The organism is Polaromonas sp. P1_F9, assembly GCF_056405615.1.
In genome coordinates, this window is record NZ_JBFUBT010000001.1 from 850,617 (window position 1) to 962,355 (window position 111,739).

The following is a 111,739-nucleotide window of genomic DNA, read 5'->3' on the forward strand; positions in this document are numbered from 1 at the left end:
GTGGCGGCAGGACGCGGCCACAAATGGCTGCCGCATTTTTGCGAATCAACACCCGAGACAGTGTGGGGCCACTACGGCCTCACGCCCGAGCAGGCCGAGCGCGGCGGGCTCAACCCGAAGATGTTCAACAGCTTTCTCGACGGCTCCAAGCCGTCCATCGAATCGACCGCCGTGGCCAACGCCACGGGCCTCACGGTGCCGAGCAACGGCCTGCTCTATCCGCCGGCCAGCGTTGAAGACATTCCGTACGTCACGCGGCCCATCAGCGAAGGCGGCGTGCTTGAGCGCAAGGGCATGGTCGAAGTGATCTCGTCGCTGGAAGCCAACGGCCGCAAGATTCCCTACGACATCCGCATGGGCGTCTGGGTCACCGTGGAGGCCGAGACCGACTACATCAAGAACTGTTTTGAGGAATACAACGCCCACACCGACCCGAGCGGGCGCTACTTCACCCTGTACAAACGCTGGCACCTGATCGGGCTGGAAGTCGGCGTGTCGGTCGCCAGCGTGGCGCTGCGCGGTGAACCCACCGGTGTGGCAACCTGCTGGAACGCCGACGTGGTGGCCACCGCCAAACGCGACCTGAAACCCGGCGACATGCTGGACGGCGAAGGCGGCTACACCGTGTGGGGCAAGCTGCTGCCGGCCGATACTTCCATGAAGATGGGCGGGCTGCCTCTGGGCCTGGCGCATCACGTGAAGGTCCTGCGCGCGGTCAAAAAGGGGCAGAGCCTGAGCTGGGCCGATGTGGCGATGGACACATCGACCCACGCGTGGAAAGTGCGCCAGGAGATGGAAAGCATGTTTGCGCCGGCGATGAAAAAAGCCGCCTAGAAAGCTGCCTGACAGCCTTCTTCCTGCCGGTTCCTTCATGATGGCTCAAAGCCATTCTGAGGACACGAATTGACCATCACCAGCGACATGCCCCTGCCCCGCATCGCGCTTTTGGGTACGGGCATCATGGGCTTGCCCATGGCCAGGCGCCTGTGCGAGGCGGGCTACACACTGCAGGCATGGAACCGCACGCCGGGCAAGGCCGACTCGCTGGCGGCGCTAGGCGCTACGCAACACACGCAAGCCGGTGCCGCGGTGGCCGCTGCCGACATCGTCATCAGCATGCTCGAAAGCGGCCCGGTCGTTGAAGACGTGCTGTTCACGCAGGGCGTGGCCGCCGCGATGAACCCGGGCGCGCTCTTTTTAGACATGGCGTCCATCCAGCCGCGCGAAGCGCGCGACCATGCGGCGCGTCTGGGCGCATTGGGCATCGCCCACGTGGATGCGCCGGTTTCAGGCGGCCCGGGCGGCGCGCAAAGCGGCACGCTGGCCATCATGGCCGGTGGCAAGGCGGAAGATTTCGCGCGAGCCCTGCCTGTACTCAAGCACCTTGGCCACGCCGTGCATGTGGGCCCGCACGGCAGCGGCCAGCTCACCAAGCTGGCCAACCAGATGATTGTGGGCATCACCATAGGCGCGGTGGCCGAGGCGCTGCTGTTCACCGCGCGCGGCGGGGCCGACATGGCGAAAGTCAAGGAAGCGATTACCGGCGGCTTTGCCGACAGCCGCGTGCTGCAACTGCACGGCCAGCGCATGCTGGAGCGCGACTTCGCGCCGCGCGCCCGCATGGACATCCAGCTCAAGGACATGCGCAATGCGCTGGCCACCGCACAGGAGATCGGCTTTGAAGCACCGGTCACGGCACTCTTTGAACGGCTCTATGCCGAAGGTGTTGAAAACGGCCTGACCGATCTCGATCAGTCGGCGCTTTTTGTCGAGCTGGCCAGCCGCAATGGCATGAGCTGACTTGTGCTGCCCATGCAGGCATGCAGGCATGCAGGCAACCAGCCTTTCTTCATAAAATTGGCCTGCAAGCCAATTCCAACCAGCGCAAGCAGCTATTAAATTCATAGCAATCAGCACGATATGAGCCGGTCACACCCATGAAAAATGCCGCTGCAAATTGCTCTGCAGCGGCATTTTTCTGAAGGCGGCCACCAAGGACCGTCTTTTAACGTTCAGTCACGCGCTGGCTTGGAAAACTTGCCGGCCTTCTTGGCAGCGTCGCGGGGCACAAACACCTTGCCAGCTGGCTTAGCAAAGCCGCCTGGCTTGCGATTGGCAAAGTCAGGGCGCGGTGCAAAGCCTTCGTTGCGGGCGCCGAAATTGCGGTCTTCACGCGGCGCGAAACCGGTGTTGTTGCCGCCACCAAAACCACGGTCATCCTGGCGGCGCGGGCCGCGGTCATTGAAACCGGAACGATCGCCATAGCCACCTTGTGGTCCGGGCGCGCGGCCCTGGAAGGGAGCGCGGTCGTCACGGTCATTGTGACGGGGAGCACCGCCGCCGAAACCACCGCCAGCACCACCACCAAAGCCGCCTGCCGGCTTGCGGCCGGCATAGCCGCCGCGATCACCACCACCGAAGCTGCGGCCACCGCGGTCGCCGCGGTCACCACCGAAGTTGCCGCGTGGGCGGTCGGAGGTCGGGGCAAAACGCTGCTGTGGCTCGAGTCCGGCGATCACGCTGGGCTTGAGGTTCTGCTGCATGTAGTGCTCGATGTCCTGGATCTTGCGGCGATCGCGGAATTCGGCAATCGTGATCGCCTGGCCTTCGCGCCCGGCACGGCCGGTACGGCCAATGCGGTGCACATAGTCTTCAGCTTTCATCGGCAGGCCGTAGTTGATCACGTGGGTGATCGACGGAACGTCCAGGCCGCGGGCAGCCACGTCGGTCGCGACCAAAATCTGGACGCGGCCATCGCGGAAAGCCATCAGGCGGCGGTTGCGCAGGCCCTGGCCCAGCGCGCCATGCAGCGCCACGGCGCTGAAACCTTCCTGCACCAGGTCATTGGCCAGGCCGTCACATTCAACCTGGGTGCAGGCAAACACGATCGACTGGTTCATGGTGGTATCGCGCAGCGAATGGTCCAGCAGCTTGCGCTTGTGGGTCATGTTGTCGGCCCACAGCAGAGACTGGGTGATCGACGCATGTTTTTCGTGCGGCGAGTCGATCTCGACGCGCTGCGGCTGGCGCATGACGCGCGTGGCCAATTGCATGATGCGCGGCGCAAACGTGGCGCTGAACATCATGGTCTGCTTGCGTTCGATCGTGAGCTGGTTGACTTCGGTCAGGTCATCGGCAAAGCCGAGGTCCAGCATGCGGTCGGCTTCATCGACGACCAGGAACTGCACCTGATCCAGCTTGATCTGCATGCTGCGCTGCAGGTCGAGCAGACGGCCAGGGGTGGCCACCACGAGGTCGGCATTTTGCAGCTTGGCAATTTGCAGCTGGTAAGGAATGCCGCCCACCACGTTGGCAATGCGCAGGCCGCGGCAATGGCGAACCAGGTCGATCGCGTCGGCGCAAACCTGTTGGGCCAATTCACGCGTCGGGCACAAAATCAGCGCGCCGGGGGTGGCGGCCTTGAAGTTGCGTGGGCTGGTCGGGTCCTTGCGCTTGGGTTTTTTCAGGGGTGCTTCGCCGCGGGCGACGGCTTCGGCGCTCAGGCGTTCAAATTCGGAGCGCTCAAAACGCTCGGCTTCTTCCTGCTGTTTCAGCAGGGTGTGCAGCACGGGCAGCAAAAAGGCTGCGGTCTTGCCGCTACCGGTCTGGCTGGAAACCAGCAGGTCGGTGAACTTGGCTTTGGGGTCGCTCTTGGCGTCGTGGTCCAGGGCCTGCATGGCCTTGGGGATGGTGGCCATCTGCACGGACGTCGGCTGGGTAAAACCCATGTCAGCGACAGCTTGCAGGAGTTCCTTGGCCAGGCCCAGCTTCACGAAACCATTAGGTTCGGCTGCTACGGCTTCCAGGGAGGTGGGAGCCATCGAAGGCTCGTCCGAAGAAAAGTCCGGAATCACGTGGATCACGGCTTCAGCGGTGGTATCAATATTTGTGTCGGGCAAAACGTCGCCACGAGCCTCAAAAGAGTCAGTCATGTTTTTTCTCACTAATCACCTGTGCGCAACGCTTTTGGCGAAGGAACAGGAAACTTCACCCCCGCGATGCGGAGGATTCGTTCATGGTTAATAAAACATCAACCATCAAACGAATATGCGGTTCAGGCAGCAGAAATGTGCCCGAAGCGGTGACTCCGTTATTGGAGTCAAAAGTGTGAGGTAGATGTACAAATGCAGGGCACCCAGTGCACTGCAAGCCCACGATTATAGCGTGCTTTACGGGTTTCTACCAGTCCCCTGCTCAACCGTGGGCATTGCGGCTTCCTGCCGCAAGCCTGTAGCGTGCGCACTCGCTATCATTTCAATAGCTGCCGGCGCTCGTCCCGTCTGGTCAAGACCCCGAAATGGCTTACGCAGAATTCACTTCAGGAAGTGTTGCCGATAGTGCTCAAGTTCGTCAATCGACTCATGCACATCGGCCAGGGCGGTATGGCTCTGGCGCTTTTTGAAGGCGCTGTAGACCTCGGGACTCCAGCGTTTGGCCAGCTCCTTGAAGGTACTGACATCCACGTTGCGGTAATGCAGGAAGGCTTCCAGCTTAGGCATGTACTTGACCAGGAAGCGCCTGTCCTGGCTGATCGTGTTGCCGCACAGCGGCGAAACACCCTTGGGAACGTACCGGGCCAAAAAAGCCAGAATCTGCGCTTCGGCATCTGCCTCGTCCACGGTGCTGGCCTTGACCTTGTCGATCAGGCCGCTGCGCCCGTGGGTGCCCTTGTTCCAGTTGTCCATCTGGTCCAGCAACTCGTCGGTCTGGTGGATCGCCAGAACCGGGCCTTCAATGCGCGGCGTGAGTTGCGGGCCCGTGACGATGACGGCGATCTCGATCAGGCGTTCTTTTTCCGGGTCGAGGCCGGTCATTTCGCAGTCCAGCCAGACGAGGTTCTGGTCTGATTTTTTAAGTAGGGGTTCAGTTTCAGGCATCTTGCGATTCTCGCTGATCGCCTAAACTGCCAGCCATGACCGACTATTCGCTTGTTTTCACCGGGGTGTTTTCTGCCTTTCTGGTGCTGGGGCTGCTCACGAAGTTCTATCTGGCTTCGCGGCAGATCCGCCATGTGGCACGGAACCGGAACGCGGTGCCCGCCGCTTTCGCGGCCACCATTTCGCTGCAGGCGCACCAGAAGGCAGCCGACTACACCATCGCCAAGGCACGCTTCGGCATGCTGGAGATGGCTTTCGCCGCCGCCGTGCTGCTGGGCTGGACACTGCTGGGCGGCATCGACGCGCTGAACCAGGCGATAGCCGGTTCGGGCCTGGCCGCCTGGGGCGCGCTGGTGCCGCAGCTGGCCCTGCTGGCCGCTTTTGGCCTCATCAGCGGTTTGCTCGACCTGCCCTTCACCCTGTACAGCACCTTCCGCATTGAAGAGCGTTTCGGCTTTAACAAGATGACCTTGAAACTCTGGCTGGCCGACCTGGTGAAGTCGACGGTGGTCGGCATCGTCATCGGCCTGCCCATCGTGGCGCTCATCCTGTGGCTGATGGGCAGCGCGGGAAGCCTCTGGTGGCTGTGGGCCTGGGGTGCCTGGATGGGCTTTAACCTGCTGGTGCTGGTGCTCTACCCCACCGTCGTCGCACCGATGTTCAACAAGTTCAAACCGCTCGAGGACGAAACACTGAAGGCGCGCGTGACGGCCCTGATGCAGCGCTGCGGCTTTGCGGCGAAAGGTCTGTTCGTAATGGACGGCAGCAAACGCTCGGCCCACGCCAATGCCTATTTCACCGGCTTCGGCGCGGCCAAGCGCGTGGTGTTTTACGACACCCTGCTCAAGCAGCTCAACCCCGGTGAAGTGGACGCCGTGCTCGCGCATGAGCTGGGCCATTTCAAGCACAAGCACATCATCAAACGCATCGTCTCGATGTTTGCCATGAGCCTGGCCGGTTTTGCCTTGCTGGGCTGGTTGTCGTCGCAGGTGTGGTTCTACACGGGCCTGGGCGTGCGGCCCAACCTCACCGGCGCCAACGACGCGCTGGCGCTGCTGCTCTTTTTGCTGGTGGTGCCGCTCTTCAGTTTCTTCATTTCGCCGGTGTTTGCGCAGTTCTCGCGCAAACACGAGTTCGAGGCCGACGCCTACGCCGTGGCCCAGACCGACGGCAAGGACTTGCAAAGCGCGCTGCTCAAGCTCTACCAGGACAACGCCAGTACCTTGACGCCCGACCCGGTGTTTGTGAAGTTTTACTATTCGCATCCGCCTGCCTCCGAACGGCTGGGCCGCATGACTCCTTCCGTTGAAAGCACCGCGACATGAGCAACCCGATTCACCAAAACCGCCGCGCCCTGAGCGCCACGGAAATCGTCACCCAGCTGAGCAAGCTCAATGGCGAGCAGCCCCTGGGCTGGCGCCTGATCGACGGTTCGCTGGAAAAAACCTACAGCTTCAAAAACTACTACGAGACCATCGCCTTCGTCAACGCACTGGCCTTCATTGCGAATGCCGAAGACCACCACCCCGACCTGGCCGTGAGCTACGGCAAATGCACCGTGCGTTTCAACACGCACGACGTCGAGGGTGTCTCTGTCAGTGATTTTTTCTGCGCGTCGAAGGTTGACGCCTTGCTGGCTTGAGCAAACCGGCGCGCCCAGCCGCCGCTCCCGTCGCGGGCACGCGGCCCGGGCTGGTGGTGGCGGGCTTTGGCCGGCACGTGCTGGTGGAGACCGATACCGGTGAACGCGTGATCTGCCACCCGCGCGGCAAGAAAAGCCAGGCCGTGGTGGGAGACCGCATTCGCTGGCTGCCTTCCGAAGACGAAGGCACCATCGAGAAAATCGAAGAGCGCCGCAACCTGTTTTACCGGCAGGATGAGATGCGCACCAAATCCTTCGCGGCCAACCTCGACCAGGTGCTGATCCTCATCGCAGCCGAGCCCGAGTTCTCGGAAAGCCAGCTGACCCGCGCGCTGATTGCTGCTGAAGCCGAGGGCATCACCCCCATCATCGCCCTGAACAAAAGCGACCTTGCCGAGCCTTTCGGGCGCGCCTGGGCCAAGCTGGCGCCCTACCGGGCCATGGGCTACAGAATGCTTTCTCTGGCCATCAAGCCCAAAACAGCGACAAGCGAGCCGGCCGATGCCCCGCACCCGGAGCTGCAGGAACTGACGGATTTGCTGCGAGACAAGAAGACGCTGGTGCTGGGACCTTCAGGCGCCGGTAAAAGCAGCCTGACCAATCTTCTTGTGCCCGACGCGCGGGTGCTGACGGCGGAAATATCACAGGCCCTGAATTCAGGCAAACACACCACCACCAGTACCACGCTGTACTGGGTGAATACCGGGACGGACGGCCAGAGGACCACCGCGCTGATCGACTCGCCGGGCTTCCAGGAGTTCGGACTGCACCACATTGACCCAGTGCAGCTGGCCAACTACATGCCCGACCTCAAGGCGCACGCACAGGACTGCAAGTTCTACAACTGCACGCACCTGCATGAGCCGGGTTGTGGCGTGATTTCAGAGGTCAAATCGGGCCCCAGCCCAGACGGAATCAGCGCGAGCCGCTATCGTTTGTATAGCGAGTTGTTCGCCGAACTGTCGCAACCCCGCTATTGAGGGGAATTGACGGGCAGCGCCCCGGCCAGGCAATAGCGTCAGGCTTTGAGCAGCTCGCGACAGGCCTGCACCAGCGCCTCACATTGCGCCGGGGTGCCCACGCTGATGCGCAAATGCTGGTCGATACGCGGCTGCCTGAAATGGCGCACCAGGATGCTTTTTTCGCGCAAGCCGGCCGCGAAGGCCGCTGCGTCATGGCCAGGATGACGAGCCAGCAGGAAGTTGGCCTGCGAAGGCAGGACCTCAAAGCCCATGCCTTGCAGCTGCCGGCTTAGCAGATCGCGACTCTGGATAACGGCCGCGCAGGTCGCTTCAAAATAAGCCCGGTCCTCGTAAGCCGCCACGGCGCCGGCGATGGCCAGGCGGTCCAGCGGATAGGAATTGAAGCTGTCTTTCACGCGCTCAAGGGCTTCGATCAGGTGGCGCTGGCCGGCGGCAAAACCAACGCGCAACCCGGCCAGCGAGCGCGATTTGGACAGCGTGTGCACCACCAGCAGGTTGGGGTATCGCGCAATCAGTCCGATGGCGGTTTCGCCGCCGAAATCCACATAGGCCTCGTCTACCAGTACAACCCGCTCGGGCTGTTGCTGCAACAGTTGCTCGATCTGCGCCAGCGGCAGGCCGGTACCGGTGGGCGCATTCGGGTTGGCAATCACCACGCCCGCGCATGGCGCTGTGTAATCCGCCACATGGATGCGCAGGGACGCATCCAGCGGCACGAGCCCGGCCTCAATGCCATAGAGCCCGCAGTACACCTTGTAAAAGCTGTAGCTGACATCCGGCATCAACAGGGGCTGGCCGTGGCGGAAAAATGCGCAGAAAGCGTGCGCCAGCACTTCATCCGAACCATTGCCGGCAAACACCTGGCCCGCGTCTATGCCGTGGTAGCCGGCAATCGCCCGCCTGAGTGCATTGGCCTGCGGGTCGGGATAAAGCTGCAGGCCGTTTTGCGCCGCGGCCGTGATGGCGGCAACGACACGGGGCGATGGCGGGTAGGGGTTCTCGTTGGTGTTGAGCTTGACCAGGTCCGCAACGCCGGGCTGCTCCCCCGGCACATACGGCACGAGATCGCGCACCGCAGGGCTCCAGAAGGATTGCCCGAAGGGCAAGGCGGAAGGCGTGCTACCGCTCATCCGAGCAGGCGTGCCAGGGTCAGCAGCGCCAGCAAGACCATCCACAGCACCACGGAACGCCACACCAGCCCCACGATGCTTCGCAGGTGCGCCACTTCGGGCTCCCGGCCAGGCGTGGCTTCTGTGGCGATGCCGTCTTCCGCGTCCAGGCCACCCGCCTGGAAACTTTGCGAGGTGTCCGCTGAAAACGTGGTCTTGAGCGCTTCGCCGCCCAGGCGCACGTTCACGGCACCGGACGTGGCAGCCAGGATGATCCCGTCGTTGCGGTTTTCAGAGGCCGAAGGTGTGCCAACCGGAAACCGGTGCGTGTAGTTGCGCCAGGCATCAATGGCGTCTTCAAAACTGCCGACCACCGCGAAACCCAGCGAGGTGACACGGGCGGGCACAAAATCAATCACGCCCCAGGCTCGGCTTGCGGCGAGCTGCAGCGCCGTGCTGGCGCCCTCGCCTGCCGCGGCGGCGGTCCTTCTTTTATAGGCCCAGTAGCGTGAAACGAACTCGCTCATGCGGTAGAGCACAGCGCCCGCAGGCCCCAGCCCCAGCGCGGCGAGCACCGAAAACCAGCCCAGCACGCCGAACACATGGCGGTGCGCGGCCAGCACCGAATATTCAATCACGTGGCGGACGATTTCGCTGCGCGGAAGCTCGCTCGCATCGACCTGGCGCCACTGCGCCAGCAATTCGCGCGCCGTCGTTTCGTCGCCGTCATCCAGCGCGTCGCGTATGTCCGTGAAGTAGTGGCTGAATTGCCGGAAGCCCAGCGTGACATAGAGGATTGCCACGTTCCAGGCAAAAGCCAGCACGGGATTGATGGTCCACAGCAGCCAGTGAATCAGGAAGGTGACCAGCGCCGGCACCAGCACGGCGACCGTCCATGCGATCCAGCCATGGTGCGGTTTGCCGGCATCCAGGCTGCGGTTGGTCCAGCGGGCCCAGCCCCGAAATCCCGCATGAATCCAGTTGCCGCGGGCCAGCGGACGGGCCTGTTCGATGATGAGTGCAAACAAAACGGCAAAAAAGCTCATGAGGAATCATAACTTGGCCCCCACGGTCGCTCACTTCGTGTAGCTCCCTGCCCCCCGAGGGGGCCGCTGCGCCTGCGGTCTGGCGAAGCCAGTCCCGCGGCCCCTGCTGGGTTGAAGATTCAGGGCGTTTGCAGTGAAGGTATTTCACCAGAGGGGGCCGAGGGTCCGGCTTTGCCGGCCCCAGGCGCCGCCCCCTGGAAGGGGGGAACAGGCTACACGCAGTGAGCCTGGACGGGGGTGGGCCTATGCGCTCAGAAAACGATAGAGATTACGCAGCATGCCAGCCGTCGCGCCCCAGATATAGCGCTCCCTGGCCTCGTTGCCATCACCTTCCATGGAGGGGTCGGAGTACGGCATGGAAAGCCATTGGCGTAGGGCGCCGTCGAATTCCATCTCGTGGCGGCGATGATTGGCCGGGTTCATCAGGTAGCCCAGCGGCACCTCGAAGACATCTGCGACTTCACCGGGGTTGGGCTGCAGCACGAAGCCGGGCTTCACCAGCGCCACGACCGGCGTGATGATGAAAGCGGTGCCGGTGACGTAGGTAGGCAAGGTGCCCAGCACCTCCACATGGTCGCGCGGCAAGCCGACCTCCTCGTGCGCTTCCCGCAGCGCGGTGTCCACTGCATCGCGGTCGGTTTCGTCCGTGCGGCCGCCGGGCAAGGCGACCTGGCCTGAGTGCGTGGACAGGTTGGTGGTCCGCTCCGTTAGCAGCAGTGTCAGCTCGTCCCGCATGACCAGCGGAATCAGCACGGCAGCCAGTGCAGGCGTGCGGTCGGTGAACTTCTTTTCAACGCTGTGTTCGGGAGTCCAGACGGGCGGATGCCGAAAACGCTGGCGCAGCGCTTCCGGTAAAAGATGCGCCGAAGGGACACCCGCCAGATGGTCATCAATGCCCAGCACCGGGATGCTGCGCGGGTCAAACTTCGGCAGGGGCCGGGTGTTGTTCATGGGGTGAGAGGTTAGCAGGCAAAAAAAAGCCGCTCGACAGAGCGGCTTTTCAGGGCGGAGGTGCTTTTAGGCAGCCTTGGCGCCCAGCTTTTCCTTGATACGTGCGGATTTGCCGCTGCGGCTACGCAGGTAGTACAGCTTGGCACGACGCACATCACCACGGCGCTTGACTTCAATCTTCGCGATCAGCGGGCTGTAAACCTGGAACGTACGTTCCACGCCTTCGCCGTTGGAGATCTTGCGAACGATGAAGCTGGAATTGAGGCCGCGATTGCGCTTGGCAATCACCACACCTTCAAAAGCCTGCACACGTTTACGCGTACCTTCAACCACATTGACGCTGACGATCACGGTGTCGCCGGGAGCGTAAACGGGGATGGTCTTGTTCAAGCGGGCAATTTCTTCCTGCTCAAGGGTCTGGATCAGATTCATGGTTTATTCCATCTAACTTCTTCGCTCATACACGCGCTACGCTAAAGACCGCAAATCCATGGATTCACCCGAAGATGATTCAGATGGTTGCAGTGGCCGCCAGAGGATCGAAAAGCTTTTGATTATAGCAAGTCACTGCTTTTTCAAGCGTCTTTGTCCGGGTTTTCGACCAAATCGGCCAGAAAAGCCTCGTCACTTTCGCTCAAATTCCCACTCTGCCGTGCCATTTGCACCAATTCCGGGCGTTGGCGCTGCGTCAGCGCCAGGCGTTGTTCGCGCCGCCACCGCTCGATGTGGGCGTGGTTTCCCGACATCAGGGTGGTCGGAACAGGCTGGCCGCGCCAGCTTTCGGGCCGCGTGTAATGGGGGCAATCCAGCAAGCCGTCGAGTGCAGGATTAAAGCTGTCCAGCTGGTGGCTGCCCTCGTCATTGAGCACGCCGGGCTGGAGCCGGGCCACCGCATCCAGCAAGGCCATGGCGGCAATTTCCCCGCCCGACAACACAAAATCGCCCAGGCTGATCTGCAAGTCAACATGCGCCAGGATGAAGCGCTGGTCCAGCCCTTCGTAGCGGCCGCAGATCAACACCGCACCGGCGCTGGCCGACCAGCCTTCAACGCCGGCATGGTCCAAAGCCTTGCCCACGGGAGAAAAAAGCACCGTGGGAACCTTGGGCGCACCACTCGCAACACGGTCAGCCTGGATTTTTTCAAGGCACAGCGCCAGCGGCTCAGCCATCATCACCATGCCGGGGCCGCCGCCGAAAGGGCGGTCGTCCACGCGGCGGTAGTTGCCGTCGGCAAAGTCCCGCGGGTTCCAGAGCTTCACCTCAACAAGGCCTGATTCGTAGGCGCGGCGGGTCACCCCACTGACCAGGAAAGGCGCAAAAAGCTCGGGAAAAAGTGTGATGATGTCGAAGCGCATGGGGCTATTGTGTGCGAGCCCGGCGCTTCGGGGCAACAACCCCTTTGGGCTACAAAAATCAGTAGTCCGGCTGCCAGTCAACCGTGATGCATTTGCCGGCGATATCCACCGTGTCGACATACACGGAGACAAACGGAATCATGCGTTCGGCGGTCACGCTCGAGCCGTCTTCCTGCTGGGCGGTGTACTCCACACACAAAACCGAATGCGGGCCGGTGGCCATCAGGTCACGCACCAAGCCCAATGGCACCCCTTCACGATTGACCACGTTCAGGCCGATCAGATCGACCCAGTAGTACTCGTCCTTGGAGGCCGCAGGAAAGCTGCTGCGGGGCAGGAAGATACGCGCGCCACGCAAGGACTCGGCCGCATTGCGGTCATCAAGGCCCAAAAACTTGGCGACAACGGTATCGGAATGGACTTTGGCCTCGTCGACGCTGAGCGTGACGGTGCCGGAGAACACGGTAAACCCCGGGCGGAATTTGGCGTCAGGCGCCTGCAAAAACCAGGATTTGGCCGCGAAAAGTGCTTCTGGATCGGTGCTGTGCGGCAGGATTTTCACCCAGCCCTTGACGCCCCAGGCATCCAGGATGCGCCCGACTTCGATGGCGTCGTGCGGAAGGCTTGAGGGTGTCAAGCCTGCCGACGATTGAAGGCCGGACTGCATCAATCTCTAAAACAGACCGAGTTCTTCAGGCCGTTTTGACAGCAGCCGTAGCACCTTGCTTGACCAGGCGCAGAACGGTAGGAGACGGCTGGGCGCCCACACCGATCCAGTGGGTCAGGCGGTCTTGCGCAATGCGCAGGCCTTCTTCGCCACCTTTGGCAATCGGGTTGTAAAAACCGATGCGTTCGATGAAACGGCCGTCGCGGCGAACGCGTTTGTCAGCCACGACAATATTGAAAAAAGGACGGTGCTTGGAACCGCCGCGTGCAAGTCGAATGACGACCATGATTTATCCTTCGGGTGGTGGGGCTTACCGGTAAGGTAGATACCCCAATGTTCTGCAGCGCTTGAGACACACGACATGGCCACCCGGCCAGCGAATTGCTGCAAAGCCTGAGATTATAGCCTGCCGAACGGTTTTTGCCCAAATTCGCCCCTCCCCCGCTCCTGAAGCCTCCCCGCAGACCCTTTCTCCCGCCTCCGAAACACCACTGACATGCCCCTCATCCGCCCCAGCCGCGAAGAAGACATTTCCGCCATCACGGCCATTTACGGCCACCACGTCCTGCACAGCACAGGCACCTTCGAAACCGAGCCGCCCAGCGTGGCCGACATGACAGCCCGCCGGGCCGATGTGCTGTCCAAGGGCCTTCCGTATCTGGTCGCCGAGCAGGACGGCAAGATTACGGGCTTTGCCTACGGCAACTGGTTCAAGCCGCGCCCGGCCTACCGGTTCTCGGTGGAAGACTCGATCTACCTGGCGCCTGAACTGCACCGCAAGGGCCTGGGCCGTGCGTTGCTGGCCGAGTTGCTGGCACGGCTTGAAGCGGTGGGCGTACGCAAGGCCATGGCCGTGATCGGTGATTCGGCCAACGCTGGTTCGGTGGGCGTGCACCGCTCGCTCGGCTTCACCGAAGTCGGCACCATTGCATCATGCGGCTGGAAGTTCGGCGCCTGGCGCGACATCGTGATCATGGAAAAGACCCTGGGCGCTGGCGACACGCAGCCGCCGGTGAATGCACCCGCCGCATAATCGCCGCATGCAAGCAACTGCCTCCACAGCCCCTAAAGCGCCCAAAAACAAAACCCTCGCCGCCTGGCTCGCCTTTATTGGCGGCCAGCTCGGCGTGCACCGTCTTTACCTGTTCGGCCTGGGCGACGTCTGGGCCTGGCTGCACCCCATCGCAGCGGCGCTGGGCTGGTGGGGTGTCGAGCGCGTACGGCTTTATGGGCAGGATGACCACCTCGCCTGGGTGCTGATTCCGCTGCTGGGCTTTACGCTGGCCGGCACGGCATTGACCGCCATTTACTACGGCCTGATGCCGACGGAAAAATGGAATGCGCTGCACAACACGGGCACGCCGGCCACCCAGGCGGGCAACACCAACTGGCTGACCATAGGCGCGGTGGTGTTTGCGCTGCTGTTCGGCACTATCTCACTGATGTCCAGCATCGTCTTCAGCTTTCAGCGCTACTTCGAGTACCAGGTTGAAGAGGCCAAGAAGATATCTCAATAGGGCTCGGACATCAAACAGGCTCGGCGCTCTTGATCAAAAAACTTGCAGGCTGACCCAGTAGGCTATCGCGGCCACGAAGGCCGAGGCGGGAATGGTGAAAATCCAGGCCCAGACGATGTTGCCGGCCACGCCCCAGCGCACGGCTGAAGCGCGCTGCGTGGAGCCTACGCCCACGATGGCGCCGGTGATGGTGTGCGTGGTGGAAACGGGAATCCCCAGCCCGGTCGCCAGGAACAGCGTCAGCGCGCCGCCGGTCTCGGCGCAGAAGCCGCCCACGGGCTTGAGCTTGGTGATTTTCTGGCCCATGGTTTTCACGATGCGCCAGCCGCCGAACATGGTGCCAAAGCCGATGGCGATGTAGCAGACGATGACCACCCAGATCGGCAGGTGTTCCGTGGTCGCCATCATCCAGACCGGCAAACCCTGCACGTTGCTGGTGGTCGCGGCGATCAGCAACAGCCAGATGATGCCGGCGGTCTTTTGCGCGTCGTTGCCGCCGTGCCCCAGGCTGTAAGCGCCTGCGGACACCAGCTGAAGCCGGCGAAACCACCGGTCGGCCTTCGATGGAGTCGTCCTGCGACACACCCAGGCCACCGCCACCATCATCAGCGAGCCGAGCAAGAACCCGAGCAAGGGCGAGACAAAGATAAAAGCCACGACCTTGAACACACCCGACGCGATCAGCGCGCTGGCACCGGCCTTGGCAATCACAGCCCCCACGATACCGCCGATCAGCGCATGCGAAGAGCTACTGGGAATGCCGTAGAACCAGGTCACGATGTTCCAGGTAATGGCGCCCATCAGCGCGCCGAACACCACATGCGTGTCCACCACGCCCGGCATCACGATGCCCTTGCCGATGGTGGCCGCCACGCTCAGGTGGAAGATGAAATACGCCAGGAAGTTGAAGAAAGCGGCGAACAGCACCGCCTGCCCCGGCTTGAGCACGCCCGTCGACACCACCGTGGCGATCGAGTTGGCCGCGTCATGAAAGCCGTTCATGAAGTCGAACGCAATGGCCAGGAAGACCAGCAGGAACACCACCCACAGGGCGGCCTGTACGGTTTGCATATTTATACCAATGAGGTAGCTAGGGAAACGAACGCGCCGGGACGCAGGGCAGTGCCACCCCAAGCAAGGCCAGCCCCCTCGGGGGGTAGCGAACTACGCGAAGCGAGGAGCGTGGGGGCCGCCATCTTCAGGAGTTCTCGAGGACGATGCCCTCGATCAGGTTGGCCACGTCCTCACACTTGTCGGTGATGGTCTCCAGCAGTTCGTACACCGCCTTGAGCTTGATCACTTCCCGTACATCGGGCTCTTCGCGGAACAGCCGGCTCATGGCCGAGCGCATGACGCGGTCGGCGTCGGACTCGAGCTTGTCGATTTCCTCGCAGGTTTTCAGGGCCGCTTCAGCCGTCGCGGCATCGCTGACTTTTTCGATCAGCGCCACGGCGTCCTGCAGGCGTTCGCAGCATTTGACGCTCAGGTCGGTCAGCCGCACGATGTCGTCGGTCATGTGGCGCACGTCGTACAGCGCCATGGTTTCGGCCGAATCCTGGATCAGGTCGGCCACGTCGTCCATGGTGTTGATCAGCTTGTGGATCTGCTCGCGGTCGATAGGCGTGATGAAAGTCTTGTGCAGCGCCCGGTTGACTTCATGCGTGATGCGGTCGGCAGCGCGCTCGGCGTGGTCGACTTCGCGGTTGAAAGCTTCGCGCTTTTGCACGTCAGCGTAGTTCGCGACCAGGTTCGAAAACGCGTGGGCGGCCTCGACGATGCGTTCGGCATGCTGGTTGAACATCTCGAAAAAATTGCCTTCGCGCGGCAGCAATTTGCCAAACAGCATGTCAGTTCCTCAGGGAGTAAGTCAAAAATATGACGTTTTTGTAACAGCTAGAAGTTTAACCGTCTGGCCGTCCCTTCCCCAAACCAGCTCGAGCCGCGGAACCGGCCTTGCCGGGCCGCAGGCGGGCGGCCCCCTCGGGGGGCAGGGAGCTACACGAAGTGAGCGACCGTGGGGGCCTTATGAGCTTCGGAAGATGAAATACACCGCGCCAACCATGCACAGGGCTGCCCACAGGTAGTCGAGTTTGAGTGGCTCGTTCAGGTAGAACACCGCAAAGGGCACGAACACACTCAGCGTGATCACCTCCTGCATGATCTTGAGCTGCCCGACACTGAACTGGGTAAAGCCGATGCGGTTGCCTGGCACCTGCAGCAGGTATTCAAACAGTGCGATGCCCCAGCTGATCAGCGCTGCGATGTACCAGGGCGAGGTGGCCAGGTTTTTCAGGTGCCCGTACCAGGCAAAGGTCATGAACACGTTGGACAGCAGCAGCAGGCCGATGGTTTGCGCCGATACCGGCAGGGACTGTAGGAACTGCATCAAGGGCTCCGTGAAAGAGATTTAGACAAACCGCCCGACCAGCAGCAGCACAACGGTCAGCGTCACCAGGGCCAGCGCGGTAGACACCACGACACTGGCGGTGATCAGGTCTTCCGCGACCTTGTAGCGCTGGGAAAACAAAAATACATTGGCGCCAATGGGCAAGGCCGAAGCCACCACCATGACGGCCATCGGCACGCCGCCCACACCCAGCAGGCGGCACAGGCCAAACACCAGTAGCGGGTGCAACAGATTTTTCACCCCGGCCAAAGCCAGCGCCTGGCGCCAATGCTCACCCACGCGGGTGTTGGCCAGCGTCACGCCCACCAGCACCAGCGCCAGCGGGCCGAAAGCATTGGCCAGCAGTTCGAGTGGCTTGTCAACCACCGCGGGAATCGTGAGACCCGTCTGTGCAAACAGCAGGCCGGCAATGATGGGCAGCGGCACCGGATGCAACAGCGCGTTCTTCACGGCCATCAGCACGGTTGCCACGGGATGCCGCGGCGCGGCCGTGACTTCGTCGCGCATACCCAGCTTCTGTTCGTGCGCCACCGCCAGCTCCAGCACCACCGTGGCGCTGGTCAGCAACACCAGTGAATGCACTGAAACCAAAGTAAAGAGCGTCACCAGCCCTTCGGGCCCGTACATCAGCCCGATCAGCGCGATGCCGATCATGACGGTGTTGGAGAAGGTGTTGGCCAGTGCCAGCACGGCGGCACGGCGGTTAAAGCCCTGCAGCAGCAAGGTGCCGCCAAACAGGATGATCACGGCCAGAAAGTAGGCCAGCACTGGTTTGAAGTCCAGCTGCTCAACACGCACCTTGCTCATGGTGCGAAACAGCAGCGCCGGCGTGAGCAGCAGGAAGACCAGGTTTGAAAGGTCTTTTATCGCTCCGGGCCTTATCCACTGTGCGCGACCAGCTATGAAACCTGTAGCAATCAACAACACGACGGGAAGCAGGGACACGAAGACAAGCTGGTTCATTGCGCAATCTTAGCGTGCGGGTTGCCAGGCCGTCGCGATGCCGTCTCCGTATCTTGCGGGGGCGTCCCCGCTTGAAAAGCGTCAGCCACGGCAGTTTTGTGTGCGGCTCTTACCTGACGCTGGTGGCATCCGTGATGCGGTAGTAAAGGCCATAGGAGTCGTCATTGAGGACCAGGAAGCGCCCCTCCACCACCACCGGCTCCATGCTGTATTTCACCGGCGTTTTGGTTTTGACTTCGACCATGCTCTCGGGCCCGCCGGGCAGGCAGAAGGCGCAGGTCAGAGGCACCGACGACAGCAAAAAGTGCTTCTGCTTTTCGCCCGGGTCCAAGGGCATCATGAAGCCCTGGATGCGCTGGGTTTTCTGGTTCAGCGCCATCTGGTCGAGGGTGAAGACCGGCAGGATCCGGTTTTTCTCGTTTTTGGTTTTCACCGCCGTCAGCACCGACCAGGGCACAACGTCCGTGCGGGCCGCCAGCGGTGGGAACGGGCTGTTGGCGCCATGCACGCCCGCACCCTGCCCGACCGGTATGTCAAACGCCGGCCCTGCAGCGGCAGGCTTGCCGCCATTCGCCATCGGTGAAGACAGCGTTTGCGCCGAAAGGCCCGCCGCAGCCAGCAGCATGCTGCAGGCCAATGCCCACTTCAATCCGTTAAGGCCTGGTGTGCGAGGGTGAAAAGAAGCGGTCATGCAGTACTCCAGAAAATCCAGCAAAAAGGTGAGGCCAATTCAGGGGCGCCCCGGTGGCGTCAGTGGACGTCTCAATGAACGTGTTTCATCCCGCAGTATTTGCCGACGGCCAGGCCTTTGCAAGCGGCCTGCAGCTCTTTTTCACAAACTTCGTCTTTCTTGCCCGATTCCAGGCATTTGGCGGCGTTTTCATGGGCGGCGGCCATGGCGCGGTGACGCTGGATGTCTTCCCTGGTTTCCTTGTCGTTGTGCTGCGCGTGGGCCAGCGAAAACGTGGCGCTCAGGGCCACCGCCGCAAACGCCGCGGCAACAGGAGACAGGGTGAGGAATTTTTTGATGGTGTAGAGGTTTGTCATAAGAAGGTTACCTGGATTGGAGAAGTTCAAACACACTGACGCGGTAAGCTTCCCAGGCGGGCAGCAACGCAGACGCGAGCGCCACACCCAGAGCCAGTACCGGCACACTGACCAGCTCGACCGGCCATGACAGCGCACCGATCAGGACAGATTTTTCAAGTTGCAGCGCCCAGGCCAGCAGCGCCGTCAGGCCCTGCCCCGCCAGCACACCCAGCACGGTGGCTAGCAGCGCCAGCCACAGCGCTTCGCACAGCAGCAGGCCGGCCACGCGGGCCGGCGGCGCGCCCAACATGCGCAGCAGCGCCAGGTCGGCCCGGCGCTCGCGCACGGCACCCCACAGCGCAATGAAAACACTCAGGCCCGCCGTCAGCAGCAACACGCCGGCCAGCGCCCGCAGCACGTCGGTGCCCACACCCACCATGCTGAGCAGGCGCGTGATTTCCAGCGCCGGCGCAGCGGCCTGCATCTCGGTGCTGCTGTTGATGTAGCGGGGAAAAGTCACGGCCGCCAGCGGCGTCTTGTACTGGATCAGCGCCAGCGTGATTTCGCGTTCTTCTTCCAGCACCTTGCGGTCGTCGTCGTCCAGCGCCGTGTCGGTTTCATGCACCTGCCAGACGGACTCGGTGGCTGTCAGCACCAGGCGGTCCAGCACCGTGTGGCTGCCGGCCAGGACGCCCGACACCACATAAGGACTCAGCTTGTGCTCTTCACCGCCGCCGCCCAGGCCGTGCGTGCCGGTAAAGCTGGCGCCCACCTTGAGGCCGGTCTGCTGCGCCACCTGCGCGCCAATGACGGCCTGCATCGGCTTGGACCACAGCGCGCCCTGCGCCAGCTGCGCGTCGTAGTGGTGGATGTAGTCGGGCGTGGTGCCCACAATGCGAAAGCCGCGAAAGCTGTCACCCAGGCTGATGGGAATGACCTTGGCCACCTGCGGATGCTTTTCCAGTTCCTTCACCGCCGCCAGCGGGACATTGCCCGTCGGCACGTCAAGGTGGAACACGCCCGACAAGATCAACTGCATCGGGCTGCCCTTGGCGCCCACCACCACGTCGATGCCGGCCACGTCACGGTCAAACGCCTGGCTGATCTGGTGGCTGACGAGCAGCAGAAAAGTGATGGAAGCCAGCCCCAGAGTGAGCAGCAGCAAATTCAGCGCTGCAGCCAGGGGCCGCGACCATAAATAGCGCCATGAAAACACCACGGTTTTGAATGCTATCGTTTTCATAGCTGCTTGCGCACGACCAATAAGGACTGCAGGCCTTTTTTATCCTTAAAAAAGGCCTGGACACGCGCATCGTGCGTGGCAATCACCAGCGTGGCGCCCTGCTGCTGCGCCGCGCTTTGCAACAAGGCCAGCGACGCCCCGGCCGCGTCGTCGTCCAGGCTGGCGGTGGGTTCATCGGCCAGAATCACGCGCGGCTTGAGCAACACCGCGCGCGCCAGCGCCACACGTTGCGCCTGCCCGCCTGATAGTTGAGACGGCTTGCGCTGCGCGAGTGCCTGCACATCCAGCGCGACCAGCGCTTCGGCAATTCGGCCTTCATCATCCGGCTGGCCGGCGGCCCACTGCGCCATGGCTAGGTTGCCGTGCACCGTGAGCGCCGTGCTCAGGTGCAGTTTCTGCGGCAAAAAACCAATGGTTTTAGCCCGCCACGCGTCACCGGCACGCCCGCCCAGCGTCTTGATGGACTGGCCGGCCACCGTGATGTCGCCCTCACTGGGCGCCAGCAAACCTGCCGCCAGCGCCAGCCAGGTGGATTTGCCCGAGCCCGACGCACCGCGCAGCAGCAGCACACCGCCCTGCGCGACGTCCACGTCCGCGAAGCGCAGCTCGGGGCCATTGGTATAGCGATAGGCCAGTTGGCGGGTGCTGATCATGCAGAAGCCGTGCCGGTAGCGCAGTCGGCGCACACGCCCCGCACGGCAAAGTCCATGCTCATGCCCTGGTAGCCCAGCGCCTTCAATGCTTCCAGCGCGGTCTGCGCGGCGCGCTCCAGGTCTTTGGTGCTGGCCTTGAGCGCACCCGAACGTTTGCCCGACAACGCGCCCGACAAGGGGCTGTCGCGGTGACAGCTCTGGCATTCAAAGTGGGGAATCGCATGCACGCTGCTCGGCATGGCCTGGTAGCGCCGCACGCGGTTGGCGTCCACGCGGCACAGCAGCAAGCCCACCTGCGTGAGCCGGTCGATCAGCCGGTACAGCGTGACGCGGTCCAGTGTCACGCCTTCGCCGGCATCATCGTCGCTGCCCAGCGCGGCCTGCAGTTGCGCGTGCGTGTAGCTGGTGTCCGGGTGGGCCAGCAGCCAGCCCAGCACCAGGCGCGCAGCGCTGGTGCGGCGCAGGCCGTGGGCCGACAACAGCACATTAATCGGGTCCGCGTCGGCGGTGACGCCGGGCTCGGTTTTGGAACGCCTGACAGGTTTGACGGATGCCATGGGATGAAGCCGTTCGGAAAGATTTGGCAAAAGGGAGCGCGGTGTATTTTCACCATGCGCACGCATAACGCAACAATGTTGCATTAAACTATAAAGCAATTCAGTTGCATTATTACCGCAACCGAGTGGCTTTTGATGACTTCCCGGCCCGCCTGTTTGTAAAGACGACTTCCCTTGCCAGCTTCGCCCCCTCCCTTCCCCCCACAGCCTCCGCGCCGCCGCAGCATCCTCGCCTGGCCGGCCTGGCGCCGGGTGCTCGCGGTATTGCCAGCCGTGGCGCTGCTCTGGATAGCGGTCGCCTGGGCTTCGGCGGAAATAGCGCCATGGTGAGCGCCATGGTCACGCTGGACAACCTCACCGTCAGCTACCGGCAACACCCGGCACTGCACCACGTCAGCGGTCACTTCGCGGCGGGTTCGCTGACCGCGGTGGTTGGCCCCAACGGCGCCGGCAAAAGCACGCTGTGCAAAAGCATCATGGGTTTGCTGCCCCGTTCGGGCGGACAGGTCACCACGGCAACGCCGCGCGCGCGCACTGCCTACCTGCCGCAACAGGCTGAGCTGGACCGCGGCTTTCCGATGGACGTGTGCGACGCCGTGCTGCTCGGCTGCTGGCCTTCGCAGGGCGCGTGGGGCGGCGTCAGTGAGGCGCAGTGGGCGGCCGTCGGCGCGGCCTTGCGCACCGTTGGCCTGGAAGGTTTTGAAGCGCGGCCCATTGGCACGCTTTCCAGCGGGCAGTTCCAGCGCGTGCTGTTTGCCCGCTTGCTGGTACAAGACGCCCGCCTGATCCTGCTGGACGAACCCTTTAACGCGATAGACAGCAAGACCACCGCCGCGCTGCTGGCATTGATTCGCCAGTGGTATGCCCAGGGGCGCACCGTGATTGCCGTGCTGCATGACGACGCCCAGGTACGGGCGCATTTTCCGCAAACACTGCTGCTGGCGCGCGAAGCCGTCGCCTGGGGCCCCACCGCACAGGTCATGACCGAAGGCAACCTGGCACGCGCCCGCGCGATGGCCGAGGCTTGGGACGAAAGCGCCGAAGCCTGCCGCATCGACGACAAGGCAGTAGCCACACCAGTGGCATTGCACGAGCCCTTGCTGCACAAGGCTGCGGCGTGATGGAAGCCGCGCTGCATGCCCTTCACGGTGCCTGGGCCGTTCTGTTTGCGCCGTTCGCCGACTACGCCTTCATGCGCCGCGCGCTGGTGGCCACGCTGGCGCTCTCGCTCAGCGCCGCGCCGCTGGGCGTTTTCCTGACCTTGCGGCGCATGAGCCTGCTGGGTGACGCACTCAGCCACGCCATATTGCCCGGTGTCGCCATCGGGTTCATGCTGTGCGGCCTGTCTCTCACGGCCATGGCAGCAGGCGGCGTGCTGGCCGGCATGCTGGTGGCAGCGCTGGCCGGTTTCATCAGCCGCGCCACCGCGCTGAAAGAAGACGCCAGCCTGGCCGCGGTTTACCTGGTGGCGCTGGCGCTGGGCGTGACGCTCATTTCCGGCCACGGCACGCAGCTTGACCTGCTGCACATCCTGTTCGGCAGCGCGCTGGGCGTCGACACGCCGGGCCTGCTGCTGGTGGCCGGCGTAGCCAGCATCAGCCTGGTCGCGCTGGCTGCCGCTTACAGGGGCCTGGTGCTGGAGAGTTTTGACCCGGTATTCCTGAACGCAACGGGCCGCAGCGCCTCTTTCAAGTGGGCGTGGCAGCAGGGCTTTTTGATGCTGGTCGTCATCAACCTCGTGGCCGGCTTCCAGACCCTGGGCACGCTGATGGCCGTCGGCCTGATGATGCTGCCCGCGGTGTCGGCACGACTCTGGCATGACACCCTGCCCGCGCAGCTCGCCAACGCCGGCGCGCAGGCCATGGCGGCAGGTTATGCCGGGCTGCTGCTGTCTTACCACTTCGATACACCTTCGGGCCCGACCATCATCGGCTGTGCTGGCGCGCTGTACTTTGCCTCGCTGCTGCTGGCGCCCGGCGGCTGGCTGCCGCGCACATTCGCGCGCACGCACCGCGTCGCCTGAGCCTGCGCTTTTTTTCATTCCTCTTTCTCTACCAACCCGGAGCCCTTCCATGACTTCCATGAAACACCTGGTCCGCAAACTGCTGGCACCCCTGGCCGGGGCCGCGCTGCTGGCCGCCGCCACTGCCGGCATGGCCGCCGACAAAATCCCTGTGGTCGCCAGCTTCAGCATCCTCGGCGACCTCGTCCGTGTGGTCGGCGGTGACCGCGTCGCCGTCAACACGCTGGTCGGCCCCGATGAAGACGCGCATGTGTTTGAACCCAAACCCGCAGACGCCACAAACCTGTTGCAAAGCAAACTGCTGGTCAGCAACGGCCTGGGCTTTGAACCGTGGGCGCAAAAACTCGTCAAGTCCGCCGGCTACAAGGGCCAGGCGGTGGTCACTTCGCAAGGCGTGAAGGCGCGCACCATGCCGGGTGAAAAAGGAGGAAAAGAAACCGACCCGCACGCCTGGCAGGATCCAACCAACGTCGTGATCTATGTGCGCAATATCGCCGCAGCCCTCGCCCGGCTCGACCCTGCCGGTTCAGCCACTTACAAGAACAACAGCGAAGCCTACGTGAAAGAATTGCAGGCGCTGGACACCTGGGCCAAAGAACAGCTCAGCGCCGTGCCGCCCGCCAAACGCAAGGTCATCACCTCACACGACGCCTTCGGTTATTTCGGCGCGCACTACCAGGTCAGCTTCCTGGCACCGCAAGGAATCTCTACCGAAGCAGAACCTAGCGCAAAAGAAGTAGCCCAACTGATCCGGCAGATTCAGCGCGAAAAAATCAAGGCCGTATTTTTTGAAAACATGAGCAACCCGAAGCTGCTCGCCCAGCTGAGCAAGGACGCCGGTGTGACGCCCGGCCCCGCGCTGTATGTCGATGCCCTGTCAAAAGCCGGTGGCCCGGCCGACAGCTATCTCAAGCTGATGCGGCACAACGTGACACAGCTGGTGGCGGGGATCAGGCAGAACTGAGTTGGAATCAACCGGCATCGTGGAGCGGCCCGTTGGCCACGCTGGCCTCCGGGCAAAGCTGTGAAGCGCTCAGCTGCGATAGGGTTGATTACTTCGGGGCGCATCCGGCAACTGTTCATCCAGCGACTGGCGGTAACGGATACAGCCGCGAAAGAACTGCGGCCAGTCAGGTACGACGGGCACAGGGTCGGTCTTCTCCGGCAGTAGCGCCCACAGTGCCGGGTGGTGCCAGCAAAGCTCATGGCCGGTGCTGTCGCGGTGCTCGCGAATACCCTGTCGGAGCTTTTTGACTTCCACAATCAGTTGCTCACGTGACAAGCCGTCAAGATCAGTATCCATGTTGCCTCCGTATTGACATTGGGGATGCGCAAGGTCAGGGAAACGCCGCAATCATAAGCAGGAAGCCTCTTCGCAAAATATGCCCATTGGCAACAAATGGCAACGCATCCGGATGCCTCACCGCCCCGCCAAACCACTGTATAACCAAGCCATCGACGCCACAAAACGCCACCACACCAGCGGGCATTACCCATGACCTCTCCCCAACACCCCACCCACCTGCGCAGCCACACCTTCCACGGCCTGGCGCCCGGCCCGCGCCTGCTCGTCACCGGCGCCGTACACGGCAACGAAACCTGCGGCACACGCGCCATCACGCAGCTGCTGGAAGAAATCGACAGCGGCCAGCTCGGCATCGAACGCGGCACCGTGACTTTTGTGCCCGTGACCAACCCGCTGGCCTACCGGCTCAAGCAGCGCATGGGTGAGCGCAACCTCAACCGCAACATGGCACCGAGCGCCATTCCGCAGGACTTTGAGGACCGCATTGCGAACGTGCTGTGCCCGCTGCTGGATGCGCATGATGTGTTGCTGGACCTGCACTCCTTTCACACCGGCGGCGCACCGTTTGTGATGATTGGCCCGCAGAACAACACCGGCGCGCTGGAGCCTTTTGACCATGCCGCGGAAGAAATGCAGCTGGCGCTGCACACCGGGCCGCACCGGATTGTGGAAGGCTGGCTGGAGACCTATGCACGGGGCGTGCAGCGGCGCGCGGCAACAGCCGCGGCCAGCAGCGGAGCCGCCCGCGCCCAGACGCTGGTGACGGACCCGAACTACGGCGTAGGCACGACCGAATACATGCGTTCACGCGGCGGCTACGGCGTGACGCTGGAATGCGGCCAGCATGACGACCCGCAAGCGGTGCAGGTGGCGCGGCATGCAATTTTGCAGACGCTGGGCTTGCTGGGGCTGATTGCGCAGAAGCCCGCGCCGGTGCCGATGGCGCGCGAGATCCTGCGGCTCGTTGACGTGGTGGACCGCGAGCATGCGGGCGACACCTTCACCCGCGAGTGGCGCAGCTTCGACGCCGTGAAAGCCGGCGATGCCATTGGCACGCGAAATGGCGGCGCACCTATTGCCGCGCCGGCAGACGGCTTTGTGGTGTTTCCGAATCCGCGGGGCGAAGTGGGCCAGGAATGGTTTTATTTTGCGCAGCGGCGGGTTTGAGGGCTCAAGTCAAACCGGAACACCAACAAGCCAGGTTGCGGCTGACTGCGGTTGGCCGGAAGTGACAGCATCGCTATCTATTTGATAGCTGCTTGCGCCCACCCTTATTGGCTTGATGCTCAAGTTGACTACCAAATCAGGGACTGCGGAGCGTCAAAACGGGCCAGAATCGCCTGTAGGAACGGAAAAAACGGTCTCAAGCGGCCTCGATCGCCCAAAAAAACACCATTTTTGGCATAAAAAGCGCCTGCGGCCCAGTGTTTATCTGTGCTTGATGCTATCTATTTGATAGCGCCATGAGGATACGCGCGCCCTCAGTCCTTCACGCGTGACGCAAAGGTCTTGCGGAATTTGTCGACCTTGGGGCCAACCACGAAAGCGCAGTAACCCTGGTTGGGGTTGTTCTCAAAATAGTCCTGGTGGTAGGACTCGGCGGGCCAGTAGTTTTCCAGCGGCAGCACCTCGGTGACGATGGGTTTGCCGAAGGTCTTGTCCTGGCTGACCTGGCGGATGAAGTCGTCGATCTCCGCCTTCTGCTCGGGCGTTGAGTAATAGATGCCGCTGCGGTATTGCGTGCCGGCGTCGTTGCCCTGGCGGTTCAGGCTGGTCGGGTCGTGGATGACGAAGAAAATTTCGAGGATCTCGCGCAGCGTGATGTCGGCCGGGTCGTAGGTGAGCTTGACAACTTCGTTGCTGCCGGTGCGGCCCGTGCAGACTTCTTCGTAGCTGGGCCGTGCGGCCTGGCCGTTGCTGTAGCCCGATTCCACGTCGGTGACGCCGCGCACCTTGACGTACACCGCCTCGGTGCACCAGAAGCAGCCGCCGCCGAGCGTGATGGTTTGGGGGGAAGAAGGCATGGAAATCTCCGCTGAAATCCGTTGGTCGTACGGGGAGCGGCAATCTTACGCCGGGGCCTGCAGGCCCGCGCAGAGGCCCACACATTGCCCCTGACGCGATGGGGAAAGCCCGTCCCGCTCAGTCGCGCCGGCGCGGGCCTTTGGTGACGTGCTGGGGGCCGATTGCACGGCGCATCAGCCGCAGCAGGGCCAGCGCCACAAGGCCGCCGGCCACGGCCAGGCCGAGCGAGCCCATGCTGAAGACCGTGTCGTTGGTGGCGCCCTTGCTGAGCAGGGCAGCCACGAAGTCGCCGCCGATGAAGGCACCGAACATGCCGACGCCGATACTTTCGAGGATGACGATTTTTTCGCGGGTGCCCGCGACCAGGCAGGCGGCCCCGCCGAGAAGGGCACCCACCACACACCAGATATACGGGTTGATGCCGTTCTCCTGAAGACTATGAACTGCCCCATGGTGACAGCTTTACGCCCCCAGCGGTGGACATACTTTTAGCAAGGCCATTCGCCAGGGCACCTGGGCGGGATGGAATCTTCATGCTTTCGCCGCCGGGGCGATTGCGCGCACCGCCGTCACAAACGCCGCCAGCGCCTGGTGGTCGCGTGCGGTTTTCCAGAGGCAATGCGTTTCATAAGGTGTGGTGGCTGCGTCCAGCGGCACAAAGGCGGCGCCCGCCATGGCTGACTGCCTGAGCGCCGCCGGCACCAGCGCAACACCCATGCCTTGCGACACCAGAGACACCACACTGAGCCAATGCCGCAGTTCGTAGCGGATCTCCGGGTAAAAACCGGCTTCCGTGCAGATCGCCAGGATGCGCTCGTGGTAATCAGGCGAAACCGCGCGCGACACGACGGCAAACGGCTCACCCTGCAATTGCCTCAGTGACACCGAACGCTTGCGCGCCAGGGCATGGCCGGCCGGCAGGCAACACACAAAAGCCTGGCTGGACACCAGCACCTGCGAAAGCTCGGGCGGCACGTGCGTGGTGTGCACAAACCCCAGGTCGAGCCGGTCATGCGCGAGCTCGACCAGCTGCTCGCTGGAGCTGAGCTCTTTCAGGGTCAGCCGCAGCAGGGGGTGGCCGGCCTGGAAGCGCTCCAGGATGCGGGGCAAGCCGCCGTAAAGCATGGTTCCTGAAAACCCGATGGCCAGGCTGCCGGCCATGCCCTGCCCCACGTCGCGTGCGTGGCCGGCGGCCAGCGCCGCCTGGTCGAGCAGCGCACGGGCGGACGGCACAAACGCCCGGCCGGCGGCCGTCAGTGCGACCTGCTTGCTGCTGCGCGTGAACAGCTTCGCGCCGACGGAGGCCTCCAGCTGCTGGATATTGAGCGACAGCGGCGGCTGGGAAATGGACAGCCGCCGGGCGGCGCGGCCGAAGTGCAGTTCTTCAGCCAGCACGAGGAAATACCGAAGGTGGCGAAATTCCATGAATATGTTTTTTATATCGTTGAATAGATATTTGATATTAGACAACTATTCATGCCTGCCCAACAATGGTGTGTGCCCTGGGCCCTGCACGGGCCCGCCCGGCCCGCATTGGCGGAATTTCCCGCGCCCCTACACTTGCTGATTCAAGCCCCCAAGGAGACAGACCGTGAAAACCCAATTCAACTGGCAAGACCCGTTTTTCTTTATGGAGCAGCTGAGCGAAGACGAGCGCGCCATTGCCGACGCCGCCCACGCTTTCTGCCAGGAAAAACTGCAGCCCCGCGTGCTGATGGCCGCACGCCACGAAAAATTCGACCGCGAAATCATGAACGAAGCCGGCGCCATGGGCTTCCTCGGCTCCACGATTGAAGGCTACGGCTGCGCCGGCCTCAATTACGTGAGCTACGGCCTGGTCGCGCGTGAAGTGGAACGCGTCGACAGCGGCTATCGCAGCGCCATCAGTGTGCAATCGTCGCTGGTCATGCACCCCATCAATGCCTACGGCAGCGAAGCACAAAAACAAAAATACCTGCCCAAGCTGGCCACCGGCGAATGGGTGGGCTGCTTCGGCCTGACCGAGCCCAACCACGGCTCCGACCCCGCCAGCATGCTGACGCGCGCCAAGCCTGTGGACGGCGGCTTCATCGTCAAGGGCGCCAAGATGTGGATCACCAACAGCCCGATCGCCGACGTGTTTATCGTCTGGGCCAAGCTGGAAGACCCGGACGGCAAGGTCGGCGGCCAGGAAAGCATCCGCGGCTTTGTGCTCGAAAAAGGCATGAAGGGCCTCTCCGCCCCGAAGATCGAAGGCAAGATGAGCTTGCGTGCCTCGATCACCGGCGAGATCGTGATGGACGACGTATTTGTGCCAGAAGCCAACCTGCTGCCCAACGTGAGTGGCCTCAAGGGCCCCTTCGGCTGCCTGAACAAGGCGCGCTACGGCATCGCCTGGGGTGCTCTGGGCGCTGCTGAAGATTGCTGGTTCCGCGCTCGCCAGTACACCATGGACCGCGTTCAGTTTGGCCGCCCGCTGGCGCAAAACCAGCTGATTCAAAAGAAGCTGGCCGACATGCAGACCGAGATCACGCTGGGCTTGCAGGGCTGCCTGCGCGTGGGCCGGCTGATGGACGAAGACAAGTCCGTGCCGGAAATGATTTCGCTGATCAAACGCAACAGCTGCGGCAAGGCGCTGGACATCGCCCGCCTGGCGCGCGACATGCACGGCGGCAACGGCATCCATGACGAATACCATGTGATCCGCCACATGATCAACCTCGAAACGGTGAACACCTACGAAGGCACGCATGACGTGCATGCACTGATCCTGGGCCGTGCCCAGACCGGCCTGCAAGCCTTCTATTGAGAGGCTTTCAGGGCTCCATCCCAATCAGAACAAGCGTAGGCAGCTATATTTTTCATAGCAAATAAATACAACGCATGGAATTCGGCGCGCTTAAGCCTTTGTTAACCGGCCTGGCGCTCCCGCCAGCCTTGCTGCTGTTGCTGGCCTTGCTCGGCCTGATGCTGGCCTGGCGCAATAAAAAGGCCGGGCTGGCGCTGGCAACCTTTTCGGTACTGCTGCTGGCGCTGCTCAGCTGCCACGGCGCGGCCGTCTGGCTGGCGCGCACCGTGCTGCCGCAGTTTGCCGCCATGCCGGTGGCCAGCCTCAAGGCCCACAAGATACAAGCGATCGTCGTGCTGGGCGGCGGCGTGCTGCCCGAGGCGGCTGAATACGGCAGCAGCCAGCCGGGCGCACACACGGCGGCGCGGTTGCGCTACGGTGTGTGGCTGGCACGGCAGTCGGGCTTGCCGCTGGCCTTTACCGGCGGCATGGGCTGGGCGGCCAGCAGCGCACAGACCGATTCCGAAGCCGTGGTGGCCGCACGCATGGTGCAGCAGGACTACGGCATGACGTTGCGCTGGAACGAAGCCCAGTCGCGCGATACGTGGGGCAATGCCCGCCTGCTGGCGCCGTTGCTGCAGCAAAGCGGCGTGCAACGCATCGCGCTGGTCACCGACGCCTGGCACATGCCGCGCGCCGTAGCGGCCTTTGAGCGCGCGGGCCTGATAGTGACGCCCGCTCCCATGGGCCAGGTGCAGCCGGCACAGCACGACCTCATGGAATGGGTGCCTTCCGCGTCGGGCCTGGTGGTTTCGCAGCAGGTATTGCGCGAATGGCTGGCACTGGCTGTCGGCCGGTTCACGCCCGTTTAGGCAGACCGGCCCACCGACGGCGGCCAGCGAACACGAGCTTGTCACCTGGCGGCTTTACCGCGGGTTTACCTTTCCGGGAGCTACCGCCTCCCCCGCTACGGTGTAGCCTAGGGCCTGTTAACGCTATTGATGCAAGATGCGTTGCGAGTCAAAAAGGCCTTGAGCAAGGCGCAAAATGCAGGCGGGGTGAACCCCGTCAAGGCTTTGCAACGCCGCGCAAGGCCTTTTTGATCGCAACCCGGGGGGAATGGGGTGAGAAAGGCGCCACTCGGCGTTGCGCTCCTAGCCCAGACAGAAGTCTGGGCGTCGTCACGCGCCTTGATTGGCGCCTTTCTCACCCCATTCGCATTTGCATCAATAGCGTTAACAGGCCCTGGTTTGAGTTGACGGTCGGAAAGTAAGCAGATATATTACTAACCAGTCAGTCAGTAACTATGTCACTTTCCAAATTATTTTGCGACAAAACCTCCGCGGTCGCCGCCAAACGCGAGCGCCGCAAGGAAGCACGCCCCGGCGAACTGCTGGACGCTGCGCTAGACCTGTTCGTGGAAAAAGGCTTTGCCGCCACCCGCGCCGAAGAAGTGGCGGCGCGCGCCGGGGTATCGAAAGGCACGCTGTTCCTTTACTTCCAGAGCAAGGAAGAACTGTTCAAGGCCGTGGTGCGCGAAAACATTTCGGGCCGCTTCACGGAATGGCGCACCGAGCTGGACACCTTTGAAGGCACCACCCCTGAATTGCTGGCTTACTGCATGAACAGCTGGTGGGAGCGCGTGGGCCTGACGCCCGCCTCGGGCCTGACCAAGCTGATGATGAGCGAGGCCAAGAACTTTCCCGACATCGCGGCCTTCTACCAGCAGGAAGTCATCATGCCGGGCCACGGGCTGATCCGCAGCATCCTGCAACGCGGCATGGACCGCGGCGAGTTCCGCCCCATGGACCTGGACTATGCGGTCTACCTGGTGGTCGCTCCCATGATTTTCCTGATCCTGTCCAGGCACACCGCCGGCATCTGCATCAGCAGCGACGCGGACCTGGATGCCAAAAAATACATCGCCTTTCAGGTAGAAACCATCCTGAACGGCATCACCGCGCCGGCCGGCGCCGCCGCACAGGCCAACAGGAAATCCGCAACATGAAACGGTGGGTCAAGTGGGCGGTCGCCGGGCTCATCGTGCTGCTCATCGCCGGCGGCGTACTACGTGCGCTGTCCGCACGCAAGGCCCAGCAACAGGCGCTTGCCGCAAGCACCGCCGTCAAGGACATGGGACAGGTCGAACTGGCCGCCACCGATGTGGTCAAGGCGCAAACGCGCGACGTGGTTCAGGGGTTGCCGGTGTCGGGCTCGCTCAAGGCCGTCAACTCCGCTGTCATCAAGGCACGCGTGGCCGGCGAGCTGCAGGGCCTTACGCTTCGCGAAGGCGACGTGGTCAAGGCCGGCCAGGTGATTGCGCGCATCGATGCCACCGAATACCAGTCACGCGTGCGCCAGGCCCGCGAGCAAGCCGAGTCGGCCAAGGCACAGGTGGATGTGGTGCAGCGCCAGTACGACAACAACAAGGCGCTGGTTGACCAGGGCTTCATCTCGAAGACCGCACTCGATACCTCCCTGGCCAACCTCAATGCCGCGCAATCCACCTACAAGGCGGCCCTGGCCGCTACCGAGGTCGCGGCCAAATCGGTCGACGACACGATCCTCAAAGCCCCCATCTCCGGCCAGGTGTCGCAGCGCCTGGCGCAACCCGGTGAGCGCGTGGGCATCGACACCAAAATCGTCGAGGTGGTGGACCTGAGCCGGCTGGAACTGGAAGCCACCTTGAGCGCCACCGACTCCATGGACGTGCGCGTGGGCCAGACGGCACAGCTGCAGATCGAAGGCAGCCGGCAACCCGTCACGGCCAAAGTGGTGCGCATCAATCCCACAGCGCAGGCCGGCAGCCGCAGCGTGCTGGCTTACCTCAGCATCGACAATCCGGGCGCCGCAGGCGACGCCGGCGCGCCGCCCTTGCGCCAGGGGCTGTTTGCCCAGGGCACGCTGGGCACGGCCAGCGCTTCGCTGCTGTCGGTGCCGGTCAGCGCCGTGCGCACTGACAAACCCACACCTTATGTGCAGGCGATTGAAAACGGCCTGGTGGTGCACAAGAGCGTCGAACTCGGCGCACGTGGCACCGCGGGCAAAGACAGCGTGGTCGCCGTCAAGGGCCTGGCCGACGGCGCGGTGGTGATTCGCGGCGAGATCGGTGCATTGCGTGAGGGCACCAAAGTGCGTTTCACACAGCTTCCGGCTGCGGCGCAAGCAGCCAGTGCACCGGCCAAGCTGGCGCCCTGAGGACTCGCGCGCATGTGGTTCACGCAGGTCAGCCTCAAGAACCCGGTGTTCGCCACCATGGTCATGCTGGCCATCGTGGTGCTGGGACTGTTCTCCTACCAGCGCATGCAGGTCGACCAGTTCCCGAACATCGACTTTCCGGTGGTCGTCATTACCGCCGAATACCCGGGTGCTTCGCCCGAGATTGTTGAAAGCGAAGTCACCAAAAAAATTGAAGAAGGCGTCAACTCGATCGCCGGCATCAACGCGCTGACTTCGCGCAGCTACGAAGGCCAGTCGGTTGTCATCATGGAGTTCCAGCTCTATGTGGATGGGCGCCGCGCCGCCGAAGATGTGCGCGAAAAGATCGCTGCCATCCGGCCCACCCTCCGGGATGAAGTGAAAGAGCCACGCGTGCTGCGCTTCGACCCGGCAAGCCGGGCGATCTGGTCCGTTGCGGTATTGCCCAACGCCCAAAGCGGCAATGCCATGTCGGCCGTGGAGCTCACCAACTGGGCCGACCAGGTGCTGAAAAAGCGCCTGGAGAACGTGCGCGGCGCGGGCTCCGTCACACTGGTGGGCGGCACCAAGCGCGAGATTAATGTCTATCTGAACCCGCAGGCCATGGAGTCGCTGGGCATCACGGCTGACCAGGTGGTCAATGCCGTGCGCAACGAAAACCAGGACCTGCCGGTGGGCGCGATCCGTTCGCTGCAGCAGGAGCGCGTCGTCAAGATCGATGCACGCATGAAGCGGCCTGAAGATTTCGGAAAAATCATCGTGGCGCGCAAGGGTAACTCGCCAGTGACGGTAGATCAGGTGGCGCGCATTGCCGACGGGGCGCAGGAAATCGACAGCCTCGCGCTCTACAACGGCCAGCGCACTCTGCTGCTGTCGGTGCAGAAGGCGCAAGACGAAAACACCATTGCCGTGGTCGATGGTTTGAACCAGGCCATCAAGGACATCCAGCCGCAATTGCCGCCCGGTGCACGGCTGGAGCTCATCACCGACGGCTCGCGGCCGATTCGCGTGGCCGTTGAAAACGTGCGCCGCACGCTGATTGAAGGTGCGCTGCTGACGGTGCTCATCGTCTTCCTTTTCCTCAACTCCTGGCGCTCCACCGTCATCACCGGACTCACGCTGCCGATCTCCATCATCGGCACCTTCCTGTTCATGAACCTGTTCGGTTTCACCATCAACATGATCACGCTGATGGCGCTGTCGCTGTGCGTGGGCCTGTTGATCGACGACGCCATCGTGGTGCGTGAGAACATCGTGCGCCATGTGCAGATGGGCAAGGGCCCCTACCAGGCCTCGCTGGACGGCACGCAGGAGATCGGCCTGGCCGTGCTGGCCACCACCTTTTCCATCGTGGCGGTGTTTTTGCCCATCGGCTTCATGGGCGGCATCATCGGCAAGTTCTTCCACGAGTTCGGCGTGACCATCGTGGCGGCGGTGCTGATCTCGATGTTCGTTAGCTTCACGCTGGACCCGATGCTCTCCAGCATCTGGCACGACCCTTCCATCGAAGCGCATGGCACGCGCCATGCGCCCGTCACTTTCTACGACAAGACCATAGGCCGCGTCACCGGCTGGTTTGACCACGCCACCGACTCGTTGAGCAACAGCTACCAGGGCATCCTGCGCTGGTCGCTGGGCCACAAGCTGGCCACCCTGGCCCTGGCACTGGTGATTTTTATCACCAGCATTTTCATGGTGCCGCTGCTGGGCACCGAGTTTGTGCCCAAGGCCGACTTCTCGGAGACCTCACTCAACTTCTACACGCCGGTGGGTTCGTCGCTGGAAACCACCGAAGCCAAGGCGCGGCAGGTGGAAGCCATCATCCGCGAATTCCCCGAGGTGAAATACACGCTGGCCACGCTGAACACCGGCAATGCCCAGGGCAAGATGTACGCCAGCATTTATGTGCGCCTGGTGGACCGCAAGGCCCGCACGCGCAGCGTCGACGAAATGTCGGGCGTGCTGCGCGAGCGGCTCAAGCAGGTGCCGGGCATCACGGTGACGCACGTCGGGCTGCTCGACGCGGTGGGCGGCAACAAGCAGGTGGAGTTCTCGCTGCAGGGGTCGGATTTGAAAGAGCTGGAGCGCCTCACGCGCGCCATCAACGACAAGATCCGCGGCATTCCCGGCCTGGTAGACCTGGACTCCAGCGTCAAGGCCGACAAGCCGGTGATTGAAATTGATGTGCGGCGCGACGCAGCCTCCGACCTGGGCCTGTCGGTGTCGCAGATCGCCGCATCGCTGCGCACCCTCGTGGCCGGGCAGACGGTGGGCAACTGGCGCGCGCCCGACGACCAGACCTACGACGTGAACGTGCGCCTGGCACCCGATGCGCGCAACGCGCCGCAAGACCTTGAGCGCCTGCCCTTCATGAGCACGCCCGGCAGCAGCGCCGACGGCGCCGCGCACATGGTCCGGCTCAACCAGGTGGCCACCGTGAAGGAATCCACCGGCCCCAACCAGATCAACCGGCGCGACATGGCGCGTGAAGTCGCGATCAACGCCAACGTCTACAACCGCTCGGCCGGCGAGGTGTCGAACGATATCAAGGCCGCACTGGAAAACTTCAGCTTTCCGCCCGGCTACCGCTACCAGTTCAGCGGCTCCACCAAGAACATGGCCGAGTCTTTTGGCTACGCGGTGTCGGCGCTGGTGATGGCCATTTTGTTCATCTACATGATCCTGGCCAGCCAGTTCAAGAGCTTTTTGCAACCCATGGCGCTGATGACCTCGCTGCCGCTGACCTTGATCGGCGTGGTACTGGCCCTGTTGCTGTTCCGATCCACGCTCTCGATGTTTTCCATCATCGGCGTGGTGATGCTGATGGGTCTGGTCACAAAAAACGCCATCTTGCTGGTGGACTTTGCCATTCGAATGCGCGCCGACCAGATCGACGTGGACGGCCATCGCGTCGCGGGCATGAATCGCAGCGATGCGCTGCTGCATGCCGCCAAGGTACGGTTGCGCCCCATCCTGATGACCACGCTGGCGATGATTTTCGGCATGGTGCCGCTGGCTTTTGCCCTGACCGAGGGCTCGGAGCAGCGCGCGCCCATGGGCCAGGCCGTGATCGGCGGTGTCATTACCTCTTCGCTGCTGACCCTGGTGGTGGTGCCGGTGACGTATTGCTACCTGGACGACCTGGGCCAGTGGTTCAAGCGCAAGTTCGGCCCCAAAACACCGCCGCAAGCCTTGGCGGAAACGCCCGCGGCAAGGCCGGCGCCTGTCATGGGCGACCGCTAAAATCAAGGGTTTATCTCGTGTACAGCTCACCCTCCCCCATTTCGCCAACTTACAGGTCCGCCATGAACTACGAACAAGCCCGATTCAACATGATTGAGCAGCAAATCCGCCCCTGGGAAGTACTGGACAACCAGGTCCTTTCCCTGCTGGCCGTGGTCAAGCGCGAAGACTTTGTGCCGGCCGCCCAGAAGGCGCTGGCCTTTGTCGACATGGAAATCCCGCTGGGCACCGGGCCCGGCCAGTGCATGCTGGCGCCCAAGGTGGAAGCCCGCATCCTGCAGGAACTGGCCGTGCAAAAGCATGAAAAGGTACTTGAAATCGGCGCTGGCTCCGGCTACATGGCCGCACTGCTGGCCCACCGCGCGCAGCAGGTGATCACGCTGGAGATCGACCCCAAGCTGGCACAGACCGCACGCGACAACCTGCAAAGGGCGGGCCTCTATAACGCCGAAGTGCGCACTGGCGACGGCGCCGCAAAAATCGCCCAGGCCGTTTCCAGCAACGACCCGCTTCGTGGACCGTTTGACGTGATCGTGCTCAGCGGCTCGGTCGCCGAAGTGCCGGCTTCGCTGCTGTCCCTGCTCAAGGTGGGTGGCCGTCTAAGCGCCATCGTGGGCTTTGAGCCGATGATGCGCGCCACCCTGGTCACACGCGTGGCCGAAGACGCCTGGCGCACCACCCAGGCCTGGGACACCGTGGCGCCACGCCTGCTGAATTTCCCTGAACCTTCGAAATTCAGCTTCTGAGCCTGGGCGCCGTACACGACTTCACCAACGCCAAGCACGCATTCCAACGCAGGACAGCCGACCATGATTCCCCAACTGAGCCCCGCCAACTTCGCCGAGTGGCGCAACAACGCCGGGGAAGGCGCGCCCGCGTTGCCGGTGGTGCTGGACGTGCGCGAGCCCTGGGAACTGCAGGCGGCGTCAGTCAAGGAAGACGGCTTCAGGCTGGTACATATCCCGATGCGAGAGATTCCCAACCGCCTGGCCGAGCTGCAGCAAACTGAAGCGGGTACCGGCCAGCCGATTGCATGCCTGTGCCATCACGGCATGCGCAGCCTGCAGGTGGCCAACTTTTTGACGCAAAGCGGCTTCACCGAGGTCGTCAACCTGCAGGGCGGCATTGACGCCTGGTCGCAGCAAGTGGACCCGTCGGTCCCTGTGTACTGACCCTTGCCACCGCTGCACACCGTACTCATCCCCACATCGCCGATTCACTCATTCCTCAGGACCTTTATGACCACGCCCAAGAAACCGCCGGCGCTACGCCTGTCGATGTTGCCCCTGTCGATTGCCGTCACCACGGCGCTGATGATGGCAGCCCCGGCCGCACAGGCCCAGAGCCTGGTGGAGCTGTATGAGTCGGCCCGTGCCTTCGACGCCTCTTACCAGTCGGCCAAGCTGCAATACGACGCCAACCTCGCCCGGGCCGACCAGGCCAAGGCCGGCATCCTGCCGACGGCGGGCATTTCAGCAGGCGTGTCGCGCACCAATTTTGAAAACACCACACCGGTGATAGACCGCAGCTTCAATACGCAAAACGCCACGCTCAACCTCTCACAGCCGCTGTACCGCCCGGCCAACTGGGCCACCTACCAGCAGGCCTCCAGGCAGGTGGACCTGGCCAAGGCCCAGCTGGAGGCCGCCGACCAGGACCTGATCGTGCGTACCAGCCAGGCCTATTTCGACGTGCTGGCCGCGCAGGACACCCTGACCTTTGTACGGGCCCAGAAAGCCGCGGTAGCCGAGCAACTCGCGTCGGCCAAGCGCAACTTCGAGGTGGGCACCTCCACCATCACCGACACGCGCGAGGCGCAGGCGCGCTACGACCTGGTCATTGCCCAGGAGATCGCCGCCGAGAATGACCTGCGTGTCAAGAAACTCGCGCTGGACACGCTGGTCGGCAAAACCGAAACCCAGCCCAAGCCCCTGGCAAACCCGGTCGGCCTGCCCACAGTGACGCCGGCCGACGTCGGCATCTGGGTCTCGCAATCCGAGCTGGTGCATCCCAGCATCCGCCAGGCGCAAAGCAATGTGGAAATCGCGGAGCTGGAGGTTAACAAGGCCGAAGCCGGCCACAAGCCCACGCTTGACGCGACAGCCAGCTACAACGTCACGCGCAATCCCTCGGGCACGGCAACCACCATTCCGCCGTTTGCCTTCCGCACCAACACCACCACCGTCGGCGTGCTGCTCAATGTGCCGCTGTTTGCGGGTTTCGCCACGCAGAACCGCGTGCGCGAAACCCTGTCGCTGCGTGACAAGGCGCAAAGCGACCTGGAAGGCGCGCGGCGCACCGTGGCGCAGGCCACGCGTACCGCTTACTTCGGCGTGCAATCGGGCCAGGGGCAGGTCAAGGCGCTGGAGGCGGCCGAACTCTCCAGCCAGAGCGCACTGGATGCCAACAAGCTGGGTTACCAGGTCGGCGTCCGCATCAACATCGATGTCCTCAACTCGCAGAGCCAGCTGTTCCAGACCAAACGCGACCTGGCCAAGGCGCGCTACGACGTGCTGCTGGGCGACCTGAAACTGCGCCAGGCCAATGGCACGCTGACGCCGGAAGACCTGCAAAAAATCAACGCACTGCTGGCCAGGTAAATCGCGGTACGCTTCACAACACTCCAACAAAGGCCGGCCCGGGGCCAGAATTTCCATGTTGATGCCCGCACACAATCCCCTGCCCTTGCCGATAGAGGCTGAACGCGTGACTGATGCGCCGGTACACATCCCCAAAGGCCCCAGCTTCGAGTTGATCGAGGAAACCACCTGGGAAGAACTCAAGCGCGCGGGCCGCCGGCAACCGTTTGACAAACCCGTGCTGGTCAAGGGCGGCATCCATCACTGGCCGGCCTGGAAAAAATGGTCGTTTGAATTCCTCGCCGACGTCTGTGCCGGCAAGGGCGCCGAGGTGCCGGTCAAGTTCACCGATGGCCTGGTCGAACAGGGCGTGACCAAGGGCCGCCCCTTCCTTCCGGTTGCGCCCTACCTGCGGGAACTCGGCAAGGCGGCGCAACGCACGCCGGACCCCATGGCCGGCCTGCTGCCCAAGCCGGTGCGGGACGGCTACAAACCCGGCGAGCGCTTTCACCTGAACTGGGCGCACATGCAGTCGTTCAAGCCGACGACCTTGTACCTGGCGCAGTGGGACATCCTCGAAAAATACCCCGAGCTGCGGCGCGACCTGCTCATCAAGAGCCTGTGGCCCGGCCGCATGACCTGGGAATATGTGTTCATGGGCCCGGCCAATACCGTGACCGGCCTGCACAACGATTTCCCGCACAACTGGTTTGTGCAACTCCAGGGCGTCAAGGAGTTCATCCTTTTCTCACCCGACCAGCGCCAGCACATGTGCCCGGCCGCCAAATACGACTGGGGTGCCACGCTCAGCGACATCAACGTCTCGCGCCTGCCTGAGCAAGTCCGCGAACTCGCCTCCTTCGAAAAAGCCCATGGCTACCATGCCCGCGTTGAAGCCGGCGATGCCCTGTTCATCCCCAGGCGAACCTGGCACTCAGTGGTCTCAGTGGAGCCCTCCATCAGCCTGGGCATGTTTGGCCTGACGCCGTATGAAGTGGCGACCGGCGGCGCCTGGGCCACGCTGCGCGACTGGGCGCACCATTTGCACCTCTACGCGTGGAACAACTGCACCTGCCACAAAAAGAGTTAGCCCGGTGGAATAGGGCCCCCACGCTCCCCCACTTCGTGTGGGTCGCTGCCCCCCGAGGGGGCCGCCCGCCTGTGGCCCGGCAAAGCCGGTTCCACGGCTCACGCTGGGGTTAAGAGATCATCCCAGTCGTTAACTAAATACCCGTTCGCCCTGAGCCTGTCGAAGGGTGACTTCGTTAGATCAGCGTCAAGATGACATAGGCGCCGAAGCCGAAGAGGCAGGCGGCCATGAAAAGCAGCATCCAGAACCAGATCGGTACCCGTAGTTTGGTTTTGGATGGCTCGGTCATGGTGTGGCCTTACTTCGCTGGGGCCGCCAAAAAGCTCTCAAGCGCACTCGCCGTCTTTGCCGTGGCGCCGCGGTTGCGGTCGGCGAAGGCCAGGCCGGCGGCCACGGCGGCGGCGCGTGCTTCGGGTTTGTCCATCAGCTTTCGTGCGGCACGCACGCCCTGCTCCATGTCGACCACGCGCCGTGCTGCACCGGCCTCGATGGCCAGCTCGGCGGCTTCGGTGAAGTTGAAGGTATGGGGGCCCATCACGACCGGGCAGCCACAGGCAGCCGCCTCGATCAGGTTTTGCCCGCCCAGCGGTGCGAAGCTGCCGCCCAGCATCGCGACATCGCTCATCGCGTAATACAGCGCCATTTCGCCCAGCGAGTCGCCCAGCCATACATCCGCATGCAGCGCATCGTCGTTCACGGCCGGGCCGCCCGCCGTATCGGGCCAGTGTGAGCGGCGCGAAACACGCAGGCCGTGCTGCTGCACCAGCGCCTCCACCTCATTGACGCGTTGCGGGTGGCGCGGCACCAGCAACACCCTGAACTGGCTTCCCGGCCCCTCGACGTGCGCTTCTGCCTGCGATTCATTTGCTACAGAATTGATAGCTGGTTGCGCCCGTTCAGATTGGGCCGTGGCACTTAATTGCTTTAAAAATTCCTGCTCTTCGCCTTCGCGTGAGCTGGCAAACATAAGCACCGGAAGCCCAAGCGTCCGGCGCCAGACCTTGCCTTTTTCCAGCTGGGCGTCGTCAGGCGAGGCGTCAAATTTGAGGTTGCCGAACACGCCGCTCACCGCAGCACCCGCCTGGCGAAAGCGCCGGGCGTCGTCATCGGTCTGGGCGTACACCGCAGACAACCCCGCGTAAGCCGGAAACGACAGCGGCGACATTTTCAGTGCCTGCTGCAGGGATTTTTCGGACAACCTGCCGTTCACCAGCACCAGCGGTATGGCGCGCGCCTGGGCGCCGGCCACCATGTTGGGCCATATCTCGGTTTCCATCAGCAGGCCCAGCCGCGGCCTGAAGTGGTCAAAGAAGCGCGCTACTGCGCCTGGGCTGTCCCAGGGCTGCCACACCTGCACGTCACCGGCCAGCAGCAGGGCCACACCCTCGGCGCGCCCTGTGGCCGTGCCGTGCGTCAACAAAATACGCAAGCCCGGATGCTGCGCGCGCAGCGCCTTGAGCAAAATGGCCGCCGTGCGCGTTTCACCGAGCGAAACGGCATGCAGCCAGACCAGCTCAGAGGTGGTTTCCGCGGGCTGGGTGTAGTGGCCAAACCGTTCCTGCACCGCCTGAAGGTAGCCGGGCTCGTGCCTGCCGCGGCGCGCCAGTTTGCGGCGCAGCAGCGGCTGGCCCAGCCACATCAGCAGCGAATAAAGTTTCAGGGCCAGCGCGCTCATTTCGCCCCACCGGCACGGGCGGGGCTGCTCACCGCCCAGCAAGCCAGCCAGGCCTGCCAGACGGTTTCCACAGTGGGTGCCGGCCGCGCAAACACGCTGACCTGCCGCCCCCCGTGGCCGAGGGTGCCGGGGCCGGTGCGCCACGCCGTGTCGAAGTTGTATATCTGCACATGCGGCAAATCCAGCGCCACGGCAATGTGGCTGACACCGCTGTCGACACCAATGACACCGGCGCACTGCGCCAGCGCTTCAGTGAGCGCATCGAGCGGCAGCAGCGGCAGCACCAGGGCGATGTCCGCTGCGGTTTTGGTCAGCGCCTGTGCAATGGCCTGGCTGGTGGCCAACTCGTGTGCGTTGCCGTGCGCCAGTGCCACCGGGTAGCCGGCCCCATTGAGGCGCCGCCCCAGCGTGACCCAGTGGTCCAGCGGCCATTCCTTGTCGGCGCGCGAGGTGCCGTGGACCAGTACCACCCGGCCTTTCGACGCTGCAGGCGCTATCTTTTCAGGAGCTGCTTGCGCCCGTCCCTCATGGGCTGCAGGTATTTTTAGTCCAAAATCCGGCACCCCTTCCGGGGTGTAGCCAAGCGCGCGCGCCGCCAGCTCGCGCGAGCGCTGCACCGCGTGAATATGCGGTGGGAGGGTGATGGCCACGTCGGCCACCCAGCGGGTAGGCGCTTCATAGCCCGAGCCCTCGGTCTGGTTGGCCAGCGCGTAGCGCTTGCCGCCGGGTGCCAGCGAGGCAAGCCGCGCCACCAGCGCCGACTTGGTCAAGCCCTGCAGGTCGATGACGGCGTCATAGGCTTCACGTTGCAGGTCGCGCCGGAAGGCACGCCATTCGTTTCGCGTTGCCAGCGTCCAGAATGATTTGCGCCAGCGCCGGATCTCACAGGGAATCACGCGGTGCAAGCCCTTGTGGCGCGCCAGCAGCGGCGCAAATGACTTTTCCACCACCCAGTCAATGCGCGCTTCCGGGAGCGCGGCATGGATGTCCCGCACCACCGGCAGGGTGTGCACCACATCGCCGAGCGAGGACAGCTTGACCAGCAGAATTTTCATGAGGTATTTTAGGCCCCCACGGTCGTTCGCTTCGCGTAACTCCCTGCCCCCCGAGGGGGCCGCCCGCCTGTGGCCCGGCAAAGCCGGTTCCACGGCTCATGCTGGGCTAAAGAATTCTTTGGGCAATACCAGCGGGGGCCGCGGGACTGGCTTTGCCAGACCGCAGGCGCCGCCCCCTGGAAGGGGGGAACAGACTACACGCAGTGAGTCTGGACGGGGGTGGACTAATGGACCGCTGCAGCGAAGCTGGCGCCGGGCTTGACGCTGCGCAACAAGGCCAGCATGTCGGCCTCGATACGCTCCAGCGCCTGCTGGGTGTGTCCCTCAAAGCGCAGCACCAGCACCGGCGTGGTGTTGGACGCACGGATCAGGCCAAAGCCGTCGGGCCAGTCGACGCGCACGCCATCGATGGTCGAGATTTTGGCGGGTGCCGCGAATTTCGCTGATTTGATCAAGGCCTCCACTACCGTGTGCGGCTCACCTTCCTTGCAAGCCACGTTCAGCTCAGGCGTACTGAAGCTGGTGGGCAGGGCATTGAGCACGATGCCGGCGTCAGGCACGCGGCTCAGGATTTCCAGCAAGCGCGCGCCGGCGTAAGTGCCGTCGTCAAAGCCGTACCAGCGCTCCTTGAAGAAGATGTGGCCGCTCATTTCACCGCCCAGCGGCGAATCGACTTCTTTCATCTTCGCCTTGATCAGTGAGTGGCCGGTTTTGTACATCAGCGCCACGCCACCGGCGGCCTCGATCTCGGGCGCCAGGCGCTGCGAGCATTTCACGTCGAACAAAATGGTGCCGCCCGGCATGCGTGAGAGCACGTCGCGGGCAAACAGCATCATTTGGCGGTCCGGGTAAATGTTCTGGCCGTCTTTGGTCACGATGCCGAGGCGGTCGCCGTCGCCGTCAAAGGCCAGGCCCAATTCGGCGTCACTGCTTTGCAGCGTCCTGATAAGGTCTTGCAGGTTCTCAGGCTTGCTCGGGTCGGGGTGGTGGTTGGGAAAGTTGCCGTCCACTTCGCTGAACAGCTCTGTCACTTCGCAGCCCAGCGCGCGAAAGATGGCGGGCGCTGACGCGCCGGCAATACCGTTGCCGGAGTCGATGACGATCTTCATCGGGCGCTCCAGCTTGATGCCGGAGACGATGCGGTCCCGGTAGGCCGTGCCCACGTCAACCTGGCGGATGGCGCCGGCCTGTGAAGGCAGCACCCACTTGTCGCCCTCAATCACGCGGCGCAAACCCTGAATCTCTTCGCCGTAAATGGCGCGGCCGGCCAACACCATCTTGAAGCCGTTGTAGTCCTTGGGGTTGTGGCTGCCTGTGACCTGGATGCCCGAGCCGGCCAGCGTGCTGGCCGCGAAATAGAGCATGGGTGTGGTCACCATGCCCACATCAATCACATCAATGCCGGTGGCGGCCAGGCCGCGCATAAGCGCTGCGCTGAGCGCAGGTCCGCTGATCCGGCCGTCGCGGCCAACAGCTACCGCCTTTTCACCTTCTGCCAACGCGGCCATGCCAAACGCTTTTCCAAGGGCCTCGGCCATGTCTTCATGGATGGTGGACGGCACAACACCGCGGATGTCATATGCCTTGAAGATGGACGGGTTGATTTGCATCGGGTGCGGTTCCTGGAAAGACGGGAATAAAGCAGAAAGAAAGCAGAAAGAAGGTTGATTTTCATTGTAGGTGCCGGCCTATGCGCCAGCTGTAGGCCGTAGCCCTTTCCGGCAGGTCCGTTCAGACTATTGCGGCGCCTCAAAAACCAGCCACGCCGGCCCCAAAAACAGGGGTTTTCAGGCCCTCAGGGACATGTCCGAAAACGGCTAGTCAGAAGCCTGCTGCGGCGTATCATTTCCCTCATGAACCGCGAAACCACCCCTCTTGCCGACAACGACTGCTACCTCGCCCTGAAGGCGCGGGACGCGCGTTTTGACGGCAGCTTTTTCACCGGTGTGACCTCCACCGGCATCTACTGCCGCCCGGTCTGCAGCGTGAAAACGCCCAAGCGCGAGAACTGCCGTTTCTTCCACCATGCGGCGCAGGCCGAGAACGCCGGCTTCCGCCCCTGCCTGCGCTGCCGGCCCGAGCTGGCGCCGCATTCGGTGGTGTGGTCAATACAGGATGCGTCCTACATCCTGGCGCACCAGGCGGCGCGGCTGCTGGATGAGCCCGAGGTGTGGACCGAGGAAGCACCTTCTGTAGAAAAGCTGGCCGCCAGGCTGGGCGTGAGCGACCGCCATGTGCGGCGGATTTTCGAAGCGCAGTTCGGCGTCTCGCCCATGCAATACCTGCAGACACACCGGCTGCACACCGCCAAGCAGCTGCTGGCCGATACCAACCTGCCCATTACGCAGATTGCGCTGATCAGCGGTTTTGCAAGCGTGCGGCGCTTTAATGCGGCCTTTGTGGAGCACTACAAACTCAACCCCACGCAGCTTCGGCGCCAGGGCCCGGCCCGGGTCGGCGAGGTGGGCGAAGGCGTGATCGTGCGGCTGGGCTATCGCCCGCCCTACGACGTGCAGGCCATGCTGGCCTTCTTCAGCAAGCGTTGCATCAGTGCCATTGAATTCATTGCCGCAGACGCCGCGCTGCCCGCTCTGGGCAGGACCTTCAGTATCGAGTCGGGCGGCAAGCTGCATGCCGGCTGGCTGCTGGCAAGCTTTGACGAAAGCCGTTCTCAGTTGGTGCTGCGCGTCAGCGATTCGCTGCGCGAAGTGCTGCCGCTGGTGATACGCCGCGTGCGCACCACCTTTGACCTGGACGCTGATCCGGCCACCATCAACAGCGTGCTGCACGACAGTTTTCCCGAAGGCGACGGCCTGCGAGTGCCAGGCGCGCTGGATGGCTACGAGCTGGCGGTGCGCGCCGTGCTGGGCCAGCAGATCACCGTGGCCGCCGCACGCACGCTGGCGCAGCGCATGGTGGACCGCTTTGGCGAACCCGTGGAAACACCGTGGCCGCAGCTGACGCGCCTCTTTCCCGCGCCGGCCGTGCTGGCTGCGGCCAGCGGCGACGCGCTCGGGCAACTGGGCATCGTCAGGCAACGCCAGGCGGCCATCGTGGGCATTGCGCAGGCAGTGGCGGGCAAGCAGCTGCAACTGCACAGCGGCGCCGACGTCAACACGACAGTGGCCGCGCTGAAAGCGCTGCCCGGTATCGGCGACTGGACGGCGCAATACATCGCCATGCGGGCACTGCGCTGGCCCGACGCGTTTCCATCTGGTGACGTGGCGCTGCACAAGGCGCTGGGTGTGCAGGAAAAAAAGAACCCGGCACGGGAGGCTGAGCTGGCCTCGGACGCCTGGAAACCCTGGCGCAGCTACGCGGTGATACGCGCCTGGAGCGGCACGCTGGAGCGCCCCGGCTGACGGCGCAACAGCGACAACCTGCCGATTCATGCGTTCGGGGAATGAATGCGGCGCCTCGATTTCATTGGACGGTACAGCGTTCAGGCGCGAACATCGCCGGTGAATGATCGAGCCAGCCTTGCCCCGCGAAACGACAAGTTAGCCAAAGCGCCTTTCTAGGACTCAAACAGACCTGATAAGGCAGACACTCGAAACCATTCAAAGGTGACCAAGATGAAATTCGACAACTCCATCGTCCAGACGACCTTCCACAGCCCCCTGGGGGAAATGATCATTGCCGCGACTGACAAAGGCCTTGCCGGCACCTGGTTTGCGGGCCAGCGTCACCTGCCGCCGCAGCTCGTGAAACCCTATGTATGGCGCGAAGACCCGGACCATCCGGTGCTCAAGCAGACCATCAAGCAACTCACGGAATACTATGCCGGCACCCGCACCGGGTTTGACCTGCCGCTGGACCTGGGTCACGGCACGGCCTTCCAGCAGTCGGTATGGCAGGCGCTGCTGGCCATTCCGCAAGGCGGCACCCTCAGCTACGGCCAGGTGAGCCAGCGTATCGGCAAACCGGAGGCCGTGCGCGCTGTGGGTGCCGCAGTCGGCCGCAACCCGGTCAGCGTGATCGTGCCCTGCCACCGGGTGCTGGGCTCCGACGGTTCGCTCACGGGCTACGCAGGCGGCCTGCACCGCAAAACCGCCTTGCTTAAACTCGAAGGCGCACTTCAGGAGAACACGCTGTGAGTTCCAGTCCTTCCGCTATCGCTGCGCCAGCAGGCGCGGCAGCAGCCAGGCCCAAAAACTGGGCCCTCGATTTTGTGATGCTGGCCGCCATCTGGGGCTCATCCTTTCTGTTCATGCGTATTAGCACGGTGGAGTTCGGCCCACTGCCGACCGCCGCGGTACGCGTGGGCATTGCGGCGCTGTTCCTGTTGCCCATCGTGTGGCTGCGCGGCCTGTTGCCTGACCTGAAGAAAAACTGGAAGCGGATTTTTTTCATCGGCGTGCTCAATTCAGGCATTCCGTTTGCATGTTTTTCGTTTGCACTGCTGTCCATCACCACGGGCCTGTCGGCCATCCTCAACGCCACCGTCCCCATGTTCGGCGCACTGATCGCCTGGCTGTGGCTCAAGGACAAACCCAATGCCTCGCGCATCCTGGGCCTCTTCGTAGGTTTTGCCGGCGTCGCCATGCTGGCCTGGGACAAAGCCACCTTCAAGCCCGATGCCTCGGGCGTGGCGCCCGGCTGGGCCGTGCTGGCCTGCCTGTTTGCCTGCCTCTGCTACGGCATCTCRGCCAGCTATACCAAACGCTACCTCTCGGGCATGCCACCACTGGTGACGGCGGCCGGCAGCCAGATGGGCGCAACCCTCGGCCTGGCCTTGCCGGCCGCCTGGCTGTGGCCGGCGCAGATGCCGGGCGCGCATGCCTGGCTGGCGCTGCTGGCGGTTGGCGTGGTTTGCACCGGGCTGGCCTATATTTTGTTTTTTCGCCTGATCGAAAATGCCGGCCCGCCGCGCGCGCTGTCGGTCACCTTCCTGGTGCCGGTGTTTGCGGTGATCTATGGCGTGATCTTCCTCGGTGAGCATGTGACGGCCTGGATGGTGATCTGCGCCGTGGTGATTGTGTGCGGCACGGCGCTGTCGACCGGCCTGCTCAAGCTGGGCCGCAAAGGCCCGACGCAAGGATGACTTCGGCCCGCAAGACCAAACTCAAGCTGACCGCGCCCAAGCCTCGCAACCCGCTGGTGGCGCCGGCGGCGCAACGCAAGGCCGGCTCGCACCGCAAATCCGAAGCGAGCCTGCGCAAGAAGGAAAAGATGGCGCTCAAAAAGCAGCTGTTTCAGCTGTAAATATGCGCGTCTCCCGGGTTGGGTGAGAATCGTGACTCCAACCATCCGACGATTCAAACAACCAGATCGACTCGCATGCAGCAGTTCGACGTTCATGGCCAGTCGACCTGGCGCCGCACCACTTGATTGACTTCAACAACGTGAATCCAGCGAAACTGATGCCCAATCCTTGTTTCGGGCGAACGCCCAGCCGACAGCTTCGTTGTCCGTCGACGACACGCCCATGCTAAACGTCAGGCCGCACAATCTGCCACCCACCTCATGTCAAGTCCCCACCCTGAAGAGTCGCAGCAACCAAATCGTGCTACCTGGCGCGGCCTCCTGATAGGCGCGTTTTTGCTCGCGATCACCTGGCTCGGCGCTGCACTGCTGGAACCGTATCTTGTGGATGCCTCAGTCCAATCCGCAGATCCTTCCGTCATACGGGTCAACGCGCCCGCCTGGGCAAACTCAAATATCTGGCTCCTGAGCCAGGTTTTGGCCTTGGCCATCTGCATCGCCGCAGGATTCGCCTCGAAGTGGTGGAGCCAGCCGAAGTCGTGGACCGCACCTCTGGTATTACTGGTCATCGTCCTTGGCTACATATTCTTCGGGCAGTTTCCGGCAACCTCGGCCGCCTGGCGCATTGCCTTATGGTCGTTGGGGCTGCCGGCTTCTTTTCTTTTCGGGGCATGGCTAGGCGCGCGGTGGCAAAGTGCGGCCTAAACCTTACCCAATCCGCACCCCCCAATCCGTACCTGACTCGAACTCCAGGCTTATACAAAATATGAACTATCAATACCTGCTCATTGCGATATCCACGGCATCACTGATGGCATGTGCAATTCCACCGACAACAACGGCTCAACAGAAGGCAGTGATAGCAGGACCCAACGATGCCAATGCGAAGAGCTTCCTCCTTACACAGGTGGTCACGCAAGTTCCACTTGGCAGCCGGGTTCTGAATATCCAGTACGGTTGGAGCTGCTTCACGGGCAACTCGGTCGACTGGCGCGGCGGAAGAATCAACCTGACAGATGACGAATTCAAGGATGCCTTTCGCAAAGAGTTCACTCAGTCCAACTACAAGGTTGCGGGCGACCCAAAAGCCCTGTTTGTTGACAAGACCGTTGCGAATGCGGAGTTGCTTGTCGCTGGCGCCATTGAAAAATACGAGTCCAATCTCTGCTTTCCTTTCTCCGGCAGCCCAAACGCAGATATCGGCATTACCGGCAAGCTAAAGGGCTCCACTTACCTGCAGGTTCGCTGGCAAGTCTTTAGCACAGCCTCCGGAAAAGTTGTTTTTGAAACCACGACAGATGGGTCTTTCAACGCTCCGGAAATTACTTCCGGCAGCGTGCCTGAGTTCCTTAAAAAGGCATTTGAGGCAAATGTCAGAAATCTGCTGGCGGAGCAGCGCCTGTACGAACTTGCAAAACCGGGCAAAGATGCCGCAAAGGCCAGCCCCATATGATCCATTAGGGACTTCGCGACGTCTGGCTGGCCCTACTGCAGCGCCCCCGCCACCACATTGATGCTGAGCGCCAGGATCAGCATATTGAAGCCGAACGACAGCACGCTGTGCACCAGCGTCAGCCGGCGCATCTCGCGTGAAGTGACCTGCACGTCGGAGACCTGCGAGGTCATGCCCACGACATGGGCGTAGTACAAAAAATCGAAATAGTCCGGATCCAGCCCTCCGGGAAAACACAGGCCAGGCCCATCGGGCTCTCCGAGTTTTTCTTCGTGGTAATAGCGATGGGCATAGCGAAACGCGTAAATCGTCTGCATGAAAAGCCAGGAAGCAGCAAGCGCCGCAACGGAGAGCACGATGTGCAGCGTGCGCTCCATGCCCGACAGGTTTTTGGCCTGCTGCATCATCAACGTAATGGCCGCGACGCAGGCCATGGTGGCCAGCAGCATCAGTAAGAACAGCACCACACTGGGTTCGTCCTGAGCCTGCGCGCGTTCACGTGTGCGTTTTGCGTCGAAGCGCACGCACAGCCACCAGGCCAGCCACAGGTAAACGCCGACTCCGGCACACCAGCCCAGCAGGCCGCAAAACTGCCAGCCCAGGGGCAACGGTAAGGCCGCCACCACCAGCCCGGCCACCAGGCCCAGGGTGAGACGCTGCGGTCCCGTGGTTTCGGAGAAATGTTTGCGCATGGGTGCATTGTGGGGCCGGTGGCGCCCCAGCTTCAAACCCGCAGCCTCAAGGCAGGCTTGAAGAACCGACGGTGCGTGCCGGTACCACTCGTGGCAATGCGCGATGTCCGTGGTCGGTGTCCTTCAACCTGCATCGGGCTTGTCAACGCCCTGAACACTACATCACAGGCAATTCCGTCGTTGAGAGCACCTGCTTCAGCACGACGAAGGTGCGGATCTGCCGCACTCCCGGGAGGTAGAGCAGCTCCGCGGCATGCAGGCGGTTAAACGATTCGTTGTCCTGCGTACGGACGGTGACGAAATAGTCGAACTCGCCCGTCACCACCACGCATTCCAGGCAGCCCGGCACCTTCTGCACCGCTTTTTCGAAGTCGGCGAAGGACTGCGGTGTGGACCGGTCCAACACCACGCCGATCACGACCAGCATGCCAAGGTTCAGCGAAGCAGGATTGAGCAACGCGACGATGCGCTGTACCAGGCCCATCGACTTCAGGCGCTCCACCCGGCGCAAGCAGGCTGCGGGGCTCAGGTGCACCTTGGCCGCCAGGGCCACATTGGAGATCGATGCATCGCGCTGGAGCAGGCGCAGGATCACGCGATCAACCCGGTCCAGGTCAGGCCGTGGAGCAGTTGTTTCATTCTGTAAACGCACTTTAATTTCTCGTTTTTCTTTAATCACACACTTCTCCAAGTTTTCAAATCTAATTATTCGAATAACTGATCTTAAAAGTCAATCATGTTGCAACCCTGTTGCGTGGCCTCGGCGATAGACTTTCCTTGACTGCTCAAGCGGATTTCCGACATGCCCTCCAACTTTGCCGCTTGGGATTCTGGATACGTCGAAACGCAATGCCTGCAGTTTCCTGTTTCGCAACCGATGATCAACACGGCCCATGCCGTATCAAAGAGGAGCAATACGATGATGAACCCAAGGTATGAGAAGCGCTTCTTCCTGGCCATGGCGCTGGGCTTGCTGGCCCCCTGGGCCAGCGTTCACGCGCAGGGCTATCCAACCCGGCCGGTCCAGCTGGTCATTCCTTTTCCGCCGGGTGGCGCCACCGACATCGCCGGACGGCTGGTCGCCAAGAAACTGGCTGAACGACTGGGCCAGCCGGTGGTCATCGACAACCGGCCGGGCGCCGGCACCGTCGTCGGCGCCGCTTATGTTGCCAAGGCGGCGCCGGACGGCTACACGCTGCTGATCAGCTCAGGTTCCACCTTCACGGTGAATCCAGCGCTCATGCCCAAGCTGCCTTACGACCCGATCAAGAGTTTCGAGCCTGTCGGGATGGTGGCGCGCGTTCCCCTTGTGTTGCTGGCCAACGCCGATGTCCCGATCAACGACCTGAAGCAACTCATAACAGCAGTGCGCGCCGCGCCGGACAAGTACGTGTATGGCTCGTTCGGCAACGGCACCACAGGGCACTTCGCCGGCGAAATGCTGTGGAGCGCCGCTGGCATCAAGCTGCAGCATATCGCTTACAAAGGCAGCGCACCGGCGATGAACGACTTGATGGCCGGCCAAATCCCCTTCTCGATTGACACCGTCGCGGCGGCGCTGCCGCAGCTGAAGGCGGCCAAGCCGAGGATCAAAGCCATCGCCGTCACTGGCGAGAGCCGCGCGACGCAAATGCCCACGGTGGCGACTGTGGCGGAGAGCGGTTTCAAAGGTTTCTCGGCCGATTCCTGGCTGGCCATTGCCACGCCCAAGGGGGTGCCGGCGGATGTAAAAGCCAAGCTGCAAAAGGCGCTGGCTGAAACCATGAAGGACCCGGAGCTTCGCGAAAAACTCGTCGCGAACGGACTCGAGCACGCTTGGGAGCCCGCTGCCACGGTTGCCGCGCGCATCGAAAACGAGCTGCCCCGCATGCGCGTGATTGCCCTGCGTTCCAACATCCGGATCGATTGAAAGTGGCGGCCGGCAAGGACCTCGTGGCCTTCTCCGATTGATTGTTATCCATGGGGCTGAATTCACTATCTACAGCCTCAGGCTTGACAGGTGAAAGCGTTGCACGTGCGAGTTGGACCGCGTTAAGGAAACTGGAAATGAGAACTGGTCAGTTGATTGCCCGCCTGGCGGGCCTGGTCATCGCAAGCGGTATAACGTCGTCCGTGCTGGCCGCGCAGCTTGTAGTCGGTCAGGTGGCTCCGTTGACAGGCATTGACGCGAGCCAGGGCCGCGCCTACGCGGCTGGAATGCAGTTGCATTTCAACGCCGTGAACAAGGCGGGCGGGGTCAACGGAAACACCTTCATCCTGGCGCGCCGCGACGATGCTGGACGTCCCGATGAAACACTCACCCAAACGCGTGCCCTTCTGGCCGAGGACAAGCCCGTGGTGCTTGCCGGCTATTTTGGAAGCCGCAATATCGCCCAGCTGGTCAGCGCGGGCGTATTTGAGCGCGAGCACATCGTGCTGGTCGGCTTCCGCGCGACCGAACTGAATCTGGACGTTCCGCAACTTTATGGCGTGCGCGCCACATTGCGAGACGAACTTGCGAGAATCACGGCGCACCTGGCGACAGTCGGAATCACCAGGCTTGGCTTGTTTTACGAAAACGGCCCCGGTGCTGCGGCACTCATCGCCGCCGCACAGGAAGCAGCGGCAAATGCCAAGGCCAGGATCGTGCAAACGGCGGGTTATGACGCTGGGACCAGCCGCGTGACTGCCGCCGCTGACGCCATGCTGCAAGCCTCACCGCAGGCGATCATCATGATTGCAAGCGGAGGCGCTGCTTCCGGTTTTATTGAGAAGTACCGCTCGGCCGGAGGAACGGCTCAGCTGTTTGCACACTCGGGCGCGGACATTGAGCAGATGGCGAAACGGCTTTCTGACGAGCAAATGCAAGGCATCGCGATCGCCCAGGTGACGCCCAGCCCCTACAAACTGACAAATCGGCTTTCCAAGGAGTTCAACGACATCGCGGCAACAGCCGGCGCGCAGGATGTTCCGATCAGCTACGCAATGATGGAAGGCTTCATCGCGGCCAAGGTGATTGTTGAAGCGGCCCGACGGCAAGGCTCGCGTGTGACCCGTGAAGGTTTTGCTTCCGCTCTGGATGGACTGGACAGCTTTGACCTGGGAGGATATGTCATCGGATTTCGTCCGGGGATGCGCAATGGTTCGCGCTTCGTGGAGATGACAATCGTCAGTGGAAACGGAAGAATCCGGCAATAGCAAAAGCAGGGCCGATACCGCTGCTTTGCGCCACTCACCCAATCTTGAGGACGCAGTCAGGAAACAAGGGCCGGAAAAGAGAAAAGGGTTAGCAGATACTTACCTGCTAACCCTCATCAATATTGGCGGAGTGGACGGGACTCGAACCCGCGACCCCCGGCGTGACAGGCCGGTATTCTAACCAACTGAACTACCACTCCTGGTAGTGACAACATTCGCTCTTTCGAGCCAAGTCGCTTGAGCCCTTGCGGGCCGGCGGTTGTCAACTTGCGCCTTGGACATCACACACAAGGTGCGATGAATTCTGGCGACCCTAAGGGGATTCGAACCCCTGTAGCCACCGTGAAAGGGTGGTGTCCTAGGCCTCTAGACGATAGGGTCAAAACCTTGGAACTTCCGGATGAGCCCCTGCTTTCACACGGACCCACAAAACTTCAAATTCTTCCCGACTAACTTTTAACTTTTGGTGGAGGTAAGCGGGATCGAACCGCTGACCTCTTGCATGCCATGCAAGCGCTCTCCCAGCTGAGCTATACCCCCGTCAAGTTATTGAGGTTTCCCTGCAATTGTCGAGCCTTGAATTATAGCCCGAAAAATTGGCCTATTTCAAATCCTCAAACAAGCTTCAACCGGGAGACCACATCTTCGCGCTTCATGAGCTCCAGAATCGCGTCGAGGGACGGGGTTTGCGGCGTGCCCATGACCAGCACGCGCACGGGCATTGCCAGCTGCGGCATCTTGAGGCCGGTGTCAGCCAGCACCTGTTTGATGGCGGCCGAGATCGCGGCCTTGGTCCACTCGCAGGCCACCAGCGAACTGCTCAGTTTTGCAATGGCCGGACGCACCGCCTCCGTGACGTGCGTGCTGATGTCTTCAGCGCTCGGTTTGCCCCCGGTCACCAGCAGTTGCAGCCAGCCAGCCAGCTCTACGAGTGTGCTGCAGCGGTCTTTAAAAAGCCCGCAACCGCGCGCCACCCACGCCGGGTCCACGCCGGTAATGCCCTGGGCTGCCAGGAAGGGCTGCACCAGCGTTGCCAGCGTGTCATCTGCAGTAGCCTTCAGGTGCTGGGCATTGACCCAGCGCAGCTTGGCTTCATCGAACTGCGCGGCGCTCTTGCCTAGATGATCAAGGTTGAACCACTCGATGAACTGCTCGCGGCTAAAGATTTCGTCGTCGCCGTGGCTCCAGCCCAGGCGCGCCAGGTAATTGACCATGGCGTCGGGCAAATAGCCTTCGGCGGCGTACTGCGTCACCGGCTTGGCGCCGTTGCGCTTGCTGAGTTTTTCGCCCTGCTCATTGAGCACGGTCGGCAGGTGGGCGTAGACCGGTGGCTCCTTGCCCAGCGCTTTAAAGATGTTGATCTGGCGCGGCGTGTTGTTCACGTGGTCGTCGCCGCGGATCACGTGGGTCATGGCCATGTCGATGTCGTCGACCACCACGCAGAAGTTGTAGGTCGGCGTGCCATCGGGCCGCGCGATCACCAGGTCGTCGAGTTCGTCGTTGCTGATCTCGATGCGGCCCTTGACCTTGTCGTCCCACACCACGCTGCCGCCCTGCGGGTTCTTGAAGCGCAGCACGGGCTGCACGCCTTCGGGCACGGGCGGCAGGGTCTTGCCGAGTGCAGGGCGCCAGGTGCCGTCATAACGCGGCTTCTCCTTGGCGGCCATCTGCTTTTCGCGCAGGGCGTCGAGCTCGGCCACGCTCATGTAGCAGGGGTAGACCAGGCCATCAACCTGCATCTGCGCAAGCACGGCCTTGTAGCGGTCCATGCGCTGCATCTGGAAGAACGGGCCTTCGTCGTGGTTCAGGCCCAGCCAGCGCATGCCTTCGATGATCACGTCGACGGCTTCCTGGCTGGAACGTTCGACATCGGTGTCTTCAATGCGAAGAACGAAGTCACCGCCGGTGGCGCGCGCAAAAGCCCAGGGGTACAGCGCTGAGCGGATATTGCCGAGGTGGATGAACCCGGTCGGGGAAGGGGCGAAGCGGGTTCTTGTTTTTTGGGTCATTGAGGCAGTCATGCAGTCATACGATAAGGCTCAGGCCGCGGGACAGGTCGGCCTTGATGTCGTCTACGTGGTCCAGCCCAACGGCCACGCGTACCAGGCCCTGGCCTATGCCGGCGGCCTGGCGCTGCTCTTCGCTGAGGCGCCCGTGCGAGGTGGTGGCTGAATGGCTGATGATGGTCTTGGTGTCGCCCAGGTTGGTCGCAATGCTGAGCACCTGCGTGCTGTTGATCACCTTGAAGGCATTGGCGCGTGCCGCTTCCGGTGTGTCGCCAAGCACGTCAAACGACAGCACCGCGCCACCCAGTCCCGATTGCTGGCGCATGGCCAGCTCATGCTGGGGATGCGATTCAAGACCAGGGTAATAAACGCGCGCAACCGCAGGCTGCGTTTCAAGCCACCTGGCAACGGCCAGCGCGTTGGCGCTCTGTGCCTGCATGCGGATGTTCAACGTCTCCAGGCCCTTGAGCACGACCCAGGCGTTGAAGGGCGCCAGCGTCATGCCGGCGGTGCGCACGATCGGGCCGAAAACATCAACGATGAGTTTGGACGAGCCGCAGAGCGCGCCCGCCATCACACGGCCCTGGCCGTCCAGGTATTTGGTGCCCGAATGCATGATGAGGTCAGCGCCGAATTCCACCGGACGCTGCAGCGCCGGTGAGCAAAAGCAATTGTCCACCGCGAGCAAGGCGCCCACGCTGTGCGCCAGGTCAGCCAGCGCCCGGATGTCGCAGACTTCGGTCAGCGGATTGGTCGGGGTTTCAGCAAACAGCAGCTTGGTGCCGGGTCGCAATGCGGCCTTCCACTCGCTGACGTCCGTCTGCGACACAAACGTGGTTTCAACGCCGAACTTCCCGAACTCGCGGCCTATCAGGGCGATCGTCGAGCCAAACATCGAACGCGAGCAAATGACGTGGTCGCCGGACTTCAACAGCCCCATGCACATCATCAGGATCGCGCCCATGCCGGTCGATGCGCCGATGGCGGCTTCGGTGCCCTCCATCGCGGCGAGGCGACGCTCAAAACTGGTAACCGTCGGGTTGGAGGTGCGGCCGTAGGTGTACCCCTCCGTCGGGTCGGCAAAGCGCCGCGCCGAGGTTTCAGCGTCGGGCTGGACAAAACCGCTGGTCAGGTACAGCGCCTCGGAGTTTTCACCATGCTGGCTGGGCTCCACCGCCACGCGCACGGCCAGGGTGTCGCGGTGCAGGTTGCGCGGCAATTCTCTTTTCTTCGTCATGCTCAGGCTTCCTGCGGATTGGGCAGCGCGAGGCGGGATACGTCCACGTCGCCGTCTTCGCCAATCTTTTCGGCGGTGTCGGCGCGCTGTGAATTCATCGCTGCGATGGTCTCTGCAGTCACGTCGCCCGTGATGTAAACGCCGTCAAAGCAGGAGGCGTCAAAGCCGTCGAGCTTGCCGTTGAGTGAGCCAATGGCGCGCTTCATGCCTTCCACATCCTGGTAAATCAGCGCGTCGCAGCCGATCACTTCGCGGATTTCTTCAATCGTGCGGCCGTGGGCCACCAGCTCATCAGGCGTAGGCATGTCAATGCCGTACACGTTGGGAAAGCGCACGGGCGGCGCAGCACTGGCCAGGTAGACCTTGCGCGCGCCGGCGTCGCGCGCCATCTGCACGATCTCGCGGCTGGTGGTGCCGCGCACGATGGAATCGTCGACCAGCAACACATTGCGGCCCTTGAATTCGCTGGCGATCACGTTGAGCTTCTGGCGCACGGACTTCTTGCGCACGCCCTGCCCCGGCATGATGAAGGTGCGGCCCACGTAACGGTTCTTGACGAAACCTTCACGGTAGGGGATGCCCAGCAGGTGCGCCAGCTGCGTGGCGCTGGGGCGGCTGGATTCGGGGATCGGGATGATCACATCGATCTCGCTGGGTGGCACGGTGGAGACCACGCGTTTGGCCAGCGTCTCGCCCAGGTTCAGACGGGCCTGGTAGACCGAGATGCCGTCCAGCACCGAGTCGGGGCGCGCCAGGTAGACGAATTCAAAGATGCAGGGATTGAGCTTGGCATTGGTTGCGCACTGCTCGGCGTGCACCACGCCTTCCATGTCTACATACACGGCTTCGCCCGGGGCGATGTCGCGCTCGAACTGGTGCGACGTGCCTTCGAGCGCCACCGATTCGCTGGCCACCATGACGGTCGTGCCGTTTTCATTCTCGCCGCGGCCGATGCACAGCGGGCGGATGCCGAAGGGGTCGCGAAACGCCAGCAGGCCGTGGCCGGCGATCAGCGCGACGACGGCATAAGAGCCCTTCACACGCTTGTGCACACCGCGCACTGCGGCGAACACATCAACCGGCTTGAGCGGCAGGCCGCGTGTGGTTTTCTCGAGTTCGTGCGCCAGCACGTTGAGCAGCACTTCAGAGTCGCTGTCGGTGTTGATGTGGCGGTGGTCGGTGTTGAAGAGCTCGGCCTTGAGCTCGGCCGCATTGGTCAGGTTGCCGTTGTGCGACAGCACAAGGCCGAAGGGCGCATTGACGTAAAACGGCTGGGCTTCGTCTTCGCTGTAGGCGTTGCCTGCCGTGGGGTAGCGCACCTGGCCCAGGCCCACCGTGCCCGGCAGCGCGCGCATGTTGCGGGTGCGAAACACGTCGCGCACCATGCCCTTGGCCTTGTGCATGTAGAACTTGCGCCCCTGCTGCGTGACGATGCCCGCGGCATCCTGGCCGCGATGCTGCAGCAGCAGCAGGCCGTCATAAATCAGTTGATTGACCGGGGCTTTGCTGACGACGCCGACTATCCCGCACATGGTGTTCCGATCATGATGAGTTGACTCTTCAAAGTTAAATTAAATACTTGGCAAACTGTTCGGGCAATACCGGCTTCAGGGCCTTCAGCATGGCCGTCAACATCGGCGCTCCGTTGGACTGCACCCACCAGTCACTGGACTTCAATGCCGTCATGTTGATGACCACCGTGGCGGCCAGCAGCAAAATAATGCCGCGCAACACACCAAAACCAGCCCCCAGCACCCGATCTATCGGCGCCAGGCCGATGGCCGCCACCAGTTTCTTCAGCAAAAAAGCCAGCAACCCAGCCGCAAACACCGCCGCAATAAATATCAGCAAAAACGCCGCCGCATAGCGCACCGGATCACCAGCGGACTGCAACGGCAACCTGGCGGCAAGGTCCGGCGCAAACCATTGCGCCACATAAAACGACACCGCCCACCCCAGCACCGACAACACCTCGTACACCAGGCCCCGCCAGGCGCCCAGGAGCATGGAAAAGACCAGCACTCCCAGCAAAATCCAGTCAACAGCCGTCACGAAACACCAACTGCGTTGCTTACAAGGTCAGGATGGCAGCGGGTAAATCAAGGCCCTTGATCTTGGCCGCCGCCTTGTCGGCCTCGGCCTTGGTGGCAAACGGGCCCACGCGGACCCGGATGCGCTTGCCGTCTTTGGTTTCCGCCACTTGTGTATAGGTTTTGAGGCCCGCCTTTTCCACCTTCAGGCGCGCTTCGCGGGCCTTGGTCACATCGGCAAACGCACCGACCTGAACCACAAAACGGCCGTCCGCCTCGCTGGCAGACGGTTTGGCGGCCGGCACAGCGGTGCCGTTCAGCAGTGCGGCGGCACGTGTGGCGTCGTCGTTCGCCGCAGGCTTGGCCGGCTTGGTTTCCGGTTTGACCGCAGGTTTCACCTCAGGTTTGGCTTCCGGTTTTGCTTCATTTTTGATAGCTGGTGGCGCAGATGCAGCAAGGGCTGGAGCCGGTTTTGATGAAATAATTTCTTCCTTGGGCGCCAGGCTGGCGTCAGCGGTCACTTTTTCGGCGGGCTTGTCGGCCACCTTGGGGGCGGACGCGGAAGTGGCTGCCGGGGCACCGGGCCCGGGAATCACCAGGGGCTTGACCGTGCCCTTGCCAGGAATTTCAATCGGGATATCGACCGGAATGGGCCGTGGCTGGGTGTCAAACAGCAGCGGGAAACCCAACACGCCGATCAGCACCAGCACGGCAGAACCGATCAGCCGGTGTTTGGCGCGCTTGCGAATCACTTCCACGCTTTCCGTTTGAGCGGCTGACCCGGCATTGGAGGCAGCGTTGGAGCCGCCCCGGCGGAAGTTGAAAAACGGCATGGTGTGGCTTGGATCCGATAAGGGGTGACGTTAACGGTGAACGCGGGCTGACGGCCCTTTTTTGAACGCGTTGCGGGCCGCTTGTCCGGTCTCAGGCGGCCAGGTGCGGGGCCGAAAGACGCGGCACACCGTCCTTCAAAATGCCGCCCACCGTATAGAAGGAGCCGAACACGACAATTCTATCAGCGGGGGTTGCGGCCCCGACCGCCGCCTGCAGCGCCGCTTCGGGGGATTTGTAAGTGCCGGCGCTTGCATCAGGGCGGGTATTGGCCGCCGTCCACCGGGCCTGCAAATCCTCGGCCGAAGCGGCCCGCGGCGTCGGCAAATCGGTGAAATACCACTTGTCGATGAGCGGCGCCACCCGCGCCAGCATGGGAGCCAGGTCTTTGTCGGCCATAGCGCCAAACACAGCGTGCGTACACGGGTAAAAGCCCATCGCGTCCAGGTTTTCAGCCAGCGCGGCCACCGAATGGGGGTTGTGCGCCACGTCCAGCACCAGCGTGGGCTGGCCGGGCACGATCTGGAAGCGGCCCGGCAGCTCGACCATCGACAAACCGTTGCGCACCGCCTGGGCCGTCACCGGCAGGCGCTCACGCAAGGCCGTCAGCGCTGCCAGCACGCCTGAAGCATTGACAAGCTGGTTGGCGCCGCGCAAGGCCGGATACGCCAGGCCGGCATAGCGGCGCCCGCGCCCTGCCCAGCCCCATTGCTGTTTGTCGCCCGAGAAATTGAAGTCGGTGCCGAAACGCCACAAGTCAGCACCCACTGCGGCGGCGTGATCAATGATGCTTTGCGGCGGCACCGGATCGCTCACGATGACCGGCTTGCCGGCGCGCATGATGCCGGCTTTTTCGCGGCCAATGCTTTCGCGGTCGGGGCCCAGGTATTCCATGTGGTCCAGGTCGATGCTGGTGATCACCGCGCAGTCGGCGTCCAGCATGTTGACGGCGTCCAGCCGGCCACCCAGGCCGACTTCAAGGATGACGACATCCAGCTTTGCGTCGGCCAGCAGTTGCAGGATGGCCAGGGTGGTGAATTCAAAGTAGGTGAGAGAGATCGCGTCACCGCCCTGCGTGCGCGCCACCTCGACGCGCGCGAACTGGGTCACCAGGTCTGCCGCACTGACGATGTCACCGCGCACCCGGCAGCGCTCTTCAAAATGCACCAGGTGCGGCGAAGTGAAGACGCCGGTGCGGTAGCCGGCCTGCAGCAAGATGGCTTCAAGCATCGCGCAGGTCGAACCTTTGCCGTTGGTGCCGGCCACCGTGATGATGGGGCAGTCAAAGGCCAGGCCCATGCGCCTGGCCACAGCGCTGATGCGCGTCAGGCCCATGTCGATGCCGACGGGGTGCAGGTGCTCGCAGTAAGCCAGCCAGTCGTCGAGGGTTTTCAAATTTTGCATACAGCCCGCCATTGTCGCAAACTGCCCCTTTCCTTTCAGCGGGGGCCGCGGTCCGGCTTTGCCGGTCGCAGGCGCCGCCCCCTGCAAGGGGGGAGGACACTACACGCAGTGAGCGTCAACGGGGGTGTTCAAGCTATTTGGCGAAACGGTCTGTCGCGGCTATTAATTGGCGCAGGATGCCGGGCTCATTAAAGGCGTGGCCGGCGTTGTCGACCATGTGGAATTCAGCCTCGGGCCAAGCGCGGTGCAGGTCCCAGGCGGTTTTGGCCGGCGTGGCCACGTCGTAGCGGCCTTGCACGATGACACCGGGAATCCCGGCCAGCTTGTGCGCGTCGCGAATCAGCTGGCCTTCTTCGAGCCATCCGGCGTGCACAAAATAATGGTTTTCGATGCGGGCGAATGCCAGCGCAAAGGCGTCGTCACCGTGCTGGGCGGTAAAAGACGGGTCGGGCAACAGCGTAATCGTCTGGCCTTCCCACAGGCTCCAGGCGCGGGCAGCCGCCAGTTGCGCAGTACGGTCGGCGCCCACCAGGCGTTTGCGGTAGGCGGCAATCAGGTCGCCGCGCTCCGCCTGCGGAATGGGTTTGACGAACTCTTCCCACAAATCAGGGAACAACCAGGACGCGCCCTCCTGGTAATACCAGAGCAGCTCGGCACGGCGCAGCGCAAAAATGCCCCGCACAATGAGCGCCGACACGCGGGCCGGATGGGCCTGGGCATACGCCAGTGCCAGCGCGCTGCCCCAGGAACCGCCGAACACCAGCCAACGCTCCACGCCTAGCAGGGTGCGCAAGCGCTCGATGTCGGCCACCAGGTGCCAGGTCGTGTTGTTTTCCAGTGAGGCACTGGGGCGGGAACGGCCGCAGCCGCGCTGGTCGAACAGCAGCACGCAATAGCGTTCGGGGTCGAACAGGCGGCGGTGCTCGGGCGAGCAGCCCGCACCCGGACCACCATGCAAAAACACCGCCGGCTTTCCTTTGGGGTTGCCGCATAACTCCCAGTACACCGAATGGCCGTCGCCGGTTTCAAGAATGCCCGTGCGAAAAGGTTCGAGAGGCGGGTAAAGAACGGCGGGGGCAGTGCGCGTGGCTGAAGCAGCGGTCATGAGGCAAGGCATCCATAAAAAAAAAGGTTGAGCCGGTCGGCGTTCTTCATTATTCCAGCCTTGCCAAACGCCTGCCCACGCGTCCACGCCCTTGCCTGCCTTCGCAACAACGCTACCAATTTGATAGCTGCTTGCGCAGGTCCCGCTTGGTCGGGAGGCCTATTTCCCTTAAATCTGCGAAAATCCGGCCATGATCATTCTTTACGGCATCCCCAACTGCGACACCGTCAAAAAGGCCCGCGCATGGCTAGTCGAACAAGGCGTTGACTATCAGTTTCACGACTTCAAGAAGCAGGGCGTGCCGCCCGACCAGTTGGCGCGATGGGCCCAGGCGGCAGGATGGGAAAAGCTGCTGAATCGCCAGGGCACCACCTGGCGAAAGCTGGACCCGGCGCTGCAGGCCAATGTGCATGACAGCGCCAGCGCCCAAACGCTGATGCTCGCCAATCCCAGCGTCATCAAGCGGCCGGTGGTGGACTGGGGCAAAGACATCACCGTCGGTTTTGACGCCCCAGGCTGGGCTGCGAGGGTTTGAACGCACGGCAGGCCGACCGGTTACGTTTTGCAGCCTGTTTTGCCTTCAACGGGATTAAAAGGGCAGCTTTACCGTCGATTTACCGAACTCCGCGCCCCAAAATGACTCTGACTTACTAAAATTACGTTTGCCACCCGAGCCTTCACCCGACCAGGGTGAGCCCTTTGGCGGTGCAACTTCAGCCAGGTGCTGAAAAGGGTTGAATCATGAAAAAAGCGCTTGTTCTCTCTGCTCTGGCCGCCGCCTCCGGGTTGGCAGCTGTACCCGCCTCCGCCATGGACATCCTGGCCCGGGTGATTTCAAGCACGCCGGTGGTGCAGCAGGTGGCCGTACCGCGCCAGGTCTGCAGCAACCAGCCCGTCGTCGTCCAGCAACCAAACTCGGGCGCAGGCGCGCTGATGGGTGCCCTCGCGGGCGGTGCAGCCGGTAACGCCATCGGCAATGGCGGCGGCCGTGCGGTTGCCACCATGATCGGTCTGGTCGGCGGCGCCATCGTCGGCGACCGCATCGAAGGCTCGAACAACCAGGTTCAAAACGTGCAGCAGTGCGCGACGCAAACCTATTACGAAAACCGACCCAGCCACTACAACGTGGTGTACGAATACCAGGGTACGCAGTACAGCACGCAGATGGCCACCGACCCTGGCCAGTATGTGCGCCTGCAGGTCACGCCGGTCGGCGCCATGGCGCCTGCGCCGCAGACTTTCCAGTCCGCGCCGCAGCAGCCCCAGACCTATGTGCAACCAGCACCCCAGCCCGTGTACGTGCAGCCTGCCGTGACTTACGTGGAGCAGCCGGTGGTTTACCCGGCTTACTATCCGCGGCCCTATTACCAGCCTTATTACGCCCCCATCGGCCTGTCGCTGAACTTCGGTTACAGCCGGGGCTATGGGCACCACCACTGGCGCTAAGACCCACCGGCGGGCTGAACAAAAAAGGGGCGTTGTCAACGCCCCTTTTTGCTGCCCGCCCGATAGCTCTAAGAGCCGCTCACAAAGCCCAGCGAAGCGGTCCTGGCTAGGCGCGTCGCCGCAGACAGTGCTACAGCACGGCAAGGCGGCGCAACAACGCCAGGAGGGTTTTGTGAGTGGCGCTATTTGGGTGTCTCGATGAGCGCGCCCTTAAACAGCACCGGCCCGGTCGGCCCGCTGCCTGGCGGCACGCCGCCCTTGGGCTCCAGCGTGATCGCCAGCGTCGGCACCTGCCGCATGTCGGTGCCCGCGGCGGTCAGGCGAACCACGGGGTCCGCACTCATCACACCCAATGATTTGGGCGCCGCGCCGGGCGGCAAAGCCCAGAGTTCCAGGGACTTGTCGGGCTGCTCCCTGAAGCTGCCCACACGCTTGAGCGAAAGTGTTTTGTTCTTCGGGTCAACCGTCACCAGCAGCGACGCTGAAGCCTTGTCATCCGTCAGCACGGCCACGTATTCGATCTCGGGCGTGGCTGTCAGTTTGGCAGTCAGTTCGCTCACCTGCCCGCTCAGCCGGCCGTTCACGTTCAGCCCCACGACAACCGCCGCCGCAGTCGCGAGTGCGCCCGCCACAGCCCCGCCGCGCCACAGGCCCAGGCTGGACCACCAACCCACGGCACCCGGAGCGGCCCGCGCCGCCTGCATGGCGCGCGCCTCCTTGTCGGCCCGCACCAGGTTTTCAATGCGTTTCCACACGGCGGGGCTGGGCGCCGCCTGCGGCTGCAGCTCAGCCACCGACGACAGCCGGCTTTGCCAGACCAGCGCCGCCGCGCGCAAAGTGGCGTTGTCGCGTGCCAGCGTCTCAAACCGACGACGCGCACCGCCGCGCAAGGTGCCCAGCGCATAGCTGGCCGCTAGTTGCTCCATCAGGGCGGGATTACTTTGAATATTCATAACTTTTCCGCCGGGCCGCCCCAAGGAAAATTAGCCCCCTCGGGGGGCAGAGCAGTACGCGAAGCGACAAACGTGGGGGCCATGTTCATGCGAACCTCGCCATGCAACCGCGCAGCTGTTCCAGCCCACGGCGGATCCAGGTTTTGACAGTACCCAAAGGCAGCTTCAGCTGCTCAGCCAGCTCGCCGTGGCTCAAATCCCGCAAATACGCCAGGCTCACTACTTCACGCTGCTTGTGCTCCAGCTGGCCCAGGCACTGGTGCAAAGCCCAGGCCTGCTCGCTGGCCTGCGTCGTGTCCATCGGGTTGGGCGAGTCGCCCGCCACGGTGTCAGAAATCACATCGTCGAGTTCCTGCATCAGGTCGGCCCGGTCCGAAGCCCGGCGCCGCAAAAAATCCAGGCCGCGGCTGCGCACCACCAGCGCCATCCAGGCCATGGGCGGCGACAGGGTCGCCTTGTAGTCGCCTGCGATGCGCCAGATGTTGAAAAAGGCCTCCTGCAACACGTCTTCAGCCCATTCACGGTTGGTCACCACACGAATCGCGACACCGTAGAGCTTGGACGAAGTCAGCTCATACAGCTCCCGCAGGGCTGACTCATCGGCCTGGGCCACGCGGTCAATCAGCGCGATCAATTGTCTGTCCGGGCTTTCTGGCTTCATGAAGAACATTGTCAGGCATTGGTGGCTATTGGGAAACACCGGCAGGCGGCGGGTACTGGGGATACGCCACAAAGGGCCAACCGGATTCACCGTGGGCCCGGCGAAGGGCTCCGGGTGACCTAAAATCAACGGTTTGAGCGCCACGCGGTGCTTTCCCGCAGCCCGGAACGGCCCTTTTCACCTTTTTCTGTCTCTTCCCGCCTCTTTTCAGCACCTTCCCATGCCTACCGAACAAATCGACAACATCAGCGTGATCACCAAGGCCAACGTCTACTTTGACGGCAAATGCGTGAGCCACGGCATCACGCTGGCCGACGGCACCAAAAAATCGGTCGGCGTGATCCTTCCGGCCACCCTGACCTTCAACACCGGCGCGCCCGAAATCATGGAATGCGTAGCCGGCGCCTGTGAATACAAGCTGGCCGGCAGCGACAGTTGGGTCAAGTCTTCGGCCGGCGAAAAATTCAGCGTGCCCGGCAACGCCAAATTCGAAATCCGCGTTGCAGCGGGCGAAGCGGCTTACCACTACATCTGCCATTTCGGTTAAAACCGTCTAAGTCCATTAAGAACCGCTCCTTTTTTCATAGCTGCTTGCGCACGTTCTACACGGCTTACAGCGATATTCAGGCCTAAAACATGTCCAACACCATTCTGCAAAACATCCCCGCCAACCAAAAGGTCGGCATCGCGTTCTCTGGCGGCCTGGACACCAGCGCCGCGCTGTTGTGGATGAAACAGAAGGGCGCCCTGCCCTATGCCTATACCGCCAACCTGGGCCAGCCCGACGAAGCCGACTACGACGAGATCCCGCGCAAGGCCATGGAATACGGCGCCATCAAGGCCCGCCTGGTCGACTGCCGCCCGCAGCTCGCCGCTGAAGGCATTGCCGCGCTGCAAAGCGGCGCCTTCCACATCACCACCGCCGGCGTGACCTACTTCAACACCACGCCGCTGGGCCGCGCCGTCACTGGCACCATGCTGGTGTCCGCGATGAAGCAGGACGACGTGAACATCTGGGGCGACGGCTCCACGTTCAAAGGCAATGACATCGAGCGCTTCTACCGCTACGGCCTGCTGACCAACCCCGCGCTGAAGATCTACAAACCCTGGCTAGACCAGCAGTTCATCGACGAACTGGGCGGCCGCGCTGAAATGAGCGCCTTCATGACAGCCAACGGCTTTGGCTACAAGATGAGCGCCGAAAAAGCCTACAGCACCGACAGCAACATGCTGGGCGCTACGCACGAAGCCAAAGACCTGGAAAACCTCAACAGCGGCATCAAGATCGTCAACCCCATCATGGGCGTGCCGTTCTGGAAAGACGACTGCGTCGTCAAAGCCGAAGAAGTGAGCGTGACCTTTGAAGAAGGCCGCCCTGTGGCCCTGAACGGCGTTGCATACCCCGACCTGGTGAGCCTGATCCTCAAGGCCAACGAAATCGGCGGCCGCCACGGCCTGGGCATGAGCGACCAGATCGAAAACCGCATCATCGAAGCCAAGAGCCGCGGCATCTACGAAGCCCCCGGCCTGGCGCTGCTGTTCATCGCCTACGAGCGCCTGGTCACCGGCATCCACAACGAAGACACCATCGAGCAGTACCGCGACAACGGCCGCAAGCTCGGCCGCCTGCTGTACCAGGGCCGCTGGTTCGACAGCCAGGCCATCATGCTGCGCGAAACCGCCCAACGCTGGATCGCCAGCGCCATCACCGGCACCGTCACGCTGGAACTGCGTCGCGGCAACGACTACTCGCTCTTGAACACCGAATCGCCCAACCTGACCTACGCGCCTGAGCGCCTGAGCATGGAAAAGGTGGAAGATGCGCCGTTCTCGCCGCTGGACCGGATTGGGCAGTTGACGATGCGCAACCTCGATATCACCGACACCCGCGCCAAGCTGGGGATTTATTCCAATGCCGGGATGCTGGAACTGGGCAAGGGGGATGATTTTTTGAAGTTGGGTAAGTAACTCAATTCAAGCCGCAAAAGCAAAGCCCGCCAAGTGAAAGCTTGACGGGCTTTGTTGCTTTTGATCGTTCCGCTATCTATTCCAGCGCACTCAAAAAGTCCCAGAAGACTCCTGTTCCGCCAGCAACTTGTCGCTTCCGAACCTTCTCCAGGATGAGTTTCCGGTGTGCGGCTCCAACGAGAAACACGCTGTGAGCGGGAAGGTGGCGGATGCAATAGCTCTCAATGTTCTCGATCATTCCCGCTTCGCGATCGCCATTTGTCTGATTCCACAGATCGTAGGTCCGTCGCAATTTGGGGTCGCCGATCCACTTGACGGTTGCAAGAGCCTCGTTGTAGATGTCCTCCCATGCCTGCGCGCAGCGATCGCTGTTGAGGTAGGGGAATCCGAGTTCCAGCGTGTCTAGGCTGTTCTGGTCTACAAGTCGTCGATAGTCGGGACTCGTCCTCGCGACCTTCTTGAACACGTCTTCAGAATTGCGGAAGAATTCTTCGCTTGGCTTGTCCAAATCCACAGGAACAACATTGACTGGACGGCGTTCCCGATACAGAACAACAGCCGCGGACTCAAGGGTGCGATGAGAGCCGTTGAGATAGTCAGCAAGAAAGGCAAGTGGAATTTCGGCAAAGATGACGTCAGGTGCAAGGCGATCAAGGATCGCCCGCAATTCCGCCACATTGGCACGGCCAGATTCAGCGTGGACAGTTGCGATGAGCGTAATGCGCATGAGTCCTCGAATTAAGCGCCAGCTTGTGACGGAGCTGGGCGACGCGAACCGTCAGTCTTTCGCAACGACAGTGTCATACAGCCCGTAGCGCTGCAGCCCCTCGTGACTTTCAATTCCGGTATAGCGCAGCGAAGCATCTTCATACCGCCGAAACGCAAAAACCGCCTGGTTCATCTGCTCGGTATTGAACACCTTGAGCCGCACCAGCAGGTGGAAGTCTTGCACCGTCAGCCCGGTTACGGTGACAAACAGCTCTGGTTCCAGCCTGGTAATCACGTCCTGCAACGTGTTTTCTCGAAAATCTGTGAGGTACATGAACGCCGGAATGCGCGTGGCAAACTTGATCAGCTTTTCCTGTACCAGCTTGCGCTTTGACTTATATTCCCGCTCCTCATCCGAAAGCTGCTTTGTTTCCTTCTTGGTCAGCTTGCCGTCTTTGGCCTTGTTTTTCAGTGCCTTGACCTTCTCGCTCTTATTAATGATGGTTTCAATGATGTTGTCGCCCAGGGAGCGCCAGCCCTCAATGCGGTCTACCGCTGCCATCGCCTCCGGGTTGTCAAGAATGCGGCGCAGTGTGCCGTTATCCACGTTCACCAGCAGCGCACTTTCCCACTTGCGGGCCAGCAGCGTGGCCGACGTGCCAGCCATGGCAATGTCGAGTATGCCGCCCGCGTCGATCTGCGTCATGTTGGCGCCGTCGTAGGCCAGTACCGGCAAAAAGGCCACCAAGTCCCTCACTGCATGTTCGGGGTTGGACTCGTTGGGCGACAGGCCAATACCGTACTCAGACAACTGGCGCAGCGCGCGCGTGGGCGCAAAGTCGAACACAAAGCACACGGGTTTGAGGATTTCCTCCTCGTTCGGGTTGTCACCGTTCGGGTTTTTGATCGACCACGGCGACTGCACCCGAAACGCGGCCTGAAAGTAACTTTCGGGTGACTTCAGGTTGCGCAGCATCAAAATAGACGACCATTGCGCCACCGTCACGCCCGTGGTCAGCTTGCCGCACGACAAGGTGATGGTTTTTGTGTCAAAGCCGCTGCCAATGGCCTTGCGCACGGGCGGCAACGCCTCCAGGCCAATGCCAGCAGACGGCCCAGCCGCCACGATGACACGGTAGTCGCGCCAAAAGGTGTTGTGTCGCTCGGCCAACAGGTTGGCCATGGCATGGCAGGCCGCCACATTGGGCAAGTACCAAAACGAATGCTGCAAATACGGCAGCAAACGAACGTCGGAATATGGGAACGGTGGCCGCGAGCCCGTTTTCAGTAACTCCGCAGACTGCGCTGCATACCCGCCACGAATGATGTCCAGCCACTTTTGTACATCGCTCTTGTGTTTGAATTTCGCACCCGCTCCAGCGCCCGATGCCTCAAAGAACGAATTCAAGTCAAACTCGTCAAACTCCCCCCCGCTGGCAATGGCCAGCAACTCGTCTGGCATCTGGTAGGTCAGCAGGCGCATTTGCGGCAGCGCCGCATACGGGTTGCGCTTTGCAGGGTGCGCGGCAGCATAGGCTTCTTTGGCGCGCTGCTCGTCGGTGTACGTCCAGTTGAATATTTGCTCTTCAATGAACTCGCCAGTGGCCAGCGCCTTAAATGGCGTGCCAGACAAATACAAATAGGCGCGGGTGGTTATGGGCAAAAACTCGTTTTCCTGACTCAAGAGAATGTTCAAGTCTTCGTTGATGCCGTCGAGCTCGCCCGCGTATTCAAGTTTTGACTCTTTTTTGGCAATGGCGTCGTCTTCCCCCTCAAACAACTCCTTGGCCGTGTCGCGCCAGGCACCAAAGTGGTATTCGTCAAACACCACCAGGTCCCAGTTAACTGTGTGGATCCACTCGTTACGCGGCTTGATGTTGCCTGTTTCGTTGTCGCGTCCCAGCACGTCCTGAAACGAGCCGAAATAAACCACCGGTTTGGCATGGTCGATGTGCGTAGGGTCGCCCCCCGTTGAGCGCGACAGGTACTGCCAGCCGTCAAAGTCAACATGGTTTTCAAGGTCGGTTTGCCAGGCGTCTTCAACCGCCGGTTTGAAGGTCAGCACCAGCACCCGTTTGGTCTGCAGCTTTTTGGCCAATTGGTACGTGGTGAAGGTTTTGCCAAAACGCATCTTGGCGTTCCACAAAAAGCGCGGTGCTGCGTTGGCGTCCTCAGCCCAGATGGATTGGTAATAGTCCACCGTTTTGTTGACGGCATCCAACTGCTCGTCGCGCAGGCCAAAGGTCTCGTGGTGTGTGCCGCTCAGGCGCTGGCCCGTGCGCAACTCGGCCAGCACGGTAGCCACATCAGCAACTGTGCAACGCACCCATTCCAGTGTGGTGTTTTCAAACCCTTTTTTTGTCAGCGCTGATCGAACGTCATGGTCGGTAAAGATGGAACCGTCATCACGTTCGGCAGGCTCATCCAGTTCAATAGTGAAGTTCTGGATGGCAGCAGTTTTAAGCTGCTCGGCCACGCGCTGCTTGACGTTACGCGTGGTTTGGCCGACCTTAAGCTGGCCATGGTGCGCGGCGTCGGCAATCGCGTAAGCGTAGATGCGCGGGCGGGCATCGGGTTTGGGCGCGAGGATTTCCTCGATGCTGGGTTTACTCGTCATCACTGTCGTCAACTGCAACATCACCAAGAAGATCACTCGTCAAGTCCATGGGCCGGACAACCTTCTCAATAAAGTCAATCTCGCTGGGCGTAATTCCATATTTGGCGTACAAGTCTTCGTCTGTCCACTTCTTTGTCCAGTCTTGCGTGGGCACAAAGGTATAAACCTTTCGGGTCGTGTCTTGCGAAGGCTTGTGCAAGAGAATCAACAGGCGTGTCAGCCGACAAGTGAGGTACGAAAGAGCGCTCTCTGCTTCAAATTTGGTATCAAACGGGCCAATACACAAATAGGTTTCCGAACTAATACTGCCCGGTTCGCCAATGAATGGCGTGCTGAGAATTCGGTGCGGGTAAGAGTCACGGTTGCCAGTACCCGGCGCTGCGCGCCCGACATAAATCTTCCATTTGTCGATAAGTTCAATACCGGACGGCACAGCATTTCTAGCTACGTACCCTGTCCCGCCGTTCTGGTAAATGAGCACATCGTCAGCATGCTTTGTCTTTTTTCCTTTGAACGTTGTTTCTAGGGAGAATGGCTTTCTTGAGCTCACCAATCGGTCAAAGCGCCTTTCGCCCGGTAGCAATAACGACTCAGACTGCCCGGTTTCTATAGACACAACCTTCTTAAGAATCGACAAGCCTTCATTGAAGCGGATAAAGATGTCTGCACCGTTTTCCATGAGCGGACGGGTAGCGGTGGAAACAGGCCAATCCTTGAAATGGGTGCTTACATCGCAAAGGCCAGGGTGATCGCGATTCCAGAGGAAATAGCACACCCCACCTTTGAGGCCTACGCCCGGAAACACATCTGCTGCGCTCAGGTAATCAGCAATCGAGCGCAGGCGATCATCAGCAAGCATGGCCTCTCGAAATTCATCCAAACCCTTGCCGCCTGCAAACCATCTGGCAGGTATCACCATCGACAGATAACGTGGCTCCAGCGCCTTGGCCTGTTCAACAAACAATTGATAAATGGGTGCTGCGCTGGTGCCAAATCCACCGTCGTTCAATTGATAAGGTGGGTTGCCAATAATCACGTCGAATTGCATGTCTTCTCCAAATAGCTCGGCCATTCGAGTCTTGATGTTGTCTGTGTGAATGAATGTGTAGGCGTGGGTCTCCAGCGCGGCGCCACGATCCATCGCTGCCTGGCTGGCACCGCAAAACGTGCATTTACCTTTGGCCCAAGCATGTTCAGTTCGCTCAAACCAGATATTGCCCGAATCATTGTCAAAGCTTTTGGCAATGGAATGCGTTCCGTTGGCGTATTTGGAGCAGTACACGCTGCGCCGCGCCAGCAAACTGGTGATTTGTGTGATGCCAATGCCAAACACCTGCTGGGTGAGGATATGGTTGACGCGCTCTTGCAAGACTGGCATCTGCTGCGCTAGGCCGTCGGTGAGCCGCGTGGCGATTTCGCGGAGAAAAACGCCTGATTTGGTAAACGGGTCCAAAAACCGAACCGTTGAGTCAGCCCACAAGTTGGCACCACCATGATCTGCAGCCCAGGTCTCTGCCACCCTATCCAGCATGCGGCCCGCCAGCTCCGGCGGGGTAAAAACCTCGTCGTTCGACAGGTTGGCAATGCAGGTCAGCACATCGGGGTTGCGGCCACGCAGGGTGAATGAAACTTGCTCGCTCATATGGTCGCATCCCTCAACGCAGCCAGCTCGCGCATTGTCATGGGCGGGTGGGTTTTGATGGGGGTAAAGATCTCGTGTTTGCCCTGATCAGCCCAAAGCGAGCCTTCTTCGCTGAATTTTGACGAGCCAGTGAGCACATCAAACCGGAAGTCGCGCCTTTGGTACTTGCCTTTGCCCAGGTAGCCCCACTCGGCAAAGCTGATGGGTTGGCCGCCACCAGTGCCCACGGCACGCATGGTCAGCGCGTCGCCATGCAACACGTTTTCGGCAAGCACATGGCTGGCGGCCAGGTACAAGTCGTCTGCTTCATCAAGGTTCAGGTATTCGGCAAACACGTCGAGCATGTTGGCACGGCACTCAGCAATGTTGTCAGCCAGCAGTTCAACCCCGTAAATGCACATCAGCCCCAGCAGTGCGTAGTGCTGCCGTTCAAAGTCATTTTTGCTGTATTTGAGCTCTACCGCAGCGAGCTTGCGCCGCAGGATTTGCACCATAAAGTTGCCGCTGCCGCAGGCGGGCTCAAGGAAGCGGGAATCGAGGCGCTCAGTCTCGTCTTTCACCAGGTCAAGCATGGCCTCGACCATCCATTCCGGGGTAAATACCTCGCCATGGTCTGCTACACGCTGTTTTGATTTCACTAAGCTCATTTTGCGAATATTCGTTTGGTTACGGCAGCGCTGACGAAATTGATCAGCAAATGCTCTATATCTGAACGTGGTTGCTCTATTGAAACAATCCTTGGTGCTCCCTGCAATACTGCAGCCCGCCAAACCGCTTGGCGTTGTTCCAGCAGAACTTGCCTTCGGGGAAACTGATCTTCTCACGGCAATGGGCGCAGATCAGCTTTTTGGCCAAGGAAGCGTCGGCCTGCGCGGGTGCCGGGGTGGCGGATGATGCTGCAAACACAGGTGCTGCAGGCCGGGGCTCCATCACCGCCTTTGCCAACTGGGGCTTGGGCTGCATCCAGTCTGGAAGGTCCATCTGGTCTGCCGGGCGGTGTTGGCGTTTGAGCTTTTCGCCCCACTCCTTGATGGTGTCTGGGCTGCGTATGTTGAAGATGGCCTTGAACAAGCCGCCGGTGCTGAAGCCGTCCACCAGCTTTTCATGCCAGGCGCGGAACTGGTCTGCCTTGATGAGAAAGCTGGTGTCAAACGCCTTGGCGTCTGGCCGCTGAATGATGGCTTGCGGGTGCATCAGCACCACGTTGTGGAACTCGGGCAGCTTGTCGGTGCGGGTACTGATTTCCAGCTGCTCCAGAAGTTTGCTCAGGATGCGGGCGTGGCGGCGGCTTTGCTCGTAAGGGGATGGAATGCCGTACCGCTCTTTGCCATAGCGCACGGTGAATTCGCCATGGGCGTTGACTTCTAGGTCGCCTGAGTAGTTTTTGGTTTCAATCAGCACCATGTAGCCGGTGCGATTGATGACCAAATGATCAATTTGCGCCACCTCGCCATCGATCGTGAACCGCAGGTCGTGCAGCAGTACGTTGTTTTGGCCGTCCTTGTAATGGCCGTCGAGGTGGAAGGCGGCCTCTCGTTCGCCCTTGATGCCGGCGGTCAGGTTGCGCAGTTCAACGCGCAGCCACTCTTTTTGGCGGGCGTCCAGCAGTGGTGACTGCTGTAAATCCTGCAGCAAGGCCAGGCGTTTGGACTTGTCGTCCGCTGATTTGATGAGCATGCTCTCCTCCCCTCGAATTTCTTATTCAGCCAGCAGTGCAATGTACGCCGTGTAACTGTACCTGCGGTTTTTCTTCTGCCAGGTCAGCTCCGTGACGATGCCCAGATCTTCCAGCGCCTAGACCGCCGGGGTGGCGGTGGGGAAGCTGGTGGTCAGATGGACAAAACCCCGGCCATGGCGGTATTTCTAAGTCGAATTGGGCTCTAGCCCTTTTGGAATGTGCGCTAGCAGCTATGAAAAGCATAGCAAACATCAAAAAACCGCCTTCGGGCGGCTTTTTCGGTGGCCTTTCATCCCCTGGCCACGCGCTAATCCCCACCCCCGCCGCAACCGCCGCCGCATCCACCACCGTCGCTACCGCCGTCACTGCCTGCGTCACTGGAGTTACTGCTACTGCTGTCGGAGCCGCCAAACCCATCCGCATCGCCGCTGTAGCTGCCGTCGGAAAAGCTTTCGCCGCAATAGGCGCCCGCTGAGCCTGTTCCGTCGTCACGCTGAGGCTGGCTGCAGTCGGGCAGGTAATGAAAGCCGTTGGGGATCGCCAGCTTTGCGTCCAGGGCAAAGAGCAGCGGCAGGCGGCTGGGGGAGCGCGGCTTGATGGCCTCGTCGCGGCAGGCCCAGTACCAGGCGCGCCGCAGGCCGTCGTTGCTGGAAGCCTGCTTGCCCAGCACTTCGGCCGGTACATGGTCCATGAAGCGGCCCAGAACCAGGTCACACCACTCACGGTAGGCGCGTGTGTGCAGGATGAATTCGTGCCACATGCTGTCGACCACGCGCGACGGCATGGCCACAAACTTGCCCTTGCTGCGCACGCAGGCCAGGAAGAATTGCCGAAGCCCGCGCTCGACCAGCTCGGTGTCTTTGGCGCTCAGGTGCGGGTAGGTGTCGCGCAGCTTGCGCTTGAGGAACTGCGGCAGCGGCGCCTCGCGCACCAGGCGTTCGCGTTCACGCGTTGCCCACACGGCCAGCACCACCATGGCGGCGAGCAGCCCGAATACGCCAGCTGCCAGCCCCACCGGCTTGCGCCAGCCGGCCTCGCCGGCCATCATCAGCACCACCCAGAGGATGACCAGCACGACCGCAAGCTGCCGCGCGTGGCGCAGCACCAGGCGGCGCCAGAGTGCGATGTCTGGCCCCGTGTAGACCTTTCCGGCGGTCGCCATCAGACCACCACCGGTTCAGGCTCCAGCAGGATGCCAAAGCGTTCGTACACACTGGTCTGGATGGCCTTGGCCAGCGTCATGACCTCGCCGCCCGTGACCGGGTCGGCCGTGCCGCCGCGGTTGACCAGCACCAGTGCCTGTTTTTCGTACACACCGGCATTGCCGATGGTCTTGCCCTTCCAGCCGCAGGCGTCAATGAGCCATCCGGCGGCCAGCTTGACCGTGCCATCGGCGAGATGGTAGTGAACGATTTTGGGCTCCCTCTGAATGATGTCGGCGCACTGCTCGGGCGAAACGGTCGGGTTCTTGAAAAAGCTGCCGGCGTTGCCAATCACTTGCGGATCAGGCAGCTTGGCTTTGCGGATTTCGCAGATCCAGTCGTAAATTTGCTGTGCGTCGGGCGCCTGAATGCCGGACTGCGCCATTTTTTTGTCGATGTCGGCATAGCCCAGCACCGGCTTCCATGCCTTGGGAAGGGCAAACCGTACCCGCGTGATCAGCGCCTTGCCTTCCAGCCCAAAACCATGGCCGCCCGGTGCGGGCGCCGAACTGCTGTGTTTGAACACCGAATCACGGTAGCCAAACGCGCATTGCGCGGCATTGAGGGTAAAGGGCTGGCCGGTCGTCAAGTCGATGGCGTCGAGCGACTCAAAGCGGTCTTGCAGCTCCACGCCATAGGCACCGATGTTCTGCACCGGTGAGGCACCGACCGTGCCGGGGATTAATGCCAGGTTTTCCAGGCCCGGGTAGCCGTTTTGCAACGTCCAGGTGACAAGGTCGTGCCAGTTTTCACCGGCGCCTGCCTCAATGATCCAGGACTTGGTGTCTTCGCGGAGCAAGCGCTTGCCCATGATTTCGACCTTGAGGACCAGCGGTTTGACGTCCCCGGTCAGCACGATATTGCTTCCGCCACCCAGCACAAACTTGGGGGCAGCTTTCAGGGCCGGATCCTGCAAAGCCGCGGCAATATCGGCCTCCTTTGTCACCCGCACCAGGCTGAGCGCCTTGGCGACGATGCCAAAGGTGTTGGAATGCTGGAGTGGAACGTTTTTCTCGACTAACATCCGGGTGATTGTCTCACTCCAACCCCCGTAAAAAAGACTTGCACCATGCCCTCTTTCGACACCGTTCTTGAAGCCGATCTGGTCAAGGTCAAAAACGCCGTGGAAAACACCGGCAAGGAAGTCGGCAATCGCTTTGACTTCAAGGGCACCTCGGCCTCCATCGAGCTGAAGGACAAGGACATCATCCTCGTCGGCGACGGCGACTTCCAGATCGACCAGATCAATGACATCCTGCGCTCCAAGCTCGCCAAGGCAGGCGTTGATGTGCGCTTTCTGGACACCGGCAAGATCGAGAAAATCGGCGGCGACAAGGTCAAGCAGACCAACAAGGTCCGCAATGGCATCGACACCGAAACCGCCAAGAAGATCCAGGCCGCCATCAAGGCCAGCAAACTCAAGGTGCAGGCCGCCATCCAGGAAGAAAAAGTCCGTGTCACGGGCGCCAAGCGCGACGACCTGCAGGCCGCCATGGCGCTGATCCTGTCGGAGATGAAGGACTTTCCGCTGAGTTTTGACAACCGTCGCGATTAGGATTGCCATGAATCTTCCGCCTGCCCTCACCCAAGCAGCATTTTTGCTGTCCGCGTCTTTGCTGCTGCACGGTGCGGCCCAGGCGCAGAACGAAGTTCAATCCGTAGCCCTGGCCGGCATGATGGGCACCAAGGCCCTGCTGGTGGTCAACGGCAGCCCGCCCAAAAGCGTGGCCCCCGGTGAAACACACCAGGGCGTGAAGATTATTTCCACCACCAGCGACCAGGCTGTCATCGAGCAGGGTGGCAAGCGCCACACGCTGCGGGTGGGCGACGCGCCGGTGAACTCCGGCGGCAGTACCGCCTCAGCCGGACGGGGTACCCGTATCACCATCAGCGAAAGCGGTGGCGGCCATTTCATGACGGCCGGGCAAATCAACGGAAAGGCCGTGCAGTTCATGGTTGACACCGGCGCCACGAGCGTTGCCATGAGTGTCGCTGACGCCGAACGCGCTGGCATCAACTATAAAGACGGCCAGCCGGTGCGCATGTCGACAGCCAACGGTGTTACACCGGGCTACCGCATCAAGCTCAACTCGGTGCGGGTGGGCGATGTCGAAGTCTTTGATGTCGATGCCGTGGTGACACCGCAACCCATGCCTTTTCTGCTGTTGGGCAACAGCTTTTTATCGCGTTTTCAGATGAAGCGCGACAACAACCTCATGACGCTGGACAAGCGTTATTAACCCTCCGCGGTGCGTTGCCGGCCGGGCTATTTGGTGGCCTGTTTTGAACCGCCCAGCTTCGACTCGGTTCCCTTGATCAGCTTGTTGATGTTCTCGCGGTGGCGATAGATCAGGAGCGCACTGACAACGACCATCATGGCCAGCAGGTTCTTGTCGACATACCAGGCGGCCCGGTCGCCAAACAGGTAATACAGCGGCGAAAAAACGGCCGCCACCAGTGATGCCAGTGAGGAATAGCGCGAGAAAAAGGCGACGATCACCCAGGTTGCCAGCGTGGCAACACCCAGCACCCAGCTGACACCCAGCAACACGCCCGCAGCCGTCGCGACACCCTTGCCACCCTTGAACTGAAAAAACACCGGATAGAGGTGACCCAGGAAAGCCGCCAGCCCCACGGCAGCCATCGTGCCTTCGCCGAGGCCATAGTCACCGCCAAACCACTTCACAAGCACCACCGGCACCCAACCCTTGAGGCCGTCCAGCAATAACGTGATTGCCGCCGCGGCCTTGCTGCCGGAACGCAGCACGTTGGTGGCGCCGGGGTTCTTGCTGCCGTAGCTGCGGGGGTCACTCAAACCCATCACCCGGCTGACGATGACGGCAAACGACAGCGAGCCGATCAGGTAGGCCAGCAAGGTCGCGCCGGCTGAATACACGTAGTCCAAATTCATCTCCCTTGTTATGTGGTGGCCACCGGCATTTCAGCCGTGGCCCGCTGCGTTGTCCATACTCAATGCGCAGTTGACTGATTTTGCACCCAGCAAGGTGACACAAACCTGCGGGTCAATACCAATCAGGTAGCCGCGCCGCCCACCGTTGATGGCGATTTTGGGCAAGGCCAGGATGCTTTCCTCGATATACACAGGCATCGCCTTGCGCGTGCCGAAAGGCGATGTGCCGCCGACCAGGTAGCCGCTGTGGCGGTTGGCAACTTCGGGTTTGCACGGTTCGACCGACTTGGCGCCGATCTGCCGCGCCAGGTTTTTGGTGGAGACCTTGCGGTTGCCGTGCATCAGCACCAGCAAAGGTTTGGCGTCCTGGTCCTGCATGACCAGTGTTTTGACGACGGTGAATGGGTCGAAACCTAGCACCTCGGCGCTGTGCTGTGCGCCGCCGTGTTCGAGGTATTCGTAAGGGTGCTCGGTGAACGGTACCTTGTTGACCTTTAGCAAGGCAGTAGCCGGTGTCTCGCTGACGTGCTTATTAGCCCCCACGGTTGCTCACTCCGTGTAGCTCCCTGCCCCCCGAGGGGGCCGCTGCGCCTGCGGCCCGGCAAAGCCGGTTCCGCGGCCCCTGCTTGATTAGGAATGAGCAGCGAACCATGCGCCTCGCACCTTCCGCGATCCAGTCACAGAGCCGGGTCGCGCGATTCCCAGCGAATTTTGTCGATCTCGGCCAGGACCTCCGGCGCCAACGTGGTGCCCCAGGCATCGAGGTCCTCATCCAGCTGCGCGACCGAGGTCACGCCGATGATGGTGCTGGCCACCTGCCACTTGGTATAGCAGAACGCCAGCGCCAGCTGGGTCGGGGTCAGCTTGTTGTCACGCGCCAGCGCGTTGTAGCGCCGTGCGGCTGCCAGTGCCTCGGGGCGGCCCCAGCGTTGTTTGCGCACCGACTCGAATTTGGCGATGCGCGCATCTTTGGGTGCCGCCGGGCCTTCAGTGCCGGACTGATCGTATTTGCCTGTGAGCAAGCCGAAGCCCAGGGGCGAATAGGCCAGCAGCGAGACGCCAAGGCGGTGCATGGTTTCATCGAGGCCGTTTTCCACCGTGCGGTTGACGAGGCAGTATGGGTTCTGCACCGTGGCCACACGCGGCAAACCGTGCTGCTCGGCCAGGCGCACAAACTCGTGCACGCCATACGGGGTTTCGTTGGAAAGCCCGATAAAACGCACCTTCCCGGCTTTCACCAAAGCGCCGAGTGCCTCGAGCTGCTCATGGATCGACGTGGCCGAGCGCTCTTGCGCAGGGTTGTAATACAGCGCGCCAAACGCCGGCACGTGGCGTTCGGGCCAGTGAATCTGGTAGAGGTCGATCACGTCGGTTTTCAGCCGCTTCAGGCTGGCATCGCACGAAGCCAGGATGTCTTTGGCCGTCATGCCGCTGCCGTCACGCACCCAGGGCATGCCGCGCGAAGGGCCGGCTACCTTGGTGGCAAGCACCAGCTTGTTGCGTGCGGAAGGATTTTTGGCGAACCAGTTGCCGATGATGGTTTCGGTCGAACCGCAGGTTTCGGCGCGTGCCGGCACTGAATACATTTCGGCGGTGTCGAGAAAGTTGACGCCGCGCTCCAGCGAGCGGTCCAGGATGGCATGGGACGTCGGCTCACCCACCTGCTCGCCGAATGTCATGGTGCCCAGGCAAATGGGGGTCACGTGAAGGTCGCTGGAGCCGAGTTGAACTTTATTCATGGAGGAGTCACATGTGAGATTGAAGAGGCCGTACAACAGCAAAAACGCTGTGACGGAATTCACGGAATTGACAAAACGGCTAGTTTAAGGTCTCCGTAAACGGCGTGCAGGCGCGCATATCTCGCGCCCTTGTCTTACAACTGCTCACTTTTTGCATGCCTAGTATTCACACACCCGCGCTTTAATGCGCTGCTGATTGACGTGAGACCGACAACCGCTCTCCTTCACTCCGATACCTACATTAACTTTCCGAGGAGCATTTCATGAACAAACTGACCATCACATCCATTACCTGCGCGGCGCTGGCTGCGTTGACCCTCTCTGGTTGCGCCAACATGAGCGAAACACAGCAGGGCACCGCCAAGGGCGCCGGTATTGGCGCCGTAGCAGGTGCGGTGCTGGGTGCGGCAACCGGCGGATCCAAAGGCGCAGCCACCGGCGCTGTTCTGGGCGGTGCTATAGGCGCCGGCGGCGGATATATCTGGTCCAAGAAAATGCAGGACCAGAAAGCTGCGATGGAAAGGGCGACTGTTGGTACCGGTGTGGCCGTCAGCCAGACCACCGACAACCGCCTGAAGCTCGACATCCCGAGCGACGTTTCTTTTGACGTGGGCCGTTCCGCCATCAAGCCGAACTTTGCCCCCATCCTGAACCAGTTCGCCACCAGCCTGAACCAGAACCCGGTGACGACGGTGACCATCATCGGCCACACCGACAACACCGGCTCTGACGCCATCAACAACCCGCTGTCCATTGACCGTGCCGATTCGGCCCGCGACTATCTGGTCAGCCGCGGCGTGGCGCGCACCCGCATCGTGACTGACGGCCGCGGTTCGCGCGAACCGGTGGCGGACAACAACACGCAGCAAGGCCGCGACAAGAACCGCCGCGTTGAAATCTACGTGGCCGAACAAGTCGCCGCGAGGTAAGCACACCCCTGTTGAGGCTCACTTCGTGTAGCCTCCTCTCCCCTTGCAGGGGACGGCGCTAGCGGCCTGGCAAAGCCAGTTCCGCGGCGCCTGCTGGAATGAACTGAACACCCCTGCCGGCGCTCACTTCGTGTAGCGCCACCTCCCCTTGCAGGGGACAGGCGCCTTGGGACTGGCAAAGCCAGATCCCGGCCCCTGCTGGCGAAAAAAAAGCACCTTCGGGTGCTTTTTTTATGGCAGTTCGTACTACGCTTTTGATGCTTTGAAACGCTCTTCCTCTTGCAAGCGCAGCACGCGCCTTTGGACTTTTCCGGTGGTCGTCATCGGCAACGCGTCTATGAACTCAATCTCTTTCGGGTACTCGTACGGCGCCAGCATGGTCTTGACGTGGGCTTGCAGCTGCAGCGTCAATTCATCATCAAATCGGGCTGCACCGCCCTGGTGGCTTGCGCGAGCAGCTATCAAATCAGGAGCGAGCACCACATAGGCTTTCACGACTGCGCCGCGCTCGCGGTCGGGCTTTGGCACCACGGCGGCGTTGGCGACGGCTGCGTGCTTGACCAGGCAGTTCTCGATCTCGCCGGGGCCGATGCGGTAACCGGCGGCCTTGAAGACGTCGTCGGCGCGGCCTTCGTACCAGAGGTAGCCATCGGCATCGCGCCTTGCCAGGTCGCCGGTACGGCACCAGTCGCCGGTGAACTTGCCGCGGGTGGACTCGTCTTTCTTCCAGTAACCCAGAAAGAAGATTGGGTCGGGGTCGCCGTGAATGTCATAGCGGTTGACCGACACATCGCCCGGCACGCCGACTGCGCATTCATTGCCTTCGTCGTCAATCACTGCCACGCGGTGGCCCGGATAGCCTTTGCCCATGCTGCCCGGCCGGGCAGGCCAACCTGCAAACGCCCCCACGCTTTTCACTTCGTGTAATGCGCTGCCCCCCGAGGGGGCTGAGCTTGCTTGGGGCGGCCCGGCGCTGCGCTCGCCATGAACCCTGTTCATGCTGCAGTTGCCCACCACGTAATTGATTTCAGTCTGGCCAAACATTTCGTTGACGATCACACCGAGCTGATCCTTGCAGTACGCAAACACCGCATCGCCCACGGCTTCGCCGGCGCTCATCATGGCCTGCAATTTCAGCTTGAAATGCTGCCGGGGCCGGGGGTAGGCCTTCATCATGGCCTTGAGGGCCGTCGGGAACAGAAAGGTGTGCGTGACGCCCTGTTCCGCCATCAGGCTGAAGGCGAGCTCGGGGCTGAAGCGCCCGTTGAAGGCAACGATGGGCCGGCCGAAGTAGAGGCTGGGCAGCAAGGCGTCCATCAACCCGCCAGTCCACGCCCAGTCTGCCGGGGACCAGAAAACAGCGTCCGACTTTTGATTGGTTTTGCCGTCAAAGCCAAACCAGTTCTGGCTGCAGATGAAGCCGGGCAGGTTGCCGATCAAGGCGCGATGCGGCAGCAGCGCACCCTTGGGCGGGCCGGTGGTGCCGCTGGTGTAGATCAGGATCGCGCCTTCGTCGGCCTTGGTCTTGACGGCGGTGAAGGCATTTTTCTGGGCGGCCAGTGCGCTTGCGTAGTCGAGGTCTCCCTTGCCCTTCGCGGTACCGGCGGCCACCACCGTGCGCAATGCCCGGCAGTTGCCGCGGATGGCATTCAGGCTGTCTATCGAGCTTTCGTCGCAAATGGCCACCACCGCATCGCTGTCCTGCAGGCGATATTCGAGCGCGTCAGGGCCGAACAGCATGGACAGCGGCATGGCGACAGCCCCCATCTGGAACACCGCCATATAGGCCACAGCGGTCTCAAAGCGTTGCGGCATCACGATGGCGACACGGTCGCCGCGCTGTACCCCCAGGCCGGTCAGCACATGGCTCAGGGCATCGGCAGCGCCCTGCAGTTCCGAATAGGTATAAGAAACGGCTGCAGCGCCCGGTTTGTGGGCGCGAACAGCTATTCTTTTTGTAGCACCCGCCGTTGCACCTTCACCCCTGGCCCAGCGGCTGCAACACACTTCAGCGATGTTGAAGTGCTCGTCGACCTGCCAGCGGAAGCCGGCATGCAGCGCTGCATACAGGTCAACCGGTCCACTTTCCGAGGAATTCCTGCCGCCACCGGTCTTGTCGCTGCCTTGACTGCGTTTCGATTCGTGTCTCTTTATCATTAAGAACCTCTTTACGATTTAAACGCGGTCGCGCAAGCCCCTTCTCGGGATGGGATGCAAGGCGCGGCGCGCTGCCCATAGCATAGCTATGGGTTAGCGCCGCAACGCCGCAGACCGCCCGAGAAGGGGCTTGCCCTTCGGGTTGGGGTGAAATCGGGCGATTGAGCCACCCGGTTCCTTGCATGGGCATTAGCCCATCCGGCGGACCCGGTCGGCCTACTCATCCCGATTGCACCCCAACGCGACCCCGTTTAAATCGTAAAGAGGTTCTTAGCCCAATGTACAAAGAAAAACGATCATCACGCAGCGAGTTTGTCCCTATACGCGGGCTCAGCTACCACGTATGGCGATGGGAAAGTACCGCGGCTGCCAACCCCGCGTTGCCGCCGCTGGTTCTGGTGCACGGCTGGATGGATGTGGCAGCCTCCTACCAGTTCATGGTGGACGCACTGTCGGACGCCTTCGTGCAAGGCCGGACCATCATCGCGCCCGACTGGCGCGGTTTCGGGTTGACTGGTTCCGGCCCCGCAGGCAACCCTGCCGACAATTATTGGTTTCCCGATTACCTGGCCGACCTGGACTTTCTGCTTGACCACTATGCGGGCGACAAACCCGTTGACCTGGTAGGCCACAGCATGGGCGGCAATGTCGCCATGCTGTACGCGGGCGTACGGCCGGCGCGCATCCGCAGGCTGGTCAACCTGGAAGGCTTTGGCCTGCCGTCCAGCAAACCCGAGCAGGCGCCGGGGCGTTATGCCAAGTGGATAGACGAACTCAAAAGCCTGCATCGGGGTGAGCTGGAACTCAAAGCCTATGCCGACGTGGCCGGTGTGGCACGCCGCCTGATGAGAACCAACCCGCGCCTGTCCGCCGACAAGGCCGGCTGGCTGGCCAGCCATTGGTCCCGGCAGAATGCCGAAGGGAAATGGGAGATTCTGGGGGAAGCGGCGCACAAAATCACCAGCGCGCAGCTCTACCGCGTCGATGAAGCCCTCGAGGTCTACCGCTGCATCAGCGCGCCGGTGCTGGCCGTCGAGGCGTCCGACGATTCCCTGGCCACCTGGTGGCAGGGCAAATACTCCCTGGCCGAGTACCACGAACGGCTCAAACAGGTGCGCGAAGCCCGTGTCGCCGTGATCCAGGATGCCGGGCACATGCTGCACCACGACCAGCCCGAACAGCTGGCAACACTGATTGAGGGGTTCTTGGCCTGAAAGGCCCTGCATCATGAGAAAATGACGGGTTCAGCCGCCAATGCGGCACTTACCCATTTCAGGACAGAAAAATCATGGACGCAGAACGCATCAACCTCATCAGCAACCAGCTCGTGGACCTCAGCAACCGGGTGAATGAACTTCGGGGGTATCTTTGACTACCCTGCCAAAGAACGAAAGCTGAACGAAGTCAACGCCGCACTGGAAGACCCGAAGGTCTGGGACAACCCCAAACGCGCGCAGGAACTCGGCAGGGAAAAGAAATCGCTGGAAGACGTGGTCCATGTGATCGACCGCCTGAGCGCCGAGCTGGCCGACAACACCGAGCTCTTCGAGATGTCGAAAGCCGAAGGCGACGACGCCGGCATGCAGACGATTGAAGGCGAAGCCGCCAAGGTGGCCGCTGAAGTCGAGAAGATGGAATTCCGCCGGATGTTCAACAACCCGGCCGACCCCCTGCCCTGCTTCCTCGACATCCAGGCCGGCGCGGGCGGCACCGAAGCCTGCGACTGGGCCAGCATGCTGCTACGCCAGTACCTCAAGTACGCCGAGCGCAAGGGTTTCAAGACCACCGTCGAAGACGAATCCCCCGGCGACACCGCCGGCATCAAGGGCGCAACGATCAAGATCGAAGGCGAATACGCCTTTGGCCTGCTGCGCACCGAAACCGGCGTACACCGCCTGGTGCGCAAGTCGCCGTTTGACTCCTCCGGCGGGCGCCACACCTCGTTCGCTTCGGTGTTCGTCTACCCCGAGATCGATGACTCGATTGAAATCGAGATCAACCCTTCAGACGTGCGCACCGACACCTTCCGCGCCAGCGGCGCCGGCGGCCAGCACATCAACAAAACCGACTCGGCCGTGCGCCTGACGCACATCCCGACCGGCATTGTGGTGCAGTGCCAGGACGGCCGCAGCCAGCACAGCAACCGCGACGTGGCCTGGAAGCGCCTGCGTTCACGGCTGTATGACTTTGAATTGCGCAAGCAGCAGGAAGCCCAGCAAAAGCTCGAAGACACCAAGACCGACGTGGGTTGGGGCCACCAGATCCGCAGCTATGTGCTGGACAACAGCCGCATCAAGGACCTGCGCACCAACGTGGAAGTCTCGGCCACCCAGAAAGTGCTGGACGGCGACCTGGATGTGTTTATTGAAGCCTCCCTCAAACAGGGTGTGTGAGGGCGTGTGAGCGCGTGCCTTTCGACGCGCTCCGGAAGTTGTGAAATTTTGATTTTCAGGAATTAACCATGCTGCATATGCTTGACGGAGCGAGCCCCGGCGCCGCGGTGGTCATCAACCGCGCCGACTACGTCGCGCCCGCCTACTGGATAGACACGGTCGATCTGTGCTTTGACCTGGACCCGCAGAAAACGCGCGTGCTCAACAAGATGAGCCTGCGCCGCAACCCGGACGTGCCGGCACAAGCCCTGAAGCTGGACGGCGAAGAGCTCAACCTCTCCCGCGTTCTGGTCAATGGCCAGGGCACCTCCTTCAAGATGGAAGGCAACCAACTGGTGCTGGAAAACCTGCCAGAAGGCACCGAGCCCTTCGAGCTGGAAATCTTCACCACGACCTGCCCCGCCAAAAACACCAAGCTGATGGGTCTGTACGTCAGCAACAACTCCTTCTTCACTCAGTGTGAAGCCGAGGGCTTCAGGCGCATCACCTACTTCCTGGACCGCCCGGACGTGATGGCCAGCTACACCGTGACCCTGCGCGCCGACAAGGCGCAGTACCCGGTGCTGCTGTCCAACGGCAACCTGGTCAGCCAGGGCCCGCTGGAGCCAGGCCCCAACGGCGCGCGGCATTTCGCCAAGTGGGTAGACCCGCACAAAAAGCCGTGCTACCTCTTTGCCCTGGTGGCCGGCCAGCTGGTGGCCCGCGAGCAACGCATCACCTCCCGCGCAGGCAAAGAGCACGTGCTGCAGGTGTATGTACGCCCCGGCGACCTCGACAAGACCGAGCACGCCATGGCCTCGCTGATGCATTCGGTCGCCTGGGACGAAGCCCGCTTCGGCCTGCCGCTGGACCTGGAACGCTTCATGATCGTCGCCACCAGCGACTTCAACATGGGCGCGATGGAAAACAAGGGCCTGAACATCTTCAACACCAAGTACGTGCTGGCCAACCAGGCCACCGCCACCGACGTTGATTTCTCCAACATCGAAAGCGTGGTCGGCCACGAGTACTTCCACAACTGGACGGGCAACCGCGTCACCTGCCGTGACTGGTTCCAGCTCAGCCTGAAGGAAGGCCTCACGGTGTTCCGCGACCAGGAGTTTTCACAAGACCTGTGCGGCGAGGCTTCAGCCCGCGCCGTCAAGCGCATTGAAGACGTGCGTGTGCTGCGTACCGCCCAGTTCCCCGAAGACGCCGGCCCCATGGCACACCCGGTGCGGCCCGACAGCTATGTCGAGATCAGCAATTTCTACACCGTCACCATTTATGAAAAGGGCGCCGAAGTCGTCCGCATGATGCAGACCCTGGTGGGCCGTGAGGGCTTTGCCCGCGGCATGACGCTTTACTTTGAGCGGCATGACGGTCACGCCGTGACCTGCGACGACTTTGCGCAGGCGATTGCCGACGCCAACCCGATGTCGGACCTGGCGCGCCTCTTGCCGCAGTTCAAGCGCTGGTACAGCCAGGCCGGCACGCCGCGTGTGCACGCGCAGGGTGCTTATGACGCGGCGGCACGCACCTACACCCTGACCTTGTCGCAAAGCTGCATGCCCACGGCAGGGCAAGCCGTGAAGGAGCCGTTTGTCATACCGGTCGGCCTGGGCCTGCTGGGCGCAGATGGCCAGGACTTGCCGCTGCAGCTGGCCGGTGAGAGCCAGGCACCTGCCCGCACCCGCACCGTGGTGCTGACGCAGGCCAGCGAAACGCTGACCTTCGTCAACATCGATGCCGAGCCGGTGCCCTCCATCCTGCGCGGCTTCACCGCGCCTGTGGTGCTGGAGTTTGACTACACCGACGCCCAGCTGCTGCACCTGCTGGCACATGACAGCGACCCCTTCAACCGCTGGGAAGCCGGGCAACGCCTGGCAGTCGCCCGCGCTATCAAATCAATAGCTGGTGGCGCAGGCCCCGTAATGGCTGCGGTACTGGATGATGCATATCTTGATGCGATGCGGCAGGTGCTGCGCCACCCCGCGCTGGACTCCGCGTTCAAAGAACTGGTGCTGACGCTGCCGTCTGAGACCTACCTGGCCGAGCAGCTTGACGTGGTGGACCCGCAGCGCATTCATGCAGTGCGCGAAGCCATGCGCCTGCAGCTGGCCACAGCCCTGGCTGCCGACTGGCAAGCCGTGTATGAGACCAACCACGACACCGGTGCTTACACACCAGACCCGGCCTCCTCGGGCCGCCGGGCGCTCGCGGGCATGGCGCTCACGCACCTGTGCCTGGCGGCGCAGGCTTCTGGTGATACCGTCTGGCCGGGCAAGGCCCTGCAGCGCTTCAAGGACGCCGGCAACATGACCGACCGTTTTAACGCGCTGGCCGCGCTGGTCTCCAGCGGCCACGCCCTGGCCGCCGAGGCGTTGCCACTGTTCCATGCCATGTTCAAGGACGAGGCCCTGGTCATCGACAAATGGTTCGGCTTGCAGGCCGGTGCGCCCGACCGCGGCGGCAACATCCTGCCGGCGGTCAAACAACTCATGAGGCATGCCGACTTCAGCCTGCGCAATCCCAACCGCGCGCGCAGCGTGGTCAGCACCTACTGCCAGGGCAACCCGGCTGCGTTTCACCGAGCGGACGCCGCGGGTTATGTGTTCTGGAGCGACCGCGTGATGGAGCTCGACGCCATCAATCCGCAAGTGGCCGCCCGACTGGCGCGTGCGCTGGACCGCTGGAGCAAGCTGGCCGAGCCCTACCGCAGCGCGGCGCGCGAGGCGATTGCACGCGTCGCGGCCAAGACCGATTTGAGCAAGGACACACACGAAGTCGTCTCTCGCGCACTGGCTGACTGAACGCGGACGGCACCCGCCATGGCATTGTTCACATTCAATAACCCCGCACAGCGGTTTGCGAAGAAGTTCAACCCGTTGCGCGACACGGTGTACGACGCCAGCGGCATGTTCAGCGGTTCGCGCATGTCAGCCGACCTGGCCGCGCTGGAGCCCCTGGCCGAGGCCCTGGGCGCCGACTCCGCCGAGATGGCTGATTGGCTGTGGTTGCAGTTCGTGGTGTTCCGCAAACGCCAGCTGGATGCCGAGGGCCTGCCCCTGGGCCTGCGCGCGCTGGCCATCCGCGCTGCCAAGGGCAGCCTCACGCCCACCGAGCGCTACGAACAGCATTACGCCATCGGCGAGTCGGCCCTGGAAGCCGAAGAATATGACACCGCCGTCGAGCACCTTCAGCAGTCGGTCCACTGGGCCTCGCACGAAGGCGCCACCCTGAACACCGAGCAGAAGCTGGGTATCCGCGAGGAGACAGGCTATGCCCTGCACGAGGCCGGCCGTTTCGCCGAGGCACTGGCGCACAACCGACAACTGCTGGCTGATGCACAAAGCGCCTTCGGCTCCGACACGGACAAGCGCCTCTGCGGCCTCATCAACAACCTGGCGCAAAATACCTACGAGCTGGGCGAGCATGCGCAGGCGCAGGCCTGGCTGCAACAGCGCCTGGCGCTGGGCCAGGCCTTGCAGGACACCGACATCTTGCTGGACACCTTGTTCCAGCTCGGCGTGCTCGCGCACGAAACGGACCAGCCCGCCGAAGCGCGCGCCCTCTTCCAGCAACGCGTGGACATTGCCCGTGCGAAGGACGACGAGGACCTGTTGGACGACACCCTGGCCACGCTTGCCGAATTTGAAGAACGCGAACAGCAAGGCGAGCCTGGCTAAGCGCCCGCCCAGCCATACGCTGCCCAAACGAACTATCCCTCAACCGAACGGAGCCCTCATGTCCCAAAAAATCTCTCTCACCCGCTACCTCGTTGAAAAGCAGCGCATGGATGGGCACATTCCGTCGCAGCTGCGCCTGCTGCTCGAAGTGGTGGCCCGCGCCTGCAAAAGCATCAGCCAGGCGGTCAACAAAGGCGCCCTCGGTGGCGTTCTGGGCACGGCCGGCAGCGAGAACGTGCAAGGCGAGGTGCAGAAAAAGCTCGACATCATCGCCAACGAGGTGCTAATCGAGGCCAACGAATGGGGTGGCCACCTGGCGGCCATGGCTTCGGAAGAAATGGACAGCATCTATGTGGTGCCCCACCGCTACCCTCAAGGCGAATACCTGCTGCTGTTTGACCCACTGGACGGCTCCAGCAACATTGACATCAACGCCAGCATCGGCACCATCTTCAGCGTACTCAAAAAGCCCGAAGGCCACACAGGCGTGGAAGAAAAAGACTTCCTGCAGCCCGGCAACAAGCAGGTGGCGGCAGGCTATTGCATCTACGGCTCGCAAACCACCCTGGTGCTGACAGTGGGCGATGGCGTGGCCATGTTCACGCTGGACCGTGAGCAGGGCTCCTTCTTCCTGATCGAGGAGGACGTGAAAATCCCGGCCGATACCAAAGAGTTCGCCATCAACATGAGCAACATGCGTCACTGGGACGCACCAGTCAAGCGCTACATCGACGAATGCCTGCAGGGCCAGGAAGGTCCGCTGGGCAAGGACTTCAACATGCGCTGGATCGCCTCCATGGTGGGGGACGTGCATCGCATCCTCTGCCGCGGCGGCATCTTCATGTATCCTTGGGACAAGCGAGAGCCCGAAAAGGCCGGAAAACTGCGCCTGCTGTACGAGGCGAACCCCATGAGCTGGCTGATCGAGCAGGCTGGCGGTGCCTCGACCAACGGCAAACAGCGCATCCTGGATTTGCAGCCCACCAAGCTGCACGAACGGGTCAGCGTGATGCTCGGCTCCAAAAATGAGGTCGAACGGGTGACCTCTTACCACTCCGGGCTATAATTGAAGGCTGTATTTCATAAAAAGCCGGTGTAGCTCAGTCGGTAGAGCAGCTCATTCGTAATGAGAAGGTCGGGTGTTCGATTCATCTCTCCGGCACCAATTGAAGCCCCTGTTTCGCAAGGAACAGGGGCTTTTTCATATGGCGAGAATGCACTTGAAAAAGTCCGACTCAACTAAAGCGGCCTACGGGTTGCGCACCCGTCTTGTCCGACTGCAAAGTATGCGCGTACTCATCCAGTAATTGCGTGAATGTCCGAGGGGCTCGGAGGCCTGAAGCCCTGGTCTCAGCGGCATCTGTTTACGCACGAAGGGCATGCGAAGATATAAACCTCCCGGAACCAAAAAAAATCAAAATGCTGGAGCAGCTTCTTTCCAACTACATCGGCAATGCCGGCGCTGCCAACGCTCGCGGTGAATACGCCGCCGCCGCCGAGTGGTGCCAACGAAGCCTTCAACTCGCCCCTGACCTGCCTGAAGCCTGGTATCACCTGGGAACCGCATTCGGTGGGATGGGCAGAAAACCTGAGGCGGTAGACGCCCTCGAAAAGGCCCGGGTTCGAACGCTCAATTCGGCGGACGCGCAAAACAGCATCGGCCTGCAGCTGACCGAATTGGGCGCATATCTTGAGGCGGAGCAATGTCTGAATCAAGCGCTGGCACTGGCGCCGGACTATGCTTTTGCCCACTCCAACCTGGGCAAACTCCGGAGCAAACAGAGACGACTGGACGATGCCGAAACGGCCTTCAGGAAGGCAATTGCACTGAATCCGGGTCTGGCTCCCGCCTATGTGAATCTTGGCGGCGTATTGAGTGACCAGAAAAATTACGAGGCCGCTGAAGCCGCCTGCCGCAAGGCAACCGAACTGGCGCCGGATTCAGCCGAGGCCTGGCTCAACCTGGGGGTCGCGTTGAACGGACTGAAGCAGCATGAGGCAGCCGAATCCTCTTACGCGAAAGCGATGGCGCTTGCGCCAAATTTATCGGATGTGTGGATCAATTTAGGGATCACTTTCGATGAGATGAAGCGCTATGAAGCTGCCGCCGATTGTTACAAGCGAGGTATCGAACTGAATGCCAATGCCGAGTTCGTATTTGGTTCGCTGTTGCACGCAAAAATGAAAATTTGCGACTGGCGTTCGCTTGCAACTGATTTACCAAAGTTTTTTCAGGACATTGAGGCTGGGAGGAAAGTCGCCATACCGTTTGGTACATTGGGACTTACAACGGATTTGTCATTACAGGGCAAAGCGGCCACCGTATGGGTCAAAGACAAAGGCCTGGATTCAGCAATCGCCAGCGTCATCCCCAAACACCAGCGACGCGACAAAATTCGGGTTGGATACTTTTCCGCTGACTTTCACGACCATGCAACCATGCATTTAATGGCTGAGTTGTTTGAGAAACACAATCGATCCAGGTTTGAGTTGTACGCCTTCTCATTTGGGCCCGACAGGAGGGACGCAATGAGAGACAGGGCTTTGGCAACTTTCGACGAGTTTCTTGATGTTCGACTCCAATCCGACAAAGCAGTCGTACAACTGTCAAGGGACCTGGAAATAGATATTGCCATCGACCTGAGTGGTTTCACACTTGGAAGCCGGCCAGATATCTTTAGCCTGAGAGCTGCACCTGTTCAGGTGAACTATCTCGTCTATCCGGGAACGATGAGTGCCGATTTCATGGACTATCTGATTGCAGACAAAACAATCATTCCGGAGGCGAGTCAACGGTGGTACAGCGAAAAAATCGTCTATCTTCCCAATAGCTACCAACCAAACGACAGCAAGCGCTTAATTTCCGGCAAGGTATTGAGCCGCGGGGAAGCTGGCTTGCCGGAGACGGGTTTTGTCTTCTGCTGCTTCAACAACAATTTCAAGATTACGCCCGAAATTTTCGATTGCTGGATGCGAATATTGAAGGCGGTGGAAGGAAGCGTTCTCTGGCTTTTTGAGGACAACCCAAAAGCAGCCAGCAACTTGTCTGAAGAAGCATTGCGAAGAGGCGTTGCCTCGGAGCGGCTGATTTTTGCGCAGCGGGTGCCTCCCGCTGACCACCTGGCAAGGCATCGCCTGGCCGACCTGTTTTTGGATACGCTGCCTTACAACGCGCACACAACAGCCAATGATGCCCTGTTGACGGGACTACCCGTATTGACGTGCATGGGCGAATCTTTCGCCAGCCGGGTGGCCGCAAGCCTGCTGCATACGGTTGGCTTGACCGAGCTGATTACCTTGAACATGACGGACTATGAGGCCTCTGCGATTGAACTGGCGACCGTCCCCCGGCGCCTGGCACAGATCAAGGAAAAACTGGCTCGAAACAGGCTGACAGCACCGCTGTTTGACACGCCTTTGTTCGTCAGTCACATCGAGGCGGCTTACTCGGCAATGTATGAGCGCTATCAAAGCGATCTGCCGCCTGCATGCATTTACGTTCAACAATAGTTCTGCAGCGGTCATTGCCGGACTGAAAGCATCCTGGAATCAACAGTGGGTGCGATCCTGGGCCTTTTTAATTCATAACTGCCGATGATTGCAGCGCGATGAGTACCTTGGTCGTATCGGGAAAGCCATCACCCCGTATTGTTTGCGAACCTGGCCCTTTTCCATAAGAATCAAACCCAGCAACAGGGGGATTCGTATGGGGATATTTCCACTTCGTCCTTTTCAACAACGGCTGTTTCCGGCCGTCCTGGCCATAGCGGCGATTGCCGTACCGCAGTGGGCTCAAGCGCAGGCCACGCTGGAGAAAATCAAGAGCCGCGGCCAGATCAATGTGGGCTACCGCGCAAACTCCGCGCCTTTCTCGTCTCACCAGACGGCGGAAAAACCTTTCGGCTACAGCATCGAATTTTGCAAACCCATCATTGAGCGGCTACGCCAGGCCGCCGGCAAGCCGAACCTGCCGGTGCGGTATATCGAAACGTACGTGGACGCCCGCACACGCCTGCTGTCTGAAGGCAGTGTGGATTTGCTGTGCGAGAACGTGACCGACACACCGGAGCGCCGGGCGCGGATGGATTTTTCGACACCGATTTTTATCGAAGCCGTCCAGGTGGCGGTGCGCACCAAGGACAAACTCAGCGCGCTCGACCAACTGCAAGGCAAAAGCATTGTGGGCATTGCCGGCACCACCGTGGTTCCCGCGCTGGAGCTTTACGCACAGCAGCATTCATTGAAGTGGCAACATGCCAAAGCAGTCAACGCGGATGCCGCCCTCGGACAGTTGCAACTGGGCTGGGCGGCAGGGTACGCCCGCGACGGTGTAGCGCTCGCCGCGCAATTGGCGAGCCTGCCCAATGCAGGCGACTACCTGATCCTGCCGGAACGCCTGTCGGTAGAACCTATTGCCATCGCCTACCGCAAGGGGGATGCAGCCATGGGTGACCTGGTCAACGCCTCTATCAAGGAATCCATGCGCAGCGGCGCAGCGCAGGGTTGGTATGAACAATGGTTTTTAAAACCCATGAAACCGGGCGGCAAACCGCTGACAACCGTGATGCCGGCGGAAACGAAGGCATTGTTTGACACCGCGAAAGCAAATTGAGCAACGACTGAAAACCGCAACACCGCTGCGGCTTTAGACGTTCATGCGTTGGTGCCGTTGGGCGTATCCGGCTCTTCCGGTGTGATGAAAGAGTCTTCCCACTGCACAGCAAAATTGTGGTCGGCGTTGTCATGAACAATGCCTGAACCGGTGCTGAGCGGGTCGAAATTGGTGAACCGTATCCTGCGGTTGCGTTCCAGCTTGGCTTGCAGGCTGCTTCGGGCCGCCGCGATGTCCATGCTGGCGACCTTGGGCGCGTCCTCCAGGAGAGTTCCGTTGGCCGCACGCATGGTATCGGGCACGGTGGCCATGATGGCATCGGCGTCGGCATCCACCTCGACCGGCAAGGCCAGGGGAGGCTCGCCGAGCACGGCGGGTTCGTCGTCCGACAGGTCGATTTCTCCGAGGAACGCCGCGCGAACATCTTCCAGGGTGGGTAGGTTGCTCGCACGCACGACGGCGTAGGCAATCCCGCATTCTTCAAACAGCTTGCGCTTGAGGTCGCGGTTGCTGGCCTTGAGCCCCCGGGGACCGGGGACATCCAGGCAACCAATGACGGTTCCATCCGCGGCACATACAGTGAAAGTGCAGTAAACGGTTTTCAGCAATTCAAAGGAACGCTGCCCTTCGGCTTCGGTTCGCGGCGAGACAAAGCGGATGACCGGGACTTTGATCAGGACATGGTGGTCAAAAAAGGCCCGCTGAAGCCAATGCCATACGTCCTGTTCGGCTTCCAGTACCAGTGGTCTTGGCTGCAGGTGCCAATGCGTGGGAAGGCGCCTTTTTTTGCGCGCGGAACGCGCCAGCCAGCCATGGTGGCAGGCTGCTCCCGTCGCCATTGCAGACACCGCCGTCGCAGTGAGCGCCAACACAAAAACATCAAACATGAGTGCCTTAACTTTTTTTCAGTTTAAACACAGCCCCGTTAAGTTACAACTATTTACGTATGAAGGTGTTGTGAAGGCGACTCATGTTGAATCCAATCTACCTAAAAGCGGCCTTTTTTCACATATATATCCCGTTAATACAACTCAAGCGGCCTATTGGAAGAAACAAATATTTACATATTGGAATCGACCGGGATGGGGCTGGCCAGGATCTTGTCGATCCGCTTGCCGTCAAGGTCAAGGACTTCGAAACGCCAGCCCGCGCATTCCACCCGCTCGGCCGTTTTCAGCAACCGCCCCGAAACGCTTTGAAGCAGGCCGGCCACCGTGTTGTAGCGCCCCCGACCTTCCTCGGGTAACTCCCTGATATCCAGACGAGCCTTGAGTTCGGAGACAGGCATGACACCGTCGATGAGCCAGCTGCCGTCCTCCCGCTCGGTCGCCCATGCGTCCATCTGCGCACCGGGCTGCAACTCACCGGTAATGGCCTCCAGCATGTCCATGGGCGTCATGAGACCCTGCACAACCCCGTATTCGTCGACTACAAAAACAATACGTGTGGAACGGGCCCGGAACTGCTCCAGCAGCTCCATGCCCGTGAGCGTTTCCGGCACGAAGACCGCCGGCACCGCGTAAGCACCGATACGATCGGTCACCGAAGGCACTGCACCTGCATCCTGGGTTGATGGCACAGGCTGGATCTGGCCACGCAAGGCCAGCAGCTTGGCCACATTGACTACACCCACCACGTCGTCCAGGCTGCCGCGGCAGACGGGGTACCACGAATGGCCGGTGGCGCCCGCCTTGTCGATGGCCTGGGCAATGGTGTCGGAAGCATCAAGCCACTCGATGTCGGAACGCGGCAGCATCAGTGAAGTGAGCAGGCGGTCGTCCAACAGAAACACGTTCTGCACCATCTGGTGTTCATGCTCCTCAATCAGACCGGCGTCCACCCCCTCCTCCAGGCTGGCCGCGATCTCTTCTTCGGTGACGGCCCGGCCGGCGCTGTTGTCGATGCGCAGCAGCTTGAGTACCGCCAGCGTGCTGATGGACAGCAGCCTGACGAAGGGTTTGAAGCCCGTCGCCACCCACATCATGGGCCTTGAAACCAGACGTGCAACGGTTTCCGGATAGAGCTGCCCGATGCGTTTGGGCACCAGTTCGCCAAAGACGATGGTGATGAAGGTGATGACTGTCACTACCAGCGCGGTAGCGGTGATCTCGGAGACGCGCGGCCGCACGCCGAAGGTCTGGATCCACGCCGCCAGGCCGCTGCTGAAGGCCGCCTCGCCAATAATGCCGTTGAGCATGCCGATAGAGGTGATGCCGACCTGTACCGACGAAAGAAACTGCGTAGGGTTGTCCAGCAACCCCAGCGCGGCCTGCGCGCCCTTGTCGCCGGATTCGCCCATGGCCGAGAGCCGGGCTTTGCGGCTCGAAGCCAGTGCCATCTCTGACATGGCAAACACACCGTTGAGCAAGGTCAGAAAAGCAATCAGGAAAAAGTCCATGGGGCCTGGCGCAAAATAAACACATGTCACTTTACTGTATCGGCGACCTGCAGGGTTGCCACGCACCTTTTCAGCGCTTGCTGGACAAGATCGACTTCTCCCCGAGCCGCGACACCCTCTACATCCTTGGCGACCTGGTCAACCGCGGCCCCGGCTCCCTTCAGGTGCTGCGCAGCCTCTCGGCATTGGGCGACGCTGCGCAATGCCTGCTTGGTAACCACGACCTGCACCTGCTGGCCGTGTGGCAAGGCGTGCGCAAGCCGGGCCGCAGCGACACGGTGCAGGGCATCCTCGAGGCCAGGGACAGCCAGGCCCTGCTTGACTGGCTGCGCCAGCGCGCCATGGCCATCCATCGCCACGGCTGGCTGATGGTGCATGCGGGTGTGCTGCCGCAATGGACTGCGGCGCAAACCGTGACGCTGGGCTCAGAGGTGGAGCAGGTGCTGCGCGGCAGCCATCTCAAGGACTTTCTGCAGGCCATGTACGGCAACACGCCTGATCACTGGAGCGACAGCCTCAAGGGCGTCGACCGGCTTCGCGTCATCGTGAATGCACTCACGCGCCTGCGTTTTTGCACCCCCGAAGGCGTGATGGACTTCAGCAGTACCGATGGCCCCGGCAGCGCGCCTGAAGGCCACCTGCCCTGGTTTGATGTTCCCGGCCGGGCCACAGCAGGTACGCCGGTTGCGTTTGGCCATTGGTCTACGTTGGCCAGCGGCAAGAACAGCACACCCGCCCTGCGCAACAACACCTTGCCACTCGACACCGGCTGCGTGTGGGGCGGCTGCCTCACGGCGGCCAGATTGGGGGCGGTGCCTGGCGAGTTTGAACTGGTCAGCGTGCAATGCGAGCAGGCACAAAAGCCAGGCAAAGCAGACAAAGCCGAGAAGCCCCGTAAATCAGCTTAAGCCGCAGGCTCAATCGTTGAAGCAGCGCCTTCCGGCAGGCGAGACTGCCCCCGGGCGCTTGCCTCGTCCGCCCACGCCCTGGCGACGCTTGCCGCGAGCAACAGCACGGCCGATGAAAAGTAGATCCACATCAGGATCACCACCAGCGAGCCTGCCGCGCCATAGGCCGACACAACCGCTGCGGTGGAGAGGTAAAAAGCCATCAGGTGCTTGCCGACCGCAAACAGGATGGCCCCCGCGGCGGAACCCATCACCAGATAGCGTAAAGCGGGCTTGGGGCCTACGCTCATTCTCATGAGCGCTACAAACAGAACAACGCAAAATCCGAAAGACACGACCTCATTGAGAACCCAGGCGATCTTCTCAATCGGCAAATAGCTGCCCGCCCAGCCTGAAAGAAGGCTGAGAAAAGTCGAGATCACCAGCGAGACCAGCAAGAGAAAACCGAAAGCCAGGATGTAAGCCACTCCGCGCAAGCGCAGGGAGGCGCTGTGCCACCACTTTTGCTGCGGCTCCTCGCCGCTGCCCTGGCGCCACAGCCTCTCAAACGCGTCCTGCAACTCGGCAAAGACACCGGTGGCTCCAAACAGCAGCAAGGCAAAAGCAAACAGCGAAGCCACAATGCCTTCCGAAGGCTCCTGGGCGCTGGAGAGCGCCTGCTGCACCACCTGGGCGCCCTGCGCGCCGATGACGCTGCGGATCTGGTCAACCAGGCTGGTTTCGATGTAGGCGCGGTCCAGCCACCAGCCCAGCACGGCAACCAGCAATACCAGTAGCGGCGCCAAGCTCAGGATGCCGTAGAAAGACATGGCTGCGCTCATGCGCATGCCGTCGGCGTCTATCCAATGATCGACGGCGCGCCACAAGGAGCGAAAGATTTTCAGGCCTTTGTGGGAGCGCGCGGGAAACCCCAAATCTGGCGGCTTCAGGTGCGGATCGGAGTTCGCCATCATAAGGACAGCGTAGAAGACGCGCCACAAGGGCTACACCGGACGGCCTCGCAATCCGCCGTAGGCGCTGGCCGACGGCCGATGCGTAAGCTGTGCGGGTTTAGCCGGCGGTTTTGAAAAGGGCTGCGACTTTTTTCTTCGGCTTGATATTGGCCGACACACTGCTGCGTGCCGGGGCGGCCTTGGCGGCGGCTTCCCAGGCGGGCGTGGCATCGGGCGCAGCGGTTGGTTCGTAGGGCTGGTCGAAAAACGGGTCACGCGGCGCCGCCGGCTGGCGATGCGGCGTGTACTCGCGCCGCTCCCGCGGCTGGCGCGCTTCACGCGCATGGCCACCCTCTTCACCTTCACGGTACATTCGGCGGCCGTCATTGATACGGCCCTGCTCGCTGATGCGGGGCTGGTCTTCCTCGAACTCGATGGGCTCCAGCTCGATCTTGGTCTTGATCAGCTTCTCAATATCAGCCACCAGGCGCTGGTCGCTGCTGGCAACAAAACTCACTGCCAGGCCCGATGCGCCAGCCCGGCCGGTACGGCCGATGCGGTGCACGTAATCTTCGGCATTGAAGGGCACATCGAAGTTGAACACCGCGGGCACATCCTTGATGTCCAGGCCGCGCGCCGCCACGTCGGTACACACCAGCAGGTCGACTTCGCCCTTCTTGAAGGCTTCCAGCGCTTTCAGGCGCTCGTCCTGGCTCTTGTCGCCATGCAGCGCCGTGGTCTTGAGGCCTTCGCGTTCCAGGGAACGTGCCAGCCGCGCGCAACCAAGCTTGCTGTTGACGAACACAAAAGCCTGCTTCATGCCGCGCTGTTTCAGGATCTGGTGCAGGGCACGGCGTTTGTCGTCAGCGCCCACACTGTAGAAATGCTGCTCAACGGTAGACGCCGTGGCGTTGGAGCGCGCCACTTCAATCGTGACCGGGTCCTGCAGGTAGCTGGAGGCCAGTTTTTTGATTTCGGGTGAGAAGGTGGCCGAGAACAGCAAGGTGATGCGCTGCTTGGGCAGGTAGCTCAGGATGCGCTGCAGATCGGGCAGAAAGCCGATGTCCAGCATGCGGTCGGCTTCGTCGAGCACCACGTATTCGACCTGGTTGAGTACGGCGTTCTTGGCTTCGATGTGGTCAAGCAGGCGACCCGGCGTGGCTACCAGCACTTCCACGCCTTTTTTGAGTTCGGCCGTCTGCGGCTTCATGTCCATGCCGCCGAAAACAACGGCGCTGTTCAGGTTGGTGTATTTGGCATACAGCTTGACCTGCTCGGCGACCTGCACGGCGAGTTCACGCGTGGGCAGCAACACCAGCGCACGCACCGGGTGGCGGGCTGGCGACGTCGAGGCGTTCTCGTGCTTCATCATGCGCTGCAGCAGCGGCAAGGCGAAGGCAGCGGTTTTGCCGGTGCCGGTTTGCGCGGCGCCCATGACGTCTTTACCCTGCAGGACGACCGGGATGGCCTGTTCCTGGATGGGGGTCATGGTTTCGTAGCCCATTTCGGCCACGGCGCGGGCCAGCGGTTCTGCCAGCGAAAGATTGGAAAAAGAGGATGTCATAAAAAGGCTCGGCGGTATTCTGCGGGTTGTCTTGCGAAGGATGCACGAACCGGAAATCGCGGACCGGCGCGCTGGCAGCCAACGGCACCGCTGCACCATTGGCAAAAAAGGTAGCGCGGCAGGGCGCCCGGCGTGGCACGGTCAGCGACCATGATGGGGCTGTTGCAGCGCTTCCTCAGCCTTCTATTGTCGCACTTTAGGCCCCAACGCCGGTTTTGCCGGCCCACTGCGCGTTCAGGGCCATTTGGACCAGGGCGTCCACCGGGGCAACGCCCCTTTATTGCTATCTATTTTATAGCTGCCTGCACACGTCAGTAAAGGGCTGGAGCCTGATTTAACCAAAAATTCCTGACTGTGGGCTAAATACTGCGGGCGCTGAAGGTGTCGCATGCCTTCACGCTGCCCGTTTTCAGGCCGGTGTCAAACCACCGCTGGCGCTGGGCACTGGTGCCGTGGGTGAAGCTTTCGGGCACCACCGCGCCTCCGCCAGCGCGCTGCAGGGCGTCGTCGCCGATTTTGGCGGCCGCGTTCATGGCCTCCTCCACGTCGCCCTGCTCCAGGATCTGGCGCGCGTTCTGCGCGTTATGCGCCCACACACCGGCAAAACAGTCGGCCTGCAACTCCAGACGAACGCTCAGGGCGTTGTATTCGGCCTTGCTGACCCGCCCGCGCATCTGGTCCATCTTGCCGCTGATGCCGAGCAGGTTCTGCACATGGTGGCCCACCTCATGCGCGATGACATAGGCCTGGGCAAAGTCGCCGGGTGCTCCCAACCGGCTACGGAGGGTTTCGTAAAAGCCGAGGTCGATGTAGACCTTCTGGTCGCCCGGACAGTAAAAGGGCCCCATGGCGGCCTGGCCCTGGCCGCAGGCCGTTTGTGTGGCACCACGAAAGAGCACCAGCCGCGGTTTCTGGTAAGTGCCGCCGCCCTTGGCAAACACGTCGGTCCAGACATCTTCGGTGTCCGCCAGCACGGTAGAAACGAATTTCGCCATGCGGTCATCGGCCGGCGGCTTGGGGGCCGGGCCCTGCTGCACTTGTGCCGGGGGTCCGCCGCCGCTGAGCAGGCTCAGGATGGTCATCGGGTTGATGCCGAAGATCCAGCCGCCTACCAGCGCCACCACGATGGTGCCGATGCCGACGCTGCGGCCCCCAAAGCCGAAGCCGCCTCCCCCGCCACCGGCGTCGCGCCGGTCTTCAACGTTGTCGGATTCGCGATTGCCTTCCCACTTCATGGTGTCTCCCTGTCTGTCATCCGTGCATACTGGCCTTTCCGGCCCGCTGCGGCACCTGCCCCAAAGCCCGGTCCGCTGTCAGCGCATGCGCCGACTTTACTTGAGCGGCCCCCGCCGTGGAACAAAATTGAACCCTGGTGTATCCATTCGTCATGACTACTTTTACCCACCCAACGGCCGCGGGCCCCGGCACCCAGGGCGGCGCCATTTCCGTGTTTTTCCCGCTGCGCCTGGCGCTTGCGTTGCTGCTGGCCGCGCTGCTGACGGCCTGCGCCAGCCCCATCACCACCCGCGTGACCAGCTTCAACCAGTGGCCGGCCGATACGGCGGGCGCTACCTTCAGCTACATCACGCCGGTGGACTCGACGCGGCAGCTGGAACAAGCCACCTATGAGGGCTACGTGCAGGCCGAACTGGAAAAGCGCGGCCTCAAACGCGCACCTGAAGGACAGACCGGGCGCCTGCACGTCGACGTGGCGGCCAGCAGCCGCAGCGAGGAGAAAACCTTTCTGCAGCCGGTTTACCAGGACAACTTTGTCTTCCTGCCGCCCTACCGCGACGCCGCGGGCCGCCTTTATGCAGGCGGCTGGGTCCCGGACCCTTTCGGGCCGCGCTATGTGGGCGACCGGCAGCTCAACATGACGATTTACACCAACAGCCTGCGTGTGCGGTTGCTTGACACCCAGGGCACGCCACCGGGCAAGCCTCCGCGCACGGTGTTTGAGTCACGCGCCGTGTACGAAGGCGGCAGCGGCTACCTTCCGCTGGTCGTTCCTTATCTGGTTCGCGCGGTGTTTGACAACTTTCCCGGCCAGAACGGCCAGGTGCGTGTTGTGAAGTTCGACAGCGAAACCGGCGCGGTGATCAAAAAGTAAGCTCAACCGCCGGGCAGTCGAGTGGGGCCCGGTCTCCCGTTTCACCCCGCCTGGAAGGCTGGTACCTTTTCCAGAGGGGTGGCAACCAGCGCGGAAATGTCCGGATGGCTGGAGTAGCCAAAACACTGCCGTCCTTCACAATGGCGACATGCGCACAGCCCTTTCCGCTTCTTCGCTCCCCCGTGTCCTGCTCACCGGCTTCGACCCCTTCGGCGACACCGGACACAGCGGCTTACCCCTCAACCCCAGCTGGCTGGCGGTACAGGCGCTGGGTGGCAAGCGCATAGGCGGCCACCTCCTGGTGGCGGCGCAATTGCCCACCGTGTTTCAGGCCTCCATCGTAGAACTCATCCGGCTACTCGCGCTGCATAAGCCGGTACTGGTGATCTGCGTCGGCCAGGCGGGCGGGCGCAGCGCGATTTCGCTGGAGCGCATTGCCATCAACGTCAACGATGCCCGTATTCCCGACAATGTCGGCGGCCTGCCCGTCGACACGCCGGTAGTGGCGGGCGGGCCGGCGGCCTATTTCAGCAGCCTGCCCATCAAGGCCATGCTGCAGGCGCTGCAGGAGGCGGGCGTGGCTGCCGAGGTATCGCAGACCGCGGGCACCTTTGTCTGCAACCACGTGTTTTATGCGCTCATGCATGCCCTGACCACAAAGCGCGGTTTCAGGCGCACGCGCGGCGGCTTTATCCATGTGCCCTATGTGCCCGAACAGGGCGCACCCAGCTTGCCGCTCGGTGAGATCGTGCGCGGGTTGCGGCTGGCCATAGCGGCGGCGCTGGCCACACCGCACGACATCGTCAAAGGCGCTGGGGCCGTCAGTTAGCGTTAGGGTTAGCGTCTTGCGCGCCGGCATTTTGCGTGGGCACGGCAGGCTCATCTCGCAGCAGGCGCCACAGCAGGAACGTGCCAATCACGGCGTTACCCAGCGCAAAACAGGTGACCAGCACCGTGGCCCAGGCATTCAAGGGACGGTTATGCACCACCCAGGCCAGTAAAGGAGACAGCCCGTTGAGCACGAGCATCAGCCAGAACAGGGGGTTTCGCGGCTGGTAAAGACGCAACAGGCGTGACAAATCCATCGTGGCCACATGCTAACCGCACCGGCCGGAAAACCTTCCGACGATTGCTGAATCAGCGGATGGCGAAGGACGCCGGCATAAAACCCTGCGCAGGCTGCATTGGCAGCATGCTGCTGACAGTGGCGCCTGCTGCGTTGCTGGCCATCACACCGCTGGATTCCCCCGATGAATCAGCCAGAGCCTGGCCCTTCTGCGCGCTGGCGGTGACGGGCGGCAAGGCCGAGGCGGCCGTGATGCGGGCCTGCTGGATACAACCCTGGCGGGCGGGACCGGCGGTGTTTTCGATGCACTGCGCAATCGCCTGCACTTCAGCCTGGCGCTGATAGTCGCGGATCCTGGCTTTGGTGACTTGCCCGTCCGCCACAAACGCGAAGGCTGCGAGCTGGCAAGCAAACACCAGACCGGCCGCTACCCAGAGCAGCGTCTTGTAAGGCATTTTGTCGAATTTTTGCAAGTGATCAGAAAACATGGCAGGCCTCCCAGTGAACCTGCTTTCATCCTAGGGAGGCGTTTGCGGTTTCCATCCAGCACTTTTCCCGGGAATATGTAGGATAAAAACCTTTCATTTTTTTACGCGACGTAACGCCGGGCGCCGACACCCTCTCGTCTCGCCCTTGCACTTCCTTCCTCGCTTTACCATCGCCCCATGACGCCCACCCTGCTCAGCCCCGCCCAAACCGCCGCCCGCCTGCCTTACCCACTGCTGGTCAGCGAGCTGACGCACCTGCTCAAGGACAGTTCCGTCCAGGTGCCGCCGCGCGTGGTGCAGCCCCTGCCTGGGGGCGGCAGCCTGTTTGTGATGCCGGCGCTGGATGCCCGTACCGCGATCACCAAACTGATCACCTTTACACCCGGCAATGCCGGCACCGGCCGACCCACTATCCAGGGCGACGTTGTGGTGTTTGACGTGGCCACCGGCAGTCGCCGGCTGATGCTCGACGGGCCCACCGTCACCGCCCGGCGCACGGCAGCCGTCTCGCTGCTGGCCGCGCAGCGGCTGGCACCCAACACGCACGGCCCCATGCTCATCGTCGGCGCTGGTGTCCAGGGACTTGCGCACCTGGAGGCTTATGCCGAAGGCCTGGGCGTGCACGAATTTCGCATCGCTTCGCGCAGCTACGCCAGCGCCCAGGCCCTGGTGCAGCATGCAGAGGCTCGGGGCCTGAACGCCCGCGTGGTACACGACGCCGATGCTGCGCTGGCCGAGTGCCCGCTGGCCGTTACCTGCACGCCGGCTGCCGCCGTAGTCCTTAGCGCGCTGCCCCGGCCTGACGGCTTCATCAGCGCCGTTGGGGCTTTCACCCCTGTCATGATGGAACTGAGCGCCGCGTTATGCCAATACTTCGCGGCGAAGGGTTCGGTGTTTGTCGACACGGCTGATGCCATCCACGAAGCCGGGGACCTGCTGCAGGCCGGACTGGACGTGGGCCGCTTCGCAAGCCTGGGCGATGTGATCCGCCAGGACATCAAAAAACCCGCCGGGCCGGTGCTGTTTAAAAGCTGCGGCTGGGCGGGCTGGGACCTGGCCGCGGCGCGGACGGCCCTGGCCTGAACGGCGCCTGGTCAGCACCTGGAGCCAAGCCGTTTGCCCGGACTGCCAGATGAAGACAGGCACTCACCTATAGCGGTATGACGACGCTGGTGTTACGCTGATCCGATCACACCGGAGAAACACCATGAAGATTCTGTTCGCCGCCGACGGCAGCAAGTACACCAAAAAAGCCCTGGCCTTTCTGGTCAACCACGATGAACTCGCCGGTGCCGAAGGCGAGGTGGTGGTGATCAACGTGCAGGCTCCTGTGCCGGGCCGCGTCAAGACCATGCTGGGTTCGGCCAACGTCACCGCCTACCACGCCGAAGAATCGCAAAAGGTGCTGGCGCCGATCGAGCGTTTCCTGCAGCGCCACAAGATGGCGTTTAAAACCCTCGCCGTGGTCGGCTCGCCCACCGCTGAAATACTGCGTGCCGCCAAGCGCGAAAAAGCGCACCTGATCGTGATGGGCACGCACGGCCAGGGACTACTCAGCCGCGCACTGATTGGCAGCGTGGCTCAGCGCGTGGTCGCCGAGTGCGACATTCCGGTGCTGCTGGTCAAGTAGCAGGCTTCACTGCGGCCGCATCCCTGTTGGCATCCGCCGGCACCGCCACGGGAGCGCGGGTTCATGCGTCCGCGATTTGCCGGATACTCACCATCACACAACAAGGAGATCAAGATGGGGACAGGCATGGGGTTCAGGTCGATCCGCAAACTGCTGGGCTGGGTTTTACTGGCACTTGTTGCGGCTAGCGCACCGCTGTCGTTTGCCAGCGAGGTCACCGTCAGGTCCTTCAACTCAAAGGCCTTGAACACGGATTACCGTTACACCGTTTACCTGCCGGACGGCTACGAGAGCGGTCGGCTGCGCTATCCGGTGCTGTTTTTGCTGCACGGCAACGGCGGCGACCACAATGACTGGCTGGTCAAGGGCCAGATCCAGGCGACCATGGACACGCTGGTCCGGGAAGGCCGCGTCCAGCCGGCCATCATCGTGATGCCCGGCGGCGGCTCCACCTGGTGGGTGGACGGTAACAAGGACAAGGCCGAGACCGCGCTCATCAAGGAGCTCATCCCGCACATCGACACCAACTTCAGGACCATCACCGCGCGTGAAGGCCGCATGATTGCCGGGCTGTCCGCCGGTGGTTTCGGCACGGTGAACGCCGTTTTCAAGTACCCCGAGCTGTTTGTTTCCGCCGCGGCGTTGAGCCCCGCAATTTATTCGCCGACACCCCCGGGCCACTCTTCGGCCATGCAGGTGGCGCCGTTTCAGGCGGGTGGAAAATTTGACCAGGCTTCATGGGATCGCTTGAACTACACCGCCAGCTGGGAAGCCTACAAAAGCAAAAAAATCGTGGTGCCCCTGTACATCAACAGCGGCGACCACGACACCTTTTCCATTGCCTACCATTCGGCCGGCCTGTTCCAGAAATTGTTTGAGTACCAGCCCAAGCTGGTGGAGTACCGCGTCGTCGACGGCGACCATGAATGGCCGGTGTGGCGCGACACCATTGGCGACGCCGTCAAGTACATGAGCGGCTTTGCCAGCCGCCCCCAAATCGCCAAACCCTGACGACACTGAAGGCAGAAACGAAAACGGTCGCCCTTTGCAGGCGTCCGTCAAAATCAGGCGCGTAGGTGTCCGTTACGCCTTCGGCAAGGTTACGCCCACCTGCCCCTGGTACTTGCCGCCGCGGTCTTTGTAGCTGACCTCGCAAACGTCGTCCTTGTCGCTCTCGAAGAACAGCACCTGCGCACAGCCCTCACCCGCGTAAATCTTGGCGGGAAGTGGCGTGGTGTTAGAGAACTCCAGTGTCACATAGCCCTCCCATTCGGGCTCGAACGGCGTGACGTTGACAATGATGCCGCAGCGCGCATAGGTGCTTTTTCCCAGGCAGATGGTCAGCACATTGCGCGGGATGCGGAAGTACTCCATGGTGCGGGCCAGCGCAAAGCTGTTGGGCGGGATGATGCAGCTGTCACCGTGGAAGTCGACAAAACTTTTTTCGTCGAAGTTTTTCGGATCCACTACCGTGCTGTGGATATTGGTGAAAACCTTGAACTCAGGCGCGCAGCGGATGTCGTAGCCGTAGCTGCTGGTGCCGTAGCTGATGATTTTCTGGCCGTCCCGCTGGCGGATCTGGCCGGGTTCAAAAGGCTCGATCATGCCGTGCTGCTCGGACATGCGGCGTATCCATTTATCGCTCTTGATGCTCATGGGATGGGGCTCCTGTTGTGGCTGTGATTGTAAGTTGGGGTTGGAGTGCCATCCCCATTGACCACCAGTTCGGAGACAGCCAGCCCTTCTTCCCCAAGGGGGCAGTCAGTAAAGGCAGGGCTGGAGGGCTATCACTGCCCACGATCCGATAAAAGCGCCACGGACGCATGGACGGGGAAAGTGCTGCTGGTCAAGACACCGCATTCCGCGTAACGTTGCCCCTATCTATAACAGGCACAAGCTCAAGCTGAAGTGCCGTTGTCCCATATCTAAAGCCGGTTCATGCGAGGCGCCCCACTATGAAAACAAGTTCTACCCAGAACAAGGACCGTATTCTTGTCGTGAACACCAGTCCCGGCATTCACGATGCCTTTCACAAAATACTTGTTGAAGATGAAAATGCACAGGGGAAATTCGAGCTGGATTGTGTCAGCGACGGGCACCAGGGACTGGCCCTGGTGCAACAGTCACTTCTGGCAGCGCGGCCCTATGCCCTGGCATTCATAGGTGCTTCTCAAACGGGGGGAGGGAAAGAGCTTGAAATACCCCCTCAAATATGGGCGCTCGATCCGGGAGTCCAGATAGTGCTGTGCGCGGATCGGCTGGATCTTTCTTCTGACGCGCTGCGCGCAGCCATGGGAGCCACGAATAGCAGGTGGCTGGTGCTCAAGACGCCGCTTGATCCTGTAGAAGTCATCCAATTGGCGTACGCCCTGGCAGAGAAGTGGCATTTGCAACAACTCGCTGGTCCTCATCCCGGTGGGCACCCTGAGGCGGATGCTACGCAGAAGGAGAACCCGGCGGCTGCCTCCCAGATCAACGAGCAGGATTTGTTGCGTTCGCTTCTGGACAACGTTCCCGATCACATTTATTTCAAGGATGCGCAGTCCCGCTTTCTCAAATGCAGCAAGGCGCAGGCGCTGCAGTTTGGGGCATCGTCACCGGAGGAGCTGGTGGGCAAGACGGATCACGATTTTTTTTCCGAAGAGCATGCGCGCCCCGCCTACGAAGATGAACAGGAAATCCTGCGCACAGGTCAGCCGATCATTGGCAAAGTGGAAAAGGAAACCTGGAAAGACGGACGCGGTGAATCCTGGAAACTGAGTACGAAGATGCCGCTGCGCAACAACGCCGGAGCCATCATTGGTACCTTCGGTATTTCCAAGGACATTACCGCCCTGAAGCAGACTGAAGCAGCCTTGGCGTATCACCATGACCTGCTGACCACGCTCATGGAGAGCTCACCGGATTCCATCTTCTTCAAGGATCTGAAATCACGTTTGGTAAAAGTCAGCCGCTCGGAGGTTCACAACCTCCTGCGGCTATCGATCAGCCGCTATCGCGCAGCACATCCGGACACGGGTGAGGAGACACTTCCACCGCATTTGGCCAGTGTGGAGGAGTTTGAAAAGTATGTGATTGGTAAAACCGATGCAGACATTTACGGCCAGGACAGGGCGAGTGAATTTAGCCACGACGAAGAAGAGATTATCCGGACGGGGAAGCCCATCCTCGAAAAGAGCGAAAAAACCGTTCATCCTGATGGGCGTGTCGTCTGGTACCTCACCACCAAAGGCCCCTGGAGAGACAGGAACGGCACACTGATCGGAACCTTCGGGACTTCGAAAAACATATCCGAATTGAAGGAAGCGGAACGCAAAATTGAAGAGGTTCAAGCCCAGCTGCTCACCACGGCGCGCCTGGCGGGCATGGCAGAGATCGCAACCAACGTGTTGCACAACGTGGGAAACGTTCTCAACAGCGTCAACGTGTCGGCCGAATTGATTGGCAGCCAGTTGCGGACGTCCAAGCTCAAGGGGCTCGCCCGCTCTGTGGGTTTGATGGACGCCCACACCGGGGATTTGGGGGAGTTTTTGACGCAAGACAGCAAAGGCAAGCTGCTACCCGCCTATCTGCGCGAGTTGGCCCGAACACTGGAGGCAGAGCATGAATCCATCGCGAAAGAACTCGAGGCACTTTGCAGCAGTGTGGACCACATCAAACAGGTCATCGCGACCCAGCAATCATACGCAGGCACCCCGCGTGTCGTCGAATCCGCCAAGGTGGATGAGTTGCTGGACGACGCGCTACGCATGAATGCGGATGCACTGACGCGCCACAAAGTTGATGTTGAAAAAAAATACGCAGCTTTGCCCACCCTTTTGCTGGATCGGCAACGCGTGTTGCAGGTGCTGGTGAACCTGATCAGCAACGCCAAGCAGGCTTTTGGCACGATTGCAGACAGGCGCCCGTTCATTACGCTCGATGCTGTTTTGCTGGAAGGGCCCGTGCTGCGCATCACGGTGACAGACAACGGGGAAGGCATTGCACCGGAGAATCTGACGCGCGTTTTCTCCCACGGCTTCACCACACGCAAAAACGGACATGGCTTTGGTCTGCACAGCTGCGTTCTGGCCGCGCAGGAAATGGGCGGCAGCTTGCATGTCCACAGCGACGGCCCCGGGCAGGGCGCATCGTTCATCCTGGAGATTCCCGTCGCGACCGCGCAGGTTCATTGAACGCGCCAAAAAATGCCTTTTTCCCGCCCATGCAGGGCTTGGGTCGGTCTAAAAGACATGCCCAGTTGCCAGCGCTGCGGCTGCTGCCCGTGTTTCCACGCCCAGCTTTTCAAATATGTGCTCCAGGTGCTTGTTCACCGTGCGGTGGCTCATGCCCAGGATGTCGCCGATGTCGCGGTTGGTCTTGCCCTTGGCCAGCCAGGAGAGGACTTCGGTTTCGCGCGGCGTCAGCGCGGCGTTGGCCAGGCGCGAGGGCGAGGCGGAGTTGGCGCCGCGCTGCTCCAGCAGCAACATGGTTTCGCCAATGCCGACCCGGCCCATGTTGCGCACCGACAGCTGCACGCCGGCCAGGTTCAGCAGCACCTCATCGGTGTCATCCTCCAGCGCGGCGTACACCGGCTCGGGCAGGCGCCCCGGCTGGGCGCCGTCCCCGACGCCTTGTAGCCACAGGGCCGCCTGCGGCGAGCGCCAGGCGACACGCCCGCGCGCATCGACCAGCACCACGCCGAAGCCGGCCACGTCCACCGCCTCGCGCGCCAGTCGCGTCATGCGCGCATTGCGCGTGTGGGTGTGCAGCCGCGCCACCACCTCCTGCGCGCGCAGCGGCTTGACAACGTAGTCGACACCCCCGCAGGCAAAACCTTCGAGCACATGCGGCGTCTCCGACAGGCCGGTCATGAAGATCACCGGGATGTGCGCCATGACCGGGTTGGCCTTGATTTTCCGGCAGGTGTCAAAGCCCGAAAGACCGGGCATGACGGCATCGAGCAGGATGGCGTCGGGCGCGACCAGTTCCAGGCGCTGCAAGGCCGAGTCGCCGTCACGCGCAACCAGCACGGTGTAGCCCTCACCTTCCAGCGTGTCGCACAGCATGCCCAGGCTGCTGGGGGCGTCATCCACCACCAGCACCACGGGGCGTTGTTCTTCAGCAGCCTCAAGCATCAACGTCCTCCGTCAAATGATCGAGCAGCAGTTCCAGTTCGCAGCGGCTCACAAAGCCGCGCAAGCGCGCGCAGCTGACGGCCAGCGCGGGGTCTTCGGCCGTGATGCGATCCAACAGGCGGTGCAGGCCGTGCACGTGGCCCAGCTTCACCAGCCGTATTAGCCCGGCGCGGGCCTCCTCGGGCAGGCCCAGCGAACTCTCGCCCGCCGGGCCGGCCGCCTGCGGCGCTGGCGAGACCACCGAGGTCACCCACTCCAGCCCCAGGTGGCGCTGCAGCGCGTCCATCAATTCCGATTCCAGCACCGGCTTGCCGACAAAGGCCTGGCAGCCCGAGGCCTTCAGGCGCGAGGCCTGGTTCTCGAAAACATTGGCGGACACCACGATGATGGGCACCTCGGCATAACCCCGATGGCGTATCTGCAGCGCGGTTTCCCAGCCGTCCAGGTCGTCCATGCTGATGTCCAGCAGGATGGCGTCGGGCACGCCGTCCTTGAGGCTGTCTATGCATTCAAGGCCGCTGGCCGCCTCTGTCACATCAAAGCCCAGCGGCGTCAGCATGCCGGCCAGCATCTGACGCTGCACCGGCTGGTCGTCGACCACCAGCAACGTGCGGCGCTTGCCGAAGAAGCCGGCGATCTGGTGCGGCGGGTCGGCCAGCGGACCGGGGTCGTCGATCTCGCGCAGGTACAGGCGCACGCTGAAGGTGCTGCCCTTGTCGGGCTCGCTCTGCAAAGTGAGATCCCCCCCCATCAACGCGGTCAACAGGCCCGTGATGGTCAGGCCCAGGCCGGTACCCGGCTCGCCGCGGCGGCGGCCCGCGGCGCCGCGCTCAAAGGGCAGAAAGATGCGCTGCTGGTCCTGCGGTGCGATGCCTATGCCGGTATCCACCACGTCGAAGCGGATCACCTCGCGCCGGCAGTCCACATGCAGCTTCACGCTGCCCGCGTCAGTGAACATCACCGCATTGCTCAGCAGGTTGATGATGATCTGGCGCAGCCGCTTGGCGTCGGCCTGCACCCAGGCCGGCATGCGGCCGCTGTGGGTGTAGAAAAAATCCACGCCCTTGGCCTCAGCCTGTGGCCGCACCATGCTGACCAGGCCCTCGAGGAAGTCGGGCAGCGGCACTGGAATCGGCTCCAGCCGCAGCCGGCCGGCCTCGATACGCGCCAGGTCCAGCAGGCCGTCGACCAGTTGCAGCAGGTGCTCGCCGCTGCGCTGTATGGTCTGCACGGCCTCGCGCGGCGTGCTGGCAAGCGCTTCGCTTTTGAGCAAAATCTGCGAATAGCCCAGGATGCTGTTGAGCGGCGTGCGCAGCTCGTGCGTCATGCCGGCCACGTAACGCGTCTTGGCCTGGTTGGCCGACTCGGCCACTTCCTTGGCGGTTTGCAGCGCGGCATCGGTGCGCTGATGCGCCTCAATCTCGCGCGACAGCAGCTGGTTCTGCCGGTTCGACTCGTCCTGCGCCATGCGCCGGCTTTCGCTGCCCAGCACCACCCACCAGCTGCAGACCGCGACGATCAGCAGCAGCATGGCGAACACTTTCACGAAGGCCGAGCGCAGCAGGCCCGGGAGATCACCGGTGGATGGGAAGGTGGTCTCCTGCATGTAGACCATGCCCATCACGGTGGCCAGCAACGCGCACAGCGAGAGCATCACCACCATGTAGTGACCGACGCGGAAGTTGACGCGGCTGGACAGCGCACTCGGCAGCAACTTGCCTAAAAATTCCTCGGCCTGCTCGGCGGCGCGCGAGCGCGTCTTGCAGCGGTCGTGGCAGCGCGACTCCAGCGTGCAGCACAGTGAGCAGATGGGCGCGCCGTAGGCCGGGCAGCTGGCCATGTCCTCGGCCTCGAAGGCGTTCTCGCAGACGTGGCAGCGCACCATCTGGCCCGGCACGCCCATGGCCTGCGGCTTGCGGGCGACGTAATAACGCCCCTTGGTCACCCAGGCCAGCAGCGGCGACAGCACCAGCGCCATGCCCAACGCGATGAAAGGTGAAAAGGCCTCGGCCTTGGGCCCCATGGCGCCGGTGTAGGCGAACACCGACACCACCGTCGCCAGCAGCATGGAGCCCAGACCCACCGGGTTGATGTCGTACAGATGCGCGCGCTTGAATTCGATGCCCGGCGGGCTCAGGCCCAGCGGCTTGTTGATGACGAGGTCGGCCACCAGCGCGCCCACCCAGGCAATCGCCACGTTGCTGTAAAGCCCCAGCACTTTCTCGAGCGCCGAGAACACGTCCAGTGTCATCAAAAGCAGCGCAATCGCCACGTTGAACACCAGCCACACCACGCGCCCCGGGTGGCTGTGCGTGAGGCGCGCGAAGAAGTTGGACCACGCGAGTGAGCCGGCGTAGGCGTTGGTCAGGTTGATCTTGAGCTGCGACACCACCACAAACACCACGGTCGCGGCCAGGATCCAGGCCGGGTCACTGAAGACGTAGGCAAAGCCGGCCAGGTACATCTGCGTGGGCTCCACCGCCTTGGAGGCCGGCAGCTCGTGCTGCAGCACCAGGAAGGCCAGGAAGGCGCCGCCCAACATCTTCAGCATGCCCAGCACGATCCAGCCCGGCCCGGCCATCAGCACCGCGGCCCACCAGCGCCGGCGGTTCGCATGCGTTTTTTCAGGCAGGAAGCGTAAGAAGTCCACCTGCTCGCCGATCTGCACCACAAGCGAGAACGCCACGGTCGCGGCCGCACCAAACATGAGCGGGTCGAACTCGCTGCTGCCCGAGGTGCGTCCGGTCAGTCCGGTGAAGTCGAAAAAAGCCTGCGGGTTCTTCCAGAGCACCGCCAGGTAGGGCAAGAGCAGCAGCACGCCCCACAACGGCTGAGTCCACATCTGCAGGCGCGAGATCAGCGTGATGCCGCGAACCACCATGGGCACGATGACCACTGCGCTGATCACGTAACACCAGGCGATCGGGATGTCCAGGTACATCTGCAGCGCCAGCGCCATGATGGCCGCCTCCAGCGCGAAGAAGATGAACGTAAAGCTCGCGTAGATCAGCGAGGTGATGGTCGAGCCCAGGTAACCGAAGCCGGCGCCGCGCGTCAGCAAGTCCATGTCCACGCCGTAGCGCGCCGCGTAATAGCTGATGGGCAGGCCGGTGAAGAAGGTGATCAGCCCCACCACCAGGAT

106 protein-coding genes and 4 tRNA genes (2 of these 110 only partly in view) are annotated in these 111,739 nt (G+C 61.9%); 50 read left to right on the forward strand and 60 right to left on the reverse strand.

Annotated elements, in window-relative coordinates; genetic code table 11:
- Window positions 1-834 carry the 3' portion of an NAD(P)H-dependent oxidoreductase gene (locus AC1DYR_RS03985; RefSeq protein WP_477703935.1) on the forward strand. Its footprint begins 525 nt before the window's first position, so the window shows 834 of its 1,359 coding nt (coding positions 526-1,359); its start codon lies off the left edge, out of view; its stop codon occupies window positions 832-834.
- A gap of 87 nt (window positions 835-921) precedes the next feature.
- On the forward strand, window positions 922-1,800 hold the full coding sequence (locus AC1DYR_RS03990; protein ID WP_477704129.1) for an NAD(P)-dependent oxidoreductase: 879 nt from the start codon (window positions 922-924) through the stop codon (window positions 1,798-1,800).
- Between the two features lie 212 nt (window positions 1,801-2,012).
- Here the strand turns inward: AC1DYR_RS03990 and AC1DYR_RS03995 are convergent, their stop codons facing one another.
- The gene (locus tag AC1DYR_RS03995) at window positions 2,013-3,932 is read right to left on the reverse strand and encodes a DEAD/DEAH box helicase (RefSeq protein ID WP_477703936.1); all 1,920 of its coding nucleotides are present in this window, start codon (window positions 3,930-3,932) and stop codon (window positions 2,013-2,015) included.
- A 381-nt stretch (window positions 3,933-4,313) separates the two neighbouring features.
- Window positions 4,314-4,877, reverse strand: a complete 564-nt coding sequence (gene orn / locus AC1DYR_RS04000; protein ID WP_457279974.1) for an oligoribonuclease — start codon at window positions 4,875-4,877, stop codon at window positions 4,314-4,316.
- A 35-nt stretch (window positions 4,878-4,912) separates the two neighbouring features.
- On the opposite strand from orn, the gene AC1DYR_RS04005 reads away from it, so the two are divergent.
- Genes AC1DYR_RS04005 through rsgA form a run of 3 tightly spaced genes read left to right on the forward strand, consistent with a single transcriptional unit; the run spans window position 4,913 to window position 7,499 of the window.
- The gene (locus AC1DYR_RS04005; protein WP_477703937.1) at window positions 4,913-6,202 is read left to right on the forward strand and encodes a M48 family metallopeptidase; all 1,290 of its coding nucleotides are present in this window, start codon (window positions 4,913-4,915) and stop codon (window positions 6,200-6,202) included.
- Window positions 6,199-6,519 carry a 4a-hydroxytetrahydrobiopterin dehydratase gene (locus AC1DYR_RS04010; RefSeq protein ID WP_477703938.1) on the forward strand — a complete coding sequence of 107 codons (321 nt, stop codon included), beginning with the start codon at window positions 6,199-6,201 and terminating at the stop codon, window positions 6,517-6,519. Before AC1DYR_RS04005 ends, AC1DYR_RS04010 begins: the two co-directional genes overlap by 4 nt.
- Window positions 6,516-7,499, forward strand: coding sequence for a ribosome small subunit-dependent GTPase A (gene rsgA / locus AC1DYR_RS04015; protein ID WP_477703939.1), 984 nt, complete (start codon window positions 6,516-6,518; stop codon window positions 7,497-7,499). Before AC1DYR_RS04010 ends, rsgA begins: the two co-directional genes overlap by 4 nt.
- A gap of 38 nt (window positions 7,500-7,537) precedes the next feature.
- Here rsgA and hisC read toward each other — a convergent pair whose 3' ends face one another.
- The 7 genes from hisC to rpsP all read right to left on the reverse strand — a co-directional run bounded on the left by hisC (window position 7,538) and on the right by rpsP (window position 12,916).
- Entirely contained in the window at window positions 7,538-8,632 is a 1,095-nt protein-coding gene (gene hisC, locus AC1DYR_RS04020; protein WP_477703940.1) for a histidinol-phosphate transaminase, read from the reverse strand.
- Window positions 8,629-9,657, reverse strand: coding sequence for a CobD/CbiB family protein (locus tag AC1DYR_RS04025; protein WP_457279969.1), 1,029 nt, complete (start codon window positions 9,655-9,657; stop codon window positions 8,629-8,631). Before AC1DYR_RS04025 ends, hisC begins: the two co-directional genes overlap by 4 nt.
- Window positions 9,658-9,900: 243 nt before the next feature.
- Window positions 9,901-10,608, reverse strand: coding sequence for a CoA pyrophosphatase (locus AC1DYR_RS04030; protein WP_477703941.1), 708 nt, complete (start codon window positions 10,606-10,608; stop codon window positions 9,901-9,903).
- Window positions 10,609-10,674: 66 nt separating this feature from the next.
- A complete protein-coding gene (gene rplS / locus AC1DYR_RS04035; protein WP_077595343.1) occupies window positions 10,675-11,040 on the reverse strand; it encodes a 50S ribosomal protein L19 in 366 nt (121 codons plus the stop codon).
- A gap of 143 nt (window positions 11,041-11,183) precedes the next feature.
- Complete coding sequence (gene trmD / locus AC1DYR_RS04040; RefSeq protein WP_477703942.1) at window positions 11,184-11,963, reverse strand: tRNA (guanosine(37)-N1)-methyltransferase TrmD; 780 nt, start codon at window positions 11,961-11,963, stop codon at window positions 11,184-11,186.
- Window positions 11,964-12,021: 58 nt separating this feature from the next.
- The gene (gene rimM / locus AC1DYR_RS04045; protein WP_477703943.1) at window positions 12,022-12,630 is read right to left on the reverse strand and encodes a ribosome maturation factor RimM; all 609 of its coding nucleotides are present in this window, start codon (window positions 12,628-12,630) and stop codon (window positions 12,022-12,024) included.
- Between the two features lie 25 nt (window positions 12,631-12,655).
- Window positions 12,656-12,916: a 30S ribosomal protein S16 gene (rpsP, locus tag AC1DYR_RS04050; RefSeq protein ID WP_457279965.1), complete on the reverse strand. Its 261-nt coding sequence runs from the start codon at window positions 12,914-12,916 to the stop codon at window positions 12,656-12,658.
- Window positions 12,917-13,126: 210 nt separating this feature from the next.
- On the opposite strand from rpsP, the gene AC1DYR_RS04055 reads away from it, so the two are divergent.
- Together AC1DYR_RS04055 and AC1DYR_RS04060 are read left to right on the forward strand one after the other, a co-directional pair.
- Window positions 13,127-13,663 carry an N-acetyltransferase family protein gene (locus tag AC1DYR_RS04055; RefSeq protein ID WP_477703944.1) on the forward strand — a complete coding sequence of 179 codons (537 nt, stop codon included), beginning with the start codon at window positions 13,127-13,129 and terminating at the stop codon, window positions 13,661-13,663.
- Window positions 13,664-13,670: 7 nt separating this feature from the next.
- Complete coding sequence (locus tag AC1DYR_RS04060; protein ID WP_477646377.1) at window positions 13,671-14,147, forward strand: hypothetical protein; 477 nt, start codon at window positions 13,671-13,673, stop codon at window positions 14,145-14,147.
- A gap of 33 nt (window positions 14,148-14,180) precedes the next feature.
- On the opposite strand, the gene AC1DYR_RS04065 is transcribed toward AC1DYR_RS04060, so the two are convergent.
- The 9 genes from AC1DYR_RS04065 to AC1DYR_RS04105 all read right to left on the reverse strand — a co-directional run bounded on the left by AC1DYR_RS04065 (window position 14,181) and on the right by AC1DYR_RS04105 (window position 20,999).
- Complete coding sequence (locus AC1DYR_RS04065; RefSeq protein WP_477646378.1) at window positions 14,181-15,218, reverse strand: inorganic phosphate transporter; 1,038 nt, start codon at window positions 15,216-15,218, stop codon at window positions 14,181-14,183.
- 127 nt (window positions 15,219-15,345) lie between these two features.
- Window positions 15,346-15,993, reverse strand: coding sequence for a DUF47 domain-containing protein (locus tag AC1DYR_RS04070; RefSeq protein ID WP_457279961.1), 648 nt, complete (start codon window positions 15,991-15,993; stop codon window positions 15,346-15,348).
- Between the two features lie 177 nt (window positions 15,994-16,170).
- Window positions 16,171-16,533 carry a DMT family protein gene (locus AC1DYR_RS04075; protein ID WP_477703945.1) on the reverse strand — a complete coding sequence of 121 codons (363 nt, stop codon included), beginning with the start codon at window positions 16,531-16,533 and terminating at the stop codon, window positions 16,171-16,173.
- 21 nt (window positions 16,534-16,554) lie between these two features.
- On the reverse strand, window positions 16,555-17,517 hold the full coding sequence (locus AC1DYR_RS04080; RefSeq protein WP_477703946.1) for an AEC family transporter: 963 nt from the start codon (window positions 17,515-17,517) through the stop codon (window positions 16,555-16,557).
- A 109-nt stretch (window positions 17,518-17,626) separates the two neighbouring features.
- On the reverse strand, window positions 17,627-18,208 hold the full coding sequence (locus AC1DYR_RS04085) for a DUF3299 domain-containing protein (protein WP_477703947.1): 582 nt from the start codon (window positions 18,206-18,208) through the stop codon (window positions 17,627-17,629).
- Window positions 18,209-18,279: 71 nt separating this feature from the next.
- A complete protein-coding gene (locus AC1DYR_RS04090) occupies window positions 18,280-18,564 on the reverse strand; it encodes a hypothetical protein (RefSeq protein ID WP_477703948.1) in 285 nt (94 codons plus the stop codon).
- 7 nt (window positions 18,565-18,571) lie between these two features.
- A complete protein-coding gene (locus AC1DYR_RS04095) occupies window positions 18,572-19,789 on the reverse strand; it encodes an ABC transporter permease (protein ID WP_477703949.1) in 1,218 nt (405 codons plus the stop codon).
- Window positions 19,786-20,442: an ABC transporter ATP-binding protein gene (locus tag AC1DYR_RS04100; RefSeq protein ID WP_477703950.1), complete on the reverse strand. Its 657-nt coding sequence runs from the start codon at window positions 20,440-20,442 to the stop codon at window positions 19,786-19,788. The genes AC1DYR_RS04095 and AC1DYR_RS04100 overlap by 4 nt, the downstream gene beginning before the upstream one ends.
- Window positions 20,439-20,999 carry a Fur family transcriptional regulator gene (locus tag AC1DYR_RS04105; protein ID WP_477703951.1) on the reverse strand — a complete coding sequence of 187 codons (561 nt, stop codon included), beginning with the start codon at window positions 20,997-20,999 and terminating at the stop codon, window positions 20,439-20,441. The genes AC1DYR_RS04100 and AC1DYR_RS04105 overlap by 4 nt, the downstream gene beginning before the upstream one ends.
- Window positions 21,000-21,124: 125 nt before the next feature.
- On the opposite strand from AC1DYR_RS04105, the gene AC1DYR_RS04110 reads away from it, so the two are divergent.
- The 3 genes from AC1DYR_RS04110 to AC1DYR_RS04120 are packed head-to-tail and all read left to right on the forward strand — an operon-like array spanning window position 21,125 to window position 23,986.
- Window positions 21,125-22,120 (forward strand): metal ABC transporter ATP-binding protein, encoded by a 996-nt coding sequence (locus AC1DYR_RS04110; RefSeq protein WP_477703952.1) that lies wholly within the window; start codon window positions 21,125-21,127, stop codon window positions 22,118-22,120.
- The gene (locus AC1DYR_RS04115; RefSeq protein ID WP_477703953.1) at window positions 22,120-23,022 is read left to right on the forward strand and encodes a metal ABC transporter permease; all 903 of its coding nucleotides are present in this window, start codon (window positions 22,120-22,122) and stop codon (window positions 23,020-23,022) included. The genes AC1DYR_RS04110 and AC1DYR_RS04115 overlap by 1 nt, the downstream gene beginning before the upstream one ends.
- A gap of 58 nt (window positions 23,023-23,080) precedes the next feature.
- Window positions 23,081-23,986, forward strand: a complete 906-nt coding sequence (locus AC1DYR_RS04120) for a metal ABC transporter substrate-binding protein (RefSeq protein WP_477704130.1) — start codon at window positions 23,081-23,083, stop codon at window positions 23,984-23,986.
- Between the two features lie 69 nt (window positions 23,987-24,055).
- Here AC1DYR_RS04120 and AC1DYR_RS04125 read toward each other — a convergent pair whose 3' ends face one another.
- The gene (locus tag AC1DYR_RS04125) at window positions 24,056-24,325 is read right to left on the reverse strand and encodes a hypothetical protein (RefSeq protein WP_477703954.1); all 270 of its coding nucleotides are present in this window, start codon (window positions 24,323-24,325) and stop codon (window positions 24,056-24,058) included.
- 192 nt (window positions 24,326-24,517) lie between these two features.
- Between AC1DYR_RS04125 and AC1DYR_RS04130 the strand changes: the two genes are divergently transcribed.
- Window positions 24,518-25,495, forward strand: a complete 978-nt coding sequence (locus AC1DYR_RS04130) for a M14 family metallopeptidase (protein WP_477703955.1) — start codon at window positions 24,518-24,520, stop codon at window positions 25,493-25,495.
- A 314-nt stretch (window positions 25,496-25,809) separates the two neighbouring features.
- On the opposite strand, the gene msrA is transcribed toward AC1DYR_RS04130, so the two are convergent.
- The 3 genes from msrA to AC1DYR_RS04145 all read right to left on the reverse strand — a co-directional run bounded on the left by msrA (window position 25,810) and on the right by AC1DYR_RS04145 (window position 27,778).
- Entirely contained in the window at window positions 25,810-26,352 is a 543-nt protein-coding gene (gene msrA / locus AC1DYR_RS04135; protein ID WP_457279947.1) for a peptide-methionine (S)-S-oxide reductase MsrA, read from the reverse strand.
- Between the two features lie 118 nt (window positions 26,353-26,470).
- Window positions 26,471-26,749 (reverse strand): hypothetical protein, encoded by a 279-nt coding sequence (locus AC1DYR_RS04140; RefSeq protein WP_477703956.1) that lies wholly within the window; start codon window positions 26,747-26,749, stop codon window positions 26,471-26,473.
- A 135-nt stretch (window positions 26,750-26,884) separates the two neighbouring features.
- Window positions 26,885-27,778 carry a LysR family transcriptional regulator gene (locus tag AC1DYR_RS04145; RefSeq protein WP_477703957.1) on the reverse strand — a complete coding sequence of 298 codons (894 nt, stop codon included), beginning with the start codon at window positions 27,776-27,778 and terminating at the stop codon, window positions 26,885-26,887.
- 205 nt (window positions 27,779-27,983) lie between these two features.
- Here AC1DYR_RS04145 and AC1DYR_RS04150 point away from each other — a divergent pair, with 205 nt between their 5' ends.
- The 9 genes from AC1DYR_RS04150 (at window position 27,984) to AC1DYR_RS04190 (ending at window position 39,230) form a co-directional block, all read left to right on the forward strand.
- A complete protein-coding gene (locus AC1DYR_RS04150; protein WP_477704131.1) occupies window positions 27,984-29,141 on the forward strand; it encodes an acyl-CoA dehydrogenase in 1,158 nt (385 codons plus the stop codon).
- A gap of 74 nt (window positions 29,142-29,215) precedes the next feature.
- On the forward strand, window positions 29,216-29,992 hold the full coding sequence (locus AC1DYR_RS04155; RefSeq protein ID WP_477703958.1) for a YdcF family protein: 777 nt from the start codon (window positions 29,216-29,218) through the stop codon (window positions 29,990-29,992).
- 434 nt (window positions 29,993-30,426) lie between these two features.
- Window positions 30,427-31,128: a TetR/AcrR family transcriptional regulator gene (locus AC1DYR_RS04160; RefSeq protein WP_477703959.1), complete on the forward strand. Its 702-nt coding sequence runs from the start codon at window positions 30,427-30,429 to the stop codon at window positions 31,126-31,128.
- Window positions 31,125-32,318, forward strand: a complete 1,194-nt coding sequence (locus AC1DYR_RS04165) for an efflux RND transporter periplasmic adaptor subunit (RefSeq protein WP_477703960.1) — start codon at window positions 31,125-31,127, stop codon at window positions 32,316-32,318. The genes AC1DYR_RS04160 and AC1DYR_RS04165 overlap by 4 nt, the downstream gene beginning before the upstream one ends.
- A 12-nt stretch (window positions 32,319-32,330) precedes the next feature.
- Window positions 32,331-35,561 (forward strand): efflux RND transporter permease subunit, encoded by a 3,231-nt coding sequence (locus AC1DYR_RS04170; RefSeq protein ID WP_477703961.1) that lies wholly within the window; start codon window positions 32,331-32,333, stop codon window positions 35,559-35,561.
- Between the two features lie 62 nt (window positions 35,562-35,623).
- A complete protein-coding gene (locus AC1DYR_RS04175) occupies window positions 35,624-36,307 on the forward strand; it encodes a protein-L-isoaspartate O-methyltransferase family protein (RefSeq protein WP_477703962.1) in 684 nt (227 codons plus the stop codon).
- 63 nt (window positions 36,308-36,370) lie between these two features.
- Window positions 36,371-36,733 carry a rhodanese-like domain-containing protein gene (locus tag AC1DYR_RS04180; RefSeq protein ID WP_477703963.1) on the forward strand — a complete coding sequence of 121 codons (363 nt, stop codon included), beginning with the start codon at window positions 36,371-36,373 and terminating at the stop codon, window positions 36,731-36,733.
- A 66-nt stretch (window positions 36,734-36,799) separates the two neighbouring features.
- Entirely contained in the window at window positions 36,800-38,161 is a 1,362-nt protein-coding gene (locus tag AC1DYR_RS04185) for a TolC family outer membrane protein (RefSeq protein WP_477703964.1), read from the forward strand.
- 55 nt (window positions 38,162-38,216) lie between these two features.
- Window positions 38,217-39,230, forward strand: a complete 1,014-nt coding sequence (locus AC1DYR_RS04190) for a cupin-like domain-containing protein (RefSeq protein ID WP_477703965.1) — start codon at window positions 38,217-38,219, stop codon at window positions 39,228-39,230.
- A 298-nt stretch (window positions 39,231-39,528) separates the two neighbouring features.
- On the opposite strand, the gene AC1DYR_RS04195 is transcribed toward AC1DYR_RS04190, so the two are convergent.
- The 3 genes from AC1DYR_RS04195 to AC1DYR_RS04205 form a co-directional block, all read right to left on the reverse strand.
- The gene (locus tag AC1DYR_RS04195; RefSeq protein ID WP_477703966.1) at window positions 39,529-40,905 is read right to left on the reverse strand and encodes a 3-deoxy-D-manno-octulosonic acid transferase; all 1,377 of its coding nucleotides are present in this window, start codon (window positions 40,903-40,905) and stop codon (window positions 39,529-39,531) included.
- Window positions 40,902-41,960 carry a lipopolysaccharide heptosyltransferase I gene (waaC, locus tag AC1DYR_RS04200; RefSeq protein WP_477703967.1) on the reverse strand — a complete coding sequence of 353 codons (1,059 nt, stop codon included), beginning with the start codon at window positions 41,958-41,960 and terminating at the stop codon, window positions 40,902-40,904. The genes AC1DYR_RS04195 and waaC overlap by 4 nt, the downstream gene beginning before the upstream one ends.
- 224 nt (window positions 41,961-42,184) lie before the next feature.
- On the reverse strand, window positions 42,185-43,570 hold the full coding sequence (locus AC1DYR_RS04205) for a phosphomannomutase/phosphoglucomutase (RefSeq protein ID WP_477703968.1): 1,386 nt from the start codon (window positions 43,568-43,570) through the stop codon (window positions 42,185-42,187).
- 243 nt (window positions 43,571-43,813) lie between these two features.
- Between AC1DYR_RS04205 and AC1DYR_RS04210 the strand changes: the two genes are divergently transcribed.
- The 6 genes from AC1DYR_RS04210 (at window position 43,814) to AC1DYR_RS04235 (ending at window position 48,618) form a co-directional block, all read left to right on the forward strand.
- A complete protein-coding gene (locus tag AC1DYR_RS04210; RefSeq protein ID WP_477703969.1) occupies window positions 43,814-45,322 on the forward strand; it encodes a DNA-3-methyladenine glycosylase 2 family protein in 1,509 nt (502 codons plus the stop codon).
- A gap of 213 nt (window positions 45,323-45,535) precedes the next feature.
- Complete coding sequence (locus AC1DYR_RS04215) at window positions 45,536-46,057, forward strand: methylated-DNA--[protein]-cysteine S-methyltransferase (protein WP_477703970.1); 522 nt, start codon at window positions 45,536-45,538, stop codon at window positions 46,055-46,057.
- Window positions 46,054-47,004 carry a DMT family transporter gene (locus tag AC1DYR_RS04220; RefSeq protein WP_477703971.1) on the forward strand — a complete coding sequence of 317 codons (951 nt, stop codon included), beginning with the start codon at window positions 46,054-46,056 and terminating at the stop codon, window positions 47,002-47,004. The genes AC1DYR_RS04215 and AC1DYR_RS04220 overlap by 4 nt, the downstream gene beginning before the upstream one ends.
- The gene (locus tag AC1DYR_RS04225) at window positions 47,001-47,165 is read left to right on the forward strand and encodes a hypothetical protein (RefSeq protein WP_477677378.1); all 165 of its coding nucleotides are present in this window, start codon (window positions 47,001-47,003) and stop codon (window positions 47,163-47,165) included. Before AC1DYR_RS04220 ends, AC1DYR_RS04225 begins: the two co-directional genes overlap by 4 nt.
- 261 nt (window positions 47,166-47,426) lie before the next feature.
- Window positions 47,427-47,870, forward strand: coding sequence for a hypothetical protein (locus AC1DYR_RS04230; RefSeq protein WP_477703972.1), 444 nt, complete (start codon window positions 47,427-47,429; stop codon window positions 47,868-47,870).
- A gap of 61 nt (window positions 47,871-47,931) precedes the next feature.
- Window positions 47,932-48,618 (forward strand): hypothetical protein, encoded by a 687-nt coding sequence (locus AC1DYR_RS04235; RefSeq protein ID WP_477668066.1) that lies wholly within the window; start codon window positions 47,932-47,934, stop codon window positions 48,616-48,618.
- Window positions 48,619-48,650: 32 nt separating this feature from the next.
- On the opposite strand, the gene AC1DYR_RS04240 is transcribed toward AC1DYR_RS04235, so the two are convergent.
- Together AC1DYR_RS04240 and AC1DYR_RS04245 are read right to left on the reverse strand one after the other, a co-directional pair.
- The gene (locus tag AC1DYR_RS04240) at window positions 48,651-49,310 is read right to left on the reverse strand and encodes a DUF1345 domain-containing protein (RefSeq protein ID WP_477703973.1); all 660 of its coding nucleotides are present in this window, start codon (window positions 49,308-49,310) and stop codon (window positions 48,651-48,653) included.
- A 157-nt stretch (window positions 49,311-49,467) separates the two neighbouring features.
- The gene (locus AC1DYR_RS04245) at window positions 49,468-49,962 is read right to left on the reverse strand and encodes an Lrp/AsnC family transcriptional regulator (protein WP_457279917.1); all 495 of its coding nucleotides are present in this window, start codon (window positions 49,960-49,962) and stop codon (window positions 49,468-49,470) included.
- 270 nt (window positions 49,963-50,232) lie between these two features.
- Here AC1DYR_RS04245 and AC1DYR_RS04250 point away from each other — a divergent pair, with 270 nt between their 5' ends.
- Complete coding sequence (locus AC1DYR_RS04250; RefSeq protein ID WP_477704132.1) at window positions 50,233-51,219, forward strand: Bug family tripartite tricarboxylate transporter substrate binding protein; 987 nt, start codon at window positions 50,233-50,235, stop codon at window positions 51,217-51,219.
- An 83-nt stretch (window positions 51,220-51,302) separates the two neighbouring features.
- Window positions 51,303-52,487: an ABC transporter substrate-binding protein gene (locus tag AC1DYR_RS04255; protein WP_477703974.1), complete on the forward strand. Its 1,185-nt coding sequence runs from the start codon at window positions 51,303-51,305 to the stop codon at window positions 52,485-52,487.
- Window positions 52,488-52,610: 123 nt separating this feature from the next.
- On the opposite strand, the gene AC1DYR_RS04260 is transcribed toward AC1DYR_RS04255, so the two are convergent.
- From AC1DYR_RS04260 to pip, 10 genes are all read right to left on the reverse strand, one after another.
- A tRNA-Asp gene (locus AC1DYR_RS04260) sits at window positions 52,611-52,687 on the reverse strand.
- 105 nt (window positions 52,688-52,792) lie between these two features.
- A tRNA-Glu gene (locus AC1DYR_RS04265) sits at window positions 52,793-52,868 on the reverse strand.
- Between the two features lie 83 nt (window positions 52,869-52,951).
- Window positions 52,952-53,027: transfer RNA gene (locus AC1DYR_RS04270), tRNA-Ala, on the reverse strand.
- Window positions 53,028-53,101: 74 nt separating this feature from the next.
- A complete protein-coding gene (gene gltX / locus AC1DYR_RS04275; protein WP_477703975.1) occupies window positions 53,102-54,496 on the reverse strand; it encodes a glutamate--tRNA ligase in 1,395 nt (464 codons plus the stop codon).
- Window positions 54,497-54,512: 16 nt separating this feature from the next.
- Window positions 54,513-55,730 (reverse strand): O-succinylhomoserine sulfhydrylase, encoded by a 1,218-nt coding sequence (locus AC1DYR_RS04280; RefSeq protein ID WP_477703976.1) that lies wholly within the window; start codon window positions 55,728-55,730, stop codon window positions 54,513-54,515.
- Window positions 55,731-55,732: 2 nt separating this feature from the next.
- On the reverse strand, window positions 55,733-57,262 hold the full coding sequence (gene purF / locus AC1DYR_RS04285) for an amidophosphoribosyltransferase (RefSeq protein ID WP_477703977.1): 1,530 nt from the start codon (window positions 57,260-57,262) through the stop codon (window positions 55,733-55,735).
- 34 nt (window positions 57,263-57,296) lie between these two features.
- Entirely contained in the window at window positions 57,297-57,782 is a 486-nt protein-coding gene (locus tag AC1DYR_RS04290; protein WP_477646427.1) for a CvpA family protein, read from the reverse strand.
- A gap of 19 nt (window positions 57,783-57,801) precedes the next feature.
- A complete protein-coding gene (locus AC1DYR_RS04295) occupies window positions 57,802-58,593 on the reverse strand; it encodes an SPOR domain-containing protein (RefSeq protein ID WP_477703978.1) in 792 nt (263 codons plus the stop codon).
- A gap of 91 nt (window positions 58,594-58,684) precedes the next feature.
- Window positions 58,685-59,995, reverse strand: a complete 1,311-nt coding sequence (gene folC, locus AC1DYR_RS04300; RefSeq protein ID WP_477703979.1) for a bifunctional tetrahydrofolate synthase/dihydrofolate synthase — start codon at window positions 59,993-59,995, stop codon at window positions 58,685-58,687.
- 133 nt (window positions 59,996-60,128) lie between these two features.
- The gene (gene pip, locus AC1DYR_RS04305) at window positions 60,129-61,100 is read right to left on the reverse strand and encodes a prolyl aminopeptidase (RefSeq protein WP_477703980.1); all 972 of its coding nucleotides are present in this window, start codon (window positions 61,098-61,100) and stop codon (window positions 60,129-60,131) included.
- A 190-nt stretch (window positions 61,101-61,290) separates the two neighbouring features.
- Here pip and AC1DYR_RS04310 point away from each other — a divergent pair, with 190 nt between their 5' ends.
- Together AC1DYR_RS04310 and AC1DYR_RS04315 are read left to right on the forward strand one after the other, a co-directional pair.
- Window positions 61,291-61,635: an ArsC family reductase gene (locus AC1DYR_RS04310; RefSeq protein ID WP_477703981.1), complete on the forward strand. Its 345-nt coding sequence runs from the start codon at window positions 61,291-61,293 to the stop codon at window positions 61,633-61,635.
- A 206-nt stretch (window positions 61,636-61,841) separates the two neighbouring features.
- Entirely contained in the window at window positions 61,842-62,546 is a 705-nt protein-coding gene (locus tag AC1DYR_RS04315; RefSeq protein ID WP_477665543.1) for a glycine zipper 2TM domain-containing protein, read from the forward strand.
- 182 nt (window positions 62,547-62,728) lie between these two features.
- On the opposite strand, the gene AC1DYR_RS04320 is transcribed toward AC1DYR_RS04315, so the two are convergent.
- Together AC1DYR_RS04320 and AC1DYR_RS04325 are read right to left on the reverse strand one after the other, a co-directional pair.
- Complete coding sequence (locus AC1DYR_RS04320; protein ID WP_477703982.1) at window positions 62,729-63,499, reverse strand: anti-sigma factor; 771 nt, start codon at window positions 63,497-63,499, stop codon at window positions 62,729-62,731.
- 85 nt (window positions 63,500-63,584) lie between these two features.
- Window positions 63,585-64,160 (reverse strand): RNA polymerase sigma factor, encoded by a 576-nt coding sequence (locus AC1DYR_RS04325; RefSeq protein WP_477650164.1) that lies wholly within the window; start codon window positions 64,158-64,160, stop codon window positions 63,585-63,587.
- 220 nt (window positions 64,161-64,380) lie between these two features.
- Between AC1DYR_RS04325 and ppnP the strand changes: the two genes are divergently transcribed.
- Together ppnP and argG are read left to right on the forward strand one after the other, a co-directional pair.
- Entirely contained in the window at window positions 64,381-64,707 is a 327-nt protein-coding gene (ppnP, locus tag AC1DYR_RS04330) for a pyrimidine/purine nucleoside phosphorylase (RefSeq protein WP_477703983.1), read from the forward strand.
- Window positions 64,708-64,796: 89 nt separating this feature from the next.
- Entirely contained in the window at window positions 64,797-66,128 is a 1,332-nt protein-coding gene (argG, locus tag AC1DYR_RS04335) for an argininosuccinate synthase (protein ID WP_457279903.1), read from the forward strand.
- A 76-nt stretch (window positions 66,129-66,204) separates the two neighbouring features.
- Here argG and AC1DYR_RS04340 read toward each other — a convergent pair whose 3' ends face one another.
- From AC1DYR_RS04340 to murB, 7 genes are all read right to left on the reverse strand, one after another.
- Window positions 66,205-66,855, reverse strand: coding sequence for a hypothetical protein (locus AC1DYR_RS04340; RefSeq protein WP_477703984.1), 651 nt, complete (start codon window positions 66,853-66,855; stop codon window positions 66,205-66,207).
- Between the two features lie 51 nt (window positions 66,856-66,906).
- Window positions 66,907-69,453 carry a DEAD/DEAH box helicase family protein gene (locus AC1DYR_RS04345; RefSeq protein WP_477703985.1) on the reverse strand — a complete coding sequence of 849 codons (2,547 nt, stop codon included), beginning with the start codon at window positions 69,451-69,453 and terminating at the stop codon, window positions 66,907-66,909.
- Window positions 69,443-71,095, reverse strand: coding sequence for an Eco57I restriction-modification methylase domain-containing protein (locus AC1DYR_RS04350; RefSeq protein ID WP_477703986.1), 1,653 nt, complete (start codon window positions 71,093-71,095; stop codon window positions 69,443-69,445). Before AC1DYR_RS04350 ends, AC1DYR_RS04345 begins: the two co-directional genes overlap by 11 nt.
- Window positions 71,092-71,742, reverse strand: coding sequence for an N-6 DNA methylase (locus AC1DYR_RS04355; RefSeq protein WP_477703987.1), 651 nt, complete (start codon window positions 71,740-71,742; stop codon window positions 71,092-71,094). The genes AC1DYR_RS04350 and AC1DYR_RS04355 overlap by 4 nt, the downstream gene beginning before the upstream one ends.
- Before the next feature lie 76 nt (window positions 71,743-71,818).
- Window positions 71,819-72,772 carry a nuclease-related domain-containing protein gene (locus AC1DYR_RS04360; protein ID WP_477703988.1) on the reverse strand — a complete coding sequence of 318 codons (954 nt, stop codon included), beginning with the start codon at window positions 72,770-72,772 and terminating at the stop codon, window positions 71,819-71,821.
- Window positions 72,773-73,080: 308 nt separating this feature from the next.
- Window positions 73,081-73,935 (reverse strand): glycine-rich domain-containing protein, encoded by an 855-nt coding sequence (locus tag AC1DYR_RS04365; protein ID WP_477703989.1) that lies wholly within the window; start codon window positions 73,933-73,935, stop codon window positions 73,081-73,083.
- Entirely contained in the window at window positions 73,935-74,999 is a 1,065-nt protein-coding gene (murB, locus tag AC1DYR_RS04370; protein ID WP_477703990.1) for a UDP-N-acetylmuramate dehydrogenase, read from the reverse strand. The genes AC1DYR_RS04365 and murB overlap by 1 nt, the downstream gene beginning before the upstream one ends.
- A 45-nt stretch (window positions 75,000-75,044) precedes the next feature.
- Here murB and AC1DYR_RS04375 point away from each other — a divergent pair, with 45 nt between their 5' ends.
- Window positions 75,045-75,530, forward strand: coding sequence for a YajQ family cyclic di-GMP-binding protein (locus tag AC1DYR_RS04375; RefSeq protein WP_477703991.1), 486 nt, complete (start codon window positions 75,045-75,047; stop codon window positions 75,528-75,530).
- Between the two features lie 7 nt (window positions 75,531-75,537).
- The gene (locus tag AC1DYR_RS04380) at window positions 75,538-76,215 is read left to right on the forward strand and encodes a retropepsin-like aspartic protease family protein (protein WP_477703992.1); all 678 of its coding nucleotides are present in this window, start codon (window positions 75,538-75,540) and stop codon (window positions 76,213-76,215) included.
- Window positions 76,216-76,241: 26 nt separating this feature from the next.
- Here the strand turns inward: AC1DYR_RS04380 and plsY are convergent, their stop codons facing one another.
- The 3 genes from plsY to AC1DYR_RS04395 form a co-directional block, all read right to left on the reverse strand.
- Window positions 76,242-76,880, reverse strand: coding sequence for a glycerol-3-phosphate 1-O-acyltransferase PlsY (gene plsY / locus AC1DYR_RS04385; protein ID WP_457280957.1), 639 nt, complete (start codon window positions 76,878-76,880; stop codon window positions 76,242-76,244).
- Window positions 76,881-76,916: 36 nt separating this feature from the next.
- Window positions 76,917-77,429: an aminoacyl-tRNA deacylase gene (locus tag AC1DYR_RS04390; protein ID WP_477703993.1), complete on the reverse strand. Its 513-nt coding sequence runs from the start codon at window positions 77,427-77,429 to the stop codon at window positions 76,917-76,919.
- 134 nt (window positions 77,430-77,563) lie between these two features.
- A complete protein-coding gene (locus AC1DYR_RS04395; RefSeq protein ID WP_477703994.1) occupies window positions 77,564-78,625 on the reverse strand; it encodes an aldo/keto reductase in 1,062 nt (353 codons plus the stop codon).
- 263 nt (window positions 78,626-78,888) lie between these two features.
- Between AC1DYR_RS04395 and AC1DYR_RS04400 the strand changes: the two genes are divergently transcribed.
- Window positions 78,889-79,554 (forward strand): YiaD family glycine zipper/OmpA-like lipoprotein, encoded by a 666-nt coding sequence (locus tag AC1DYR_RS04400; protein ID WP_477703995.1) that lies wholly within the window; start codon window positions 78,889-78,891, stop codon window positions 79,552-79,554.
- A gap of 246 nt (window positions 79,555-79,800) precedes the next feature.
- On the opposite strand, the gene AC1DYR_RS04405 is transcribed toward AC1DYR_RS04400, so the two are convergent.
- Window positions 79,801-81,711, reverse strand: a complete 1,911-nt coding sequence (locus AC1DYR_RS04405; RefSeq protein ID WP_477703996.1) for an AMP-binding protein — start codon at window positions 81,709-81,711, stop codon at window positions 79,801-79,803.
- A gap of 278 nt (window positions 81,712-81,989) precedes the next feature.
- Here AC1DYR_RS04405 and AC1DYR_RS04410 point away from each other — a divergent pair, with 278 nt between their 5' ends.
- From AC1DYR_RS04410 to AC1DYR_RS04445, 8 genes are all read left to right on the forward strand, one after another.
- Window positions 81,990-82,925, forward strand: coding sequence for an alpha/beta fold hydrolase (locus AC1DYR_RS04410; protein WP_477703997.1), 936 nt, complete (start codon window positions 81,990-81,992; stop codon window positions 82,923-82,925).
- Between the two features lie 74 nt (window positions 82,926-82,999).
- A protein-coding gene (gene prfB, locus AC1DYR_RS04415) for a peptide chain release factor 2 (protein WP_477647881.1) occupies window positions 83,000-84,104 on the forward strand; the annotation gives its coding sequence in 2 pieces (ribosomal slippage) (window positions 83,000-83,080 and window positions 83,082-84,104; 1,104 coding nt in all).
- Between the two features lie 68 nt (window positions 84,105-84,172).
- Window positions 84,173-86,896 carry an aminopeptidase N gene (pepN, locus tag AC1DYR_RS04420; RefSeq protein WP_477703998.1) on the forward strand — a complete coding sequence of 908 codons (2,724 nt, stop codon included), beginning with the start codon at window positions 84,173-84,175 and terminating at the stop codon, window positions 86,894-86,896.
- A gap of 18 nt (window positions 86,897-86,914) precedes the next feature.
- Window positions 86,915-87,772 (forward strand): tetratricopeptide repeat protein, encoded by an 858-nt coding sequence (locus AC1DYR_RS04425; protein WP_477703999.1) that lies wholly within the window; start codon window positions 86,915-86,917, stop codon window positions 87,770-87,772.
- A gap of 58 nt (window positions 87,773-87,830) precedes the next feature.
- Window positions 87,831-88,838, forward strand: coding sequence for a class 1 fructose-bisphosphatase (locus tag AC1DYR_RS04430; protein ID WP_477704000.1), 1,008 nt, complete (start codon window positions 87,831-87,833; stop codon window positions 88,836-88,838).
- A 23-nt stretch (window positions 88,839-88,861) separates the two neighbouring features.
- Window positions 88,862-88,937 (forward strand) — tRNA-Thr (locus AC1DYR_RS04435).
- 254 nt (window positions 88,938-89,191) lie between these two features.
- The gene (locus tag AC1DYR_RS04440; protein ID WP_477704001.1) at window positions 89,192-91,282 is read left to right on the forward strand and encodes a tetratricopeptide repeat protein; all 2,091 of its coding nucleotides are present in this window, start codon (window positions 89,192-89,194) and stop codon (window positions 91,280-91,282) included.
- A 196-nt stretch (window positions 91,283-91,478) separates the two neighbouring features.
- Window positions 91,479-92,384: an amino acid ABC transporter substrate-binding protein gene (locus AC1DYR_RS04445; protein WP_477704002.1), complete on the forward strand. Its 906-nt coding sequence runs from the start codon at window positions 91,479-91,481 to the stop codon at window positions 92,382-92,384.
- Window positions 92,385-92,425: 41 nt separating this feature from the next.
- Here AC1DYR_RS04445 and AC1DYR_RS04450 read toward each other — a convergent pair whose 3' ends face one another.
- A complete protein-coding gene (locus tag AC1DYR_RS04450; protein WP_477704003.1) occupies window positions 92,426-93,271 on the reverse strand; it encodes a DUF2726 domain-containing protein in 846 nt (281 codons plus the stop codon).
- Between the two features lie 173 nt (window positions 93,272-93,444).
- Window positions 93,445-94,782, reverse strand: coding sequence for a hemolysin family protein (locus tag AC1DYR_RS04455; RefSeq protein ID WP_477704004.1), 1,338 nt, complete (start codon window positions 94,780-94,782; stop codon window positions 93,445-93,447).
- A 23-nt stretch (window positions 94,783-94,805) separates the two neighbouring features.
- Between AC1DYR_RS04455 and AC1DYR_RS04460 the strand changes: the two genes are divergently transcribed.
- Window positions 94,806-95,690: a symmetrical bis(5'-nucleosyl)-tetraphosphatase gene (locus AC1DYR_RS04460; protein ID WP_477704005.1), complete on the forward strand. Its 885-nt coding sequence runs from the start codon at window positions 94,806-94,808 to the stop codon at window positions 95,688-95,690.
- Here AC1DYR_RS04460 and AC1DYR_RS04465 read toward each other — a convergent pair.
- The 3 genes from AC1DYR_RS04465 to ypfJ form a co-directional block, all read right to left on the reverse strand.
- On the reverse strand, window positions 95,687-96,643 hold the full coding sequence (locus tag AC1DYR_RS04465) for a YihY/virulence factor BrkB family protein (protein WP_477704006.1): 957 nt from the start codon (window positions 96,641-96,643) through the stop codon (window positions 95,687-95,689). The two genes, AC1DYR_RS04460 and AC1DYR_RS04465, sit on opposite strands and share 4 nt — an antisense overlap.
- A 97-nt stretch (window positions 96,644-96,740) precedes the next feature.
- Complete coding sequence (locus tag AC1DYR_RS04470) at window positions 96,741-98,186, reverse strand: DEAD/DEAH box helicase (RefSeq protein WP_477647871.1); 1,446 nt, start codon at window positions 98,184-98,186, stop codon at window positions 96,741-96,743.
- Window positions 98,187-98,545: 359 nt separating this feature from the next.
- A complete protein-coding gene (ypfJ, locus tag AC1DYR_RS04475; RefSeq protein WP_477704007.1) occupies window positions 98,546-99,421 on the reverse strand; it encodes a KPN_02809 family neutral zinc metallopeptidase in 876 nt (291 codons plus the stop codon).
- A 152-nt stretch (window positions 99,422-99,573) separates the two neighbouring features.
- Between ypfJ and AC1DYR_RS04480 the strand changes: the two genes are divergently transcribed.
- Together AC1DYR_RS04480 and pcp are read left to right on the forward strand one after the other, a co-directional pair.
- A complete protein-coding gene (locus AC1DYR_RS04480; RefSeq protein ID WP_477704008.1) occupies window positions 99,574-100,296 on the forward strand; it encodes a DUF4136 domain-containing protein in 723 nt (240 codons plus the stop codon).
- A gap of 148 nt (window positions 100,297-100,444) precedes the next feature.
- Window positions 100,445-101,125 carry a pyroglutamyl-peptidase I gene (pcp, locus tag AC1DYR_RS04485; RefSeq protein WP_477704009.1) on the forward strand — a complete coding sequence of 227 codons (681 nt, stop codon included), beginning with the start codon at window positions 100,445-100,447 and terminating at the stop codon, window positions 101,123-101,125.
- On the opposite strand, the gene AC1DYR_RS04490 is transcribed toward pcp, so the two are convergent.
- Together AC1DYR_RS04490 and AC1DYR_RS04495 are read right to left on the reverse strand one after the other, a co-directional pair.
- Window positions 101,118-101,381, reverse strand: a complete 264-nt coding sequence (locus AC1DYR_RS04490) for a hypothetical protein (protein WP_477704133.1) — start codon at window positions 101,379-101,381, stop codon at window positions 101,118-101,120. The two genes, pcp and AC1DYR_RS04490, sit on opposite strands and share 8 nt — an antisense overlap.
- A 52-nt stretch (window positions 101,382-101,433) precedes the next feature.
- Entirely contained in the window at window positions 101,434-101,850 is a 417-nt protein-coding gene (locus AC1DYR_RS04495; RefSeq protein WP_477704010.1) for a hypothetical protein, read from the reverse strand.
- Window positions 101,851-102,027: 177 nt separating this feature from the next.
- On the opposite strand from AC1DYR_RS04495, the gene AC1DYR_RS04500 reads away from it, so the two are divergent.
- From AC1DYR_RS04500 to AC1DYR_RS04510, 3 genes are all read left to right on the forward strand, one after another.
- Window positions 102,028-102,933: a delta(1)-pyrroline-2-carboxylate reductase family protein gene (locus AC1DYR_RS04500; RefSeq protein WP_477704011.1), complete on the forward strand. Its 906-nt coding sequence runs from the start codon at window positions 102,028-102,030 to the stop codon at window positions 102,931-102,933.
- A gap of 124 nt (window positions 102,934-103,057) precedes the next feature.
- Complete coding sequence (locus AC1DYR_RS04505) at window positions 103,058-103,480, forward strand: universal stress protein (protein ID WP_477704012.1); 423 nt, start codon at window positions 103,058-103,060, stop codon at window positions 103,478-103,480.
- 114 nt (window positions 103,481-103,594) lie between these two features.
- A complete protein-coding gene (locus AC1DYR_RS04510) occupies window positions 103,595-104,491 on the forward strand; it encodes an alpha/beta hydrolase (RefSeq protein WP_477704013.1) in 897 nt (298 codons plus the stop codon).
- A 72-nt stretch (window positions 104,492-104,563) separates the two neighbouring features.
- Here the strand turns inward: AC1DYR_RS04510 and dcd are convergent, their stop codons facing one another.
- Window positions 104,564-105,136 (reverse strand): dCTP deaminase, encoded by a 573-nt coding sequence (gene dcd, locus AC1DYR_RS04515; protein WP_457279872.1) that lies wholly within the window; start codon window positions 105,134-105,136, stop codon window positions 104,564-104,566.
- Between the two features lie 299 nt (window positions 105,137-105,435).
- Here dcd and AC1DYR_RS04520 point away from each other — a divergent pair, with 299 nt between their 5' ends.
- Entirely contained in the window at window positions 105,436-107,655 is a 2,220-nt protein-coding gene (locus AC1DYR_RS04520) for a PAS domain-containing protein (RefSeq protein ID WP_477704014.1), read from the forward strand.
- 48 nt (window positions 107,656-107,703) lie between these two features.
- Here the strand turns inward: AC1DYR_RS04520 and AC1DYR_RS04525 are convergent, their stop codons facing one another.
- Window positions 107,704-108,597 carry a response regulator gene (locus tag AC1DYR_RS04525; protein WP_477704015.1) on the reverse strand — a complete coding sequence of 298 codons (894 nt, stop codon included), beginning with the start codon at window positions 108,595-108,597 and terminating at the stop codon, window positions 107,704-107,706.
- A protein-coding gene (locus AC1DYR_RS04530) for a hybrid sensor histidine kinase/response regulator (protein ID WP_477704016.1) crosses the window boundary here: on the reverse strand, window positions 108,590-111,739 show its 3' portion. It continues 228 nt past the right edge of the window; 3,150 of the gene's 3,378 nt are visible here — the last part of the coding sequence; its start codon lies off the right edge, out of view; the stop codon is at window positions 108,590-108,592. Before AC1DYR_RS04530 ends, AC1DYR_RS04525 begins: the two co-directional genes overlap by 8 nt.

Bases quoted from the DNA above. Each gene is read 5' to 3' on its own strand.
- AC1DYR_RS03990 (WP_477704129.1), top strand. From the start codon at position 922: ATGCCCCTGCCCCGCATCGCGCTTTTGGGTACGGGCATCATGGGCTTG.
- AC1DYR_RS03995 (WP_477703936.1), bottom strand. From the start codon at position 3,932: ATGACTGACTCTTTTGAGGCTCGTGGCGACGTTTTGCCCGACACAAAT.
- orn (WP_457279974.1), bottom strand. From the start codon at position 4,877: ATGCCTGAAACTGAACCCCTACTTAAAAAATCAGACCAGAACCTCGTC.
- AC1DYR_RS04005 (WP_477703937.1), top strand. From the start codon at position 4,913: ATGACCGACTATTCGCTTGTTTTCACCGGGGTGTTTTCTGCCTTTCTG.
- AC1DYR_RS04010 (WP_477703938.1), top strand. From the start codon at position 6,199: ATGAGCAACCCGATTCACCAAAACCGCCGCGCCCTGAGCGCCACGGAA.
- hisC (WP_477703940.1), bottom strand. From the start codon at position 8,632: ATGAGCGGTAGCACGCCTTCCGCCTTGCCCTTCGGGCAATCCTTCTGG.
- AC1DYR_RS04025 (WP_457279969.1), bottom strand. From the start codon at position 9,657: ATGAGCTTTTTTGCCGTTTTGTTTGCACTCATCATCGAACAGGCCCGT.
- AC1DYR_RS04030 (WP_477703941.1), bottom strand. From the start codon at position 10,608: ATGAACAACACCCGGCCCCTGCCGAAGTTTGACCCGCGCAGCATCCCG.
- rplS (WP_077595343.1), bottom strand. From the start codon at position 11,040: ATGAATCTGATCCAGACCCTTGAGCAGGAAGAAATTGCCCGCTTGAAC.
- trmD (WP_477703942.1), bottom strand. From the start codon at position 11,963: ATGCGCTTCGACATCATCACACTTTTTCCCGAGCTTTTTGCGCCTTTC.
- rimM (WP_477703943.1), bottom strand. From the start codon at position 12,630: ATGCAGTCCGGCCTTCAATCGTCGGCAGGCTTGACACCCTCAAGCCTT.
- rpsP (WP_457279965.1), bottom strand. From the start codon at position 12,916: ATGGTCGTCATTCGACTTGCACGCGGCGGTTCCAAGCACCGTCCTTTT.
- AC1DYR_RS04055 (WP_477703944.1), top strand. From the start codon at position 13,127: ATGCCCCTCATCCGCCCCAGCCGCGAAGAAGACATTTCCGCCATCACG.
- AC1DYR_RS04060 (WP_477646377.1), top strand. From the start codon at position 13,671: ATGCAAGCAACTGCCTCCACAGCCCCTAAAGCGCCCAAAAACAAAACC.
- AC1DYR_RS04065 (WP_477646378.1), bottom strand. From the start codon at position 15,218: ATGCAAACCGTACAGGCCGCCCTGTGGGTGGTGTTCCTGCTGGTCTTC.
- AC1DYR_RS04070 (WP_457279961.1), bottom strand. From the start codon at position 15,993: ATGCTGTTTGGCAAATTGCTGCCGCGCGAAGGCAATTTTTTCGAGATG.
- AC1DYR_RS04075 (WP_477703945.1), bottom strand. From the start codon at position 16,533: ATGCAGTTCCTACAGTCCCTGCCGGTATCGGCGCAAACCATCGGCCTG.
- AC1DYR_RS04080 (WP_477703946.1), bottom strand. From the start codon at position 17,517: ATGAACCAGCTTGTCTTCGTGTCCCTGCTTCCCGTCGTGTTGTTGATT.
- AC1DYR_RS04085 (WP_477703947.1), bottom strand. From the start codon at position 18,208: ATGACCGCTTCTTTTCACCCTCGCACACCAGGCCTTAACGGATTGAAG.
- AC1DYR_RS04090 (WP_477703948.1), bottom strand. From the start codon at position 18,564: ATGACAAACCTCTACACCATCAAAAAATTCCTCACCCTGTCTCCTGTT.
- AC1DYR_RS04095 (WP_477703949.1), bottom strand. From the start codon at position 19,789: ATGAAAACGATAGCATTCAAAACCGTGGTGTTTTCATGGCGCTATTTA.
- AC1DYR_RS04100 (WP_477703950.1), bottom strand. From the start codon at position 20,442: ATGATCAGCACCCGCCAACTGGCCTATCGCTATACCAATGGCCCCGAG.
- AC1DYR_RS04105 (WP_477703951.1), bottom strand. From the start codon at position 20,999: ATGGCATCCGTCAAACCTGTCAGGCGTTCCAAAACCGAGCCCGGCGTC.
- AC1DYR_RS04115 (WP_477703953.1), top strand. From the start codon at position 22,120: ATGGAAGCCGCGCTGCATGCCCTTCACGGTGCCTGGGCCGTTCTGTTT.
- AC1DYR_RS04120 (WP_477704130.1), top strand. From the start codon at position 23,081: ATGAAACACCTGGTCCGCAAACTGCTGGCACCCCTGGCCGGGGCCGCG.
- AC1DYR_RS04125 (WP_477703954.1), bottom strand. From the start codon at position 24,325: ATGGATACTGATCTTGACGGCTTGTCACGTGAGCAACTGATTGTGGAA.
- AC1DYR_RS04130 (WP_477703955.1), top strand. From the start codon at position 24,518: ATGACCTCTCCCCAACACCCCACCCACCTGCGCAGCCACACCTTCCAC.
- msrA (WP_457279947.1), bottom strand. From the start codon at position 26,352: ATGCCTTCTTCCCCCCAAACCATCACGCTCGGCGGCGGCTGCTTCTGG.
- AC1DYR_RS04145 (WP_477703957.1), bottom strand. From the start codon at position 27,778: ATGGAATTTCGCCACCTTCGGTATTTCCTCGTGCTGGCTGAAGAACTG.
- AC1DYR_RS04150 (WP_477704131.1), top strand. From the start codon at position 27,984: ATGGAGCAGCTGAGCGAAGACGAGCGCGCCATTGCCGACGCCGCCCAC.
- AC1DYR_RS04155 (WP_477703958.1), top strand. From the start codon at position 29,216: ATGGAATTCGGCGCGCTTAAGCCTTTGTTAACCGGCCTGGCGCTCCCG.
- AC1DYR_RS04160 (WP_477703959.1), top strand. From the start codon at position 30,427: ATGTCACTTTCCAAATTATTTTGCGACAAAACCTCCGCGGTCGCCGCC.
- AC1DYR_RS04165 (WP_477703960.1), top strand. From the start codon at position 31,125: ATGAAACGGTGGGTCAAGTGGGCGGTCGCCGGGCTCATCGTGCTGCTC.
- AC1DYR_RS04170 (WP_477703961.1), top strand. From the start codon at position 32,331: ATGTGGTTCACGCAGGTCAGCCTCAAGAACCCGGTGTTCGCCACCATG.
- AC1DYR_RS04175 (WP_477703962.1), top strand. From the start codon at position 35,624: ATGAACTACGAACAAGCCCGATTCAACATGATTGAGCAGCAAATCCGC.
- AC1DYR_RS04180 (WP_477703963.1), top strand. From the start codon at position 36,371: ATGATTCCCCAACTGAGCCCCGCCAACTTCGCCGAGTGGCGCAACAAC.
- AC1DYR_RS04185 (WP_477703964.1), top strand. From the start codon at position 36,800: ATGACCACGCCCAAGAAACCGCCGGCGCTACGCCTGTCGATGTTGCCC.
- AC1DYR_RS04190 (WP_477703965.1), top strand. From the start codon at position 38,217: ATGTTGATGCCCGCACACAATCCCCTGCCCTTGCCGATAGAGGCTGAA.
- AC1DYR_RS04195 (WP_477703966.1), bottom strand. From the start codon at position 40,905: ATGAGCGCGCTGGCCCTGAAACTTTATTCGCTGCTGATGTGGCTGGGC.
- waaC (WP_477703967.1), bottom strand. From the start codon at position 41,960: ATGAAAATTCTGCTGGTCAAGCTGTCCTCGCTCGGCGATGTGGTGCAC.
- AC1DYR_RS04205 (WP_477703968.1), bottom strand. From the start codon at position 43,570: ATGCAAATCAACCCGTCCATCTTCAAGGCATATGACATCCGCGGTGTT.
- AC1DYR_RS04210 (WP_477703969.1), top strand. From the start codon at position 43,814: ATGAACCGCGAAACCACCCCTCTTGCCGACAACGACTGCTACCTCGCC.
- AC1DYR_RS04215 (WP_477703970.1), top strand. From the start codon at position 45,536: ATGAAATTCGACAACTCCATCGTCCAGACGACCTTCCACAGCCCCCTG.
- AC1DYR_RS04225 (WP_477677378.1), top strand. From the start codon at position 47,001: ATGACTTCGGCCCGCAAGACCAAACTCAAGCTGACCGCGCCCAAGCCT.
- AC1DYR_RS04230 (WP_477703972.1), top strand. From the start codon at position 47,427: ATGTCAAGTCCCCACCCTGAAGAGTCGCAGCAACCAAATCGTGCTACC.
- AC1DYR_RS04235 (WP_477668066.1), top strand. From the start codon at position 47,932: ATGAACTATCAATACCTGCTCATTGCGATATCCACGGCATCACTGATG.
- AC1DYR_RS04240 (WP_477703973.1), bottom strand. From the start codon at position 49,310: ATGCGCAAACATTTCTCCGAAACCACGGGACCGCAGCGTCTCACCCTG.
- AC1DYR_RS04250 (WP_477704132.1), top strand. From the start codon at position 50,233: ATGAACCCAAGGTATGAGAAGCGCTTCTTCCTGGCCATGGCGCTGGGC.
- gltX (WP_477703975.1), bottom strand. From the start codon at position 54,496: ATGACCCAAAAAACAAGAACCCGCTTCGCCCCTTCCCCGACCGGGTTC.
- AC1DYR_RS04280 (WP_477703976.1), bottom strand. From the start codon at position 55,730: ATGACGAAGAAAAGAGAATTGCCGCGCAACCTGCACCGCGACACCCTG.
- purF (WP_477703977.1), bottom strand. From the start codon at position 57,262: ATGTGCGGGATAGTCGGCGTCGTCAGCAAAGCCCCGGTCAATCAACTG.
- AC1DYR_RS04295 (WP_477703978.1), bottom strand. From the start codon at position 58,593: ATGCCGTTTTTCAACTTCCGCCGGGGCGGCTCCAACGCTGCCTCCAAT.
- folC (WP_477703979.1), bottom strand. From the start codon at position 59,995: ATGCAAAATTTGAAAACCCTCGACGACTGGCTGGCTTACTGCGAGCAC.
- pip (WP_477703980.1), bottom strand. From the start codon at position 61,100: ATGACCGCTGCTTCAGCCACGCGCACTGCCCCCGCCGTTCTTTACCCG.
- AC1DYR_RS04310 (WP_477703981.1), top strand. From the start codon at position 61,291: ATGATCATTCTTTACGGCATCCCCAACTGCGACACCGTCAAAAAGGCC.
- AC1DYR_RS04315 (WP_477665543.1), top strand. From the start codon at position 61,842: ATGAAAAAAGCGCTTGTTCTCTCTGCTCTGGCCGCCGCCTCCGGGTTG.
- AC1DYR_RS04320 (WP_477703982.1), bottom strand. From the start codon at position 63,499: ATGAATATTCAAAGTAATCCCGCCCTGATGGAGCAACTAGCGGCCAGC.
- AC1DYR_RS04325 (WP_477650164.1), bottom strand. From the start codon at position 64,160: ATGAAGCCAGAAAGCCCGGACAGACAATTGATCGCGCTGATTGACCGC.
- ppnP (WP_477703983.1), top strand. From the start codon at position 64,381: ATGCCTACCGAACAAATCGACAACATCAGCGTGATCACCAAGGCCAAC.
- argG (WP_457279903.1), top strand. From the start codon at position 64,797: ATGTCCAACACCATTCTGCAAAACATCCCCGCCAACCAAAAGGTCGGC.
- AC1DYR_RS04340 (WP_477703984.1), bottom strand. From the start codon at position 66,855: ATGCGCATTACGCTCATCGCAACTGTCCACGCTGAATCTGGCCGTGCC.
- AC1DYR_RS04345 (WP_477703985.1), bottom strand. From the start codon at position 69,453: ATGACGAGTAAACCCAGCATCGAGGAAATCCTCGCGCCCAAACCCGAT.
- AC1DYR_RS04350 (WP_477703986.1), bottom strand. From the start codon at position 71,095: ATGAGCGAGCAAGTTTCATTCACCCTGCGTGGCCGCAACCCCGATGTG.
- AC1DYR_RS04355 (WP_477703987.1), bottom strand. From the start codon at position 71,742: ATGAGCTTAGTGAAATCAAAACAGCGTGTAGCAGACCATGGCGAGGTA.
- AC1DYR_RS04360 (WP_477703988.1), bottom strand. From the start codon at position 72,772: ATGCTCATCAAATCAGCGGACGACAAGTCCAAACGCCTGGCCTTGCTG.
- AC1DYR_RS04365 (WP_477703989.1), bottom strand. From the start codon at position 73,935: ATGGCGACCGCCGGAAAGGTCTACACGGGGCCAGACATCGCACTCTGG.
- murB (WP_477703990.1), bottom strand. From the start codon at position 74,999: ATGTTAGTCGAGAAAAACGTTCCACTCCAGCATTCCAACACCTTTGGC.
- AC1DYR_RS04375 (WP_477703991.1), top strand. From the start codon at position 75,045: ATGCCCTCTTTCGACACCGTTCTTGAAGCCGATCTGGTCAAGGTCAAA.
- AC1DYR_RS04380 (WP_477703992.1), top strand. From the start codon at position 75,538: ATGAATCTTCCGCCTGCCCTCACCCAAGCAGCATTTTTGCTGTCCGCG.
- AC1DYR_RS04395 (WP_477703994.1), bottom strand. From the start codon at position 78,625: ATGAATAAAGTTCAACTCGGCTCCAGCGACCTTCACGTGACCCCCATT.
- AC1DYR_RS04400 (WP_477703995.1), top strand. From the start codon at position 78,889: ATGAACAAACTGACCATCACATCCATTACCTGCGCGGCGCTGGCTGCG.
- AC1DYR_RS04405 (WP_477703996.1), bottom strand. From the start codon at position 81,711: ATGATAAAGAGACACGAATCGAAACGCAGTCAAGGCAGCGACAAGACC.
- AC1DYR_RS04410 (WP_477703997.1), top strand. From the start codon at position 81,990: ATGTACAAAGAAAAACGATCATCACGCAGCGAGTTTGTCCCTATACGC.
- pepN (WP_477703998.1), top strand. From the start codon at position 84,173: ATGCTGCATATGCTTGACGGAGCGAGCCCCGGCGCCGCGGTGGTCATC.
- AC1DYR_RS04425 (WP_477703999.1), top strand. From the start codon at position 86,915: ATGGCATTGTTCACATTCAATAACCCCGCACAGCGGTTTGCGAAGAAG.
- AC1DYR_RS04430 (WP_477704000.1), top strand. From the start codon at position 87,831: ATGTCCCAAAAAATCTCTCTCACCCGCTACCTCGTTGAAAAGCAGCGC.
- AC1DYR_RS04440 (WP_477704001.1), top strand. From the start codon at position 89,192: ATGCTGGAGCAGCTTCTTTCCAACTACATCGGCAATGCCGGCGCTGCC.
- AC1DYR_RS04445 (WP_477704002.1), top strand. From the start codon at position 91,479: ATGGGGATATTTCCACTTCGTCCTTTTCAACAACGGCTGTTTCCGGCC.
- AC1DYR_RS04450 (WP_477704003.1), bottom strand. From the start codon at position 93,271: ATGTTTGATGTTTTTGTGTTGGCGCTCACTGCGACGGCGGTGTCTGCA.
- AC1DYR_RS04455 (WP_477704004.1), bottom strand. From the start codon at position 94,782: ATGGACTTTTTCCTGATTGCTTTTCTGACCTTGCTCAACGGTGTGTTT.
- AC1DYR_RS04460 (WP_477704005.1), top strand. From the start codon at position 94,806: ATGTCACTTTACTGTATCGGCGACCTGCAGGGTTGCCACGCACCTTTT.
- AC1DYR_RS04465 (WP_477704006.1), bottom strand. From the start codon at position 96,643: ATGATGGCGAACTCCGATCCGCACCTGAAGCCGCCAGATTTGGGGTTT.
- AC1DYR_RS04470 (WP_477647871.1), bottom strand. From the start codon at position 98,186: ATGACATCCTCTTTTTCCAATCTTTCGCTGGCAGAACCGCTGGCCCGC.
- ypfJ (WP_477704007.1), bottom strand. From the start codon at position 99,421: ATGAAGTGGGAAGGCAATCGCGAATCCGACAACGTTGAAGACCGGCGC.
- AC1DYR_RS04480 (WP_477704008.1), top strand. From the start codon at position 99,574: ATGACTACTTTTACCCACCCAACGGCCGCGGGCCCCGGCACCCAGGGC.
- pcp (WP_477704009.1), top strand. From the start codon at position 100,445: ATGCGCACAGCCCTTTCCGCTTCTTCGCTCCCCCGTGTCCTGCTCACC.
- AC1DYR_RS04490 (WP_477704133.1), bottom strand. From the start codon at position 101,381: ATGGATTTGTCACGCCTGTTGCGTCTTTACCAGCCGCGAAACCCCCTG.
- AC1DYR_RS04495 (WP_477704010.1), bottom strand. From the start codon at position 101,850: ATGTTTTCTGATCACTTGCAAAAATTCGACAAAATGCCTTACAAGACG.
- AC1DYR_RS04500 (WP_477704011.1), top strand. From the start codon at position 102,028: ATGACGCCCACCCTGCTCAGCCCCGCCCAAACCGCCGCCCGCCTGCCT.
- AC1DYR_RS04505 (WP_477704012.1), top strand. From the start codon at position 103,058: ATGAAGATTCTGTTCGCCGCCGACGGCAGCAAGTACACCAAAAAAGCC.
- AC1DYR_RS04510 (WP_477704013.1), top strand. From the start codon at position 103,595: ATGGGGACAGGCATGGGGTTCAGGTCGATCCGCAAACTGCTGGGCTGG.
- dcd (WP_457279872.1), bottom strand. From the start codon at position 105,136: ATGAGCATCAAGAGCGATAAATGGATACGCCGCATGTCCGAGCAGCAC.
- AC1DYR_RS04520 (WP_477704014.1), top strand. From the start codon at position 105,436: ATGAAAACAAGTTCTACCCAGAACAAGGACCGTATTCTTGTCGTGAAC.
- AC1DYR_RS04525 (WP_477704015.1), bottom strand. From the start codon at position 108,597: ATGCTTGAGGCTGCTGAAGAACAACGCCCCGTGGTGCTGGTGGTGGAT.